Here is a 113,298-nt window from a genome sequence, read left to right on the forward strand (position 1 = left end):
TGGGCCGGGGGGAGGGTGGGTGCCCGGAGACATTAGAAGCGGGGGGGCTCCGGGGGGCGTTGGTGGGGCATGGTGATGCGGGTGGGGCGGGGGGAGCGGGGGCGGGGTTCGGGGCGGGAAGGGGGCGCGGGGGTGGCCGTGGGGCAGGGGGAGCCGAAGGCGGACATCCAGTCGGAGGTCTCGACGCGGACGAGGTCGGCGATGTCGTCGCAGAAGCCGCGCAGGACCCCCAGGCAGCGTTCGACCGCTTCGGCGCCGGTCCCTTCGGCGGGCCCCAGGACCTCGCGGACCCCTTCGGCGGCCCAGTCGAAGCGGAAGGTGTCGACCCGGCGCTGGACGGCCTGCGCGGTGGCCATGTCCCGCATCCATCCGGTGGTGAGCCCGAGCAGGCGGTCGGCGGCGGCACAGGCGCCGGCGAGGAGGAGGGCGAGATAGCCCCAGCGGGCCAAGGCACCCTGACTGCTGGCGAGTTCGATGAGGGGGAGGGCGGCGGCGGCCGCACCGCAGACGGTGGTGCCCAGGCGCAGCGCGCGGGCGGCGCGCCGCTTGGGAAGGCGGCCGCGCAGGTACCAGTCGGCGGTGCGCAGGGCGCTCTCCTCGGCCCAGCGGTAGAGCGCTTCGAGGCGCGCGGCGGGCTCGGTCCAGTCGCCGGGCGGGAAGGGCTGCGCCCGCAGGTCCCCGGAGCGGGGCGCCCCCTCGGGAAACGTGTCAGGCTGGCTCACTGCGAGTGCTCCCTCGACCGCTGCGTACCGGGCAGACCGGCGGCCAGGCGTTCCGGGCGCACACGACTCCCCGGCACGCGCCGGTTGAAGCCCTCTTCTTACCGCCGAACGGCTGAGAGGGAAGCACCGATATCCGGAATTCAACCTGAAAAGGGTCCGTGATCAGGTATGGGGCCCTTGTCGTGATCCTTCGAAAGAGTGACGGCGTCCGGGCCCGGCCGGGCCCACTACCCTGGTGCGCGTGAAGGTCCTTGTCATCGGCGGCGGTGCCCGCGAACACGCCCTGTGCCGCTCTCTGTCCCTCGACCCCGAGGTCACCTCGCTGCACTGCGCCCCCGGCAACGCCGGCATCGCCGAGGTCGCCGAGCTGCACCCGGTCGACGCCCTGGACGGTGCCGCCGTCGCCGACCTCGCTGTGCGGCTCGGCGCCGACCTGGTCGTGGTGGGCCCCGAGGCGCCGCTGGTCGCCGGGGTCGCCGACGCCGTACGCGAGCGGGGCGTCGACTGCTTCGGCCCGTCCCGCGAGGCCGCCGCGCTGGAGGGCTCCAAGGCGTTCGCCAAGGACGTGATGGCCGCCGCCGGGGTGCCCACCGCCCGGTCGTACGTCTGCACCACGCCCGAGGAGATCGACACGGCGCTGGACGCGTTCGGCGCCCCGTACGTCGTCAAGGACGACGGGCTCGCCGCGGGCAAGGGCGTCGTGGTCACCGGTGACCTGGCCGTCGCCCGCGCGCACGCGCTCGCCTGCGACCGGGTGGTGATCGAGGAGTACCTCGACGGCCCCGAGGTGTCGCTCTTCGCGGTGACCGACGGCGAGACGGTGCTCCCGCTCCAGCCCGCACAGGACTTCAAGCGCGCCCTGGACGGCGACGAGGGCCCCAACACCGGCGGCATGGGCGCCTACTCCCCGCTGCCCTGGGCCGACCCGAAGCTGGTCGACGAGGTGGCGCGGACCGTGCTCCAGCCGACCGTCGACGAACTGCGCCGCCGCGGCACCCCCTTCGCCGGGCTGCTCTACGCCGGCCTGGCGATCACCTCCCGCGGGGTGCGGGTCATCGAGTTCAACGCCCGCTTCGGCGACCCCGAGACCCAGGTCGTGCTGGCCCGCCTGCGCACCCCGCTCGCCGGGCTGCTCCGCGCGGCCGCCACCGGCCAGCTCGCCACCCTCCCCGAGCTGCGCTGGAGCGACGGCGCCGCCGTGACCGTCGTCATCGCCTCGCACAACTACCCCGACACCCCCCGCACCGGCGACCCCATCACCGGCCTCGCCGACGTCGCCGCCCACGACGACCACGCCTACGTCCTCCACGCCGGCACCCGTACGGCCCAGGACGGCCAAATCGTCTCCGCCGGCGGCCGGGTCCTGTCCGTCACCGCCACCGGCTCCACCCTCGCCAAGGCCCGCGAACGCGCCTACCGCGGCGTCGCCCGCATCACCCTCGACGGCAGCCACCACCGCACCGACATCGCCGCCAAGGCCGCCACCCCGCCCCACCAGTAGCCCCGTGTCCGGGCGCCCAATTGCGCCCACAATCCTCCCCCGGCCAGCCCGTGGTAGCCGGTGAGCCGAAGGGGGCGCCGGTGTCGAAAGGGAGAGCGCGCGGAGTCCCCGAGGAACGAGGGGTCGAGCACGGTCGACCGTCGACACCGGGTTAAAGCCCCCGGAGGTGAACCGGCGGCAAAAAAGGGGCTTGAGCGGTGCCGCCGCGTAAGAACGGCTCGCACGTACCCCGAGCGCCGCGTAAGAACGGCCCCCACGTGACCCGAGCGGTACGTGCGAACGGCCCCCCGTACCCCGCCCCCACCCCCACCCCAAAAGCGCAAGGCCCCGCGCGAAAGCCACTCCAAGGAGTGATGCGTGGGCCATACGGCTGACTCCTTGGCGGCGCCCAACTATGGTGCCCGAAAGGCGCACCCCGGGGGCATTGCGGCAAACAGCCGCGCGGCATTGCGATGTCCGTGGGCGGTGCGACAGTGGGGAGAGGCCGTCACCGGGGCGGCCACCGCCAGCGCAGGGGGTGCCAGCCGATGGCCGGAGAAGCAGGTGAGGCCGCTGCGCGGGCACGCGCGGGCGCGGTCCTGCGGCTGCGCGGGTCGGCGCTCGCCGTGGCCCTGCTGCCCGCGGCGGCCGCGGTGGTGCTGCACGTCGGCGCGGCCACCGGCTGGATCGAGGGGGCCGGGTGGAGCGGCGTGCGGTGGGGCGTCACCGCCGCCGCGGTGCTGGTGCTCGCCGCGGCCGCGGCGGTCGGCGCCGTGATCGTGCGGGCCGAGCCCGCGGTCAGCCCCACCGTGCCGGTCGCGGAGTCGGCCGCGCCGGACCTGTATCTGATGGTGCGCGACCTGGCCGACCGCCTCCAGGTGCCGCCGCCCTCGGGGATAGAGCTGACCCCGGACTGCGACAGCTGGCTGGAGGACCGCCGGCGGGAAAAGCAGGAAAAGCAGGAAAAGCGGGAGAAGCAGGAGAAGCGGCAGGATCGGCCCTCGGACGGCGGCTGGGGCGCCGAGCGGCGCCCCGGGCCGGTCCTCGTGGTCGGCTCGCCGTTCATGTGGTGGATGCGGGTCGGCGAGCTGCGCGCGCTGCTCGCTCCCGTCGTCGCCGGCACCGCCCCCTCGGCCGACCCCGAGATATCCGCGGCCCGCCGCTTCGTCCGCGGCCTGGACGCGGCGGCCGCCGTCGCCGCGCAGGGCCGGGCCCGTACCGGCGGGCGGGGCGTGCTGGGCCGCCCGCTGTACGCCGCCCTCGGCGGAGTCGTACGGCTGCTGCTGCGCGCCTGCCGGGGGCATGCGGCGGAGATGGAGCGCGGGGTGGCCGCCTCGGCGTCCGAGCGCGCCCAGGCCGTCGACTACGGGCTGCGGATCGTCGCCCAGGAGCAGGTCGGGCTCGCCTACGCGGGCTGGGACCGGCTGCTCACCCGGGTCGCGCTGCCCGCCTGGCGTACCGGCCGCTGGCCGTCGCGGCTGCACGCGGGTGTCGTCGCCGCGCTCACCGAGCTGTCCCGGCGGGACCGGCTCGCCGACGGCTTCGAGACCCGGCTGGGCGAACGCCCGGCCTGCGACCTGCTCGACGAGCCCGGCGCGGTGGACGAGGCGGTCTCCCTGCTCGCCGCGCGGATCTTCCACGGCGGCCCGGAGCGGTCCCGGCCCGGCTGGGAGCCGGTGAGCTGGGCCCGCTACCCGGCGGAGGTCGTCGAGCGGCTCTGGCGGGAGGAGGCCGGCCGCCTCATACGCGTCATCGACGAGATGCGGCCCTCCGTCGAGCCCGCTGCCGCGCGGTCGTTCCCGGCCGCCGCGGGGCGCGCCCTGCTGGTCGGCGGGGAGGACGAGGCGCCCTTCGGCGCGGTGACCCTGGAGCGGGTGATCGACCGGCTCGCCGTGCCCGGCGGCCACGAGGGCGAAGCCGTCGCCGCCCGGCTCGCCGCCGCACCGCCCCCCGGGCCGTACGCGGAGCCCGCCACCGCCTACCCGCTCGTGCCCGAGCGCACCGGGCGGGAACTCCTCGCCGACCACGTCGTCGCCGTGGTCTGCTGCGCCGCCGTCGACACCGCCGGCGCCGGCGCCGGGCTCGACTGGCTCGACGGCCCCGCGCTGCGCCTCGCCGGTGTGCGCCGCACCGAGCTCAGCTCGGCCGTCCTCCACCTCGTCGAGTCCGGCGACCCCAGCCCGCTGCACGAGTGGCTGACCTCCACCCCGATCCGCCCCACCAAGCCCTTGCGGCTGCCGTAGCGGCAGAGCCCTGGTGGAACCCCGGCGGAACCCCGGCGAGGCCGTACACCACACGAAAAAGGGAAACTCTACGAAACGTGACTGACGCGCTGCAATGTGTGATGTGCTGAGCGTGAGCACACCGCACGGTTGCACCGCGCGGAGCGCAGACGCGGGAGGCGATGTCGTGGGGGAAGTACGACGCTGGGAGTCGGGCGCGCTGGCGCACGGGGTCTCGGACCCGTTCGGCCAGGGCCCGCTTCCGTGGCTGACGGGAGAACCCCAGTACCCGGGCGACGACGGCCGCGTGGTGCCCTGGTACGTGGACCTCGCCGCGAGCAACGGGAAAGCGCCGCGCAAACCGCACCTGCCGGGCCCGCGCACCGCGGACGACGTGCGCCGGCAGATCAAGGGGTTCGCCGCCCAGTCGGCCGCGGCGCCCGGCGAGGCGATCGACTTCAGGATCACCGTGGACCCGCCGCAGGAGTTCACCGTCGACGTCTACCGGATCGGCCACTACGGAGGCGACGGCGCCGCCCAGGTCACCGCGAGCCCGCGGCTGTCCGGCATCGCGCAGCCCGCCCCGCTGGTGGCGGGCCGCACCGTCTCCTGCCACCACTGGTGGCAGTCGTGGCGGCTGCACATCCCGCCGTACTGGAAGACCGGCGCCTATGTCGCGGTGCTCACCACCGCCGACGGCTACCGCAGCCATGTGCCGTTCACCGTGCGGGATCTGGAGGCCCCGGCCGATCTGCTGCTCCTGCTGCCGGACATCACCTGGCAGGCGTACAACCTCTATCCGGAGGACGGCCGGACCGGCGCGAGCCTGTACCACGCGTGGGACGACGAGGGGCGGCTGCTCGGCGAGGAGGAGGCGGCGACCACCGTCTCCTTCGACCGCCCCTATGCGGGCGCGGGCCTGCCCCTGCACATCGGCCACGCCTACGACTTCGTCCGGTTCGCCGAGCGCTATGGCTACGACCTGGCGTACGCCGACGCCCGCGATCTGCACGCGGGCCGGATCGCCCCCGACCGCTACCGGGCGCTGGTCTTCCCCGGGCACGACGAGTACTGGTCCACCCCGATGCGCCGGGCGGCCGAGCAGGCCCGGGAGGGCGGCACCTCGCTGGTCTTCCTCTCGGCGAACACCATGTTCTGGCAGGTGGAGCTGGCCCCGGCCGCGGACGGCGGCCCGGACCGCCTGCTGACCTGCCGCAAGCGCCGCGGCGAGGGCGGCCAGGGCGAGGCGGCGAAGGGCCGGACCGCGCTGTGGCGCGACCAGGGCGAGCCGGAGCAGCTGCTGATCGGGGTGCAGTACGCCGGCCGGGTCCCGCAGCCCGCGCCGCTGGTGGTGCGCAACGCCGACCACTGGCTGTGGGAGGCCACCGGCGCGACCGAGGGCACCGAGATCCCCGGGCTCGTCGCGGGCGAGGCCGACCGCTACTTCCCGCGGGTCCCGCTGCCGGACTCCACCGAGCGCATCCTGCTCGCGCACTCCCCGTACGAGGCGACCGACGGCCGGATGTGCCACCAGGAGACGTCGCTGTACCGCGCGCCCAGCGGGGCGTACGTCTTCGCGTCCGGCACCTTCGCCTGGTCGCCCGCGCTGGACCGGCCCGGCCATGTGGACGCGCGGGTGCAGCGGGCGACCGCGAACCTGCTCGACCGGATCTGCAAGCGGGACTGACCCCGTTCCGCACGGGGGACCGGCCGCCGCCCCCGGCCCGCCCCCGGCCCCCCGCCACCCGGACCTGCCACTCCGGACCTGCCCGGCCGGGCGGGCCCTCGCGCGCCGCGGCCGCCCCCGTAGGCGAGAATCGGAGCCGAGCCACCGACTGGGGAGGACCCGCACATGCCCGGATTCGTCGACAAGCCCGAGCCCGCACAGGTGCCGGGCCTGACCCACCTGCACACCGGGAAGGTCCGGGACCTGTACCGGAACGAGGCCGGCGACCTGGTGATGGTGGCCAGCGACCGCACCTCCGCCTACGACTGGGTGCTGCCCAGCCTCATCCCGGACAAGGGCCGGGTGCTGACCCGGCTGTCCCTGTGGTGGTTCGACCAGCTCGCCGACCTGGCGCCCAACCACGTGGTCTCCACCGAGGTGCCCGCGGGCGCCCCCGCCGACTGGGCCGGGCGCACCATGGTCTGCCGGTCGCTGCGGATGGTCCCGGTCGAGGCGGTGGCCCGCGGCTACCTGACCGGCTCCGGCCTGGCCGAGTACGAGCGCAGCCGCACCGTCTGCGGGGTCGCGCTGCCCGAGGGCCTGGTGGACGGCTCGCAGCTGCCCGCACCGATCTTCACCCCGGCGACCAAGGCCGCGGTCGGCGAGCACGACGAGAACGTGTCGTACGAGGAGGTGGCCCGGCAGGTCGGCGCGGAGACCGCGGCGCTGCTGCGGCAGAACACGCTCGCGGTGTACACCCGGGCCCGGGACATCGCCGCCGAGCGCGGACTGATCCTCGCGGACACGAAGTTCGAGTTCGGCTACGACGACGGCGCCGCGGCCCAGGACGGCAGCGCGCCCCTGGTGCTCGCCGACGAGGTGCTGACCCCGGACTCCTCCCGGTTCTGGCCCGCGGACGGCTGGGAGCCCGGCCACGCCCAGCCCTCGTACGACAAGCAGTTCATCCGGGACTGGCTCACCTCGGACGCGTCCGGGTGGGACCGGCACGGTCAGCTGCCCCCGCCGGAGCTGCCGCAGGACATCGTCGAGCAGTCCCGCGCCCGTTACCTCGAGGCGTACGAGCGGCTGACCGGCCTGCCCTGGTCGTAGCGGTGCGAGGCCGTGCGCCACCGCCCGCACCCGCGGCGGCGCACGGCGGCCTGCCGCGGGCGTTCGGCTGCTCGTCGTGCTCCGTTTCACCCCGCGGCCCGCAAGGTCGTGCAGAATCGTGCGGCGTAATGACTCCTGCCACCGAACGTGGAGTGTCACCTGTGCGCACGAAGGCTCTTCTCGCCGCCCCGACCGTCCTGTTGACCGCGCTCGCCTGCCTCGGCGGCGCGGGCACCGCCCAGGCCCACGGCGGCGGACCGGCCGGCCGTCCGGGGCAGCCGGCGGCGGGCACCTGCTCGGCGAACGTCGGCATCGACGGCTACTCCGACGCCCTGGACAAGACGACCTTCGACGGCACCTTCGTCGGCAACTTCTCCGCGCTCGCGATGGACGCGCACGGCACCCTGGACGCGCTGTCCGACCGCTCCTCGCTGTTCACGCTGAGCGGCCACACGCTGGACGACCTCACCCCGCAGAAGGTGGTGCAGCTCGCCGACGAGAACGGCAAGGAGCTGGACTCCGAGGCCCTGGTCGTGGACCGGGACGGCACCCGGCTGATCACCTCCGAGACCGAGCCGTCGATCCGCCGCTACAGCCGGGACGGGGCGACGATACTCGGCAGCCTGCCGGTACCCGGCGCGCTCGAGGTCGCCCCCGCCGGGCGGGCCACCTCCAACCTGACCTTCGAGGGTCTGGCGCTCCAGCCCGGCGGCCGCACCCTGGTGGCGTCCATGGAGGGCGCGCTGTCCGGCGACAACTCCGACCTGGTGCGCTTCCAGACCTGGCAGCGCAAGGGCAACGGCCAGGACTTCGCGCTCGGCCGGCAGCTGGCGTACCAGGTCGACACCGACCCCAACGGCACCCTGCTCGGGGTCTCCGACATCGCGCCCACCGGTGACGGCCGGCTGCTGGTGCTGGAGCGCGGCTACACCTCGGGCTACGGCAACACCGTGCGGCTCTACCTGGCCGACCCGTCCCGCGCCACCGATGTCAGCCGCGTCACCGACCTGACCGGGCAGAAGAGCGTCAAGGTCATGCCGAAGACGCTGCTCGCCGACATCGGCTCCTGCCCGTCGCTGGGCGCCACCGCCAAGCAGGCCCAGCCGAACCCGCTGCTGGACAACATCGAGGGCGTGGCCGTCACCGGGCACACCGCGGGCGGCGGGCTGCGCCTGATGCTGGTCAGCGACGACAACGCGGGCTCCACGCAGGTCACCCGCTTCTACGCGCTGACCGCGCGGCTGCCGCGCCGCTGAGGTCCCCGCGCCGCCGAGTCGGCCGAGCGTACGACGAAGGCCCCGGTCGAACCGACCGGGGCCTTCCTCCTGCTGGAGCGGACGACGAGATTCGAACTCGCGACCCTCACCTTGGCAAGGTGATGCTCTACCAACTGAGCCACGTCCGCAGGGCGTGTCCACACTCTACCCGATCCGCCAGGGCAGCGGAAAAACGGTTTCCGACCGCACACCGGACCGTCGCACCCGGGGGCCCTGCACAGCAGAGAGCCCCGGACCGGTGATCGATCCGGGGCTCTCCCTTGGAGCGGACGACGAGATTCGAACTCGCGACCCTCACCTTGGCAAGGTGATGCTCTACCAACTGAGCCACGTCCGCAGGTGCTGCGACCACTGTACCCGATCGGCCCAGTGGGCCGAACGAGCCGGTGATCAGAGCGGGTGACAGGGATCGCACACTGCGCCTCCCCCCTGGAAGGGGGGCGCTCTACTACTGAGCTACACCCGCGTGACCTCCGCTGACCTGGGCTTTTCGGCCCCGTCCTGCGGTGTGCCCTTAGATTAGCGGACGACCCGGGGGGCCTGTCCAATCGACACCGCCCGCGCGGCGAACGGGCGTTGGGAAGCGGCGGCCGGGGCCGCCGCTCCGGGCCGGCGGACCGCCCGGCGGCTCAACTCGCCTTGTTGAACGCCTCGTAGACCTTCTTGGGGATACGGCCGCGGGCGGGCACCTCGAACCCGTTCGACTGCGCCCAGGCGCGGACGGTCGCCGGGGTGGGGGCGATCGGGGTGCGCTTGTAGGCGTGTCCGGAGAGGGTGCGGCGGCGGCCGGCCTCGACGTACGGAGCGAGTTCCCGGCGCAGTCTGTCCGCGTTCTGCGTCGAGAGGTCGATCTCGTACCACTGGCCGTCCACGCCGAAGGCGATGGTCTCCTCGGCGGTGCCGCCGTCGAGATCGTCGGCCAGGGTGACCAGTACGCGCTGCGCCATCGGGATCGGTCCTTTCTCGAGCCGGCTGCCTGCGGTCGCGTCGGGGGCGGACCCTGGCGGGGTCCGCGACCGGGGCGCCCGAGGGGGGAATGGGGCGGTGGGGTTACCCGTTACTGCTGTTAATTCCCGCTGCATCCACGCCGCAAGCCTCTTCGCTTCCGGGACCCTATGTTTTCCGCCGCCAGGTAACCCAGGTATTTCGTCAGCCGATATCCAAACGTGATCGGCGATCTGCGACCGATGTCACGTTGCGGTATATCTACTCGCGTAGATTTCCTCACCCGGTAGGCTGAGAGAACCTCACGCACCACACCATCGGGAGTGCCAGTGGCACGCGTCGTCGTCGACGTCATGCTCAAGCCGGAGATCCTCGACCCCCAGGGCCAGGCCGTACAGCGCGCGCTGCCCCGGCTCGGCTTCGACGGGATCTCCGACGTCCGTCAGGGAAAGCGCTTTGAACTGGAGGTCGACGGTCCCGTCGACGACGCAGCGCTCGCCCGTATTCGGCAGTTGGCGGAAACCTTTCTCGCCAACACCGTGATCGAGGACTTCACCGTAAAGGTGGAGTCGTGACTGCACGCATTGGTGTCGTCACATTTCCCGGGACCCTTGACGACCGCGACACCCAGCGCGCCGTGCGCGTGGCGGGCGCCGAGGCGGTCCCGCTGTGGCACCGCGAGAAGGACCTGAAGCAGGTCGACGCGGTGGTCCTGCCCGGCGGGTTCAGTTACGGCGACTATCTGCGGGCGGGGGCGATCTCCCGTTTCTCGCCGGTGATGGAGTCGGTCATCGAGCAGGCGCGGGCCGGAATGCCCGTCCTGGGGATCTGCAACGGTTTCCAGGTGCTCACCGAGGCCCACCTGCTGCCCGGCGCGATGCTGCGCAACACCGAGCTGCACTTCGTCTGCCGCGACCAGAAACTGCGGGTCGAGACCAGCGGCACCGCGTGGACCGCGGACTACGCGGCGGGCCAGGAGATCTCCATCCCGCTGAAGAACATCGACGGCCGCTACACCGCGGACGAGCGCGTGCTCGACGAGCTGGAGGCCGAGGGCCGGGTGGTCTTCCGCTACGCCACCGACGGCCCCGCCGCGGACGGCTACGGCAACCCGAACGGTTCGCAGCGCGACATCGCCGGGATCACCAACGCGGCCGGCAACGTGGTCGGCCTCATGCCGCACCCGGAGCACGCGGTCGAGTCGCTGATCGGCACCGGCCGCACCGACGGGCTGGGCTTCTTCACCTCGGTACTCAAGAAGTTGGTAGGCGCGTGAGTCTCGATACAGTCCAGCATGCCGAGCAGACGCCTGAGGTGGAGCTGCCGTGGAAGGCGCTCGGTCTCAAGGAGGACGAGTACCTGCGGGTCCGGGAGATCCTGGGGCGCCGTCCGACCGGGGCCGAGCTGGCGATGTACTCGGTGATGTGGTCGGAGCACTGCTCGTACAAGTCGAGCAAGGTGCACCTGAAGCAGTTCGGCGCCAAGGCCCCGCAGACCGACGCGCTGCTCGTCGGCATCGGCGAGAACGCCGGCGTGGTCGACGTCGGCGAGGGCTACGCGGTCACCTTCAAGGTCGAGTCGCACAACCACCCGTCGTACGTCGAGCCCTACCAGGGCGCGGCCACCGGGGTCGGCGGCATCGTGCGCGACATCATCGCGATGGGCGCGCGGCCGGTCGCCGTGGTGGACCCGCTGCGGATGGGCGCGGCCGACCACCCCGACACCAAGCGGGTGCTGCCCGGCGTGGTCGCGGGCATCGGCGGCTACGGCAACTGCCTGGGCCTGCCGAACATCGGCGGCGAGCTGGTCTTCGACGCCTGCTACCAGGGCAACCCGTTGGTGAACGCGGGCGCGATCGGCGTGATGCGGCATGAGGACATCCACCTCGCCAAGGCGTCCGGCGCCGGCAACAAGGTGATCCTGTACGGCGCCAGGACCGGCGGCGACGGCATCGGCGGCGCCTCGATCCTCGCCTCGGAGACGTTCGACGCCACCAAGCCGAGCAAGCGGCCGGCGGTGCAGGTCGGCGACCCGTTCCAGGAGAAGCTGCTGATCGAGTGCACCCTGGAGGCGTTCGCCGAGAAACTGGTGGTCGGCATCCAGGACCTGGGGGCGGCGGGCCTGTCCTGCGCCACCAGCGAGCTGGCCTCCAACGGCTCCGGCGGCATGCGCGTCGAACTGGACGACGTACCGCTGCGCGACTCCACGCTCTCGCCCGAGGAGATCCTCATGAGCGAGTCGCAGGAGCGGATGTGCGCGGTGGTGGAGCCGGCGAAGGTCGAACGCTTCCTGGCGATCTGCGAGAAGTGGGACGTCATCGCCACCGTCGTCGGCGAGGTCACCGACGGGGACCGGCTGGAGATCTTCTGGCACGGCGAGAAGATCGTCGACGTGGACCCGCGTACGGTCGCGCACGAGGGTCCGACGTACGAGCGCCCGTACGCCCGGCCGTCCTGGCAGGACGCGCTCCAGGCGGACGACGCCGGTGCGCTGGCCCGCCCGGAAACCGGTGCGGAGCTGCGCGCGCAGGCGCTGCGGGTGCTCTCCTCGCCGAACGTCGCCTCGAAGGCGTGGGTCACCGACCAGTACGACCGGTTCGTGCAGGGCAACACGGTGCTGGCCCAGCCCGAGGACGCGGGCATGATCCGGGTCAACGAGGAGACCGGTCTCGGCGTCGCCATCGCCACCGACGGCAACGGCCGCTACACGAAGCTCGACCCGTACACCGGTGCGCAGCTCGCGCTCGCGGAGGCGTACCGCAACGTGGCGGCGACCGGCGCGAAGCCGCTGGCGATCTCGGACTGCCTGAACTTCGGGTCGCCCGAGGACCCGGACGTGATGTGGCAGTTCGTGGAGGCGATCCGCGGGCTGGCCGACGGCTGCCTCCAGCTCGGCACGCCGGTCACCGGCGGCAATGTCTCGCTCTACAACCAGACCGGTGAGGCGGCCATCCACCCCACCCCGGTCGTCGCGGTGCTCGGCGTGATCGACGACGTGGCGCGCCGCACTCCGATGGCGTTCGCCGACGAGGGCCACCTGCTCTACCTGCTCGGGGAGACCCGGGAGGAGTTCGGCGGCTCGGTCTGGTCGCAGGTCGTGCACGACCACCTCGGCGGGCTGCCGCCGGCGGTGGACCTGGAGCGGGAGCGGCTGCTCGGCGAGATCCTGATCTCCGCGTCGCGGGACGGCATGGTCGACGCTGCCCACGACCTGTCCGACGGCGGGCTGCTCGCCGCGGTCACCGAGTCCTGCCTGCGCGGCGGGCACGGGGCGCGCCTGGTCGTCCCCGACGGCCTGTCGGCGTTCACCTTCCTGCTCTCCGAGTCCGCCGGCCGTGCGCTGGTCGCGGTGCCGCGCTCCGAGGAGCTCCGGTTCACCGACATGTGCGGTGCGCGGGGCCTGCCGGCCACCCGCGTCGGTGTGGTCGACGGGCAGGCCCTGGAGGTCCAGGGCGAGTTCGAGATCCCCCTCGAAGAGCTCTCCGAGGCCCACCACACGGCCATCCCGCAGCTCCTCGCCTGAGGGTCCGTCGTATCCGCGGTAAAAGGGGCGCCCCGCCGGTCTTCCGGCGGGGCGCCCCTTTGCGCGGCGCGGACCGCTCAGGGCGTCAGATCCGCGATCCGTACCCCGGGCAGGTCGGCGAATGCCGCTTTGCGGTCGCGCGTCACCACGGCCCGGGCGGTGGCTGCCGCTGTGGCGGCGATGATCAGGTCATGCGCTCCGCGCGGCTTGCCCGCTCGCCGTACGTGCGCCAGCAGGCGGGCGTGGACCCGGGCGACATCGAGGCCGTATTCCTCGACCGGTACGACCGCGAGCACGGCCGTGACGAAGTCCTCGCGCGGCTGGCGGCGGACCTCGTCGGCGAGTTCGACACCGAGGAGCAACTCGGCCGCGCTCACCGCGGCGATGGCGACGTCATCGTCGTCGGCGAAGGTGACAGGGGTGCCGGTGCGCTCGATGCCGATCAGCACACCGGTGTCGAGGATCAGGCGTCGGGCCACGTTGCCGTCATCTCGTCGGTCAGCAGCTCTCGGGCCGCGGCCACGTCGGCGGCGAACGCGTCGTCCGTCGGGAGGGTCGTGAGGATTTCGTTGAGCGCGGCGCCGTTCCCCGCGCTGGCGGGCCCGATCTGGGCGAGGCGGCGTCCGGCCCTGGTGATCACGATGGTCTCGCCGTGCTCCGCGGCATCCAGGATTGAGGCGAAGTTCCGCGAGGCTTCGGTGGCGGTCATTAGCTTCATGGAATCAGACTATCTGATTCCGCCGTCGGACGCCGGGCCGGGCGAGGTGCGCGGACGGCCCGCACTGCGGCTCCCGGACTCGCCTGACCCCCGGCGCCGGGGAGGGAACCTTTGGGTGGGGGTGGGGCGTCAGCAGGGGGTGACGGGGCATGGCGTTCCGCACCACCGAGAGAGGCCGTACATGTACGAGTACAAGGTCGTCACCTTCCGCGAAGCGCTGATCGGGGACGCGCTCGACAGCGACAAGCTGGAGAAGACGCTCAACAAGCACGCCGAGGACGGCTGGGTGCTGAAGGACATCACGTCCGGCGACGTGAAGGGCCGGATCGGCCCCGGCGCTGTCGACGGCCTGCTCATCACCTTCGAGCGGCCCCGCCAGGGCTGACCCGGGGCCGACCGCCCCACGCTCCGCGACCCGCGCGGCTACGCTCGTTGTCCAGGTGAATGGACATACGTGAGCGTGGCCGCGTGGTCACGTTCGGCTGATGGACGTCTATACGATCAGAAGCCGAGCGTGAGAATCCGGGCACAGGGAGGTACAGGGTGACCGCCGTGGATGACCGGCCGCGAGCGCGGGTGCAAGGGGAACTCCGACCTGAGGAGTTCGAGATCATTGCTGCCGACGCGGCCCGTGACGTCGAGGGTCTCCGCCTTGAGTTCATCGGCGGAAAGTTGGGGTTCAAGACAGTGCCGGACGCGGTTCACACGGCGATCACGATGTGGCTGCTTCGGCAGTGCATGCAGCAGAAGCCGCAGTGGGATCTTCACATCGGACAAGGGCTGCGGATCGAGACGTACCGGGAAGGCAGGGCCATCCCTGACGGCGTACTCGCGCCGGTCGCGAACTTCGTGGGGCAGAGTGGAGAGTGGGTTGACCCCGATGGCGTGCTGATGGTCCTTGAGGTCACGTCCTACGACCGTGACACCGAGCAGCGCGATCGGTTCGACAAGCCGCGTGCGTACGCCGAGTCCGGCATTCCTGTCTACCTGCTGATCGACCGAGATGCCCGTGCCACGAAGGTCTACAGCGAACCGGCGGCGGGGGAGTACCACGAGCAGTACCTCATCCCGTTCGGCAAGGTCGTGTTGTTGCCCGAGCCGGTCGGGATCAAGCTGGACACCCAGCAATTGCTGACCTGGGCCTCGGCGCCCGAAAGCTAAGCTCGGGGGTATGCCGAGCCCGAGTGAGAGCCGCCGCCGTGTTCGTACGTACGACCCCGCGCGGACGTGGCGGGCGTTGGGTGCGCAGGTGGGCCATGTGCGGGTGGCGGTGCGCGGGTTGACCGGGGAGCAGTGGAAGTGGCCGTCGGGGCTGCCGGGTTGGGACGTGCGGCTGCTGGTGGTGCACATGGTGCGGCAGGTGGAGGCCGTGGGGGTGCTGCTCGACGAGGAGCCGCCGCCGGCCGGGGCGAGGACGGTGGGCCTGGACACCTGGGCGCTGTCCACCGCCGGGATCGCGGCGGAGCTGGACGCGTTCACCCGGGCGGAGGAGGCGCGGACCGCCGATCCGCTCGCCGCGCTCGACACCGCGGCGGACCGGCTGGCGGCGCTGGCGGACGAGGCGACCGGGAGCGACCGGCTCGTGCCGAGCCCCTTCGGCGCGATGCGGGCGGCCGACTTCCTGGTGACGCGGTTGGTGGAGCTGGTCGTGCACAGTGACGACCTGGCGCGGGCCGCCGGGGTCGAGGTCGGGTTCGACCGGCACGCGGTCGCCGGGGCGGTGCGGGTGCTGGCGGACGCGCTGGCCGCGAAGGCGCCCGGGAACGCGGTGGAGGTGCGGGTGCCGCCGTATGCGGCCGTGCAGTGCGTGGAGGGGCCGCGGCACACCCGCGGGACACCGCCGAACGTCGTCGAGACCGACCCCATGACCTGGCTGCGGCTGGCGGCGGGGCGGGCGGGCTTCGCGGACGAGGTGGACGCCGCCCGCGTCTCCGCCTCCGGCGAACGGGCCGACCTCGCGCCGTACCTCCCCGTCCTGGGGTAGTGCCTCCGGCGGGGCGGGCCGCACCCCCCGGGCTGCCTCGTCCTGCCGGTCGCGGGGCCACCTGCCGGTGGGGGGCTTGTCGCGCAGTTCCTCGCGCCCCTTTGCCCCCGGGGGTTGCCTGGTTCTGTGGGTTGGGGGGTCGCCTGCCGGTGGGGGGGGGGCTTGTCGCGCGGTTCCTCGCGCCCCTGGCGCTGGTTCACCGAGGGGCGGGTGGCTGGAAAGAGACGTTGGGGCGCGGTCGCCGGGAGGGCGTACGGTGAACATCACATTGCTTGCGGCGTAAGGGATGACGCGCGTAGACCCGAGGAAATGAAGGTTCGTCCGTTCGGATGAGGGGCATTCCTGCTCTAGACTCGAGAACGTGCCTCGTGGTGACGGACGACTCAGCCACGACCTGCTCCCCGGTGAGAAGGGCCCCCAGGACGCCTGCGGCGTCTTCGGTGTCTGGGCCCCGGGAGAAGAGGTCGCCAAACTCACCTACTTCGGGCTGTACGCCCTGCAGCACCGCGGACAGGAGTCCGCGGGCATCGCAGTGAGCAACGGCTCCCAGATCCTGGTCTTCAAGGACATGGGCCTGGTCTCCCAGGTCTTCGACGAGACCTCCCTCGGCTCGCTGACCGGCCACATCGCCGTCGGCCACGCCCGCTACTCGACCACCGGCGCGTCCGTGTGGGAGAACGCGCAGCCCACCTTCCGCGCGACCGCGCACGGCTCGATCGCGCTCGGCCACAACGGCAACCTGGTGAACACCGCCGAGCTGGCCGAGATGGTGGCCGCGCTGCCGCAGGGGCCCGGACGGGCCACGAAGGTCGCGGCGACCAACGACACCGACCTGATCACCGCCCTGCTGGCGGGCCAGGTCGGCGAGGACGGCACCCCGCTGTCGGTCGAGGACGCGGCACCACAGGTGCTGCCGAAGATCAAGGGTGCTTTCAGCCTCGTCTACATGGACGAGCACACGCTGTACGCGGCCCGCGACCCGCAGGGCATCCGCCCGCTGGTGCTGGGCCGGCTGGAGCGCGGCTGGGTGGTGGCCTCGGAGAGCGCCGCCCTGGACATCTGCGGCGCCACCTTCGTCCGGGAGATCGAGCCCGGCGAGCTGATCGCGGTCGACGAGCAGGGGCTGCGCTCCTCCCGCTTCGCCGCGGCCCGCCCCAAGGGCTGCGTCTTCGAGTACGTCTACCTCGCCCGCCCCGACACCGACATCGCCGGCCGCAACGTCTACCTGTCCCGGGTCGAGATGGGCCGCCGGCTGGCCGCCGAGGCCCCGGTCGAGGCCGACCTGGTGATACCGACCCCGGAGTCCGGCACGCCGGCCGCGGTCGGCTACGCGGAGGCCAGCGGCATCCCGTACGGCTCCGGCCTGGTGAAGAACTCCTACGTCGGCCGGACCTTCATCCAGCCGTCGCAGACGATCCGGCAGCTCGGCATCCGGCTGAAGCTCAATCCGCTCAAGGAGGTCATCCGCGGCAAGCGGCTGGTCGTGGTGGACGACTCGATCGTCCGCGGCAACACGCAGCGCGCGCTCGTCCGGATGCTCCGCGAGGCCGGCGCCGCCGAGGTGCACGTGCGGATCTCCTCGCCGCCGGTGAAGTGGCCCTGCTTCTTCGGCATCGACTTCGCCACCCGCGCCGAGCTGATCGCCAACGGCATGAGCGTCGAGGAGATCGGGCAGTCGCTGGGCGCGGACTCGCTGGCGTACATCTCGATCGACGCGATGGTCGAGGCGACCACGATCGCCAAGCCCAACCTGTGCCGGGCCTGCTTCGACGGCGAGTACCCGATGGAGCTGCCCGACCCCGAGCTGCTCGGCAAGCAGCTGCTGGAGGTCGAGCTGGCCGGTGGCGCCGACGCCGCCGACGCGCTCCGCCGGCCGTGAGCCCGCGCCGACCCGACCCGTACGACCGACACGAAGGTTCCCCCAGCCATGTCTGAGACAACCGGTGCCAGCTACGCAGCCGCGGGCGTCGACATCGAGGCGGGCGACCGCGCCGTCACCCTGATGAAGGAGTGGGTGCGCAAGGCGTCCCGCCCCGAGGTGGTCGGCGGGCTCGGCGGCTTCGCCGGGCTCTTCGACGCCTCGGCCCTGAAGCGCTACGAGCGCCCGCTGCTCGCGTCGGCGACCGACGGCGTGGGCACCAAGGTGGACATCGCCCGCCGGATGGGGGTCTACGACACGATCGGCCACGACCTGGTCGGCATGGTCGTGGACGATCTGGTGGTGTGCGGCGCCGAGCCGCTGTTCATGACCGACTACATCTGCGTCGGCAAGGTTTACCCGGAGCGGGTCGCGGCGATCGTCAAGGGCATCGCGGAGGGCTGCGTGCTGGCCGGCTGTGCGCTGGTCGGCGGCGAGACCGCCGAGCACCCCGGGCTGCTGGGCCCCGACGACTTCGACGTGGCGGGCGCGGGCACCGGCGTGGTCGAGGCCGACGGGCTGCTGGGCGCGGACCGGGTCCGGCCGGGCGACGCGGTGCTCGCGATCGGGTCCTCCGGACTTCACTCGAACGGGTACAGCCTGGTGCGCCACGTGCTCTTCGACCGGGCCGGCTGGGCGCTGGACCGCGAGGTGCCGGAGTTCGGCCGGACGCTCGGCGAGGAGCTGCTGGAGCCGACCCGGATCTACTCGCTGGACTGCCTGGCGCTGGCCCGCACCACCGAGGTGCACGCCTTCTCGCACATCACCGGCGGCGGTCTGGCCAACAACCTCGCCCGGGTGATCCCGGACCACCTCCAGGCGGTCGTCGAGCGGGCCACCTGGACGCCGGGGCCGGTCTTCGGGCTGGTCGGCGAGCTGGGCGGGGTGCCCCGCGCGGAGCTGGAGAAGACGCTGAACATGGGCGTGGGCATGATGGCGGTGCTGCCGCGCGCGTCGGTGGACGTGGCGCTGGCGGTGCTCGCCGACCGCGACGTGGACGCCTGGGTGGCCGGCGAGATCCGGGCACGCGAAAGCGGCGCGCCGGCCGTGGAGCTGACCGGCGACCATGGTGCCGCCGGCTGACCCGGCCAGGTCGCGCGTGAGGTGCCGACTACCCGCGGTACGCGGGCGCGCCCACGACGAAACCCGGCCCGGGGCGGACCCCGGGCCGGGCCTCAAGCGTTGACGGCGTCAAGCGCGACGGCGTTGAGACGACGGTGACGGCTCGGACTGTTCGTCCTGGTCGTCGTCCTCGTCATCGTCGTTGTAGAGATCCGCGTACTGAGCGTACGGGTCGTCGTCCAACTCGTCATCGTCCTCGACTGGCTCCGGATTAACCGGCCTCGACGGCGATGCGCCCAGCTCGTCGGCCAGACGTGAGAGATCCGTGCCGCCGCTGTTGTACTTCAGCTGGCGGGCGACCTTCGTCTGCTTGGCCTTGGCCCGGCCGCGCCCCATGGCTCGACCCCCTTAACGGCGGGGCTCGACGGCCCCGAGTCTTGACACGCGTTCATGATCCGGACGGCCTCCGCGGAGAGAGACCTGTCCGTAGGGCCTCAACGGTACCTGCTTCCGACGCCGCACGGTACGTCGCCCGCACGACGCGCGTCGGAACAGGGGATATTTGCGGCCCTGTCGTTCCTGGTCAGGCCCGATTTTACCTTCTTCTAGCGCGAACTTGCTATCGGGCCGTGCTGTCGGTCACGCCGACGGCACGGCCCGGGCCCGCCGGGCTCAGCCCAGGCTCGGCCGCAGCCACTCGGCGGCGGGGGTGCGCTCGGCCATCCGCTGCTCCGCGAGGCGGTCGGCGGCCACCGCGGGCGGCACTCCGTCGGCCCTCGCCCGTTCGAATATGGCCAACGTGGTGTCGTGGATCTTCGCGGCCTTCGCCTTGGCCCGTTCGAAGTCGAAGCCGTGCAGCTCGTCGGCGACCTGGATGACGCCGCCGGCGTTCACCACGTAGTCGGGGGCGTAGAGGATGCCGCGGTCGGCGAGGTCCTTCGCGACGCCGGGGTGGGCGAGCTGGTTGTTGGCCGCGCCGCAGACCACGGTGGCGGTCAGCGCGGCCACGGTCGCGTCGTCGAGCGCGCCGCCCAGCGCGCAGGGGGCGTAGACGTCCAGCGGGGTGCGGACCAGGCGGTCGGCGTCGGCGACGGCGGTCACGCCCGGGTACCGGGCGGTGATCCGGGCGACGGCGTCGGCGCGTACGTCGGTGACCACCACCTGGGCGCCGTCGTCCACGAGGTGGCCCACCAGGTGGTGGCCGACCTTGCCGACGCCCGCGACGCCGACCCGGCGGCCGCGCAGCGTCGGCTCGCCCCACTGGGCCCTGGCGGCCGCGCGCATGCCCTGGAAGACGCCGAACGCGGTGAGCACCGAGGAGTCGCCGGCGCCGCCCTGCTCGGGGGAGCGGCCGGTGGTCCAGCGGTTCTCGCGGGCGACCACGTCCATGTCGGCGACGTAGGTGCCGACGTCGCACGCGGTGACGTAGCGGCCGCCCAGCGAGGCGACGAACCGGCCGTAGGCGAGCAGCAGTTCCTCGGTCTTGAGGGTGCCGGGGTCGCCGATCAGGACGGCCTTGCCGCCGCCGTGGTCGAGGCCGGCCAGGGCGTTCTTGTACGACATGCCGCGGGAGAGGTTGAGGGCGTCGTCCACGGCCTCCTCGTCGGAGGCGTAGGCGTGGAAACGCGTACCGCCCAGGGCCGGGCCCAGGGCGGTGGAGTGCAGTGCGATCACGGCCCGCAGGCCGGTCGGGCGGTCCTGGCACAGGACGACCTGTTCGTGTCCGCCCTGGTCCGATCGGAACAGTTTGGCGATGACGGCGGCGCCGTTGCCGCCGTCGGTCTGACGTACGTCGGTCACGGTGGTGACTCCCATAGTCCGGTGGTGCGTGCGGTCCCATTGGGTTCGGGTCGTCTCGCCCCCCGTAGGGGTGGCGGAGGGTTCGATGGGCACAGCGTAGCCCTGGGCGCAGTGGCCGGGATCACCTCCGGCGGTGGCGGACCCGTGGGACGATCGGAGGCGTCGGCAGGCGGCACGGCGGTGAGGAGCGGGCGTGGGCGATTCGGCGGTTCAGGTCCCGTACACGTCGTATCTGCGGGTGTACGAGCCGCTGGCGGCCTTTCCCGAGCCCGAACGGACCCACTGGCACCGCTACGCGGTCGCGGGCCGGGCCCGTGGCGCCCAGGACGAGCTGCGGCAGTCGCTGGCCGGGCTGGTGCCGGTGCCGCCGATCGCGGTGCCGGTGCACGAGAGCCCGGACGCGTTCGTCGCCGAGGTGGGCGGGATCATCCACGTCTGCCCGTGGCGGACCCGGCTGCGCGGCTGGATGGCGCTGGAGCAGTTGGAGGGCCAGCTGCCGGGGCCGGTGCTGGACGCGATGGTGCCGCCGGTGGTCCGGCGGCAGGCCGCGGCCGACCACGAGGCGTGGCGGGAGCGCCACCCGGACGCGCGGCCCTGGATTCGCTCGGCGACCTGGCACGTGCCGGTGCGCTGGTTCATCCTCGTCGGCGACGACGAGCGGGAGTACGAGCCGGTCGGCGCGGCGGACTCCGCGGGCGGCTCGAAGCAGCCGGTGATGCGCTACCGCACCCCGATGGTGCAGGCGCGGCGCCGGGTGGCGCGGGGCCTGCGGGTGCTCAGGGAGGCGCTGGACGAGAGCCCGTTGGTGGACGGGCTGGTCGACGTGGGGCGCTGGCTGGAGGAGTTCCACCCCCGCTCCCTGGTCGAGCTGGACTACGGCGGGCTGGTGCACGTGATCGGCCCGGAGGCGCTGGCGGCCGACCGTTCGGCGGCGGACGCGGCCGAGGGGCTGGCGGCGCTGCGCGAGGGCGACTCGGCGGCGGCCGGTACGGCGTACGAGCGGCTGACCGACCGGTGGCGGGCGGTGCGGGAGTTGCAGTTCGCCAACTGAGGCGCGCGGCGGGGCCGTCGTGGATCTGACGGGCTGTTGTCTCCGGGTGGGCCGGGTGTTGTCTCCGGTCCGGCCGGTGCGGTGCTTCTGCCCCTGGTGATGGTGCTATTGGCCCAAGCGTGACGCAGAGCACGTAAGCGGACTCTTGCCTGCATCACCATCTGTCATGCCAAAATGGGACATCGGGTCCGTCTCGGGCTCGCACCGACGGTGGGGATGGGGCGGATGATCGCGCTGTGACTGATCGTCACGTTGGTGTGACTGTCCGCTATGGCCCGGTCCATCGGCTTCCGTCGAGCTTGAACACCTGAGAGGGCAAATCCATCGGTTTGGCCGACGCGGCTGGACGGATGGTGTAGTTGTAGTGCCGAGGACAAGCCGTTCGTCCTATTACCGACTCGGCCCGCGTTCGCCCATATCGGGCAACGCGGGTCAAGGTGCAGAATTTAAGAGGAAAGAACCGCGTTGGTTCGGTTCTCTCGAGGAGGCCGCTCATGACCGCTCGCACCCCTGATGCCGAGCCGTTGCTTACCCCTGCTGAGGTCGCCACCATGTTCCGCGTCGACCCGAAGACGGTCACGCGCTGGGCCAAGGCTGGCAAACTCACGTCGATCCGCACGCTCGGCGGGCACCGCCGCTACCGCGAGGCGGAGGTCCGCGCGCTGCTTGCGGGGATCCCGCAGCAGCGCAGCGAGGCCTGACAGCCCTTTTGGGCGGCTTGTGGGGCCCCTACCCCATACGTCGCCGTCCGACGGTCGTCCGCCCCCATCGGGTGGCCGGCGGGGAGGGTGGAACAGCAGGACGTATGACCGTATGACCGTAAGAAGATCGCATCGGGCTCCGCCGGGCTCGGTGCGATCTTCTTTTTTGTGCGCCCGATCACATGGGTGAGCGGGACGTACCATTGCACATATTAAATTGAGCCCCTCGTGAGGGGTCCCGAGCTCCTTATGCTGCGCACAACTTGGCGTGACTACCGTCACATGTGCGGCACTTGAGGGGCTTCCCTGCGATGCGGTAGAGAAACGATCCTGTGCGTCGGGGACTTGACGGAGCGGCTTCTCCCGCGGGCCGTCCCGCCGTCGCCCGAGTGCGGTACGGCGGCTCCCAACTCCCCTGTGGCGGGCGGGACTTGCTTCGGACGGTAACGGCCCACCCCGCCCCCGGAACGGCCCGCACACGGCCTCCTGGACCCCGTACGGAGAGTGGCGGCCGTTGCCCGTGCGGACGGGCCACGCGCCTGCGGACGGCCCCTGAACAGCAAGAAGCCCGCCACCGGTCTCCCGGGAGCGGGCTTCAAAGATGCTTCATCTGCTGCGGTCCTGACGGGATTTGAACCCGCGGCCTCCACCTTGACAGGGTGGCGAGCACTCCAAACTGCTCCACAGGACCTCGTTGCGAGACAGACTGTACAGCAGGTCAGGGGGTGCGGTCGAACTCGGGACCGGGGTCAGGACCAGGCGGCGTCGAGGGCCTTGAAGACGCGCTTGTCCGAGACCGGGAACGCGGTGCCCAGGGCGTGGGCGAAGTAGCTGACCCGCAGCTCCTCGATCATCCAGCGGATGTCGCGGACCGCGGCGGGCACCGGGCGCCCGGCGGGCTGGGAAGCCAGCAGTTCGGCGTACTCCGCCTGGATCTCGCGGACCTTCTCCATGCGGGTGGTGTCGCGCTGGACGCCCGTCGGCATCTGCTGGAGGCGGCGGTCCGCGGCCACCAGGTAGCGCATCAGGTCCGGGAGGCGCTTCAGGCCCGCCGCGGTGACGAACCCGGGGTACACCAGGCCGCTCAGCTGCTCCCTGACGTCCCGCACGTTCGCCAGCAGGACCGGGCTCGCGGTGTCCTTCAGCCGGCTCTCGCAGGAGTGCCAGGCGGCGAGCACCTGCTGGACCTGCCGGACCGCCCGGCCGGTCAGCTCGACCAGGTCGGCACGCACCGCGTCGAAGAGCTTGCGGTAGCTCTCCTCGTCCCAGGCCGGCCCGCCGTGGTCGGCGATCAGCCGGTCCGCGGCCGCGGTGGCGCAGTCCTCGAAGAAGCCCTGCACGCTGCCGTGCGGGTTGCGGGACAGCGCCAGCTTCTGCTGGTTGGAGAGCTGGTCGGCGGCGAACTTCGCCGGGTTGACCGGGACGTTCAGCAGGATCAGCCGGCGGGTGCCGCGCCACATCGCCTCGGTCTGCTCCGGCTCGGTGTCGAACAGCCGCACCGCGACCGTGGCGCCCTCGTCGACCAGCGCGGGGTACGCCTTGACCGGCTGGCCGGCCCGCCGGGTCTCGAAGGTGCGCGGCAGGGCGCCCAGCGTCCAGTCGGTCAGGCCCGTGCGCTGCTCCAGGGTGGCCAGCGCCGGGTCGGAGGCCCGTTCGAACGCCTTGGTGATCGCCGCCCGCGTCTTCGGCCGCAGCCGCTGCTTGAGCGCCTCCAGGTCCTTGTCCTCCGCGGGGCCGGCGACCTTGCGGCGCCGCTCGTCCACCACCCGGAAGGTGATCCGCAGGTGGTCGGGCACCTTCGACAGGTCGAAGTCCTCCGGGTCGACCCGCACCCCCACCATCTTCTGCAACTCGCGGGCCAGCACCGCCGGCAGCGGGTCCGGGCCGGCCGCGACCCTCTCCAGGAACGCCTTCGCGTAGTTCGGCGCGGGGACGTAGTGGCGGCGGATCGGCTTGGGCAGCGAGCGGATCAGCTCGGTGACGACCTGCTCGCGCAGGCCGGGGATCTGCCAGTCGAAGCCGTCGGGCACCACCTGGTTGAGCACCTGGAGCGGGATGTGGACGGTCACGCCGTCCGCGTCGCCGCCCGGCTCGAACTGGTAGGTCACCCGGAACTTCAGCGCGCCCTGCCGCCAGGAGTCGGGGTAGTCGGCCTTGGTGACCGCCTCCGCGTTCTCGTTGATCAGCATGGAGTGCTCGAAGTTGAGCAACTCCGGTTCCTCGCGCCGCTTGTGCTTCCACCAGGAGTCGAAGTGGGCGCCGGACACCACGTGTTCGGGCAGCTTGCCGTCGTAGAAGTCGAAGAGCGTCTCGTCGTCCACGAGGATGTCGCGGCGGCGGGCGCGGTGCTCCAACTCCTCGACTTCGCCGAGGAGTTTGCGGTTGTCGTGGAAGAACTGGTGGTGGGTGCGCCAGTCGCCCTCGACCAGGGCGTTGCGGATGAACAGCTCGCGGGAGGTCTCCGGGTCGATCCGGCCGTAGTTCACCTTGCGCTGGGCGACCAGCGGGACGCCGTAGAGCGTCACCTTCTCGTACGCCATCACCGCGGCCTGGTCCTTCTCCCAGTGCGGCTCGCTGTAGCTGCGCTTGACCAGGTGCTGGGCCAGCGGCTCGACCCACTCCGGCTCGATCTTCGCGTTGACCCGCGCCCACAGCCGGGAGGTCTCCACCAGCTCGGCCGACATGATCCAGCGCGGCGGCTTCTTGAACAGCGCCGAGCCGGGGAAGACCGCGAACTTCGCGCTGCGGGCGCCCAGGTACTCGTTCTTGTCGGTGTCCTTCAGGCCCAGGTGCGACAGCAGCCCGGCCAGCAGCGACACGTGCACGCGCTGCGGGTCGGCCGCGTCCTGGTCGCCGGCCGGTTCCGGGCCGACGGTGATGCCGAGCGACCGGGCGACCTGGCGGAGCTGGCTGTAGATGTCCTGCCACTCGCGGATGCGCAGGTAGTTGAGGAACTCCGCCCGGCAGGTGCGGCGGAAGGCGGAGGAGGACAGCTCCTTCTGCTTCTCCCGCAGATACGCCCACAGGTGCAGGAAGGACAGGAAGTCGCTGCTCTCGTCCTTGAACCGGGCGTGCTGCTGGTCGGCCTGGGCCTGCTTGTCGGCGGGGCGCTCGCGGGGGTCCTGGATGGACAGGGCGGCCGCGATCACCATCACCTCGCGTACGCAGCCGTTGCGGTCGGCCTCCAGCACCATGCGGGCCAGCCGCGGGTCGACCGGGAGCTGGGCGAGCTTGCGGCCGGTCTGGGTGAGCCGCTTGCGGGGGTCCTTCTGCTGCGGGTCGAGCGCGCCGAGTTCCTCCAGGAGCTGGACGCCGTCCTTGATGTTGCGGCTGTCCGGCGGGTCGATGAAGGGGAACTTCGCGATGTCGCCGAGCCCGGCCGCGGTCATCTGGAGGATCACCGAGGCGAGGTTGGTGCGCAGGATCTCCGCGTCGGTGAACTCCGGGCGGGCCAGGAAGTCTTCCTCGTCGTACAGCCGGATGCAGATGCCGTCGGAGGTACGGCCGCAGCGGCCCTTGCGCTGGTTGGCGCTGGCCTGGCTGATCGGCTCGATCGGCAGCCGCTGCACCTTGGTGCGGTGGCTGTAGCGGGAGATGCGGGCGGTGCCCGGGTCGATCACGTAGCGGATGCCCGGGACGGTCAGCGAGGTCTCCGCGACATTGGTGGCCAGCACGATCCGCCGGCCGCTGTGCGCCTGGAAGACCCGGTGCTGCTCGGCGGAGGACAGCCGCGCGTACAGCGGCAGCACCTCGGTGCCGCGCAACTGCCGCTTGGTGAGGGCGTCGGCGGTGTCGCGGATCTCCCGCTCGCCGGAGAGGAAGACCAGGATGTCGCCGGGCCCCTCGGCCTGGAGTTCGTCGACGGCGTCGGCGATCGCGGTGATCTGGTCCCGGTCGGCCTCGGTGGAGCCCTCCTCCAGCAGCGGCCGGTAGCGCACCTCGACGGGGTAGGTGCGGCCGCTCACCTCCACGATCGGGGCGTCGCCGAAGTGCCGGGAGAAGCGCTCCGGGTCGATCGTGGCGGAGGTGATGATCACCTTGAGGTCGGGGCGGCGCGGCAGCAGCTGGGCGAGGTAGCCGAGGATGAAGTCGATGTTGAGGCTGCGCTCGTGGGCCTCGTCGATGATGATCGTGTCGTAGGCGCGCAGCTCGCGGTCGGTCTGGATCTCGGCGAGCATGATGCCGTCGGTCATCAGCTTGACCAGGGTGGAGTCGCCCACCTGGTCGGTGAAGCGGACCTTCCAGCCGACCGCCTCGCCCAGCGGGGTGCGCAGTTCCTCCGCGACGCGCTCGGCGACGGTCCTGGCCGCGATCCGGCGCGGCTGGGTGTGGCCGATCAGGCCGCGCACGCCCCGGCCCAGCTCCAGGCAGATCTTGGGGATCTGGGTGGTCTTGCCGGAGCCGGTCTCGCCCGCGACGATCACCACCTGGTGGTCGCGGACGGCCGCCAGGATCTCGTCCTTCTTCTGGCTGACCGGCAGCGCCTCGGGGTAGGTGATCCGCGGCACGGCGGCCTGGCGGGCGGCTATCCGGGCCTCCGCCCGGCCGATCTCCGTGTCGAGCTCGGCGAGCACCGCGGCGCGCGCCTCGGGCTTGCGGATGCGGCGGGCGCCGTCGAGCCGCCGGCCGAGGCGCTGCTCGTCGCGCGAGGAGAGCGCGGGCAGCCGCGCGGCGAGTCCGGCGAACTCGGCGGGGGAGGAGGGTTGCGTAGACATACGCGATCCAGCATCGCACCTGCCGGGGAGGACGGGCGAACGCATTTTTCCGCGGGTTCGCGGGGGGTGCGCGGCCGGTCCGGGTGCGGCGCGGGAGCGGGACCGGCGGGTGGCCCGGCGGGCAGCGCGGCCGGGGTGACGCGGATCACGACGAAGGGCCCCTCTCCGAGGAGAAGGGCCCTTCGTCGTGCGGTGGCTGGGGCCGGGGTCGAACCGGCGACCTACCGCTTTTCAGGCGGTCGCTCGTACCAACTGAGCTACCCAGCCGCAGCGGTCCTGACGGGATTTGAACCCGCGGCCTCCACCTTGACAGGGTGGCGAGCACTCCAAACTGCTCCACAGGACCTTGCTTGGTGCGGCACAAGTGTGACACATGATGTGCCCCGCTCTCGCACCGGTTTTTCGCGACGCCCGGACCATGCCGTCCCGGTCACCGGAAATCCCGGGGGACTTCCTGTTTCCGTTCGGACATTTCGGCGGGCTGATGTCGCTGGATCAGCGTAGCAGAATCGGGGCGGTGCCCCGTACGCACGAGGTCCGGGCGGGTGCCGTGGCCGGATCGGCGTTGGGTGGGGTGCGGTGCGGTGGGTCTAGGACGCGTCGTCGCCGGCGGCCTCGCTGCGACGCGGCTCCAGGCGGTCGACCGCCCGCTCGCTCCACTCCCGGATGGCTGATGCCTGCTCAGGGGGCAGCGGGTCGAGGAAGTGGCGGCGGATGTTGCGACCGTGCACGAGGACGGCGCTCTGGGCGGCGCGGCGCCCCTCGGCGGTCAGCCCGACCCCCGCGCGGCGGCCGTCGGCCCCGTAGCGGGTGCGCTCGACGAAGCCGCGCTTCTCCATGCGCGTCAGCTGGTGCGAGACGCGGCTCTTGTCCCAGTCGAGCGACTCGGCGAGCTCGCCGACGCGCACCTCGCGGCCGGTGGCCTGCCACAGCGTCACCAGCACGCTGAACTCGGCCTTCGAGATGTCGCAGTCGCTTTGCAGGCCGCGCTCCAGCTCCCGGGTGAGCAGGCGCTGCGCGCGCATCCAGACGTTCCAGAACTCCCAGTCCTCGGGTTCCAGCGCCCGCGTCTCCGTCATGCCGTCGAGGATACCGCGACCAGCCAAGTTGTCGTTTCAACTCATCTCGACCTAGAGTTGACGTGACAACTCACTCGGAAGGAAGCCATGCCGCTCCGCATCGCACTCATCCTCGGAAGCACCCGCCCCGGACGCCGCGGCGACCAGATCGCCGCCTGGGCACTTCAGGCCGCCCGGGCCCACGGGGGAGCCGACTACGACCTCGTCGACCTCGCCGACCAGGGCCTCGGCAACCTCGACGAGCCCGGCAACCCGAACTTCCAGCAGTACCAGCACGACCACACCCGCGCCTGGGGCGCACTCGTCGACAGCTTCGACGGCTACGTGTTCGTCGTCCCCGAGTACAACCACTCCTACCCCGGAGCCCTGAAGAACGCCCTGGACTACGTCTACCGGGAGTGGAACGACAAGGCCGCCGGGATCATCAGCTACGGGGGCTGGGTCGCCGGGGCCCGGGCCGCCGAGGCGCTGCGACTCGTGCTCGCCGAACTCCAGGTGGCCACGGTCCGCGCCCAGCCCACCATCTCGACCCGTCCCTCGTTCCGCACCGGCGCCTTCGTCCCCCAGGAGGGCCTCGACACCGCCGTTGACGGCATGCTCGACCAGGTGATCGCCTGGTCCGGCGCTCTGCGCGGGGTGCGCCAGGCCAAGGCGTCGGCGTCCGCGGCTGCTTGAGGCCCGGCTCGTGGACGGGCGCCGGGGAGGCGCTAGCGTGCGGGCATGGACGTGCTGAGGTATGTGGCCTTCGCCACCGACGCCGCCGGGGGGAACCCCGCGGGGGTGGTGCTCGACGCGGGCGGGGCGGGGGCGGCGGAGATGCTGGCCGTGGCCGCCGAAGTCGGGTACTCCGAGACGGCGTTCGCGGTGCCGCGCCCGGACGGCGGCCTGGACGTCCGCTACTTCAGCCCGCTGGCCGAGGTGCCCTTCTGCGGGCACGCGACCATCGCGACCGCCGTCGCCCACGCGTACGAACACGGCCCGGGCGAGCGGGACTTCCACACCGCGGCCGGGCCGGTCCGGGTGGCGGCCGTGCTCGGGCCCGACGGCGTCATGACCGCCGAGCTGGTGAGCGTGCCGCCCCGCTCCCGGGAGCTGCCCGCGGCGGACCTGGCCGAGCTGCTCGCGGCGCTGCGCTGGTCCGCGGCCGACCTGGACCCGGCGCTGCCGCCCCGGGTCGCCTACGCGGGCGCCTGGCACCCGGTGATCGCCGCGGCGACCCGGGAGCGGCTGGCCGCGCTGGACTACGACATGGCCGCGCTCGGCGACCTCATGCGCCGCCGGGACTGGACCACGGTCGACCTGGTGTGGCGGGAGTCGGCGGCGGTCTTCCACGCCCGCAACCCCTTCCCGCCCGGCGGGGTGGTCGAGGACCCGGCCACCGGCGCCGCGGCGGCCGCGTTCGGCGGCTACCTCGGCGAACTCGGCCTGGTCGACCGGCCGGCCGTGCTCACCGTCCACCAGGGCGAGGACATGGGCCGGCCGAGCGTGCTGACCGTCGGCGTCCCCGCGGACCCGGCCGCCGGCGTCAGCGTGCGCGGCGCGGCCGTGCCGATCCCGCACTGACCGATCCCGCACTGACCGATCCCGCCGGACCCGGTGGCGCACCGGCCCGCGCGCCCTCACCCGTACGCGGGGCGGCGCCGACGGGGTGAGCGTCACGGCCGACGGGGGCGGCACCCACCTGGAGTCGGGCGTCAGCCCCGGGGGCACGGCGGCGCTGAACAGCATCTCGGTCCGGGTGGTGTCGGTGCGCGGGCACACCGCCGTGCTGGCGGTCACGCACCACTGAGCCGCCCCCGTCGGGCGCGCGGTCAGGCGCCCGGTTTGGCCAGCAGAAGCTCGGTGTTGTGGTCGGCGGAGGTGCCGAGTTTGGCGGCGGGGGTGGCGTAGGGGTCGTTGAACGACAGCTCGCGGTAGAGGGCGGCGAGGTCGGCCTCGCCGGTGCTGGTGAAGTCGGTCGCGTACGGGGCGGCCGACTCCACCAGCGTGGTGAACAGCGAGAGGGTGCCGTCCTGGTTGTCGGCGATCTCGATGAGCCGCGCGTGCTGCGGGAAGTCCACGTGGGAGGCGGTGTTGATCTCCCAGAACGCGCGCTCGGGCACGGCGTGGCCGTGCGGGGTGATGAGGTTGGCGTGCGTGTGGCCGTTCACCCAGGCCACCACGTTCGGGTAGCGCTGGAGCAGCGTGACCAGCTCGGTGCCGGTGTGGCGGCCGTCGAACAGGTTGTACGGGTCGGGCAGCGTGTTGCCCATGGTGGTGCTGGTGTGGTGGCTGAACAGGACGACCAGCTGGTCCTGGGAGCCGCGGCGCACCACGTTGCCGTCGGTGTCGTACCAGTGGGTGCTGTACGACTGGAGGACCGCCTCCAGCCACTTCAGCTGCGCGGAGCCGATGGAGCCGTCCGCCCACCCGGCGCGGTTGGTGGTGTCCAGGCTGATGCCGAGGACGCCGTCGGCGATCGGGAAGGTGTAGTAGAGCTTGCCGCTGTCGGCGGCCGCCTGGGTGAAGCCGTGGCCGTACGGGCCGGGGCCGGTGACGGCGGTGGCGAGGTGCGCCTGCGCGAACTGCTTCGGGGTGAAGGGGGCGCGGCGGGCGTCGGGGGTGACCGAGCGGACCGGGCCGCCGCCGCCGATCAGGCCGAGCAGGATGGTGACCGCGGTCGCCGGGTCGTGCTGGACGGCGTCGGCGAGCTTGGCCGCGGTCGCGTCGTCGACGCCCTCGATCTTGCTGCCGCCGGTGTAGAGCGAGCCGAGCAGGCCCAGGTCGGGCAGGGTGCCCTCGATGCTGTCGTCGTGGTTGCCGACCGTGGTGTACCAGGGGGTGCGCAGCCCGCTCGCGGTGAACGGCCGTCCGGCGGCGGCCAGGAAGCCCGGCACCTGCGGGAAGCCGGCCTTCTTGTAGGTGTCCTGGAAGGCGGACTCGGGGTTCCAGTACTGCGCGGAGCCGGAGTTCTGCACGCCCTCGTAGCGGGAGGTGTCGCCGGTGTTCGGGGTGATCGCGCCGCCGCTCATCACCGTGAGGTACCAGTCGAGTTCGACCTGCTCGTGGTTGTCGGTGTTGTCGCCGGTCGCCATCACCAGGGAGAAGGGCAGGCCCGTGTAGGGGCCGCCGGCAAGGGAGTTGACCCGGTCGACCAGGGAGGCGGCGCCGCGCACGGTCAGCGCCTCGTGCGGGCGGTAGGCGGAGTCGATGTACTGCGCGAGGTACTCGAAGCGCACCGGCGACTCGGTGTCGGCCAGGTGCAGGTCGGTGAACTGCACGAACGAGGCGAGCCCGGTGCGGGTGGTGTCCCGGCCCGCGCCGCCCGCGGCAAGTTCGGTGCGCACCACCAGCGGCCAACCGGGCCCGGCCGCGAGGCGCTTGTAGGTGCCGCTGCCGGTGGCCGTCGCGGCCTGGGCGAGGGTGGTGCCCTCGACCGCGACGGCACGCGCGGCCGTGGCGGCGACCGCGCGATCGTGGGCCGCCGCCGATGCGAACGGGCTGTCCGCCAGGGTCAGGGCGGCCGCCGCCGCGGCGGCGGAGGCACCGGAGAGGAACTGGCGTCTGCTGGCTGCGCGCATGGACAAGTCTCCTGACGGTGGTCCTGGCGGGTGGTCGGGGCAGGCCCCGGGTGTGCCCGGTGCGCGCCCCGCTCCGTATTACCAGTGGGTAACGGCCAACCGCCAGAGTGCCGTCGCGTCCTCACGCCCGCTTGGCCGCCGCGTGAACCGGCCGTGAAGCGCCGACGGCTGCCAGGACTAGGCGATGCCGCCGCCGCTCCCGGTACGCGGGTCGAGGTCCGCCGGGCCCGGGTCCATCAGGTCCGGGTCCATCAGGTCCAGGTCCGGGGGGACGAGGGTGGTGGACTCGACCAGGCCGCGCAGCAGGTTGTGCAGGAGGTTGTTGTCCCAGGGGGTGCCGTCGTCGCCGTCGTGCATCAGCGGGTACGGGAAGCCGCCGTCGTGCAACCGGCGGCGCAGGGCGGCGAGTTTGTACTCGATCCGGCGCACGCTCCAGTTGCCGTCCGGGCGCAGGCAGGCGAGCTGCTCGGCGGTGCGGCGGTAGGCCAGCGGGCGCGGGCCGTCCTCGTAGAGCAGGTAGTGCTGGCCCATCACGACCAGGAGCAGCCGCTCGTCGTCGTCCAGCGGCCAGACCTTGGGCGGCAGGGTCTCGGCGCGGCGGCGCGGTACGGCGCCGCGCTCGTCGTGGCCGGTGACGTAGAGCTCGACCAGGTGCTCGCGGTAGCCGGAGCCGCGGACGAAGACCGGGGTGTAGCCGGGGGCGAGGGGGATGGGTTCGGTGCTGCTGTGCATGAGGCGGCCGTGCGGCAGCCGGACCAGCTGGCGGCCGGTGTTGCGCAGCCACCACTGGCGCTTGCGGTAGGTGAGTTCGCCGTGGCGGCGGCTGACCCGCAGGTCGTCCTCGCCGACCGGCAGGTCCACGTCGTCCGGCCGCTCGCCGCGGCCGAACCTGATCACCAGACCGGTGCGCGGTGCCACCTTCAGGCCGCCGGTCACGGTGCGGGCGTGGAGCGTGCCGGGGCTGGCGGGCGCGGCGCCCCGCGCGAGGCTGTCCGGGCTGGTCACTGTCTCCTCCTCGAGCCGGGTCGGGGGTGGGCCGCGCGCTCCCCTCCGGTGCGCGGCCCCGGGGCCCCCGCGCGCCTTGCCTGCCGTGGCGCACCTCTTTGTCCGAGTGTGCCCGGGTGGTCCGGGACCCCTCCGCAAGCCGGTCGGGGAGGGGTCAGCCGGCGGGCAGGCGGGCGGCGGCCGCGGTGGCGAGGCGGGTGGCCATGGTGCGCAGCCGCGCGTCGCCGCCCGAGCCGCTGACCGCGAGTTCGAAGGTCTCGGCGAGGTGGTCGCCCTGGCTGCCGGTGTAGGTGCGGTGCACCACATCGACCACCACGCTGCCGTCGTCCGGCGGTTCGACGAAGGCGCGGTGGCCGCCGAGGCGGGTGGCGGTGCCGTCCTCGGCGGTGGGCGGCTCGCCCCGGTCGAAGGTGAGGTCGACGTCGAGGTCGCTGGTGGTGCTCCGCCAGGAGCAGCCCCAGTTGCCGTAGGAGACGTCCGGGTGGTCGGCGTCGATGCCGGGGACGACTTCGAGGGCGGTCGCGGGCAGCAGGGTGCAGGCGTCCGTGGCGGCGAGCGAGCTGTCGGGCAGCGGCGGTTGGCGGCGCGGGAGCCGGCCGCCGGGCGGCACGGCGTTGAGGGCGGCGACCGCGGCGGTGGTGGCGGTGTCGGCCATGCCGCACAGGACCGCGGCGGAGGGGGCGGAGTCGTCGGCGGGCTTCGCGGTCACGACGGCGTGGGCGCTGCCGGTGCGGTGCCGTGCGCCCTGCCCGGAGCCGCTGGTGCCGCTCCCGGTATCGGTGCCGTCTGGGCCGTCGCTGCCGCTGCCGTTGGACGTGGCACCGTCGAGCAGGAGCGTACGGTCGCACTCGCCGCCGTCGGCGGGTTCGGCCACGACGCGCACCCGGCCGTCGGTGCGGACGGTGCCGGGCGGCTGGGCGGAGCCGTCGGCGAACTCCACCTCGATGTCGATCCGCGGCCCGGCGCCGGTGTCCACGATGACGTCGCACCGGTCGAAGTTGCCGTAGGCAGGGTCGAGTTCGGCGTCGCCGTAGCGTGCCAGCGCGGCGGGCTTCGCGAGCGCGCAGGGGTCGGCGGTGCGCTGGTCGCCGAAGAGGGCGGCGGACGCGGACCCGGTGGCGGTGCCCGTACCGGGCGCGGGGTCCGGCGCGGCCGAGGCCCCGCCCGAGCCGCCGGTGGCCGCCCACACGCCGGCGGCCACGGCCAGCAGGGCGACCGCCGCCGCCACGGCGGTCACCGGCCGCAGGTGGGCCCGCAGGAAGCGGCCCGTCCCCTGCGGCAGCAGGCCGCGGTCGCGGCGGCGCACCGAACGGAACGGCGCGGGCGCCCAACTGCCCTCGGCTGCCACTGAGTCCTGCGATGCCGACGGCAACGGGTCGGGCAGCTCCGGCAGTTCGGCGACCGGACCCGCCACCGTACGCAGCAGCTCCCGCGCCTCGGCCGCGGTCGGCCGAGTGCCTGGGTCGCGGCGCAGCATCGCCGTCAGGGGCGCGCGCAACTCACCGACCTCGGCGGCGACTTCGACGGCTCCCCGGGCGTGCGGGCCCGCCCGGTAGGCGCTCGCGCTGTCGCCGGGCACGCCCGGGGGCCGCGGCGCGTCACCGGTGACCAGGGCATGGACCGCCGCGGCGAGCGAGAACACGTCGGAGGCCGGCTCGGGCCGGCCGCGGACCACCTCGGGGGCCGCGTAGTGCGGGGTGTAGCCGATGGCGCTGTTCGGGGTGATCGTCTCCTTGCCGCCGACCCGGTAGGCGGCGCCGAAGTCGGCGAGCTTCACGGTGCGGGGGCCGGTGGCCACGACGTTGCCGGGTTTGATGTCGCCGTGCACGATGCCCTCCGCGTGCAGGGCGATCAGCGCGTCCGCGACCTGCGCGCCGAGGTGGGCGGCGAGGCGGGGCGGCAGCGGCGGGCGGCGGTCGAGGCTGCCGCCGGGGGCGTACTCCATCACCAGGTAGGTGGTGGCGCGGGTGCGGCGCCCCACGCGGACGGCGTCGTGGAGCGTCACGACGTGGGGGTGGGAGAAGCGGGCGAGCACGCGGGCCTCGGCGCGCAGCCGGTCGAAGGCGGTGGGGCTGTCGTCGCCCAGGACTCTCTTCAGGACGACGTCCCGGCCCAGTTCCTCGTCGTGGGCGAGCCAGACCTCGCCCGAGCCGCCCCGGATCGGACCGTCCGTCAGGCGGTAGCGTTCGCCGACCTTCGTACCCAGGCGCACCGCGTCTCCCTCACCCGTCACGCGTGACCCAGCCAGTATGGCCCCCGGGGCCGCCCGGGTCGGGGGTTCCGCGGGTTCACCACCCGGCCGCGCGCCTTTGCGCGTGCAGCCGCCCCCCGGCAGGCCGGCCGTCAGGGCTGGAGGGAGGCGTAGCGGCCGTTCAGGGCGAGGAGTTGGGCGTGGGTGCCCGACTCGGCGATCTCGCCGCCGGACAGCACGAGCACGCGGTCGGCGAGGGCGGCGAGGGACATGTCGTGGCTGACGACGAGGGTGGTGCGGCCGGCCGACAGGCGGCGCAGCGCGGGCAGCAGGTGGTGGACGGCCTGGGCGTCGAGCCCGGTGGTCGGTTCGTCGAGGACGAGGACGGGGGTGTCGCGCAGCAGGGCGCGGGCGATCGCGATGCGCTGGAGCTGGCCGCCGGACAGCCGGGTGGTGCGGGGGGAGAGCGCGGTGAAGTAGCCGTCGTCGAGAGCGGTGACGAAGGAGTGGGCGCCGGCCGCGCGGGCCGCGTGCTCGATCTCCTCGTCGGTGGCGCCGGGGCGGCCGCAGGCGATGTTCTCGCGGACGCTGCCGCTGAGGATGTGGGTGCGCTGCGGCAGCAGCGTGACCTCCTGCCGCAACCGGTCCAGCGGCAGGTCCCGCAGGTCGGTGCCGTCCAGCCGGATCGTGCCCGCGTCCGGGTCGTAGAAGCGGGTGAGCAGGGCGAGCAGCGTGGACTTGCCCGCGCCGCTCGGGCCGGTGACGACCACGAACTCGCCGGGGGTGACGGTGCAGGAGACGTTGCGCAGCACCGGCGCGGCGGCGCCGGGGTGGCCGAAGCGCACACCGCGCAGGTCCAGCCGCCCGGCGCCGCGGGCCGCCGCGGGTACGGCCGCGGGCGCCGGGAGTGCGGGATCGCCCACCGCCGGGCGCGCGTCGAGGATGCCGGCCAGCCGCTCGGCCCCGGCGGAGGCGGCCGTGGCGGTCAGCGTCAGGCCGCCCAGGGCGCGGATCGGCGGGTAGAGGTAGCCGATGAACGCGGCGAACGCCAGCAGCTGCCCCAGCGACATCCGGCCCGCGGAGATCTCCCAGGCGCCCAGGCCGATGATGCCCAGCACGCACAGCGTCTCGATGACCTCGATCGACTGCTGGTAGCACTCGTCGAGCCGGGCGCCCCGGACGGCGGCGCGCAGCCACGCGCGGGCCGCGCCCTCCAGCCGCCGCTCCTCGGCGCGTTCGCGGTTGTACGCCTGCGTGAACATCATGTTGTCCAGCGACTCGTCGACGACGGAGGTGAGGGCGCCGTCGGCCTGCCGCTCCTGCCGGGAGACCGAACTCATCCGCCCGGACAGGCCCTTGGCGGCGTACAGGAACAGCGGCGCGGTCAGGAAGGTGGCCAGCGCCAGGTCCCAGCGCAGCCACAGCGCGGCGGCTGCGTAGAGCAGGGCGCTCAGGGCGGCGGAGGCGCCTTGCAGCACGCCGGAGACCGCCATCTGCTCGACGGCTTCCACGTCTCCGGTGAGGCGTTCGACCAGGTCGCCCTGGCGGTGGCGCTGGAAGTAGTGCGGGGGGAGGGTCTGGAGGTGCCGGAAGACGGTGGCGCGCAGCCGCAGCACGAAGCGCTCGGCCAGCAGCGCGGACAGGGTGTTGCCGAGGTAGCCGCACAGGGCGGTCGCGACGGCCACGGCGAGCCACTGGGCGGCGGGCGTCCAGAAGCCGCCGAGGTCGCCGTCGCGCAGCGCGCCGTCGGTCAGTTCGCCGAAGAGCAGGATGGCGGCGGTCTCGCCGAGCGCGGTGCACAGGGAGAGGACGCCGACCAGCACCATCCAGCGGCGGTCGCCGGCCGTCAGCGGCCAGAAGCGGCGGGCCGCGGCCCGTACGGAGGTGGCGTCCGCGGGGTACAGCCCGTTCGGCGCGTCCGCGGGGCCCCGCCGGTCCGAGGCGCCCGGCACCCGGCCGTCCAGCAGCGTGTCCATCCGTCCCCTCCTCTTCTTCCTCTGCTTCCTCGTCCGGTTTTCCGGCCCCGCACACGCCGAGGCGGGTTCCGAAGGCCCTGAGCCCTGGAACCCGCCTCGCCGGCGCCGGTGGGGGCGCCGGCGTCGACGTCAGTTGCGCGCGTGCTTCGGACGCGGCGCCGGCGCGGGCTTGCGGGTCTTGCGCTTGGCCGGCTTCGGCGCGGGAGTGGACTTGTGCTTGGCGGGAACGATCTTGCGGAAGCTCATGATTTCTCCTCAGTGGATCTTCGTCCGGTGTTTTCTGTTGCCCCGTTCGGTGGCGACACCAGAAATCTACGATGGATTCGAGCGTGAAATCCACCAGATCCGCTGAGATCTGCCTTAATTGGCCGGCGGGGAGTTTTAATCGAAGGAAAGGAACCATCGGTGCAGGTGGCGGCGCTCACACCTGCCTATTGCTCACCTCGATTTTATTTACTTACGCCGCCCACACCTGTTTCCCGGCGCCAGGAATTGGCGGTGTGTCCGGCGGCTATTCCGGTGCCGGTCCTGTGACTTCTTCGGGCAGGTGCATCCGCAGCATCACCCGGTCCACGGCGGCGGCCGAGACGCGGCCGCGGGTGAGCAGTGAGCCCGTGACCATGACCGCGAAGGCGATCGGCACCGTCCAGGCGGCGGGTTCCTCCAGGAGCGCGGCGGCCCAACCGTGGCCCGGCCCGCGGACGGTGGTGACGACGACGGCCGCCGCGGCGAGCCCGCCGCCGGCCACCAGCCCGGCCAGCGCGCCGCGGTCGGTGAGCCCGCGCCACCAGATCCCCAGCACCAGCAGTGGGCAGAAGGAGGACGCGGCGACCGCGAAGGCGAGCCCGATGGCGTCGGCGACCGGCAGCCCGGACGTCATCGTGGCCATCACCAGCGGCGGCACCCCCGCGACCAGCGAGGCCCACCGGAATCCGCGCGCCGACCCGCGCAGCAGGTCCTGCGAGACCACCGCGGCCACCGACACGGTCAGCCCCGACGCGGTGGAGACGAACGCCGCGAACGCGCCCGCCGTCGCCAGCGCCGCCAGCAGCCGCCCCGCCTCGCCGCCCTGCACGATCTGCGGCAGCACCAGCACCGCGGTGTCCGTCCTGCCGGTGAGCAGGAGTTGGGGCGCGAACACCCGGCCGAGCGCCCCGTACACCGGGGGCAGCAGGTAGAAGACGCTGAGCAGCACCAGTACGAGCAGCGTCGTACGGCGCGCGGCCCGCCCGTCGGGGTTGGTGTAGAAGCGGACGAGGACGTGCGGCAGCCCCATCGTGCCGAGGAAGGTGGCGAGCAGGATCGAGTAGACCGCGTACAGCGGGTGGGCGCGGCCGCCCGCGCCGGACAGCGGCCGGGCCCACGCCGCGCCGGTCGCGGGCGCCAGGCCCGCCTGGTGCGGCACCGGCACCCCGGCGGGGAAGGTGAGCCGTACGCCGGCCCCGGCGGAGTGCTCGCCCGCCGCCAGCCGTACGGCCTGCGGCGCCGACTCCCGCCCGCCGGACGGCTGTTCGCGCCCTGGGCCGTACGTGCGCCCGTCCAGGGAGCCGTCGACCGCGACCGTCACCGGGGCGCGGACGTCGAAGCGCACCGGGTCCTGGACGCGGACCACCGTACGGTGCGCGAAGCGCGGCACGTCGCCGCCGGTGAGCGCCGGCGACCCCGCGCTGTGCCAGGCCAGCACCAGGAACAGCGCGGGCACCGCGATCGCGACCAGCTTCAGCCAGAAGTGCAGGCCCTGCACGAGGGTGACGCTGCGCATGCCGCCCGCCGCGGACACCACGACCACCGCGCCCGCGACCACCACCGCCCCCGCCCACCGCGGAGCCCCGGTCACCGTCTGCAACGTCAGCCCCGCGCCCTGGAGTTGGGGCACCAGGTACAGCCAGGCGATCACCGCGACGAGCAGCCCGGCCACCCGGCGCACCGCGGTGGAGCCGAGCCGCTCCTCGGCGAAGTCCGGCAGCGTGTAGGCGCCGGAGCGGCGCAGCGGGGCGGCGATCAGCAGCAGCAGGACCAGGTAGCCGGCCGCGTACCCGACCGGGTACGCCAGCATGTCCACGCCGTAGGCCATCACCAGTCCGGCGACGCCCAGGAAGGACGCCGCCGACAGGTACTCGCCGCTGATCGCGGAGGCGTTCCACAGCGGGGAGACCTCGCGGGAGGCCACGTAGAAGTCGGAGGTGGCGCGGGACAGCCGCAGCCCGTAGACGCCGACGGCGACGGTCGCCACCAGGACGGTGCCGAGCGCGACCAGCCCGAGCACGGGGTTCACCCGGCACCGCTGTTCTCGGACCCGCCCGCGGGCGCCGCGCCGGCGGAACCTTCCTGCGCGGCGGGCTGGTTCGCGGCTCCTCGGGCGGGGCCGGGTGCCGCCGCCGGGTCGGGGCCGTTGAGCAGGTCGGTGAAGTCGCGTTCCACCCGCTCGGCGTGCCGGATGTGGAACCAGGCCATGCCGACCAGCACCGGGTAGGCGACCACGCCGAGCAGCAGCCAGGCCAGGCGGAAGCCGAAGACCTCGGCGGTGCGCAGCCCGGGCAGCAGGGCGAACGCCGCGGGCAGGCCGCCGAGCACCACCACCAGCACCGCGAACACGCCGAGTGCGAGCCGTAGTTGGTCGCGGACGAGGGAGCGTACGTAGACCTGGCCGAGCCGTGGCTGCGTGTGCAGGTCGGCGGCGCGGGTACGGGCGGACCAGCCGCCGGGGCGGTGCCTGCGCGGCCCGGACACCGCGGTCCTGCGGGGCGGCGGCGCGGGCGGCTGGTGGCCGCCGGTCACCTGCGGCCGCCGGGACCGGAGCCGGACCCCGGGCCGAGACCCGAGCCGTGACCCGGGCCGGGCCCCTGGCCGGAATCCGAAGCCCCGGGGCCGGCCGCGGGGTTGCCGTACCCCGGGCCGGGGCGCGGCGCCCACCGCGTCAGCAGTTCGCGCAGCTCGCGTGAGTGCCGTCGGCTGACCGGGAGTTCGCCGCCGGCGACCCGTACCGTCCAGTGCCCGGCGTCCGAGCGCAGTTCCTCGACATGGCCCAGCGCCACCAGGAACCGCCGGTGGATGCGCAGGAAGCCGTGCGGCGCCCAGCGCTCCTCCAGTACGGACAGCGGGACGCGGACCAGGGGCGCGCCGCCGCGGGTGTGCAGGCGGACGTAGTCGCCCTGGGCCTCCACATAGGACACCTCGTCGCGGGAGACGAAGCGGGTGACCCCGCCCGCCTCCACGGGTATCCGGTCCTCGGGCGGGGCCGGCGGCGCGGGCCGCTCCGGCGCCGGACGGGCGTACCCGCCGCCGTCGGGCACCGCGCCGCCCGGCGCGCCGCCGCTCCCGATCAGCGCGGCCACCCGGCGCACCGCCTCCGCCAGGCGCTGCGGGCCGACCGGTTTGAGCAGGTAGTCGCAGGCGTTGAGGGCGAACGCGGAGACCGCGAAGTCGTCGTAGGCGGTGACGAACACCACCGCGGGCGGGTGCGCGAACCGGCCCAGTACCCGCATCAGTTCCAGGCCGGAAAGGCCCGGCATGCGGATGTCGAGGAAGACGGCGTCGGTGCTGCCGTCCTCCAGCAGCCGCAGCGCCTCCTCGCTGCCGCCGGCCGCCAGCACCCGGCCCACCCGGTGGTCGCCGCGCAGCAGATAGGTCAGCTCCTCCAGCGCGGGCGGCTCGTCGTCCACCGCGAGGACCTGTAGCGGTCTCACGAAGCGTGCACCCCGTTCCGGTACTTGGGCACCCTGACGTTGATCCTCGTCCCCGCACCCGGTGCGGTCTCCACCACCAGCCCGTACTCGTCGCCGTAGACCGTGCGCAGCCGTTCGTCCACATTGGCCAGGCCCAGCGAGTCCCCGCCGGCCTTTCCGGCGAGCTGCGCGCGCACCTGCTCAGGGTCCATGCCCACGCCGTCGTCCTCCACACTGATCCGGCACTCCGTACCGGCGTCCTCGGCCCGGATCGTGATCCGGCCCGAACTGGCCTTCGGGCCGAGGCCGTGCCGGACCGCGTTCTCCACCAGCGGCTGGAGGCACAGGAACGGCACGGCGACGGGCAGGACTTCGGGGGCGATCAGCAGATCCACCCGCAGCCGGGCGCCGAACCGGGCGCGCTCCAGGCGCAGATAGCTGTCCACGGAGTGCAACTCCTCCGCGAGCGTGCTGAACTGGCCGTGCCGGCGCAGGCTGTACCGGGTCAACTCGGCGAACTCCAGCAGCAGTTCGCGCGCCTGATCGGGGTCGGTGCGGACGAAGGACGCGATCGCGGTGAGCGAGTTGTAGACGAAGTGCGGGGATATCTGGGCGCGCAGCGCCTTGAGTTCGGCCTCGATCACCCGGGTCCGGGAACGGTCCAGCTCGGCGAGTTCGAGCTGCGAGATCACCCAGTGCGCGACCTCGCCCGCGGCGCGGACCAGTCCGGCCGACACCTGCCGCGCGTACACCGACAGCGCGCCCACCACCAGGCCGTCCACCACCAGCGGCACCACGACGGCGCTGCGCACCGGGCAGTCCAGGTCCGCGCAGGCGATCGCCTCGGCCGGCACCACCCACGGGCGGCCGGCGTCCATCGCGTCCCTGGCGTGCGCGACCGCGTCCGCGGCGTGCTTGCGGCCCGGGCCCTCCCAGGCGAGCAGCGTCTCCGCGCCGACCACCGCCAGGGCGGGCGTGCCCAGCAGCGCGCGCAGATGGCGGGCGGCGCGCCGGGCGGAGTCCGCGTTCAGGCCGTCGCGCAGCGGCGGCGCCGCCAGCGACGCCTGGTGGAGCGTGGCGAACGCGGCCCGGTCCGCGGGGGTGCCGAACCCGCGCCGCCCCCGGACCAGCCAGAAGAGGGCAGCCGCTGCGCCCGCGACCACCAGGGCGACCGACACCACGGTGATCACCGAGCTCATACGTCGCATTATGGCCATCGCACCGCACCCGGGACAGGGGCGCGCACCGCCTTCCGCCCGGCGCCGAGGGACCGTTCACCGTGGGTGGAGGACCGTTCACCGAGCGGCGGGGACCGCTGGGCGACCCGCGCGGTGTGAGGGACGTCACGTCCCCGGGGTGCGACCTAGCGTGGACCGGGGGCCGGGCACGGCCCCGGCGGCAGCCCGCTGCCGTCCCCCGGCATTCCTCGACGAGGAGGAAACCCGCAGATGAGCACCGCCGCACCGGCTCCAGCCCCTTCCGCCGCGGACACCATCGCCGACCCCGGACCACTCGGCCTGGCCGGGTTCGCGTCCACCACGTTCGTGCTCAGCTCCTTCAACGCCCACCTGATAGACCAGAACCTGCTCACCGTGGTGCTGCCGCTCGCGCTGTTCTACGGCGGGCTGATCCAACTCCTCGCCGGCATGTGGGAGTTCCGCAAGGGCAACACCTTCGGGGCGACCGCGTTCGCCTCCTACGGCGCGTTCTGGCTGTCGTACGCGGCCTACGTGAAGTTCGTCGTCGGCACGCTCCCGCCGGACACCGCACACCAGGCCACCGGCCTCTACCTGCTGGTCTGGGCGGTCTTCACGGTCTACATGACCGCCGCCGCGCTGCGCACCAACACCGCCCTGCTGTCGGTCTTCGCCGCCCTGTCCGCCACCTTCATCGTGCTGGCCGTCGGCGAGTTCGCGACCTCGGTCGGCGTCACCAAGGTCGGCGGCTGGCTCGGCCTGGTCACCGCGGTGCTCGCCTGGTACACCTCCTTCGCCGTGGTCACCAACGCCACCTGGAAGCGCCCGGTGATCCCGCTCGGCTCCCTCGCCCTGCGCGGCGGCCCGGTCGAGGAACCCCACATCTGAGACCCCCGGCGTCCCGCCCCGTCCCCACGCCCCCACCCGGCCGCCATCCCCGCCCCCGCTTCCCGGGCAGCGGGTACGGTGGCCGGATGGGGGACTTCCAACGACCGCGGCCGGCAGCCGACTTCCTTGACGGCATCGCGTACGACGCGGTGCTCTGCGACTTCGACGGCGTCGTCCACCTGTGGCCGCCCGACTCGATGACCTCGCTCGACCTCGCCCGCGGCTTGCCCGAAGGGACCCTGGCCGCGGCGGCGTTCCGGCCCGCGCTCCTCCAACTCGCCGTCACCGGCGCGATCACCGACGAGGAGTGGCGGGCCCGCGTCGCCGCGGACCTGGCAGGCGTCTGCGGCTCGCGGCCGGCGGCCACCGCCATGGTCGCCGAGTGGACCGCCCGCACCGGCAGCGTCGACCCCGAGATGCTGGCGCTGCTCGCGGCCGTCCGCGCCCGCGGGGTGCCGGTGGTGCTGGTCTCCAACGCCACCACCCGGTTGGAGTCCTACCTCGCCGCCGCCGGTGTCGCCGACGCCTTCGACGCGGTGCTCAACACCGCTCGGCTGGGCGCCGCCAAGCCCGACCCCCGGGTCTTCGCCGCCGCGGCCGATCTGGCCGGCGCCGACCCGCGGCGGTGCCTGTTCGTGGACGACACCGCCGGCCATGTCGCCGCCGCCGAGGCGGCCGGGATGCGCGGGGTGCGGTACGACGGCGTGGCCGGGCTGCGGGCAGCGCTGGGCGGCCGGTGATTGCCCGGGAGAACCGGCAACGGCGGCGCGAGGGGCGCGAACTGGGGTTGTGCGGTGCACGGCCGCCGGGGCGGCTGTGAGTTCCGGGGGAAGGCTGGCAAGGATGCACCCTGTGTGAGCACAATGCCCGTATGAGTAGCGAGGAGCAGTGGCCCTGCCCGGACGGGCTGGTGATGCGGGTGCAGCCCCCCGAGCACCCGGTGGCGGCCGCGGAGGAGGCCGACGCGGCGGACGCCGCCCGCCGTTACGCGCACTACATCATCCGGGGCCCGCTGTTCGGGGTGGCCGCGCGCGGCCCGGGCGAGGTCGGCTGGCGGGTGGTCGCACCGGTGATGGAGGGCTTCCCGCAGGAGTCCCGCGACGTGCTCAACTCCTACCTGTGGCTGAAGGCCAAGGACGACACCGACGACCCGGCCGTACGCCGCGAACTGCTCGCCGCCGTGCACCGGTTGGAGAACGAGGCGGTCGACGAGCTGACGGTGTGCGGGGTGCGGTACCGGGTGGTGCGCGCCGAGGAGTACGTCTACACCAACGCGGACGGCCTGGAGCCGCCCCGCCCGTCCGACCGGGACGTCCTGGTGCCGGACTGGTTCGGGATGCCGGACGAGCCGGACCTCGACGAGGGGTTCGTGATCGACCACGCCGCGATCACCGGGATCGCCGCCGGCTCCGAGCGGCTGGCGCTGCGCGAACTGCGCTACCGCAGCGAGCGCTACCCCGAGGACGTGCGCGCCGACTCCCTCGCGGCGCTCGGGACCCACCCGGGTACCGTGGTGCTGCCGGCCGCCTTCCGCGTCGTCGAGCGCACCGACGACGGCTGGGAGCCCTTCTCCGCGGTCGTGGCCACCCCGCACGCGGCCCGCCGTACCCTGGTGACGGCCCTCACCGAGATGTGGCCGCGGATGTACGCCCTCGACGCCGACGAGACGGCCGAGTACGAGCGGATCGCCGACCGCTTCCGCGCGGCCGGGCGCGCCAACGAACTCGCCGTCGGCGACCGGATGTTCCACATCGTCCGGATCGGCCGCATGGTCCGGATCGGCCTGGACGGCCCCGAGCCGCCCCGCCCCTCGGACACCGACGCGTACGGCCCCTCGAAGATCCGCCCGACGATGGACGAGAACGGGGTCATCACCCACAGCTCCGAGGAGTGACCGCCGCGGCGCCGGGCCGCCCGGAGCCGCGGGTTGGCCGCCGGTTCTCCGCCGGGGCGCCGCCGCCGCGGCGGCGGGCGTAGCCTGGGCTCATTGCCGAGGTGGACGGAGGGCCGCGATGTTCGACTTCTTCGACGAGCTGTTCGCGCCGGGCCGCAGGCACACCGAGGAGGAGCGCAACCGGCTGGAGCTGACCCGGGAGGACGAGGGCAGCAGCGATCCGGCGCGCGGGCCGATAGACCTCACCTCGGGGACGGTCACCGTACGACTGCCGGACAAGCAGGGCAATCAGGACAAGTCGTCCGCTGGCGGCGGACAAGCCCCCGGGGCCGGCCCTGCCCCCGCCCCCGACACCCCGGCCGCCGAGGACCACGACAGCCCCGACGCGCCCGCCGCCTGAACCGCGCCCCCTCCGCCTGCGCGCGACCCGCCCCGTCCTCGGACGCCCGTTCGGTAGGGTGCGGGGTCAGCGGGCCGACGACAGGGGGCAGGGGCAGATGCAGCCGGACTTCGCCGAGGCGTACGCGCGCGCCGCGGAACAGCTGACCGGCCCGGACCCCGACGCCCGGCCCGCGGCGCTGCGGGAGCTGGCGGCGCTCGCCGAGGCGGACCCCGAGCTCCGCCTGGACGTGGCGGCCGCCGTCTGCGGCTTCCTGTGCGACCCGGCCGGGGCGGACACCGGTCCGGCCGCCGAACTGCTCGCGGCCCTGGCCCGCCGCCACCCCGCCGGGGGCTGCGGACCCGGCTGCGCGGACTGCCTCGACGTCGACCTCACCGGCGCCGTCCTGACCGCGGACACCGACTTCGGCGGCTGCCGCTTCGGCACGGCCGCCTTCGCCGACGCCCACTTCCGCGGCACCTGCTCCTTCGCGGGCGCCCGCTTCAGCGGGGAGGCGCTCTTCCAGCGGGCGGTCTTCGAGCGGGGCGCCCGCTTCACGGACGTCCGGTTCGGCGCCGCGGCCGTCTTCGGGCGCACCCGCTTCCGGGCGGACGCCGACTTCTCCGGCGCCCGCTTCGAGGGCCTGGCCTGGTTCGGCCGCGGCGAGGAGACGCTGTCGGAGGACGAGGAGGTCTGGGAGCAGGCCGAGACCTGGCGGCCGGTGGCCTGGGACGAGCCGGGCGAGCACGACCCGTGCTGGCCGCTGGCCGTCCTGGACATGGACTACCAGGAGTGGGCGGAAGGCGGCGACGGGGCGCGGTTCGGCGGCCGGGCGTCGTTCGCCGGGGCCCGCTTCGCCGACGCCGCCTGGTTCTGGAAGGCGCGCTTCGGCGGCGCCGCGGACTTCGGCCGGGCCGTCTTCGGCGGGCGGGTGCACCTCGTCCAGCCGGCGGTCGACCTCACCGGCGCCCGCCACACAGGGCGCGCCGCCGAAGCCGCCGGCGCCGTCCAAGCCGCTGGCACCGCCGAAGCCTCCACCGCCGGCACCGAAGAGTGGGAGTGGCCGCTCGGCTGGACCGCGGCCCCGCCGCCCACCGGTGCCGGCCTGCTCCTGGCGGAGGACCCCGCCGCCGCGCCGTACGCCCGCCAACTCGCCCACCCCGACGCCGAAGTGCGCCTCACCGGCCTGCGCCTGCTCGGCGAACTCGGCGACGCCCGGCCCGACATGCGGCAGCGCGCGGCCGACACCGTCTGCGCGTACCTGCGTTCCCCGCTGCCGTCCGAACCGCGCGCCCGGCAGGCCGAGTCGGCCGTCCGCGACGCCGCCCAGCGGCTGCTCGCCGACCGAACCCGCCCGGCCGCGGGCGACCGCTTCTGGTCCGGCCTGCGCCTCCACTTGTCCGGCGCCACGCTCACCGACTTCGACCTCAGCGGCTGCCGGCTGGCGTACGGGGACTTCACCGGCACCCTCTTCCAGGGCGCCACCTCCTTCGCGGGCGCCGCCTTCGGCGCCCGCCCGTACGACCCGGGCGCCGACTTCTGCCTCCCGGGCAGCACGCGCGGCCGGGCCGCCTTCCGCGGCCGCGCCGACTTCACCGCCGCCGCCCTCGCCCGCGCCTGGGGCCTCCAGAGCTGCCTCACCGGATGCGTTGTGACGGGTATCGAGGTTCCGGAAGAGGGCGCAATACCGTAATCTCCCCAGCGCAACAGCACGTTCGCCATACGAAACGGGGATCGCATGGGTGACGGGGGAGCGGGGGCGGAGACGCCCGCGCAGAAGAAGGCACGTGCCGCGGAGCTGCGCACCTGCGCACAGAAGGCGCGCACCATGGCCGGGACGCTCGGCACGTTCCTGGACACGACGGTCAACCAGGCCACGGCGAACCCGCCGATCTGGGCCGGGCCGTACGCGGAGACGACCACGAGCACGCTGGCCGAACGCCGCAACCGGCTGCGGGTGATGGCCGACGACCTGATCAGGGACTCGGTGCGCTGGACCAGCGAGGCGAGCCGGCTGGAGGACGAGGCGGCCAAGGACGGCGCCAAGAAGCCCGCGGGGAGCCACTGATGGCCTTCCACGGGTTCGACACCGGGCAGATCCGCACCATGTCCGGGCACATGAAGAACATCAGCCCCTCCGCCCGGACGCTCCACGGCGACCTGGCGGGCCTGCTCCAGAAGGTGCAAGGGCTGATGGACGGCAAACCGGCCACCACCAGCGAGGCGCTGGAGCCGCTGCTCGTCCAGGTGTTCCCGCTCTTCTACTCCGGGCTGCCCGCCTCGCTGCACTCGGAGCTGGACAGCACCTCGGCGTCGATCGACCGGCGCTGCACCCAGCTCGACGCGTTGCAGACGCTGGAGAAGCAGGGCTACACGGTCGACCCGAGCCTGTACTTCGACGACGAACCGCCGCCGGACGAGCAGAAGGTCAAGGACGCGCTGGCGTACTTCGACGACCACATCGGCGACTCCGGCGGCTTCCTGTGGTCGAACTCCGCGCAGGGCGCCAAGGAAGTCCTCGACGACTTCAAGAAGCTGACCCCCGCCGAGCTGGACATGGTGATGTCGCGGATGTCGCCGAGCCAGCTGAAGAAGCTCAACGGCCAGCTGGGCGAGGGCTCTTCGTGGTGGGGCGCGGGCGACTCCGACGGCGCGGTCAAGGCGGCGTGGACGAACATGATCCAGTCGGAGTGCGGGCCGACCACGCTGGAGAAGATCGAGCCGGTGCTGACCAACCTGAAATGGCAGCCCGACACCACCGTGGACGGCGCGACGTACAAGACGGTGGACGGGCCGCTGTTCGGCCCGGACGGGCCCGACCTGATGAACGACCTGCGCCAGGGCCAGGACGGCGACTGCTGGTTCCTGTCCTCGCTGGCAGCGATCACCGAGCGCGACCCGAGCTGGCCCCAGCAGCACATCCGGCAGAACCCCAACGGCACCTACACGGTGACCTTCTACCGCAAGGGCGTCCTGCCGGGGATGCCGCCGACCCCGGTCGAGGTCACCGTCGACAACAAGCTGCCGGTCGACTCCCACGGCAACCCGGTCTACGCCGACACCCGCAGCGGCGCCACCTGGGTGGCGATCTACGAGAAGGCGTTCGCGCAGTACTCCGGCGGGTACAAAAAGATCGACGGCGGCTGGGGCGACGTCGGCATGTCCGACCTGACCGGCCAGGACGCCACCCGCAGCAGCCCCGGCGACGTCTCCTTCGCCGACATCAACACCAAGATCAGCAACGGCGAGGCGGTCACCATCGGCACCAAGGGCGACGACGACATCCACGACGACCGGCTGGTGTCCGGCCACGAGTACTCCGTGGAGCGCGTCGACATGAACGCCCACCCGCCGACGATCACCCTGCTGAACCCCTGGGGCTCGGGCCAGTACGAAGGCACGAAGCAGATGCCCCAGGAGGTCACGCTGACCGAGGACGAGTACCGACGCAACCTGAACGAAGTGTCGTTCACACGGACAGGAGTGTGAGCCGATGTCCACGGTCTACCGTCTCGGGCGCCGCGCCCAGTTCCGCCGCGGCGACCTCGTCGTCGGCATCGTGCGCACCAGCGCCGACCCCGCCGACCCGTGGGCCCGGCTCAACCTGGTGGACGACGGCGCCCTGACCGGCGACGTGGTGCAGGTGCGAGCCGGCGACGTGGTGCCGGTCGGCCGGCACGAGCTGACCCTGGTGGAGGTGGTCCCCGGCTCCCGGGACGGCTACGTGACCTTCACCGTCCGCTGGCCGGAGGGGGCGCCGGATGAACCGGCCGAGTAGGGGGCGGCTGTTCGCGGCGGGCGGCGGGCTGGTGGTGGTGTGCGCGGCGGCGGTGGCCGTGGTGATGCACTCCGGGCACCACTCCGGCGACGCCGACCGCACCCCGCCGCCGCTGGGCGCCCACCCGGCGGACGTGCAGCGGCTCCAGGTCGTCGCGTCGGGCAACCCGTCCCGCCCGACCGGCTACGCCAAGCGCTCCGACGGCGGCACCGTGGGTCTCGGCGTCCAGAACGACGGCAGGAAGCCGGCCGCGGGCCGGGCGATCCTGATGATCCGCGACGGCGGCGGCACCTCGGGCCCGGCGAAGGTCGAGGTGGTGCGGGCCGGCCAGACCGTCACCGCCTACGGCGTCGAGGTGAAGGTGCTGAAGATCTGGCAGATGCCCGACCCGGCGCACAACGCGATCGACATCCAGGTCGACCCGGCCGCCGGCTGACCAGGGGCGCTGCGGCAGCGGGCACGGGGAGCCGACGGCGCTACGGCAGCAGGCCCTGCGCATCGGGGCCGTGCGCGTCGTAGTGCCAGAACGGCCGCACCGCGAGCGCCGCGGCCACCACGAGGACCACGCACAGCAGGGCACTGCCCGACCAGGCGGCGGTCAGCGTGGTGGTCGCGGCCATCGCCCCGGCCCGCAGGTCCCCGAGCCGGGGGCCGCCGGAGACCACGACGGTGAAGACGCCCTGCATCCGGCCGCGCATCTCGTCGGGCGCGTAGGTCTGCAGAATCGTCTGCCGGTAGACGGCGCTGACCAGGTCGGCGGCCCCGGCCAGCACCAGCAGCAGCACGGCGAGCCACAGCGCGCGGGCGAAGCCGGCCAGCGCGATCGCGGTCGCCCAGCCGACCACGGCGAAGGTGAGCGCGACGCCCTGGCGCCGGACCCGGCCGATCCAGCCGCTGCACAGCCCGGCCAGCAGCGAGCCGACCGCGACCGCGGAGTACAGCAGGCCGACACCGCCGTGGAAGCGGGACGCGGCGGCCTGCGGGAAGAGCGCGCTCGGCATGGCCAGCGCCATCGCCGCGATGTCCGCCCCGAACGACATCAGCAGCACCGGGTTGCCGCCGATGAAGCGCAGCCCGTCGAGCACCGCGCGCAGCCCCGACCCGGCACGCGCGGCGACCGGCCTGATCGACGGCAGCAGGAACGTCGCGTACAGCGACATGGTGAACAGCACGGCGTCCGCGGCGTAGGCGTAGGCGAAGCCGTGCGGGAGCGAGATCAGCACCCCGGCCACGAGCGGCCCGGCGACCTGGCCGACGTTGCCGACGGTGAAGCTGAGCGTGTTCGCCGCGGGGACCAGGTCCGGCGGCACGATGCGCGGGATGATCGCGCCGCGGGTCGAGGAGGAGACCGCGAACCCGGCGCCCTGCACGGCGACCAGCGCGAGGACCAGGCCCACCGAGCGGGCGCCCAGCAGCGTCTGCGCGAGCAGTGCGAGCGTCACCGCCCAGGTGGCCAGCGACGACCACAGGCACAGCAGGCGGCGGTCCACCGCGTCCGCGACGGCCCCGCCGTACAGGCCGAAGACGACGATCGGCACGAAGCCGGCCAGCCCGGCCAGGCCGACGTAGAACGACGAGTGCGAGACCGCGTAGATCTGCACCGGGATGGCGACCTCGGTGACCATCGTGCCGACCAGTGACGCGCCCTGCCCGATCAGCACCCGCCGGAAGGCCGGTACGGCCAGCGGCCGGGTGTCGACGGCGGCGGCGCGCAGCCGCCGGGAGAGGCCGCCGGTGCGGGGCGCGGGCGCGGGCTCCGGCGGTCGCGCGGCGCGCACGGCCGTGTCCGGGGCGCCGGGCGCGTCGTCCGCGGCGGCGGACGGACCACCCACCGGTCGGCCGTCGGCCGGCGCGCCGTGCCCCGGTATGCCGTCGGCCGCCATGACGCGCGCGGGCACGGGGCTTGCCGGGGCGTCCTCCTGGTCGGGATCGCCGCCGCGGGCCGCGCCCGCCCGTGTGGTGTCCATGGCGTCCACGCTGTCATGCGCGCGGCTGGCAAACTTCCCATAATCTGCCTACTTGTGTCGCACAACCGCCGCCCGCCCGGGACGGACCTGCCCCCGACCCACGCCCATGACCACGCGCCCGGCGAGGTCATCGGGCGGCACCGGCACGACTACCACCAGCTCATCTACGTCAGCACCGGGGTGCTCGCGGTGCGGACCGAGGCCGGCGCGTGGGTGGCCTCCGGCGACCGGGCGGTGTGGAGTCCGGCGCACATCTGGCACGAGCACCGCGTTTACGGCCGCACCTCGGTGCACACCGTCGGCTTCCCCGCTGACGACCCGCCGCTGCGCGTCGACGGGCCGACGATCCTGGCCGTGGACCGGCTGTTGCGCGAACTCCTCATCGCCTGCACCGAACCCGGCCTGCCCGAGCCCGAGGCGCGGCGGCTGCGGGCGGTCCTCGGCGACCGGCTGCGCCGCGCCCACGTCCGGCCGCTCGCCCTGCCGGCCGCCCGGGACCCGCGGCTGGCCCACGCCTGCCGGCTGGTGGTCGCCGACCTGGGCACGCCCTGCACCCTGGGCGCGTTGGCCCGCCGGGTCGGGGTCGGCGAGCGCACCCTGACCCGGCTGTTCCGCACCGAGTTCGGCATGACCTACCCGCAGTGGCGGACCAACACCCGGGTCTTCCACGCCATGGTCCAGCTCGCCGAGGGGGCGTCGGTGACGGCCACCGCGCGCCGCTGCGGCTGGGCCACGACCAGCGCGTTCATCGACACGTTCGCCCGCACGATGGGCCAGACCCCCGGTGCGTACCGGTCCGCCGCGCACCTGACCGCCCCGCCGCTGTGACCGCCCCCGCCGGCGTGCCGGATCACAGCCGCCGCAGCGGCATGTTCAACGCCTCCGCGGTGAAGCGCGGCTCGCCCGAGGGCAGCGCCCGGGACGGCCAGGACACGGTGACCTCGCGGCTCTCACCGGGCAGCAGCCACAGGTAGTTGTCGCTGTAGCGGGCCGGCAGCACCCGGGTGTCGCGGTGGGCGTCGCGCACACCGAGGCGCAGCAGCGCGGCGACCCCGGCCCCGTCGTTGCGGACGGTCAGCGCCGCCTCGTCGCGGCCCCGGCGGCGGACCGCGGTGTGCAGCTTCGCGGGTGCGAGGCCGCCCAGCGCCTTGACGTCGCCGGGCGCGCGGTAGCGCAGGTAGGTGTTGTCGGAGACGCGGGTGCCGTGCCGGTCGGTGAGGGTCAGGCGCAGCAGGTGCGCGGCGGGCAGGGCGGCGCCGAAGGGCACGGTGAACGCGGGCGCTGCCGAGGACGCGGGCACGTCCAGCACCTGCTGCCGCGGCGCCGCCAGCGCGGTGCCGTGCAGGTCCACCAGCCGCGCCTCGACCCTCGCGCCGGTCAGGTCCGCGGCGGTCTGGTTGACCGCGTGCACCTGCCAGTCGGCCAGGCTGGCCTGGACGTGCAGCGGCTCGCACCCCTTGCGGGCGCCGTAGTAGCTGCCGTTGACGTCGAGGTCGTAGTCGTAGGTCTGCCAGACGGTGCTGTGGTGCGCCGGGTGGGACATCCACAGCAGCACCCCGGAGGCGTCGTCCCACATGTGCGCGTTGTACGCCTCGAAGATCGCGCGCATGCTCTCGTAGTTGACGAACTGGGCGCGGGCGCAGAAGTCGTCGAGGGTGTCGGAGGCGCCGAACCGGTCGTCGATCGCGGCGCGGTAGGTGTCGGGGTTCTGGCCGCCGCGGGTGCACCAGTCGTGGTGGTACCAGACGTCGCCGATCGGCCAGGACGGCTGGTCGGCGGCCAGGCGGCGCATGCTCTCGGCGATCGGCACCGTGGGGATGCCGATCTCGGAGTGGAAGCCGTAGCTGCCGATGGAGTAGGTGTCGCCGGAGAAGTACGCCGCCGGGTCGATCCAGGAGTAGGGGCCGTGGCCGGTGACGATGCCGCCGGCGGAGTTGCCCTGGTAGAGGATGCCGGGGTGCAGCGAGGCGACCGCGTCGCGCAGTCCGGTGTCGACCGCGGCGGGCGGGTCGCTCTCGTTGGTGGCGCACCAGACCGCCAGGCACGGGTGGTGGCGGTAGCGCAGCACCGTGTCGGCGGCGATGTCGAGGAACACCGGCACCGAGCCGTCCGGCGGGAAGATCGCGTCGCCCTCCCAGAAGTCGTTCCAGACCAGGATGCCGTTGCGGTCGCAGGCGGCGAAGAACTCCTCGCGGTTGCTGGAGCCGATCCAGTTGCGGATCATCGTGAAGTTCATGTCGCGGTGCATGCCGACCGCGTCGTCGATCCGGTGCGGCAGGGCCCGGCGCAGCAGTTCGTCGAAGCCCCAGTTGCCGCCGCGGCACAGCACGCGCACGCCGTTGGCGGAGATCTGCAACTGGGTGCCGGTGTTGCGGACGGACTGCACGTCGGTCCAGGTGGCGCCGTCGTCGGAGACCTGCACGGTGAAGGTGAGCGCGTAGGCGGTCTCCCAGGTGACGACCACCTGGTCGAAGGCGGTGGCCGCGCCGAGGTCGACCTGAATCCACTGGTCGTCGGAGTAACCGGAGGACCAGCGGGTGGAGTTGTCGCCGTCGACGGCGTTGCCGGGCAGGTCGTCGGCATTGTCGCTGGAGGAGGCCGTGGCGGTCTTGCGCAGGGCGAGGTCGGTGTCCGGGTCGGAGCTGTCGCGCACCGACAGCGTCCACATGGAGGCGCCGAAGCCGGTGGCGCGCTTGCCGCACTGGATGCGTACGTAACGGGCGTGCTGTGCGGGCAGGTCGACGGTCTGCGGCGCCGAGTGGCCGTCGGAGCCGATCACGATGGGCTGTTCGCTGTGGTAGCCGAACTGGCGCAGGCCCACCTGGACGGTGCGGCGGTCGGAGGTGCGGCCGGCGGTGGCGGCGGTCAGCACCAGGTCGTGCAGGGTGGCCTCGCCGTAGCCGTTCGGCCACCACAACCGCGGCTGGTCGATGACGAGTTGGGGGTGGTCGGCGGGGGAGAAGGTGATCTCGCGGCTTTCGCCGGCCGCGAGCTCGACGCTGCCGCTGACCCGCGCGCCGTGCAGGGTCGCGGTCACGGTGGCGGTCCGGGCGGTGCTGCCCGCGTTGCGGACCGGGACGACCACGGTCACCTCGGCGGTGTCGGTCGCGGGCAGCGCCGGCAGCACCGTGTCCACCCGCGGGTCGCCGAGCACCACGTCGCCGGTGGTGCGCAGCCGCACGTGGTTCCAGATGCCCGCCGCCCGGTCGCGTACCGCGGGCATCCAGTCCCAGCCGCTGATCGACAGGTACGTCGGCGAGTCCGCCTGCGGGGCGACGGAGTTGAGGGTCGAGACGCCGGAGGGGCCCTTGTCGCCGGGGTTGCCCGGGTGCGGCATCGGCGCGACGCGCACCGCGAGCACCTGCTCGCCGCCGCCGAGCAGACCGGTCACGTCGAGGGCGGCGCGCGCCACCGGGTACGTCACCTCGCCCGCTTTGCGGCCGTTCAGCCACACCTCGCCGGCGTGGTTGACGCCCTCGAACTCCAGCCACACCCGGCGGCCGTGGCCCGTCGCCAGTCCTGCGGGCAGCCGGAACGCCCTGCGGTACCACCAGTCGTGCCGGGACAGCGCCTCCGGGGCCCGCATGTTGTTGAAGCCGACCGTCGGCTCCGGCAGGTGGCCGGCCGCGACCAGCGACGCGTGCACGGTGCCGGGCACGACGGCGGGCAGCCACCGGCTCACGTCCACCCCGTGGGCGGACAGCACCGCGCCGTCCGCCGAGCCCGCCCAGTCGTCCATGGTCAGGGTCCACCCGGACGCCAGCGGCACCGTGCCGTCGGCGGCGACCTCCAGCGGCGGGGCCGGCGCGGTGTGCCGGCCCCAGTCGGTCCAGCCGGTCGCGGCGGGGCGCGGGACGTCGCACCGCCCGTACACCTCGAAGCCGTTGAGGCCGACCGGGTTGCCGTTCGCCTGCTCGGTCGAGGTCATCCGGACCCAGCGGGCCGTCACCGGCTTCGGCAGCGTGACCTCACTGCGCCCGCCGGTGCCGTTCGACGTGCGGTATACGGTGCGCCAGGAGGCGCCGTCGTCGGACACGTCGAGCGTGAAGGCGACCGCGCAGCTCGACAGCGCCTCGAAGCCGGTGGTGTGCAGGAAGGGGTTGATGCCCGGGTCCGGGGTGAAGCCGGGGTCGTCGCGGTCCGCCTCGAACACGAGCACCACGGAGTCGATCGCGCACGGCGCCTGGAGGTCCACGCTGATCCACTGCGGGGTGCCCGCGGCGGCGTCGGCGGAGGCGCGCCAGCCCGAGCCGCGGACCCCGGTCTCGGCGAGGCCGTCCACGGCGAACGAGGCGGGGGTGGGGGCCCAGTCGGTGGAGGACGCCGCCACCGGGCGGTAGCGCGCGAGGTCGGTGCCGGTGCTGCCGCCGGTGCCGGCGTGGCCGGTCGCTCCGGTGTCGGCGCCGGCCGCGTGGGCCGCTTCCGGCAGGGCCGCGGACAGGGCGAACCCGGCGAGCAGTGTCGCGTTCGTGCGGAGGAAGGCGCGGCGGGACGGTCTCGGGCTGTGCTCGGGTGCTGCGGGCATGGACGGCTCCAGGCGGTGCGGTGCGGTGCGGTGAAGTGCGGTGCGGCGGGCTGGGCGGGGGAGTACGGGCGCGGACCCGCGGCGTCAACTCCCCAGGAACTCGGCCTCGGAGAGGGTCGTCGCATCGGGGGCGGTGAACGCCCGGTCGCTGCGGTGGTGGACGACGCTGGGGTGGGTGCCGTCGTCGGTGCCGGCGGTCGAGCCGCTGATCAGCGTGTATCCGGTGGGCGTGTGCGGGGCGGCGGCGCCGCTGCGGACGTACGGACCCCGGCGTGCGGCGAGCCTGCCGAGAGCAGTACGCCGGCGGGTTCGGGAACGGGCTGCGGGCACCGCCATGGTCGGGCTCCTCACGTTCGCGGAACTGCTTCCGGCACGGGCGCCCGACCCGCCGCGGGCGGAGCGGGTCCAAGCTGATGACAACGTTGACATCGCGGGTAGTCTCAGTGGCTGTGGCAACGTTGTCAACACCCTGTGCGCAGGCCCGACGGAGCGGGGAGCGGGACGCGGACCGGGGCACCGACCGTTCCGCGGACCGGGACTTCGGCCGGGAGGCGGTCCAAGTGCCGCCGGTCGCCCGGCGGTTGGCGAAGGGCGCGGTGCGGGAGGGACGGGCGGGGTGGTCCGGAGCGGGCGGGGCCCGGGGGCTACGGCCGCGCGTCGGCGGGGCGGGCGCCGTCCGAACGCAGCCTGGCCGCCCGGGACTTGGTGGCGAGCAGCACCGCCGCGTACACGGCGAGGATCGCGCTGAGCAGCAGGTAGTAGGCCGGCGGGAGGGTGGTCAGGCCAAGCGCGCCCGCCAGCGGGGGCAGGGGGAGCAGCAGGCCGATCATCGCGAGTGCGGCCGCGGCGGTGCGGATCGGCGCCGGGGCCCGGTTGCCGCCGCGCAGCAGCACCATCACCAGCGCCTGGGTGATGAGGTTCTCGGTGAACCAGCCGGAGTGGAAGGCGGATTGGCCGGAAGCGTGGACCGAGTCGGGCACGAGCAGCGCCAGCGCGGCGAAGGTGGCCAGGTCCGCGGCGGCGTTGACCAGGCCGAAGGCGGTGATGAAGCGCAGGAAGTCGCGGGTGCGCAGCGGGGTGGGGCGGCGCAGCGCGGCCGGCCCGGGCTGGTCGTGGGCGAGGGCGAGTTGGGCCGCGTCGAAGCAGAGGTTCTGCAGCAGCACCTGGGCCGGGAGCATCGGCAGGAAGGGCAGCAGCACTCCGGCGGCGAGCATCGCGATCACGTTGCCGAGGTTGGAGGACAGCGCGATGCGCAGGTAGGTGGCGATGGTGCCGGTGGCGTGCCGGCCGGCGGTGACGGCGTGGTCGATCGCGGTGAGGTCCTTCGCGGCCAGCACCACATCGGCCGCCTCGCGGGTGACGTCCACCGCGTCGCGCGGGCAGATCCCGACGTCGGCGGCGTGCAGTGCGGGCAGGTCGTTGACGCCGTCGCCGAGGAACCCCGTGGTGTGGCCGGCCGCGCGCAGCGCGCGCACCACCCGCACCTTGTGCTGCGGGGTGCAGCGGGCGAAGACCGCGGTGTGTTCGGCGCGCCGGGCCAGGGCGGCGTCGTCCATGGCGTCGATACGGTCGCCGGTGAGCACCCGGCCGGGCGCCAGCCCCAGGTCGCGGCAGACGCGGGCGGCGGTGCCGGGGTGGTCGCCGGTGAGCACCTTGACCGCGACGCCGCGCCCGGCGAGCGCCGTGAGCGCGTCGGCGGCGGTGTCGGCGGGGGCGTCGCGCAGCACCACGAACCCGGCGAAGGCCAGGCCCTGTTCGTCGGCGGGGCCGTAGGCGCCGGTACGGGCCGGGCGTTCGGCGAGGGCGACCGCGAGCAGCCGCAGCCCCTGGGCGGACAGCGCGGCGGCGAGCGCGAGCAGGCGTTCCCGCCCGGCGGCGTCGAGGTCGAGCTCGGCGCCGGTCGCGGGCAGCGCCGCGGGTACGGCGCCGGGTACGGCGGCCAGGTACGGGGTGCCGGGCGCGGGCGGTTCGGGCGGGGCCGGATGCGCCGACGGAGCGTCGGGCAGCGGCAGTTCGGGCGCGGACGGCTCCACCTCCGGGGCGCCCCCGGCCCGCAGCCGCGTACAGCGCGCCAGCACCTCTTCCACCGAGCCCTTGACGACCAGCGTGTGCCGGTCGCGGTGGCCGGCGCGCCGTACGACCGCGGTGGCGAGCCGGCGCACCGGGTCGAAGGGCAGCGCGGCCACCCCGTCGCAGGCGTGGTGGGCGGCGTACGGGGCGGCGGCGTCGAGGACGGCCTCGTCGAGCGCGTCCGGGGCCGGCAGGTCGGCGAGTTGGAGTGTCCACAGGCTGTTGACGGCCGCCCAGTGCAGGACGTCCGGGTCCGGGCGGCCGTACGCGTCCAGGGCGGTGTCGTACACCGGCCGGTCGCAGGTGAGGGTGCCGGTCTTGTCGGTGCACAGCACGTCGATCGCGCCGATGTTGTGCAGTGCGGGCAGCCAGCGCACGATGACGCCGTGCTCGCGGGCGAGCGCGGCGGCCTTGCGGGCGAGCACCGTGGTGACCACCACGGGCAGCATCTCCGGGGTCAGCCCGACCGCGACCGCCACCGCGAACGGCAGGGTCTCCAGGCCCCGTCCGCGCACCGCGGCGTCGGCCAGCAGCACCAGCGGCGGGATGAGCAGCATGAACCGGACGAGCATCCAGGAGATGCCGTTGACCGCGCGGTCGAACGCGGACTCCCGGCGCCGGCCGGGCGCGGGGTAGGCGCGGGCGAACCGGGTGTGCGCACCGGTCGCGGTGACCAGCGCGGTGCCGCTGCCCGAGGCCACGCTGCTGCCCTGGAAGCACAGGTGCGCGCGCTGGTACGGCCCGGCGGTCTGCGGCGGGCTGTCGTCGGGCCGCTTGGGCACGGGCACCGACTCGCCGGTGAGCGGGGCCTGGTGCAGCGCCAGGTTCTGGGCGCGCAGCAGCCGCACGTCGGCCGGGACCACGTCGCCGGGCCCCAGCCGGATGACGTCGCCGGGCACCAGTAGTTCGACCGGGATCTCGCGGAAGCGCGGCGCAGCGGCCGGGCCGGCCCGGCGCCGTACGGTCGCGGTCGCGGCGACCAGGTGCCGCAGCCCGTCCGCGGACCGGTCGGCCTGGTACTCCGTGCGGGACCGCAACGCGCTGCTGACCAGCACCAGTACGGTGATCACGCAGGCGGTGCCCCAGGCCGAGACCAGCGCGGAGACCAGGCCGAGGACCAGCAGCACCGCGGTGAAGGGGTCGCGCAGGGCGCGGGCGTAGCGGCGGGGCCAGGAGGCGGGGCGGCGGCCGGGAATGGTGTTCTCGCCGTGGCGGGCGAGGCGTTCCTCGGCCTCGGCCTCGGTCAGTCCGCGCGGGCCGCTCGCCAGGTCGCGCAGCGCCTCCAGCGCGGTGGGGTCGGCGCGGCCGTCCGGCCGCCGGGCGGTGGGGACGCGGGCGGTCGGCGGGCGGGCGTGGCCGGTGGGCCGGTCAGGCGCCCAGGCCACGGATGCCGCCCCGCGCCGGGGTGGTGCGGTCGGCGAGCTGGCCGAGCATCAGCCGCACCACCGTCACCACGTCCGGGTCGTCCACCAGGTAGACCTGGCGGCGTCCTTCGCGGCGGGCGTGCACCAGTCCGGCGAGCTTCAGCTTGGCCAGGTGCTGGCTGACGGCGGGGAGCGTGGCGCCGACCTTCTCGGCCAGGCCCGTGACGTCGCAGTCGCCCTGGGCCAGAATCCAGACGATGTGCAGCCGCATCGGGGAGGCGAGCAGACCGAAGGAGGCGGCCACGCTCTGCAGCACCTCGGCCGAGGGCTCGCCCAGCTGTCCGCCAGACCTTGTCACGTGAACCTCCCAGACCGCGGCGATGTGCAGCAACCAGGGTACGCAGGTGCCCTGCCCCGGCCGCCGGAGCGAACGGGCGCCCGCCGCCCGCCGGTCCTGCTCATGGCGTGGTCGCCGCGGTGGTCGCCGCCGGGGCCGGGGCGCCGGAGGGGCCGCCGTAGGACAGGTCGGAGCAGGGGTTGTCGCTCGCGGCGCGCGGCGGGCTGGTGTCCTCCGGCGGCGCCGACGCCGCGGTGGCGGCGGCGTAGTCCGGGCCGAGGACGACGCGCACCCCGGACAGGCCGGCGGCGGGGGCGGGTTGCACCTGGGCGCCGGGGAAGAGCCGGGCGACGGTGGCGGCTTGCGCCTGCTCCCCGGCGCCGTACTCGATGACGGTGGTGGTCGGCGCCTGGCCGGGCGCGTTGCCGGTGCGGGTGACGGTGAAGCCGTCGGCGGTCAGCGCGCCGGCCGCGCGGGCGGCGAGCCCGGCGACGGTGGTGGCGTTGTCCACGGCGACGTCGATGCCGGCTCCCGGGCGGCCGGTGGCGGTGGCGGACGTGGTGCCGGACGCGGTGGGCGTGGCGCCGGGTGCCGGAGTGGCGGCCGGCAGCGGGCGGTTGGCGCGCAGTGCCGTCCACAGCCGGTCGGCCGCGGGCTGGACCAGGGCGACGCGCGGGCCGTCGTACCGCCAGGGGGCGGTGACGAAGCGGACGTTGCGCAGGTCGATGTTCTTCAGCGACATCGCGAACTTCAGCAGCGCGGGCGCGGAGCCGAGGCCGGGGTCGACGGTCAGCGAGCGCACGGCGGCGTTCGCCAGCGGCAGCAGGACGGTCGGGTCGAAGCCCTCGGCCTTGATCTTCTTGAACAGGCTCGCCAGGAACGCCTGCTGGCGCTTCATCCGGCCGATGTCGGAGCCGTCGCCGATGCCGTGCCGGATGCGGACGTAGTCCAGGGCCTGCTGTCCCGACACAGTCTGGAGGCCCTGGTGGAAGACGAGTGCGCCGCGGGTGGCCCGGCCGGGGCTGAGGTCCTGCTGGTAGACGTCCTGCGGCAGGCAGACCTGGACGCCGCCGACCGCGGCGGTCATGGCCGCGAAGCCGGCGAAGTCCACCACGACGGTGTGGTCCACCCGCAGCCCGGTCAGCTGCTCGACGGTGTTCTGCGTGCACGCCGGGTTGCCGGTCGCGGTCAGCCCGGTGGCGAAGGCCGAGTTGAACATGACGTCCTGCTGCGGCTTGGACCAGGTGCCGTCGGGCAGCAGGCAGGGCGGGACGTCGACCAGCGCGTCGCGCGGGATCGAGACGCCCACCGCGTGCCGCTGGTCGGAGTAGACGTGCAGCAGCAAGGTGGTGTCGGAGCGGCCGACGCCGCCGCTGCCGCCGCCCAGCGCGCGGTTGCCGCCCGCCCGCGAGTCCGAGCCGATCAGCAGGATGTTCTGGCCGTCGCCCGAGGCGGGCCGCTTGCCGCTGATGCCGTCGGCGGTGAAGGTGCGCGGCCGGCTCGTGTGCAGGGCGATCCAGCCGCATCCGGAGGCGAGCAGCACCAGCGCGGAGGCGATGCTCGCGGCGACCAGCCCCCGGCGGCTGCGGCGGCGCCGCGGCCCGTCCGTCGCGGCCGGGCCCGCGCCGCGGCCGCCGCCGACCCGGCCGCCGACCCGGCCGGCGGCTCTGCCGGTGCCCCGGCCGGTGGGCCTGCCGGGACGGCCTTCGGTGCGGCCTTCCGGAACTCCGCTGTGACGACCCGGCATGTACTCCCTCTCCGACCCTGCGCCGCCGGGTACCCCGGATCTGGCGATACGCCGGTTTCCCCAGGGGTTGCCCCGCTTTCGATTGCGCAACCTAGCAATCCTTGTGGCGCGGGAGGGGCGTCTTCGCCCGCTGTCACCCGGTGGTGTCGGGCCGGGCCCCGGTCGTGGCAGGTCGCCGCCACCGGGCGGGGTACGCGCGTCGCGGGTTCGACCGTTTGTACGGGCCGGTACGGAGGCCGGTGCGGGCTGGTACGGGCCGGCCTCAGGGGCTCGCGCCGTCCCAGCCGTAGCGCAGCGGCTCCGGGCCGTTCCTGCGGCGGTAGACCGACACGGCGGCCACGTTCACCCCGGTCGCGCCCTCCTCCACCGGGCAGGCCACGGACACCTGGAGCACCCTGGGGCGTCCGGCCACCCGTACCCGTGTGCCGTCCGCGGGTCCGCCTTCCAGTTCGGCCGTCTCCCAGGCCACCGGCGCCCTCCTGCTTCGCGTCACCGTCGCTCGCATGGCGAACACTTTAGAGCTTGCGTAACTCGGGAACCATGGTGATCGCGCACACCGTCGGGAAAATGGACGGAGAACGTGCAGATGACGTGGCGGAACGGGGGACGGAAGGACCGCCGGGACGCCGGTACCGCAGGTCGCCCGCATCGTGATCCCGCCCGCATTCCTCCGGTCCGCACAGTGGCATGGCCTATTCTTGCCGCATTGCGCAAGTGCGAAACGGAGTGAAACCGTCGCTTCACCCAACGTAACCGGCCGCGGGCCTCAAGAGGGCTGCTCGGACAAGGGAGTGGGAGATGAGTGACCCCTGGGGCAGGCCGGCCGGAGGCCCGCCGGAGGGCCGGGTCAGGCACGGCCGCGGGCCGGAGCCGCCGGGGCCGCGCAGCGGGGCCCACGACAGCCGTGACGCCGGCCGCGCCCAGGACGCGGTGCCCGGCGGCCGCCGGGCCCGCGCCCGCGGCGACAGCGTCGAGGCGGGCGACGGCCGGATATCCGGCGGCCACGCCGCCGGGGCCGCCCCGGACGGCAACGCCCCGCCGACCGGCGGGCGGGCCGCGGCCCGGGCCGCCGCGCGCGGCAAGGGCGGCGGGTCCCGGCGCAAGGGCGGCAGCCGAGCCAGGCGCCCCACCCGCAAGCGGCGCGTGCTGCGCGGTATCGCGATCGGCGCGGCGCTGCTGGTGGTCCTCACCGCGGGCGGCGGCTGGTGGCTCTACCAGCACCTCAACGGCAACATCACCAGCGTCTCGCTCACCGACGGGGTCGGGAAGGACGCCGCCGGCACCGAGAAGGCGGACGCCTTCGGCCGCACCCCGATCAACATCCTGGTGATGGGCAGCGACGGCCGTACCTCCACCGAGGACTGCAAGCTGGGCGGCGGCTGCGCCACCACCGGCGTGCAGTCCGGGGAGAACGCCGACGTCGAGATGGTGCTGCACATCTCCGCCGACCGCTCCAACGCCACCGTGATGAGCATCCCCCGCGACACCATGGTCAACGTGCCGGCCTGCACCAACCCGAAGACCGGGACCAAGACCAGCGGCTACTACGGCATGATCAACAGCGCGCTGGCGTACGGGCAGGCGTGCCAGGTGGCCACGGTGCACAAGCTCACGAACATCCCGATCGACCACTTCATCCAGGTCGACTTCTCCGGCGTGGTCAGCATGTCCGACGCGGTCGGCGGGGTGCAGGTCTGCGTGAGCGGCGACGTCTACGACACCTACTCCCACCTGAAGCTCTCCAAGGGCAGCCACACCCTCAAGGGCGTCGGCGCGCTGGAGTTCCTGCGCTCCCGGCACGGCTTCGGCGACGGCAGCGACCTCGGGCGCACCTACGCCCAGCACACCTTCCTCAGCTCGCTGATCCGCAAGTTCAAGAGCGCCGGCACCCTGACCAACCCGGCGTCCGTCTACAAGCTGGCCAACGCCGCCACCAAGGCGCTGACCGTGGACGACGGGCTCGGCACCATCAAGAAGCTGATCGGCCTGGCCGACGACATCAACAAGGTGCCCACCAAGCGGATCACCTTCACCACGATGCAGACCGCGGCCGACCCGACCAACGCCAACCGGGTCGTGGTGGGCGACGGCGCCCAGACGCTCTTCTCCACCATCGCCAACGACACGTCGCTGACCACGTCGAGCGGCAAGAAGTCCAAGGCCGCCTCGGCGACCGCGAGCCCGACCGCCACCGTGCCGGCCGCCCAGGTCACGGTCTCGGTGGAGAACGGCACGACCGTCGGCGGGCGGGCCGGCGACATCGCCGACGCGCTGATCAACCAGGGCTTCAACCCGGCCACCAGCACCGGCAACGCCGACGCCACCGCCACCACGACGCTGACCTACGGCCCCGGCGCGAAGGACGAGGCACAGACCGTGGCCAAGGCCCTGTCGCTGCCGTCCTCGCACGTCAAGCAGGGCACGGCCGCCGGGCTGACGCTGGTGATCGGCTCCGACTGGCCCAGCGGCACCAGCTTCCCCGGCGGCACCGCCTCGTCCAGCGACACCAAGCAGGCACTGAGCAACGCGCACGCGGAGACCGCGGACAAGTCCAACTCCTGCGCCCAGGTCAGCACCTACAAGACCGTCGAGATCAACGGGGTCGCGATGACGCCGGGGCAGGCCTACGCGGCCTCCCCGTCGAAGAAGGACTCCGACGAGTGAGGCCGGTCACCCGGCGGCGTGGGGCTTTTGGCCCGCACGCCCGCCGGGAACCGTGCCGCACCCCCGCGGCGTCGGGAACGGCAGGTGACCGAACGCTGAAGCCACGAGGACAACCGGAGGTAGTTCGTGGGCGTGACTCTTTCCAAGGGCGGCAACGTCTCGCTGAGCAAGGAGGCGCCCGGGCTGACCGCGGTCACGGTCGGGCTGGGCTGGGACGTGCGCACCACCACCGGTGCCGACTACGACCTGGACGCCTCGGCGCTGCTGTGCGACGGCGCCGGGAAGGTGCTGTCGGACCAGCACTTCGTCTTCTTCAACAACCTGGCCAGCCCGGACCGCTCGGTGGAGCACAGCGGTGACAACCTCACCGGCGGCGGCGACGGCGACGACGAGCAGATCAAGGTGAACCTCGCCGGCGTGGCGCCCCAGGTGGAGAAGATCGTCTTCCCGGTCTCCATCTACGAGGCCGAGGGCCGCGGCCAGAGCTTCGGCCAGGTCCGCAACGCCTTCATCCGGATCGTCAACCAGGCCGACGGCCGCGAGCTGGCCCGCTACGACCTGACCGAGGACGCCTCCACCGAGACCGCGATGGTCTTCGGCGAGCTGTACCGGCACGGCACCGAGTGGAAGTTCCGCGCCATCGGCCAGGGCTACGCGTCCGGTCTGGCCGGTATCGCCTCGGACTTCGGCGTCAACGTCTGAGCCGTACCGGGGCGCCCGATCCCGGCGCCCCGCTCGACGAGCCCCGTGGCCCGGTCGCCCTTCCAGGCGGCCGGGCCACGATCTTCTCCATACGTTCACAAACGTGTGAGCGGGCGGGGCACTTGGGCCCTCGCGCACCTTTCGTCACGCCCGTCCGCCGCGCCCCACGGGGCACGCATCCGGGCAAAGCGGCGGACCCGCCGGGCCATTGGCCGCAATCGCGGCGGCGCATTGTACTGACGTGACGTCAGAATTTCACGTACCAGCGGCACTTGCCGTCCCCGTGTCTGATCATGGTGGTACGATCGCCCCGCTTGCCAGGCTAGCCAATGAGCGTGCAGGACAGACGGCGATCGGTTCGAGAGGGTCCACCACACCGAGGAGCACCATGCCGCAGTCGGGCATAAGGGCGATCCTCGTGGTGCCGACGCATCTGCGCTGCCGCCGGCAAGGCGCGTGCGACGCCCCGGGTCGCGCGGGTACCGACCGGGCGCCCGCGCACATCAGTACTCCCGGACGCCAAGACGCAGCCCCTTTCCGTCCCTGGTGGTCGTCTAGTCGCTTGAAGAGAGTCTCATGACGCATTACATACAGGATCCAGCGCTCTGGGCTCTGATCGTCGGCGCCCCGTCCGCCGCGACCGTCATCATCCGCGGCCGCCGGGCCCGAGCCAGACTGCGGGCCGAGAAGGCCGAGTTGGAGAACCGCTACGCGGAACTCGAGGGCGGCTACTCCGAGTCGGTGCGGGAGGCCCGGGTCCGCGCCGAGGAGGCCACCAAGAGCGCGCTGAAGTCCTCCATGCGGACGCTCCAGGGCCTGGCCAACGAGCAGCAGGTCAGCATCTCCAAGGCCCAGGAGAAGTTCGGCGAGCACCACGTCCTCCAGGACCTCCTGGAGATCGACCACATGAACTCGCAGTTCGGCCGGCGCGCCCAGTCCATCGCCGTGCTCTGCGACGGATGGCTCGGCCGGCAGCGGGTCGCCGCCTCGGTCTACGACGTGGTGCGCAGCGCCAAGGGCCGCATCCGGCACTACACGCGGGTGGAGATCCGTTCGCAGACCAACTTCGCCCTGACCGGCCGTGCGGTCGAGCCGGTGGCGCTGGCCCTGGCCGAACTGCTGGACAACGCGACCAGTTACTCGGCCCCCGACACCCCGATCGACATCACCACGCGCACTGTGCCCAAGGGTGTCTGCATCATCATCGACGATGCCGGTGTCGGTATGAACGAGGAGGAGAAGGCGCGCGCCGACCAGCTGCTGTCGGGCCAGGGCCAGACCGGTATCGCCGGTCTGGGCAACCCGCCGCAGTTCGGCTTCGCGGTGATCGGCGTGCTCGCCCAGCGGTACGGCTTCAACGTGTCCGTCGACTCCTCCTCCCCCTATGGCGGCGTACGTGCGGTGGTGCTTCTTCCCGAGGAGCTTCTGACGAACATGCCCGAGCCGAAAGAGCCCCCCGCCTCCCGCACCTCCGTGCCCGCACAAGCACCTGTATCTGCACCTGCACCGGGCGGGGTGGTTGCCGGACCCGGCGCACCGGTGGAGCGTTCCGCCACGTCGACGCCCGGCGGCCTGCCGAGAAGGAGCCGCAAGGGCTCCATCTCCATCGTGCCGAGTGTGGACGCCCCCGCCGCGCCTCCCACCCGGACCAACGAGGAAGCCGCTTCGATCATGGGCGCCTTCCAGCTCGGTACTCAGTCCGGGCGCTCCGCAAACAGGGAAGGGCATGAATCGCAGTGAACAACGACCTGTCATGGATGCTTGAGAGTGCCCTGGAGGTCCCCGGGGCACGCCACGCCGTCCTGATCTCCGCGGACGGGCTGCTGATGGCCCGCTCGCAGCACGTCCGCAAGGACGAGGCCGACACCGTTGCCGCGGCGATGAGCGGCATCCAGTCGCTGAGCCGGACGATGGGCGCCTTCGCCGGCGACGGGCAGATGACCTGGCGGCAGACGCTGGTGGAGTTCGACGGCGGCTGGGTCTTCCTCATCTCCGCCGGCGCGGGTGCCTACCTCGCCGTCTCCTCCGCGCCGGACGTCGACATGGCGTCGATCACCTTCCGGATGCAGCAGCTCGTCGGCCAACTCGGCAAGGTCCTGACCGCGCCGCCTCGCGAAAACACGAGTACCCAGGTATGAACCATGCGGAAGAGCCGTTGGCGCAGTCCACGGATTTAGTGCGTCCGTATGTCATCACCAACGGGCGCGGGCTGCCGGCCGACGACAAGTTCAACCTGATCACGCTCGTCACCGCGTCCGACCAGCCGCGCCCCGTCCATCTCGACCCGGAGAAGCACAGCGTCCTCGACCTGTGCGGCGGCGGAATGCTCTCGGTGGCCGAGATAGCCGGGCACATGAAGCTCCCGATCGGCATCGTCAAGGTGCTGCTGTCCGACCTCGCGTCGGAGGGCTACCTCGTCGTACGGCCGCCGGTGCCTCGGGCCCAACTCGCCGACGTATCGCTCCTGCAGGAGGTGCTGAATGGGCTCCAGGCCCGATTCGGCTGATGGCGTCTATCTCGACGGAGCAGTGAAGACCGCGGCCAAGATCCTGGTCGTGGGGCACTTCGCGGTCGGAAAGACGACGTTCATCGGCACCATGTCCGAGATTCCCCCGCTGCGCACCGAGGAGCGGATGACCCAGGCGGGGGCCTTGGTCGACGACCTCAAGGGGGTGCGGGGGAAGACCACGACCACGGTGGCGATGGACTTCGGCCGTATCACGCTGAGCGAGCACCTGGTGCTCTACCTCTTCGGCACCCCGGGGCAGGAACGCTTCGTCCAGGTGTGGGAGGACATGACCCGCGGCGCGCTCGGCGCGCTGATCCTGGTCGACCCGGAACGCCTGAAGGAGTCTTTCCCTGTTATCGACCTGGTGGAACAGTACGGACTGCCCTACGCGATTTCCGTCAACCACTTCGACAACACGCCGATGCGTCCCGACGACGAACTGCGCGACGCGCTCGACCTCCTGCCAGAAACCCCCATCGTCACCTGTGATGCCCGCGACCAGAAGTCATCCGCCGACGCATTGATCGCCCTGGTCCGGTATCTCCAGACGCGTACCACTAGGAGCACGACGTGAGTACCGACCAAGGCTTCCCCTCTCCGCCGCCCGGCTGCCCCGCCCACGGCCGAGTGCCCCTGTACGGACCCGAGTTCCAGGCGGACCCGGACTCGTACTACGCCTGGATGCGGAACTTCGGTCCGACCGCGCCGGTCGAGCTGGCGCCGGGCGTGGACGCCACGCTCGTCACCGACTACTCGGCCGCGCTGCAACTCCTCCAGGACCCCGACACCTTCCGCAAGGACTCGCGCCGCTGGCGGGCCTTCAACGAGGGCAAGGTCCCCCCGAACAGCCCCGTGGTGCCGCTGCTCGCCTACCGGCCGAACTGCATGTTCACCGACGGCGCCGACCACCTGCGGCTGCGCCAGGCGGTCACCGACACGATAGCCAGGGTCGACAGCCACCAGCTGAAGCGGAACGTGGACCGCGTCTCCCGCTACCTGGTCGGCCAGTTCAGCACCCGCGGCGCGGTCGACCTGCTCAACGACTACGCCAAGATGGTCCCGATCCTCTTCTTCAGCGAGCTGTTCGGCTGCCCCGCGGACATCGGCGACCGGGTCATCTTCGGCATCACCGGCATCTTCGACGGCGTCAACGCCGAGAAGGCCAACGAGGTGCTGGTCCAGTCCGTCTCCGAGTTGGTCGCCCTGCGGCGGGCGCAGCCGGGCGAGGACATCACCTCCTGGCTGATGCAGCACCCGGCGAAGCTCAGCGACGAGGAGATGGTCCACCAGCTCATCCTGCTGCTGGGCTCGGGCGTGGAGCCGCTGCGCAACCTCATCGGCAACAGCCTGTGCCTGATCCTCTCCGACGACCGCTACTCCGACGGCGGGCTGCTGGTCGAGGACGCGATCGACGAGGTGCTGTGGAACAACCCGCCGATGTCCAACTACGCGCCCCACTACCCGGTGGCCGACATCGAGTTCGCCGGGCGCCGGATCGACGCGGGTGAACTGGTGCTGGTGAGCTTCGCGGCGGCCAACACCGACCCGGCGCTGTCCGGTTCGCGCCAGCTGCTGAGCAAGCGCGCCCACCTGGCGTGGAGCACCGGCCCGCACGGCTGCCCGGCCAAGGACCCGGCGCAGCTGATCACGATCGCGGCCATCGAGAACCTGCTCAACGAGCTGCCGGACATCGAGCTGGCGGTGCCGGTGGACAGCCTGACCTGGCGTCCCGGTCCGTTCAACCGCGCGCTGGCCACGCTGCCGGCCCGGTTCGACCCGGTCACGCCGAGGGAGTCGCGGTCCGCGGCGCAGGCCAGGCCGGCGGCCGCGGCCGCGGGTCAGGCGCAGCAGGGCAAGCCGCAGAAGGGGCTGTGGAGCTCCTTCCTGGCGTGGTGGAAGGTGTGAACCCGCCATATTGCTGGCCGAAAGGCATGCGTGATTCAGGTCACGGTGTGCATATGCCCGCAACCCACATGATCGCCGGAGCGGAGGGGTAGTCACCTGGGCGAAAATCGTTGGCCAGGACTAAAGGAGTTGTTACCGTGCCTGCTGCCGCCGATCCGCCCGCCCCGTCGCGACCTGCTGGCTTAGTGGTACCCCGCTCGCTCGGCGGTTATTCGGATCTGTCGAACATTTATTCCCCTCTCGATCGACTGCCCGACCGCCTGTCCGACCCGCCCTGCCCACCGGGTGCCGCTCCGCCCGCCGAACCCGCCCCTCGGGGCGGGTATCTTTTCGCCCGCCGAGAAGTGCGCCCGGCGCACACGGGCACGGGAGGCGGCGCATGGTGACCCCTGGGCGCGCCCCGATGTGCGACCCCGTCGGCTCCAGCCTGGCCAGGCTGGAGCCGACCCAGCTGGGCGGTCTCGTCACCGACCAGCTCGCCCGGCTGTGCGACATCGCGCAGCTGGACCGCACGGACACCGAAACCTACGTCCAGGTCCTGGCCGCGAGCCTCGGACCCGCCGCGACACGGTCGTTGGCACTCCCGCCGTCGGCGCCTACCCTGCTTTCCGACGACCACACCCCGGTCGAGTACTCGCTCGCCTTCCTGCCCGGCGCCACTCCCGCGCTGCGCGTGCTGGTCGAACCCGGCTGCGAGAGCGGCGACTTGGCGGAGAACGGCCGGACCGGGCTGCGGGCGATCCGCGCGATGGCCGAGCGCTGGGACTTCTCCACCGCCCAACTCGACCTGCTGGAAGACCTGTTCCTCCCCGACCACCCCGCCGGTCCGTTCGCCCTGTGGTGCGCGTTGGAACTGCGGCCCGGCGGCGTCCCCGGGGTGAAGGTCTACCTCAACCCGGCCGCCAACGGCCCGGACCGCCGCGCCGCCACCCTCCGCGAGGCACTCCGGCGCCTCGGCCACCACCAGGCGTTCGACGCGCTCCCGCCGGCCGACGACCACCCCTTCCTCGCCCTCGACCTCGGCGAGTGGGCGGCGCCGCGGGTGAAGGTGTACTGCACCCACGACCGCCTCACCGCCGAGCAGGCCGGCCGCTACTCCCGGCTGGCACCCGCCGAAGGCCGGGACCAGGCAGCGGAGTTCTTCGACGCCATCGCCGGTGTCGAGGAGCACGGGAGCCCCACCCGCCGCGCGCTGACCTGCTACTCCTTCACCGACACCGCGACCGGGCGGCCCAGCGGCTTCACCCTGCACATGCCGGTACGCGCCTACGTCGGGCACGACGGCGCGGCCCGCGACCGCACGGTGCGGATGCTGGAGCGCTACGGCATGGACGCCGGCGCCCTCGACCGGGCGCTGGCCGCGGTGACCTCCCGCCGGCTGGAGGACGGTGTGGGCCTGGTCGCCTACGTGGCGCTGGTGCACCAGGACGGCCGGGCCCCGCGGATCACCGTGTACGTCTCCGCCGAGGCGTACCGGGTGCAGCCGCCGCGGCCGGTGGCCGCCGCGTCCCCGCACCCCCTCGCCACCCCCTAGGAACCCCCACACCCTCAGGACCTCCGCACCACGGAAGTCCGCACCGCAGAACGACAGAACGACAGGAGCAGCGGTCCGCATGGAGCCTTACCGGATCAAAGTAGTGGAACCCATTCCCGTGACCACGCGGCAGCAGCGGGAGGAAGCGCTGCAGCGTGTGCACTACAACCTGTTCGACCTGAGGGCCGAGGAGGTGACCATCGACCTGCTCACCGACTCCGGCACCGGTGCGCTGTCGGCCGCGCAGCAGGCCGCCGGCATGGCGGGCGACGAGTCGTACTCCGGCTCGCGCTCCTTCTACCGGTTCCACGAGACCGTCACCGAGCTGACCGGCTACTCCCACATCCTGCCGGCCCACCAGGGCCGCGCGGCCGAGCGCGTGCTGTTCAACACGCTGCTGGAGCCGGGCCAACTGGTGCTGGCCAACACGCACTTCGACACCACCCGGGCCAACGTCGAGCTCTCCGGCGCCGAGGCGCGGGACCTGCCGTGTCCCGAGGCACGCGACCTGGACAGCTCCCACCCCTTCAAGGGCAACATCGACCTGGAGGAGCTGCGCCGCACGCTCACCGGGCCGGACGGCTCCCGGGTCGCGGTGGTGCTGCTCACCATCACCAACAACGGCGGCGGCGGCCAGCCCGTCTCCATGGAGAACATCAAGCAGACCTCCGCGCTGTGCCGCGCCCACGGGGTGCCGCTCTTCCTGGACGCCGCCCGCTTCGCCGAGAACGCCTGGCTGGTCACCCGGCACGAGCCCGGCTACCAGGACCGCACCCCGCGGCAGGTCGCCGAGGAGGCGTTCCGCCTCACCGACGGCTGCGTGATGAGCGCCAAGAAGGACGGCATCGTCCACATCGGCGGGTTCATCGGCCTCAACGACGGCGAACTCGCCCAGCGCTGCGAGCTGCTGCTCATCGCCACCGAGGGCTTCGCCACCTACGGCGGGCTGGCCGGGCGCGACCTGGACATGATGGCGCAGGGCCTCAAAGAGGTGACCGAGCCGGCCTACCTCGCCGAGCGGGCCGACATCGCCCGCTACCTCGCCGACCGGGTGCGCGCGGCGGGCGTCGACATCCTGGAGCCGCCCGGCCTGCACGCGCTCTACCTCAACGCCGGCCGGCTCTTCCCGCACATCCCCGCCCACCAGTACCCGGGCCACGCGCTCGCCTGCCAGCTCTACCTCGAAGGCGGCATCCGCTCCGCGGAGTTGGGCTCCCTCTACCTCGGCGAGGAGGACGAGGACGGCAACCCGACCAAGAGCGCGCCCTACGAGCTGGTCCGGCTCGCCCTGCCGCGCCGGGTCTACACGCGCAGCCACTACGACCACATAGGCGAGACGCTGGCGAAGATCGTCAAGAACGGCGAGAGCGTCCACGGCTTCCGGATCACCGAGCAGTCCCCGATCCTGCGGCACTTCCGGGCGACGCTCGTCCCGGTGCCGCTGGGCGGCTGAGCCACCCCGCGCGGTGCGTCCGGCGCCCGTACCGGGGCCGCGTTTCGAGGCAGCTCGAAGGGCCGGCCCCGGTGCCGCGCGTCAAACCGGCACCGGAGGGCGCCCGCGTGCCGGTCCGACGAGGCAACGCCCCGTACCGGGCGCGGCCCGCGGCGCGGACCTAGAGTCGTCGGCGACCGGACTCGCGAGAACCCCGCGCGCACCGCGGTGAGTTGAGGAGGCCCCCGTGGCATCGCCCTGCGACCCCAGGTACGCCCCGGCGGGCGACGTGGGCACCGCCCTCATGATCGTCGACTCCCGGCTGCGGGCGGTGTACGAGGACAGCGGCGGCCCGGACCCCGAACAGCAGCGCCTGATCGGGCACTTCACCTCGTCCATGAGCCCGGCCGAGGCGAACGACGTGCTGGACGGCGCCTGCACGCTCATCTACCTGTTCGCGCGCTGGCTGACCGCGGCCTACGCGGACCACGGCAAGGACGTCGTCGAGTGCGTCGTGCCCGACCTCGTCGAGACGATGCGCAACATGCCCCGCAGCATCCGCCCCGAGGCGATCCCGACCATGGCCGGCCTGGTGATCGCCGCGGCGACCGGCCTCGGCCCGGGCCTGTGGCGCAAGCAGTACGGCTTCTGGACCGAGAGCGAGATGACCCCGCTGGAGGCGACCGCCTTCCTGCTGGCCGAGCGCATCAACCACCTCACCGACGACCGGGACTTCGCCACCCGCCTGGTCGCCGACGCCCTCGCCGGCGCCGACCGGGACTGACCCCAGGGCCGCCGCCGGCACCGGCGCACGGCGCGTAGCATCCGTGCCACCGTCCGTTCGAGAGGGGCACCCCGCCATGCATCGCAGCCGTGTGTACGCCGTGTTGCTCGACACCCCGAAGGACGAGGCGGGCCGGGCGGCGGAGTTCTGGGCCGCGGCGCTCGGCGCCACCGCCCGGCCGTTCGCGCCGCAGCCGCAGTTCACCACGCTGCACGACGCGATTCCCGGGCTGGTCACGGCGGTTCAGGCGGTTGACGACGCGCCGCGGATGCACCTGGACATCGAGACCGACGACCCGCAGGCGGAGACCGCCCGGCTGGTCGCGCTCGGCGCGGAGCAGGTCGCGAGCTGGCTGGAGTGCCGGGTGCTGCGGGCGCCCGGCGGGCACCTGCTGTGCGTCCTGCCGGTCGAGAGCGACCCCGAGACCTTCCGCGCCCACGCCGACATCTGGCCCTGACGACATCTGGCCCTGACGAGGCTTGAGCCCGCCGCCCCGCCGCCCCGCCGCTGTGACGGCCCCCACCCGCCCGGCCCGCCCCACCCGTCACCGGCGGCACGGCCGGCCGGTGCGGGCGGCGGCCGGACCGCGCGCCGCCACCGGCTGTTCGCCTCCCGTACACCCGGGCATCGACGCGCGCTGACAGCTTCCCCGACATGGAAACTCCCAACATGGGCATCGAGGCCAGGCTCGCCGAGAAGATGAGCATGGCCGAACAGCACGAGTACCTGCGCACCAAGCTGAGCCGGCGGCGGCTGGTGGTCGGCGGCGCGGTCGCGGCCGGCACCGTCGCCGCCTCCGGTCTGCTCGGGCAGAGCGCGAGCGCCGCGGCGCCGACCCTGGTGGGCCGGCCGGCCACCGGGCACGGCGTGGACGGCTCGCTCGTCGCCCCGTTCGGCCGGCACCTCCAGTACGGGGCCGACCCGCGCACCCAGTTCACCGTCTCCTGGCAGGTGCCGCTCGCGGTCACCAAGCCCTTCGTCCGCTACGGCCTCAAGCCGTGGGCGCTCAGCCACAAGGTCCAGGCGGAGGTGCGCGACCTGCACACCCCGCAGCTGACGAACAGCAGCCTGCCCGCCGTCGACCAGTACTACCAGCACGTGACGCTCACCGGCCTGCACCCGGGCACGACGTACTACTACGGGGTGGGCCACGACGGCTTCGACCCGGCCGACGCCGCCGCGTTCGCCACGATCGGCTCCTTCACCACCGCGCCCGCGAGCAGCGAGCGCTTCACCTTCACCGCGTTCGGCGACCAGGGCGTCAGCTACCACGCCCTCGCCAACGACTCCCTGATCCTGGCCCGCAACCCCGCCTTCCACCTGCACGCGGGCGACATCTGCTACGCCGACCCCGACGGCTCCGGCCAGTCCTCCGACTCCGGCGACTACGACGCGCGGACCTGGGACCAGTTCCTCGCCCAGACCGAGTCGGTCGCCTCGCGCGTGCCGTGGATGATCACCACCGGCAACCACGACATGGAAGCCTGGTACTCGCCCAACGGCTACGGCGGCCAGGAGGCCCGCTGGACCCTCCCGGCGAACGGCCCCCGCCCGGCCAACCAGCCCGGCGCCTACTCCTTCGTCTACGGCAACACCGCCGTCATCGCCCTCGACGCGAACGACGTGTCGTACGAGATCCCGGCCAACTACGGCATCAGCGGCGGCGGCCAGACCGCGTGGCTGGACGCGACCCTGGCCGGCTACCGCAAGCAGCGCGGCATCGACTTCCTGGTGGTCTTCTTCCACCACTGCGCCTACTCCACCACCAACCAGCACGCCTCCGAGGGCGGGGTGCGCGAGCAGTGGGTGCCGCTGTTCGAGAAGCACCAGGTGGACCTGGTGATCAACGGCCACAACCACGTCTACGAGCGCACCGACGCGATCCGGGCCAACGCCGTGTCGAAGAACCTGCCGATCGGCGAGACGGTCCGCCCGGCCACCGACGGCGTCGTCTACGTGACCGCGGGCGGCGCGGGCAAGAGCCTGTACTCCTTCCCCGTCGCCGACTCCTACGAGGGCAACGTCAAGGACCTCGACTCGGTGCCCAGCTACTACCAGGCCAAGGGCGGCCACGTCACCGAGACCGTGCACTGGTCGCGGGTGCGCTACACCGGCTACTCCTTCCTGTCCGTCGACGTCCAGCCCGCCCACACCGGGCGGGAGGCGACCTTGACGGTGTCCGCGATCGCCGAGAGCGGCGAGCGGATCGACCACTTCACGGTGGCCCGCAAGGCGAAGTGATCCCTGGGCAAGGGGGCGCCGCACCGGCAGCGGTGCGGCGCCCCCGGCGCGCAGGGCAACTCCCCGGTCCGGGGGCCCGGTCAGCGCACCGAGAAGGACACCAGGCGCGCCGCGCCGGCCGCGGGCGCGTCGGTGGCCAGGGCGACGTAGCGGGCGGTCGCCGCGAGGGCCAGCGCCCGGTGCTGCCCGGACCCGGACAGGGTGCCCGCGCTCCGGTAGGCCACGCCGTCGTCGCTGACCTCGATCCGGCCGGCCGGGACCCGCCCCCCGGTCCACTCGGCGCGGACCTCGGTGAACGCCGCCGAGGCGCCCAGGTCCACCACCATCCGGCCGTGCGGGCCGGGCGTCCACGCGGTGTGCGGGTCGCCGTCCACGGCCGCGCGCGGGTCGGACATCCCCGCGGGCAGCGGGTTCGTCGGGAAGACGGTCCGGCCCAGCGCCAGGTCGTCCACCGGGAACGCCGTCGCCCCGGGCAGCCGTACGGTGACGGTGCCCCGCACCGTCGCCACCGCGTTCGCGCCCTGGCCGGTCACCCGCACCTGGCAGGAGGCCCCGGACAGCCGCACGGTGGCGCCGTCCACCACCTCCGCGACCAGCCCGGCGGGCAGCTTCCGGCCCGCCAGCGGCTGAAGCGTCAGGCGCGGCGCGAGCAGCGCCGCCGACGCCGCGCCGAGCGAGACCTCCAGCGCGGTGCCGTCCGCGGTGACGGTCTGCCGGCCCTCGAACAGCACCCGGCCGCTGCCGGCGGCCGGCACCGCGACCGTGGTGGACACCGCGGCACCCGTCAGGTTGAACACGCTGAGGTGGTCCTCCGTCAGCGCCGCCCGCACCCCGTCCGCGTCCGGCCGCGGCACCGGCCCCGCGGCCAGCCCGGCCAGGGTGCGCGCCGACGCACCGGGTATGCCCTCCACCAGCAGCGGAGCCGACGGCCCGTCGGCGAGCACCACGGTGTCGCCGTAGACCGACAGCGGCAGGTCGCCGCCGCGCACCACCAGCCCGGCCCGGCCGTCGACGTCGAGCCAGCCGCCGGTGCTGGTCAGGTCCGGGGTGGGCCAGGCGGCCAGGTCGGTCCAGGTCTGCCCGTCGGCCGAGCCCTGGACGACGTACTCGCGCCCGGCCGCCGCCTCCCAGCGGATCGTGACCCGGTCCAGCGACCGGCTCGCGCCGAGGTCCACCGCGAGCCAGCTGTCGCCCCGCTTGCGGTCGCCCTTCGCCACGGCCCACCGCGTGGTCGTGCTGCCGTCCACCGCGAGCGGGGCGCCCATCCCGGTGTCGGCGGAGGACGCGGTCGCGGTGCCGCCCTGCGCGAGGTCGCTGCCGCCGGCGCCGTCCCGCGCCTCGAACTCGTAGACCGAGTAGCCGTAGGTCGGGTCGCCCTGGACGCCCTGCATCCGCAGGTACCGCGCCTGGGTCCGGGTGAACACCAGCTGGTCCACCCGGCCGCCGGTCGTGGTGCCGCCGCCGTCGGCCGCCGCGACCGTGCGGCTGCCCTCGGCGCAGCGGTACGTGCGCGACCCGGTGAGGCCCGGCATGCCCGGCATGGTCAGGTTGTAGACCTCCAGGTGGCCCTCGCCGTCGCCGGTACCGGTGGTGGCGTACACCACCGCGCCCGACGGCAGGGTGGTCAGGCCGGCGTACCCGGCGGCGCCCAGGTCCAGCACGGTCGCGCTGCCGTCGAAGCCGTCCCGCACCGCGTGGTACGCCCGCGCCTGCCGGCCGGCGACCGTGCCGGAGGTGGCCGGCAGGAACACCGGGGTGGCCGCGCTGAGCTTGAACAGCCAGTCGTCGTGCGCCGGCTGCCAGGCGAACTTCACGAACCCGGCCTTGCTGACCGCCCCCGCCCAGGCACCGGACGTCTGGTGCGAGAGCAGGCCCGGGCCCGCGCCGAAGTCCATGACGCCGGACGCCTGCTGGAAGAACTCCGCCTCCGACAGCGGCCGGACGCTGCGCCCCGACGCCGCCGCCCACAGGTGCAGCAGGTAGCTGATCGCGACCTCGGCGCGCGCCTCCGGCTCGTACTTCGGCTCACCGGAGAACTTCGCCAGCCGGTACTGCGGCGGGTAGCCCTGGTACGCCTCCAGCCGCTCCGCCATGGCCTGTTCGGCTCGGGCGGCGGCCCGGTCCCCGATCACCTGGGCCTGGAAGGCCAGCGGGATCACGTCCCGCCCGTACAGGTGCTCCCGGTCGTTGATCATCGGCATGAACGGCTCGCCGGAGTCGCTCATCACGTTCAGGATGCTGCGCCACAGCGGGCCGGTGTTGGGCTGGTCGGTGACCACCTGCGGCAGGTCGGCGCCCGCGGTCAGGTAGTGGATCGCGGTCCGCGCGGAGGTGCGCCACACCTCCTCCTGGTAGTGCGGCTCGAAGGAGCCGTGGTTCTCCACGAGGAAGGTGTCCCACAGGTTGTGCCCGGTGTTGGTGCTGACCGCGGCGCCGTCCACGGTGGCCGGGTTGGCCAGGTCCGCCGCGGGCAGGCCGGTCTCGTTGCGCGCCCAGGACCGGTAGGCCGCCAGCCAGTCCGGGTAGCGCGGGTCGTCCTGCGCCCAGACCAGCGCGGGCACCAGCGACTGCGCGTAGACGCCCATCTCGTCGACCTTGGTGTCCCCGGACCAGCCGCCCTTGAGGCCGTTCGGCGTCCAGGGCGAGGACAGCGGGTCGTCGCCGGTGCCCAACGAGGTGGTGTACGCGGCCTGTTCGCGGATCAGCGCGTCGACGTGCCCCTGGGTGGCGGTGTCGAGGTCGTCCCACAGCAGCCGGGCGGCCAGCGCGAAGTAGAGCTGGAAGGTGGTGTCGAAGAAGAGCGTCCGGCCCCACTCGGTGCCGCCGTTGTTCCGGTTGGAGACGGCGAAGTGCCGGATCGAGGCGACCGTGCGGTCCTTCAGCGTGGCCGCGTCGATCCCGGCCCGGTCGGCGTCGTAGCTGCCGTGGGTGAGCAGGACCGCGTTGCCCAGGACGACCGCGAAGCCGAAGTCGGTGGCGGTGTAGTAGCCCTTGGCCGCGTCCCACTGGGTCTCCGACCAGCGGGTGTGGTCGAGCAGGACCCGGTAGTAGGTGTCGGCGACCGGGTCGGCGGCCGCCTTGCGGCCGGTCGCGGAGGCGGTGGTGCCGGCGAGCGCGGTCGGCAGCGCGGCCAGCGCGGCCGAGGCGCCGAGCAGCTGGACGAACCGGCGCCGGTCGACGGGGAGTTGGGGGAGCTGGGGCACGTTCGACGCCTCTCGTGGTGCGGGTTGACGCAAGTCGGTTCGGATGGTGGGCCGTTGAGGTGGAGACGGAAGGGGAGCGGGGGAGCGCCGTGGTGGCGCTCCCCCCGGGCGGGCTATCCGGCGGTGGGCGTACCGTCCTGCGCCGTCGCGAAGATGTGCAGGTCCTTGTCGGAGGGCAGCGTGATCGACGCGACCACCTTGGCCGGGTCCACCGGCACGCTCTGCTCGTCGACGTAGAAGGCGTGGTCCTGCCGGCCGACCGCCTGGTTGCGGTAGGTCATCGCGGCGACCTCGGTGTTGCCGGTGCCGGGCGCGGTGCCCCAGTCCGACTGCGCGAGCGTCGCGGTGCCGCTGCTGCCGTCGGTGTAGTGGATCGTCACGGTGCCGGAGTGGGCGCCGTTGGTGGCCGCGCCGAGGAAGCCGATGCGGGTGGCGCCCGACCGGTGCGGCATCAGGACGGTCTGGCCGAGCGCCCGCACGTTGTCGTTGCCGCACGGCTGCGCCTGCGGCCAGGTGAAGGACAGCCCGCCGACGCTGACGTCGGCGCCGGGAGTGAGCGGATGCGGGGTGGCCGCGGCGAGCGCGTCCGCCGAGTAGGTGTCGGTGCCGTTGTCGAACTGGCCGCAACCGCGGTTCGTGTCCGGCGAGATGCCCACGTCGTTGACGTAGTCCGACAGGTCGTCGGTGGCCCCGACGGTGAACTGCCCGGTGCCGGAGGTCCCGCCGGGCCCGGTCACCACGGCGACGCTCGCCGTGCTGCCCGGCTCGACCCGCCAGATGTTCCCCGGCCCCGAGGACGTCGAGACGGCCGGGCCGCTCGGCTCGGGCACCGTGAAGGTGATGGAGGTGTCCGACCAGTGGTCGATCCGCAGGGTGCCGAGGTCGCCCGCGCCGCCCCAGTGCACGCCGTTGTCGGACAGCAGCAGGTGCCGGCCGTGCGCGGAGGAGCCGAAGCCCTTGCCGGTGACGGTGACCTGCTGCCCCGGGGCCGCCTGCGCGGGCGAGACCGCGCTGACCGTCGCGGGCCGGGCGGCGTGGTCGGTGAGCGCGATGTCGTCGACGTAGCCGCGGTAGCCGCCGCTGCTGCCGGGCCGGTCGTAGTCCAGGTCGATCCGGACCACCTGCCGGCCCGCGGCCGCCTTCCCGAGGTCCACGCTGACCTGGTTCCACTGGTCGGGCTCCAGCGTGCCGCACTGCCCGGCGGCCGTGAGCGGGGAGCCGCGCAGGCCGTGCAGCGCGCTGCCGTCGGAGAAGACCAGGTCGAGCGCCACACAGCTGCTGTTGTCACCGCTGACACCCGGCGCCGAACTCCCTTGCGCCTGCGGGTAGATCCAGTACGTCAGCGTGGTGGCCCGGCTGATGCGCACCGGCCGGCCGGCGAGGTCGAACAGCCGCATGGCGGCGTGGTCGTCGGCCGCGCCTTCGGCCTTGCCGGAGTACATCAGCGCGTTGGTGCCGTCGTGGTCGAGGACCTGACGGGTGCTGGCCTCCGGGCCGCTGGCGCTGCCGTAGGCGGTGACCCCGGAGATGCCGCCGCCGCCCGGCGAGGTGTCGACGCCGTCGACCCAGTCCGGTGCGGGCTGGCCGTGCTCGAAGCCGGTCTGGAAGAGGGTCCCGTCCGAGGGCGCCGGCTGCGGGCGGCGCAGGCCGGCGGTGGCGAGCGCGGTGGTCTGGTCGCCGCCGCCGTAGTACATCATCCACTGGCCGTCGTGGAAGAAGATGCTGTTGGTCCACACGGTCTTCGGCGTCTGCCCGTTCCACTCGTAGGGCACGTCCGGGGTCGGGGTGAGCACCGCGTCGCTGAGCTGGTGGAGCATCAGCGTCGGGTCCTGGCCGGAGAACTCCTCCTCGCTGATCGCGTAGAACCAGCGGCCGTTCGCCATCAGCGTCCCGGCGGTGAAGACCACGATGTCCTGGTTGGCGGGCCGGCCCGCCACGGTCCGGTAGTCGGTGACCGCCACCGACACCTCGTACGGCTGCCAGCCCTTGGGGTAGTGCACGTCGAGCGGGTCGGCCGTACGCGGGGTGCTGCTGCCCTTCGCGTGCCAGGTGCGCAGGTCCGAGGAGTACGCGATGTCCGTACCGGTGTCGCCCTGGCCGAAGTACATGACGTACTCGCCGTTCACCTTCCGCGGGGTGCCGTCGGCGCCGGTGACCACCGCCGCGTCCTTGTTGTTCCCGGCGTTCGGCTCCACCGTCCACGGGGTGCTCCAGTGGACGCCGTCGCTCGAGGTCGACTCGGAGATGTCGTACGAGCCGTAGCAGCTGCCGTCCGCCTTCGGGTGGACCGAGGTGAAGAACGAGTAGTAGGTGCCGTGGAGTTCGAACAGCCGCGGGTCCTCCAGACCGCACTTGGACTGCTGCCCGGCCAGCTTGAAGTCGATCACCGGGTTGTCGGCGGTGTCCTCGGTGAAGTGGGTGCCGTCGGTGCCGGCGGCGTAGCCGATCTGCGACGGGCCGCCGTCGGTGCCCTGCGCGCGGTAGAGCATCCGGTACTGCCCGCCGCGGTAGAGCACACCCGGGTTGTACAGGTCGGCGGCCTCGTAGCCGCTGCCGCTCGGCGTCAGCAGCGGGTTGTCCGCGCTGCGCGTAAACGGGCCGATGGCCCAGTCGGGGAGGTTGTCCGCGGTGTAACTGGCGTTCCCCGCCGCGCTGGTGTCCGATGCCGCCGCGGGCGCGGCGGCCGCGCCGGGCGACGGGTGCGTGCCGCCGCCCGCGGTCGCGGTGGCCGTGGGCGCCGCGGCGAGCGCCGCGCCGACCGCCAGGGCGACCGCGCCCGACGCGAGCAGCCGCGCCGCGCGCGGCCCGCGCCGGACGCGCCGCGGCCCGGGTGCGTCCGGCCTCCTTCGACGGTGCGCGGAGAACAGGCGAAAACCGACCATCGTCCCAACCTCTCAACTCGACGCGACAAGCCTCGGGGGGTCTTCGGATCACGCTTCGCGGTAGTGGGCCACGGCCCTGACAACGTTGTCGAAGCTGCACGATTCCACCGCGGATCGGCAGCGTCAAGGGGTGCGGCAGGCCCGCCTGCCCGCCGCCTCTGCCCCGCCGGCCCGCCGCCTCGGCCCCGCGCACGCAACGGCCTTGCCGGGCCGCCGAGTTGCCCGGGCGGCCGGTGTGCGCGGGGCGGCGGCGCCGGTCAGCCCTTCAGCCCGGTCTGTGCGAGGCCCTCGACGAAGTGCCGCTGGGCGGCGACGAACACCGCGAGGACCGGTACGACGGTCGTGACGGACGCGGCGAGCTGCACGTTCCACAGGTGGGAGCCGTAGGCGTCGGTGTACTGGGTGAGCGCCACCGGAAGCGTGTAGTTGCGCTTGTCCGTCTCGTAGACGAGCGGCTCCAGGTACATGTTCCAGCTGTTGAGGAAGGTGAAGATCGCCACCGACGCCAGCGCCGGGCGGGCCAGCGGCAGCGCCACCCGGAAGTAGAGCCCGAACCGGTTCAGGCCGTCCATCCGCCCGGCGTCCTCGAGTTCGTCGGGGACGGCGAGGAAGAACTGCCGCATCACGAACGTGCCGAGCACGCTCGGCGCCCCGAGGACGGGGATGACGATCAGCGGCCAGTGGGTGTTGGTCAGCCCGAGCCGGTCGACCATCTTGAACAGCGGGATGATCGTGACCTCGGTCGGGATCAGCAGCCCGGTCAGGATCAGCGGGAAGAGCACCTTGTTGCCGGGGAAGGGGATGCGGGCGAAGGCGTACCCCGACAGCGACGCGACCACCATGGTGCCCGCGGTGACCAGCAGCGCGATGTAGAGGCTGTTGAGGTACTGGTGGGCGAGCGGGTAGTGCGCGAAGGCGGCCTTGTAGTTGGACCACCGCGGGTGCAGCGGCAGCAGCTTCGGCGGGTAGCTGAGCACCTCGTTCTCCGGCAGCAGGGAGGAGGTGATCATCCACCAGGTGGGGAAGACGAAGGGGATCGCCAGCAGCACCATCAGCCCGTACTGGAGCGGTTTCCGCCAGCGGCTGCCGCGGCGGCGCGGCGGGGGCGGCGCACTGGCCGCCGTAGGGCTGGCCGGCGGTCGGCGGGCCGCGGTCTCAAGACTCATGGAACACCCACCTCCTGCGCAGGCGCCACTGGATCAGGGTGAGTACCAGGATGACCGCGAACAGGACGACGGCGATGGCGCTGCCGTAGCCGAAGTCGTGGTTGTCGAAGGCCTGCTGGTAGAAGAAGTACACCAGGACGTTGGTCCGGTTGTCCGGGCCGCCGCCGGTCAGGATCTGGATCTGCGCGAACACCTGGAGGGAGCCGCTGACCGTCACGATCGTGGCCAGCAGTGTGGTCGGGCTGATCATCGGCAGGACCACCGAGCGGAAGCGGCGCCAGGCCCCCGCCCCGTCGATCTCCGCGGCCTCCAGCAGCGACCGCGGGACGCCCTGGAGGGCGGCGAGGAACAGCACCATGTTCAGGCCGACGTTCTTGAAGACCTGCACCACCACGACCGACACCAGCGACGTGGTGTCGCCGCGCAGCCAGTTGGGCCCGTCGACGCCGGCCACCCGCAGCAGCGAGTTGACGCCGCCGTTGTGCTGGAGCAGGAAGTTCCAGGTGATCGTCCAGGCCACCAGCGAGACCACGACGGGGGAGAAGAAGAGCGTGCGGAACACCGTGGTGCCCCGCAGCCGCTGGTTGAGCAGCACCGCCAGCAGCAGGGCCAGGCAGATGTTCAGCACCACCAGCCCGGCGCAGAACAGCCCCGTGGCCCGCGCCACCGACGGGGTCGCCGGGTCGTGGATCAACTGCGTGTAGTTCTTCGTGCCGGCGTAGGTCGTCACGCCGGAGAGCACGTTGGAGTGGTGGAAGCTGTAGTAGACGACCGCGATCAGGGGGTAGAGGACGAAGGCGAGGAAGCCGAGGGCCTGCGGCAGCACGAACAGCCAGCCGGTGAGGGCGTCCTCGCGGCGCAGCGTGCGCAGCCGGCCGCGGCCGGCGCGCTGTTCGGGCGCCCCGGGCCCGGTGCGCGTCATCGGTGTGTCGCTCATGGCCGTCACTCCGACAGGGCCGGCTTGATCGCCTTGCACACGCCCGCCAGCACGGAGTCGACGTCCGCCCCGGACTTCCACAGCGGATCGAGCGCGTTCTGGACGAGGTTGGCGATCTTGGCGCTGTTCTTGTGGGCGGGCAGCACCGCGCCGTTCTTGATGCCGTCGATGACCACGTCCTGCAACTGCTGCGTGGAGAACAGCGGGTTGGCCTTGGCGAGGGTGGCGGTGGTGAGCTGGCTGGTGCGGGCCGGCGGGAAGGAGCCGGCGAGCTTGGCGGAGTTGGCCGGGTCGGAGAAGTACGCGAGGAAGTCGGCCGCCTGCTGCTTGTGCGCGCCCTTGGCCAGCACGCCGACGCCCGCCTGCCCGATCACCTGGGAGGCGCCGGCCGGGCCGGACGGCAACGGCACGATGCCCCAGTCGAACGGGTGGTCCGCCAGCAGCGTGGCCCGGCTGATCTGGGTGACGGTGAGGCCGGACTCGCCCGCGAAGAAGTCGGCGGTCTCTCCGGGGCCGGGCAGCGCCTTGTCGGTGAAGATCGCGTCGTGCAGGAAGGTCATCGCCTGCCGCATCTGCGGCGAGTCGAACCCGCAGGTCTTCCCGTCCGCCGACCACGCGTCGGCGCCCCAGCCGCGCCAGATGCCGGCCAGCTCGATCCAGGTCCTGTAGTCCCAGTCGCGCATCACCAGGCCCTGCTTGCCGGTGTGCGCGGCCACCTGCGCGGCGATCTTCTCCGCGTTCTGCCACGTCCACTGGTGGGCGGCCGCCAACTGGTCCGGGGTGCGGGTCACGCCCGCCTTCTTGAGCAGGTCCTTGTTGTAGAACATCCCGAACGGCGAGGTGGAGAAGGGGTAGGCGTACAACTCCCCGTCCTGCTGCCAGAGCTTGGTCGCCGCGGGTGCCAGGTCGCCGTACCGGTACCCGGCGGTCTTCTTCAGCGTCGGGGTGAGGTCGGTGAGCGCGCCGGACGACACGAAGTCGGGGGCGTCGCGCTCCAGGACCCAGGCCAGGTCCGGCGGGTTGCTGCCGGCGACCTGCGTGGTCAGGGCGGTGGTGTAGTTGTCGATCGGGATGTAGTCGAAGGTGATGGACCTGATGTCCGGGTGGGTCGTGCGGTACGCCGCCGCGATGCTGTCGAACAGGGCGGTCTGGGTCTTGTCGTCGGTCCACACGGTCATCCGCAGCGACACGTTCGAGTCGCCCGAGCCGGACCCGTTCGAGCAGCCCGTGAGGCCCGCGGTCAGCAGGCAGGCGGCGGACAGGGCGAGGGAGGTGAGCCGGAGGCGTCTGGTTCTCATCGTTGCTCCAGAGGTTCGGTTCTAGTAGCCGCGGATCTCGGGCCAGGCCAGCGGCACACCGCGGCCGGCCAGCAGGGACCGGTAGTCGTCGAGGTGGCCGGGCGTGGCGTGCACGCCGTGCGGGGTGCGGCCGGTGGCGACGCAGTGCGCGGCGAGCGCGCCCGCGGCCTCGCCGATGTTCCACTCCACCGGGTGCAGGCGGTAGGCGCCGTTGGTGATGTGCGTGGTGCCGATGTTCTTCGCCGCCGGCAGCAGGTTGGTCAGCCGCCGCGGCAGCAGCGCGCCGAGCGGGATCTGGAACGGCGCCGACGCCACGTCGAGGTACGTGTCGCCGCCGGTCGAGGGGTGCAGGTCGATCCGGTACATGCCGATGCCGACCGAGTCGGCGTAGCGGGTCGCGCCGTGCTCGCCGCGGATCGCCAGCGACACGTCGTCCTCACGGATCGTGGTGACCGCCCGGATACGGCGGGACTCGCGGGTGTAGACGTCCTGGGCCAGGCCGTCGTCGGTGCCGAGCAGGTCGCCGCGCAGCCGCAGCGACGGGAAGCCGGTGCCGCCGTCCGGGCGGGGTGCCTCGGTCTGCATCCAGTACAGGGCCGACAGCGCCAGTTCGCGGGCGCCGGCGCGGTGCTTGGCCGCCTCCTCGGCCGGGACCTCGAAGAGCGGCCCGTCCATGTAGTCGATCATCGGCCAGTTCACCAGGGTGATGTCGCTGGCGTAGGCGCCGGGTGCGAAGAGCCCGCGGGCCGCGATCCGGCGGAACCGCCACAGGTCGTCCGTCCCGGCGTCCTTGCTCTGGTCCGCCTCGACGGCCAGCGGGTCGTCGTCCGGGTTGGGGTCGAGCCAGCCGGCGGACGGTTCGAGGGTGCGCGGGTTGGGCCAGGAGAACGCGAGCAGCGGTCCCGGCCAGATGTCCGGGCGGACCGAGCGCCAGTGGTCGTACGTCGCCGGGCGGTCGATGGTGTGGTCGCCGTCCACGTGGTCGACGGCGAAGCACCAGGACGCGGCCTGCATCGTCAGCGGCTCCGCGGTGTCCTTCGCGCTCGGCTCGCCGGTCTCCGCCCGGGACTCGGCGCCGGTGACGTACTCCGCGCCGGTCAGCGGCAGCAGTTCGCCGGTCTCGGTCGCGTCGATCACGTACCGCGCCTGCACCGTGACGGGGCCGTCGGCGCCCTCGCCGTCCGGCGCCAGTGTCACCGCGGTCACCGCGTCGCCGTCGACCGCGGCCGACTCCGCGCGGTAGGGGCGCAGCACCGTCAGCCGCCCCGAACTGCGGGCCGGGGCGAGCATCGCCTCCAGCACCGCCACCGCCACCCGCGGTTCGTGGCACAGCCGGCTCACCAGCCCTGCCCCCGGGTTGAGTTGGCGGGTGCGCAGCGCCTGCGCGGTCAGCGGGTAGTGGCGCCGGTAGTACGCGCGTATGCCCTCCCGCATCGACCGGTAGGACGCGGTGACGCCGAGCATCTCCACCCACGGGTGCTCGTCCGGCGGGGTGGCCTGCGCCGTCAACTGCCCGCCCAGCCAGCGTTTTCCCTCGGTGAGCACCACCCGTGCGCCGTGCTCGGTGGCGGCCAGCGCGGCGGCCACCCCGCCGAGTCCGCCGCCCACCACGAGCACGTCCGTGCGTACTTCCTTCACCTGCGGGTCCTCCTCGCTAATTCGTATTAGCGCACGCTAGGGAAGGAACCCGCGGAAGTCAACGAGATGAACGCAAGCGGGAAAACGCCGGCACCCGGCGGCCAGGGAGCCCCGCGCGCGGGGCTCCCTGGGGCTCAGCGGTGCGGGGCTGTGGTGACCGTGGTGCCGTCGACCAGGTCGCAGGGGAGGAGGACCTGGGTCTCGCGGCCCGGCGCGGTGTCGCCGAGGAGCATGTCGACCAGGATGCGCACGGCGCGGGCGCCCATGGCGCGGCGCGGGATGCGGAAGGTGGTCCAGTCGACGTGCGGGACAGCGCGCAGCGGCCACCCGGAGGTCTGGGTGGGGTCGGCGTCGCCGAGCACGCCGATCGAGAGGTCCTCCGGCACGCGCAGCCCGGAGCTGTTGGCCAGCGCGCGCAGCGCCGCGGCCATCTCCGCGGCCTCCACCAGCGCGGCGGTGACCCCGTCGGCGCGCAGCCGTTCGTACACCGCGGACGGGTCGTCGTCGCTGAGCGCGAGCGGCGCCTTGCGGTGCTTCCGGCAGGCGCGCAGGTAGCCGGTGCGGCGGTCCGCGGTCGACTCGCTCTCCTCGCGGTAGCCGACGAGCGCGATCCGGCGGTGCCCGAGGGACCACAGCCGCTCGTACAGCTCCGCGGTCGCCGCGGCGTAGTCCCCGCCGACGTAGCTGACCGGCCCGGCGGACGACTCGCGGCGGCCGATGAAGACGAACGGGAACCGCTCGTCCACGAGGCGGTCCAGCTCGTCCCGGTCGGTGTGGCGGCCGAGCAGGATGCAGCCGTCCGCGATGCCCAGCCGGTTGGACCCCTCCTCGTACACCTTGCGGCGGCCCTGGCGGCGGCCCGGGCTGGTGAAGAGCAGCAGGTCGAAGCCCTGCGCCTCGGACTCCTCCTCGATGCCGCCGAGGAAGGGCCCGTAGAAGTCGGCGCTGCCGGAGGGGAAGACCGCCTCGTAGGTGAACACCCCGATGATCCGGTTGGACTTGCCGCGCAGCCGCCGCCCCATGATGTCCACGGTGTACCCGGTCCGGCGCAGCGCCTCCTCGACGCGCTTGCGGGTCTCGGGCGCGACGCGTACCCCGTCGGACTCGTTGAGCACCAGGGAGACCATCGCCTGGGAGACGCCCGCGAGGCGGGCCACCTCGGCCTGGGTCACCCGTCTGCGGCGCTGTGTCACGTCCCGCATCGTAACGCCCCCCTTCCGCTCCGCCGGCCCGGCCGGCACCCGGCGCGATCCGGCCGCTGACCGCCGGACTCTCCGCCGGACCCCATGCTAATACGTATTATCCCTTGACTTCCACCGGCGCCCGGCGCCACCATCCCTCACGCCCCCGGCACCGGCCCGCCGCTCCGGTCCGCTTCCGGCTGCCGTCTCCCCCTACCGTGAGGGTCCTGCCATGTCCGCTGCGCACCACTCCCGCGGCGTCACCCGCCGCTCCGCCCTGCTGGCCGGCGCCGCGCTGGCCCCCGCGTGGTTCCTCGGCTCGGCGCTCGGCGCACCGTCCCGCGCCGCCGCGGCCACCACCGCCGACTTCGCGCAGGTCCGCAGCCAGTGGCGGGACACCCTGATCGGCAGCTACAGCGCCACCGACCCGGTGATCGCCGCCTATGTGCAGGACGCGGCCGACACCGCGAACGGCCTGTGGGCCGGCCTGGACACCTCCGCCTCCCGCACCTACCTGTGGGCGGACCTGGACAGCTCCTCGGTCTCGGCGGTGCAGCGCGACGTGATCGGCCGGCTGCGCCAACTCGCCCTCGCCTACGCCTCCCCCGGCTCGTCGCTGTCCGGCGACACGCGCCTGCTGGCCGACATCCGCTCGGCCCTGGACTGGTTCCTCGCCCACAAGTACGGCGTCGGCGCGCAGTACGACAACTGGTGGGACTTCCAGATCGGCATCCCGCTGGCGCTCAACGACACCTGCGTCGCGCTGTACGACCAGCTCTCCGCCAGCCAGATCAGCACCGCGATGGCCGCGATCGCCCGCTACCTGCCGGACCCGAGCCGGGTCGGCGGCGCCGCCGCCACCGGCGCCAACCTCAACTGGACCTGCGCGATCTCCACCGTGCGCGGCGCGCTGAGCCAGGACGCGGCCGTCATCGACGGCGCCATGGCGGCGATCGCGGGCCTCTTCCCGTACAGCACCAGCGGCGACGGCTTCTACCCCGACGGGGGTTTCGTCCAGCACAAGGTGTACGCGTACAACGGCTCCTACGGAGTCTCGCTGCTCCAGTACCTGACCTACCTGCTGGTCGCCCTCCAGGGCACCCGGTGGGCGGCGACGGCGGACCAGGTGCAGCGCGTCTTCACCTGGACGCAGGCCGACTACGTGCCCTGGATCTACCGCGGGGCGTTCATGGACATGGTGCGCGGCCGGGCGCTGTCCCGCTTCTACGAGACCGACCACCGCATCGGCCGGCTGACGAGCGCCACCCTGCTCCAGCTCGCCCGGGTCTTCCCCGCGAGCCAGGCGCTGACGCTGCGCTCGCAGGTCAAGGGGTGGATCACCGCGGACACCTACCAGGACTTCTTCAGCTACGACCCGGTGCCGCTGGAGCAGGTGCGCACCTCGTCGATCGCGCTGGGCCGGGCCGTCGCCGCCGACCAGGCGATCCCGGTCGGGGCCGAGTCCACCACCTCCGTCGTGGCGACCTCGATGGCGCGGATCGTCCACCGCAGGCCCGCGTTCGCCTTCGCGATCGCCATGGACACCACCCGGATCAAGCCGTACGAGAGCGCCAACGCGGAGAACCTCGAGGGCTGGTACACCGGCGAGGGCGCCGCCTACCTCTACCTGGCCACCCAGCCCGGCCACTGGACGAACGCCTACTGGCCGACCGCGGACAAGTACCGGGTGCCCGGCGTCACCCTCGACACCAAGACGCTCGCGCTCGGCGCCAACCGCGGCTCGACCAACATCTGGGCGGGCGGCGCGCTGCTCGACGGCAACGTGGCCGCGGGCATGGGGCTGTCGTTCGCGGTGCAGACGCTCACCGGCCGCAAGTCGTGGTTCTGCGTCGACGACATCGTGGTGTGCCTGGGCGCCGGGATCAGCAGCACCGACGGCCACACCGTCGAGTCGGTCATCGAGAACCGCAACACCGGCCCGAACGGCCGGGCGAACGTCCACGTCGACGGCTCGGTGGTGCTCGCCACCCCGAGCAGCACCCCGACCGTCGTCCAGCCGCGGTGGATCTACGTCGACAACCTCGGCGGGTACGTCTTCCCCGCCGGCGGCCACGTCACGATGGTGCGCGAGGACCGCACCGGCAAGTGGACCGACATGGACCACCGCGGGGTCTACGACGACACGACCGCCTACACGCGCCGCTTCGTCACCCTGTGGGTCGACCACGGTGTCAGCCCGTCCGGGGGCAGCTACCGCTACATCCAGCTGCCCGCGGCGACCTCGGCGCAGACCGAGGCGTTCGCCGCGTCGAACGACGTCACCATCGCCAACACCCCGCAGGTGCAGGCGATGCGGCGGGCCGGCGCCGGCATCGCGATGGCCAACGTCTGGCAGGCGGGCGCGCCCAAGGCCGGGGGCATCCAGGTCGACCGGACCGCGTCGGTCATCACGCAGCGGAAGGACGGCACGCTCGGCGTCGCGGTCTGCGACCCGACGCAGCAGCTCACCGGCGCCGTGACCGTCACCGTGGACGGCGCCGTGTCGGGGGTGCTCTCCGCGGACCCCGGGGTCACGGTCCTCGCGACCACGCCGAACCTGCGGCTCGCGGTCGATGTCGGGGGTGCGGCGGGGAAGAGCTTCGTCGCCCGCTTCAGCGTGTAGCCGCCGGGTCGGCTCGGTCCACCCGGTTCACCTCACACCTTACGGAGATCCCATGCGTATCAGAGCAGTGGCGGCGGTCGTCGGGTTACTCGCGGCGAGTTGCGCGGTGGCGGCCGTCCCCGCGCACGCGGCGTCGGGTGCCGTCTACGAGGCGGAGGACGCGACGATCTACCACGGCACCGTGGACACCGACCACCTCGGCTACACCGGGACGGGGTTCGTCAACACCGCCAACGAGGCCGGCGCCTACGTCGAGTTCAGCGTCGACGCGCCCGCCGCGGGCGACGCCACCCTGGCGCTGCGGTACGCCAACGGGACGGCGTCGGGCCGCCAGGCGGACGTCAGCGTCAACAGCACGGTGGTGTCCGCCCCGGCGTTCGACCCGACCACGGACTGGAACACCTGGGCCGTCTCCCGCATCCCGGTGACCCTGCGGGCGGGCACCAACCTGGTCCGGGTCACGGGCACCACCGCCGGCGGCCTGCCCGACCTCGACTCGCTCACCGTCGCCGACACCGCGGGCACCCAGTGGGCGGACGCCGTGGCCGACTCGACGATGCACCGCTACACCCCGGCGACGGTCGGCGGCTGGAGCTACCCGGTCGCCCTCTACATGATGGGACAGTACCAACTCGCCCAGCACACCACCGATCCCGCCCGAAGGGCCGCCCTGATCGCGTACGTCAAGGCGTGGGCGGACCGCTTCGTCGACTCCGCCGGGCACATCTCCAACAGCTTCACCAGCCTGGACAGCATGATGCCGGGCCAGGTCATGATCGCCCTGTACCGGGAGACCGGCGAGACCCGGTACGGCCTGGCCGCCAAGCAGATCCACGACCGGCTGCTGCCCGCGGGCGGCTATCCGACCACCAGCGACGGCGGGTTCTGGCACGCCACCAGCGCCGACCGCGCCGACCAGCTCTGGGCCGACGGCACCTTCATGGCCGACCCGTTCATGGCGCAGTACGGCGCGTACATCGGCGACAGCACCCAGTCGTTCGACATCGCGACCAAGCAGCTCGTGGTCTACGCGAGCCACCTCCAGCAGGCGAACGGCCTGATGAAGCACGCCTACGACGCGTCCAAGGCGGCGTCCTGGGCGGACCCGGCCACCGGGCTCGCACCGGAGTACTGGTGCCGGGCCGTCGGCTGGTACGGCATCGCCGCCACCGAGGTGCTCGACCTGATCCCCGCCGACCAGCCGCGCCGGGCCCAACTGGTCACCATCGTCCAGAACCTGGTGCGCGGCATGGCCGCCTACCAGGACCCGGCCAGCGGCCGGTGGTTCCAGGTGGTGGACAAGGGCGGCAGCGCGGGCAACTGGACCGAGACGTCCTGCTCGGCGATGTTCACGCAGACCATCGACACCGCGATCAGGCGCGGCTACGTCTCCGCCGCCGCCTACCAGCCGGTCGTCGACGCCGGGAAGCGCGGCGAACTGGCGCGGATCTCCCTGCACGACGACGGCCTGACGTACCTGACCGACATCTCCGTCGGCACGAATGTCGGGGACTACGCGTACTACGTCGGGCGGACCCAGGCCACCAACGACTTCCACGGGCTGGGGGCGTTCCTCTACTTCTACGACGAGGCGTACCACTGAGGCGTACCAGTGAGCGTACGGCCGAGGCGTACCCCTGAGGCGTGGCCGGGCGGTGTCCGGCCACGCGGCGGTCAGATGATCAGGCCGGCGTGCAGGTCGGCGGCCAGCCCGGCCGTGTCCGTGAGGCCGAAGGCCACGCGCTGGAGCAGGAAGCCGTGCAGCAGTCCCATCACCACACGGGCGCCGCGGTCCGGGTCGAGGGTGGCGGGCACCGTGCCCGCGGCGCGGCCGCGGTCCAGCGCCCGCGCGATGCCGGCCCGGACCCGTTCGAAGCCGTCGGCGGCCGGGCCGCGCACGTCGTCGCTGCGCAGCGCCTCCGACCAGGTCTGCACGGCGCAGCGCAGTAGTTCGCCGACGTCGACCGGCTGCCCGGCGGCGTCCTGGACCGTGTCGGCGCTGACCGTCTCCAGCGCTGCGGCGACCAGTTCGCCGAGGGTGGGGGCGTCGGCGCCCTCGGCCAGCCGCTCGACCGGTTCGAAGATCAGCCGGAACGCGTCGCCCGCGATGGCGAGGATGATCTCCTCCTTGCTCGCGAAGTACCGGTAGGGCGCGCCCGCCGAGACACCCGCCGCCGCGGCGATGTCCGGCATCGAGGTCTGGTGGAAGCCCTCGCGGGAGAAGCAGCGGCGGGCCGCCGCGACGATCTCGGCGCGCTTGGCCGCGCGGTGCTCGGCGGTGAGGCGCGGCATGGCGACCCCTCTCACTCTCGGCTCTCAACGTAAATGGTCATTCACCTTGACGCCCGGGCTGTGCCGGGACCACCATTAAAGCGAACGTTCATTCACGGAAGAGTCTGGCATCCACAGACCCCCCGTATCGACTTCCGCATGACCCCCTGACCAGTTCCCGAGAGGGGAGGCCCCCTGATGGCCGCGAAGCTGAACATCGGCCTCTACCCGTACGAGCACACCGCCGCCCTGCTCGACGGCCGCGTCGCGATCGACGGGGTGGACGCGACCTTCGAGACCGCACCCCTGGTGTCGGACGTCTTCCGCCGCGCCCTCGAGGGGCGCTACGACGTGGCCGAACTCGGCCTCACCTACTACCTGCGCACCCTCGACCTCGACGACCCGCCCTTCCTGGCGCTGCCGGTCCTGCCCAACCGCAACTTCCGCCACTCCGCGGTCTTCGTGCACCCCGGCAGCGGCATCGAGCGGCCGCAGGACCTGGCCGGCCGCACCGTCGGCGAGTTCGCGCTCTACGGCCACGACCCGGGCGTGTGGATGAAGGGCATCCTCGCCGACGAGTACGGCGTGACCCCCGACCTGTGCCGCTGGGTCGTCGGCGGCACCAACCACCCCGTACCGTCGTTCGACTGGATTCCGCAGCCGGTCCCGGACGGCGTCGACGTGCGCCACGCCGAGGACGGCCGGACCCTGGGCGCCATGCTCGCGACCGGCGAGATCGACGCCCTGATCTCCGTCGACGTGCCGCAGGCGCTGCTCGACGGCTCGCCGGACGTCGCCCGCCTCTTCCCCGACCACGAGACCGTGGAGCGCGCCTACTACCGCCGCACCGGGATCTTCCCGCCGATGCACGTCCTCGCGATCCGCCGCGACCTCGCCGCCCGGCCGGGCCTGGCCCGAGCGGTGTACGACGCCTTCGCCCAGGCCAAGGAACTCACCGCCCGCGCCTACCGCGAGGGCGCCGCCAAGCAGCACATGGGCGTCATCACCCCGTGGTTCAGCTCGCTGTTCGAGGCGAACCGCCGCCTGCTCGGCGAGGACTGGTGGCCCTACGGCATCACCGCCAACCGCACCGCCCTGGACACCTTCCTGCGCTACCACCACGAACAGGGCCTCTCGCGGCGCCGGCTGACCTGCGAGGACGTCTTCGTACCGGACCTGCTCGACACCTGAGCCTCCTCCGCGGCCTCGGGCCTCTTGCGCGGCCGAGCCTGAGCCTCCTACGCGGCCGGGCCCGGGTCCTCGGTCAGCGCGGCGGCGGTCAGGGTGAGGTGGCGGACCAGGACCGCGGCCGCGGTGTCGGCGTCGCGGGCCAGCACCGCCTCTTCCAGCCTCCGGTGCTCCTCGATGCCGTCCCGGCCCGGGTTGCGGTGCGCCGACCAGCGGCGGGCCAGCTCGCTCGCGGTCCACAACCGGTCGAAGGTCTCCAGCAGCGCGCGGTTGCCGCACCCTTCCAGCAGCGTGCGGTGGAAGGCCCGGTGCGCCTCGGCCCAGGCGGCGGTGTAGTACTCGCCCTCCTCCGGCGCGTACGGCGCAGTGCGCGCCAGGCGGTGGTGGGCGGCCCGCACCCGGGCCTCCCAGTCCACGTCGCCGCGCTCGACGGACATGCGCAGCACGGCCGGCTCGATGGTCCGGCGCGCCTCCACGATCTCCTGCCAGCGGCGGTCGGAGAAGGACGGGACCGTGAAACCGCGGTTGGGCAGCCGGTCGGCGAGCCCCTCGCCGACCACCCGCACCAGCGCCTCGCGCACCACGGCCAGGCTCACGCCCTGCTCCTTGGCGAGGTCCTGCGGCTTGAGGGGTGCGCCCGGGGCATGGTCCCCGCGCATGATCGCGTCCCGCAGGTGTGCGTAGACCTGCTCGGAAAGCATCTGCTTCCCCGGCAGCGGGGTCGAGGAGCGCGCGGGCTGAGTCATGGGCCCATCCTAGACGATCGACTGAATAGTCGATTATTCGTGTTATCGTCGATTCATTGATGGGCGAGGGCGCATCCCTCGTCCGGAAAGGAACGACCGCTGTGTCTGCCCACGACCCCTTCGCCCGCCTCCCCCGGGCGGCCTCGTTCACCGTCACCAGCACCACCGTCGCCGACGGCGCCCCCTGGCCGCCCGAGCAGCACTCCTCCGGCCTGCCCGGCGGCAAGGACCGCTCCCCGCAGCTGTCCTGGAGCGGCGCCCCTGACGGCACCCGGAGCTACGCCGTCACCGTCTACGACCCCGACGCCCCCACCGGGTCCGGGTTCTGGCACTGGGCGGTCGCCGACATCCCCGCCACCGCCACCGAGCTCCCCGAGGGCGCGGGCGACGACACCGGCTCAGGACTGCCCGCAGGCGCCTGGCAGTTGCCCAACGACGCCCACGCGGCCCGCTACATCGGCGCCGCCCCGCCGGCCGGACACGGCGTGCACCGCTACGTCGTCGTGGTGCACGCCCTCGACATCCCCGCGGTGGGCGTCCCGGCCGACGCCACCCCGGCCGTCCTCGGCTTCACCATGGCCGGCCACACCCTCGGGCGCGCCGTGCTGACCGCCACCGCCGAGACACCCGCCTGACCCCGACCGGCCGCGTTCCGGCCCCACCTGGAGACACCTCCGCCATGCACCTCGACGCCGTACGCCACGTCAGCAACGCCGTCACCGACGCCCACCTGTTCACCTACCTCGTCCCCGAAACCGCCGAGGAAGCGGCCGCGTTCGGCGTCACCGACCGCGGGCCGGCCTACCTGGCCTTCCGTTCGGCCGCGATGGGCGAGGTCCCGTGGCAGGTCGTGGCCGCGGCCTTCTACAACTTCAGCCCGCGGGCCGTGCGGGCCATGACGGGCGTGTGGCAGGCCGCACCGCCCGCGCGCTGGCAGGCCGCCCGCTTCCGGGCCGCCGGCCGGGCGATGCGGCGCGTCGGCGTCGACCTCACGGACGCCCAACTCGCCGAGGCGCGCTCGCTGATCGACCCGGTCGTCGCCGCCGCCGACCACGCGGGCAAGGTGCTCGCCGCCGCGAACGCCGCGGTCGCGCTTCCCCCCGACCCCCTCGTCGCCCTCTGGCAGCAGATCACGGTGGCCCGCGAGTGGCGCGGCGACGCCCATCTCGTCGTCCTCGCCGACAACGGCCTCGGGCCGTGCGACTGCCTCGTCCTGCACACCGCGACCGGCCGCCTCCCGACGGCTCTTGCGCGAGCGACCCGCCAGTGGAACGACAAGGAGTGGAGCGCGGCGACGGCCCGCCTCGTCGCACGCGGCTGGCTCGGCCCCGACGCCGAGATCACCGACACCGGCCGCGCGGCCCGCGAGCGCGTCGAAACGGAGACGGACGAACACTGCGCCGCCCTGTGGGCGCCCATCGGCGCCGCGGGCGCCCGCCGCTTCGCCTCACTCATCGCGCCGATCACCGACGCGTTCACCGCGGCGGGCACGTTCCGGGGGCTCCGCGGGCAGCCCGACCCCGTCGACGGCGGGTGAGGCGCCGCGCCGGCGTCGCGGACCGGGCAGGTGCGCTTCGCCGTACGGCTGGCGCTCGCTCTCGGGATCGCGGTGCGCCGACGGTTGCCCCGGCCGGCCGGTGCTGGTCGCGGTCGAAGTCCTTGGCTCGGCGCCGGCCCGCATCCCCGACGGGGCCGTGCCGGTCCGCCGTCAACTCGCCCGCCAGGAAGCGCCCGGCGTCCAACCTTCCGCGAACCCCCTCCCGCCTCTTGCCGATTGGCCGGACGTTGCGATCACGTCCGCGACGACCGCGCCCGGCGGAACACCCCACTGTCGCGGGCAGACCTTCGAGCCGCGGGTGACAGCGAACTCCGGATGCGGGGCGCGAGTCGGTGCTCGGAGTTGATGTGCCGCGACCAGTGGCCGGAAAGGTCGTTCCCCAGTGGTGCGGGCTTGCCGATCCCCTCATGGCCGTTCCGACCGATGCCGGCGATCAGTTGGTTGATCCGTTTCAGCAGCTTGTGGTCGTTCGCCGGTCCTGCTCAATGGACCTGCGCAGACGCTCGGCCATCGCGGGTGACCGCAGCAGGTAGTCGGTCTCCTTGAGAGCCTCGTACTCGGCGAGCGAGACGACGACCAGCGGCTCGCGGCCTGCGCGGGTGATGACCAGTTCCTCGGCGTCGTCCTCCACCGCGTCGAGGGCGTCGGCGATGTTGGCGCGCAGTTCGGTGACGCTCATCGTTTTCATGGCGTACGTGATAGCGCACAGAGGAGCGGGGTGGTGCCGTCGGGGCGTCGTGCGAGGGCGCGCGGATCGCCGCCCCACAGTTCCTCACGGTGGGGGCCGGAGGAGCAGTCTGCGGCTGCCCGGGGGGGGCGAAGTACAGATGGGCGCCGAAGCGCTGTTCGACCAGCGCGACCGGGTCGCCCCTGCTTTCCCAGGTCAGAGAACATTCTTGAGTGCCCCCAACGGGATTCGAACCCGTGCTACCGCCTTGAAAGGGCGGCGTCCTGGGCCACTAGACGATGAGGGCTGAGGGCCTGCCGACGCGGCCTCGCGGCGCACTTCGGGGACCCGGGAAGCATAGGGGATCGGCCGGGGGAACGGCAAAACGGTTTGGCGGTGCGGCGCGGCGGTCCGCCGCAGGCGGGGCACGGCGGTGCGCCGGGGCGGCGCAGGGGGTACGCGCGGGGCGGCGCTAGGGGTTCGCGGGGGGCGGGGCGGGGAGAATGGGGGCGTGCTGGAGATGAGCCGTGAGGAGTTCGAGGAACTGGTCGGCGAGGCGCTGGACCGGGTCCCCGCCGAGCTGACCCGCCTGATGGACAACGTGGCGGTCTTCGTCGAGGACGAACCGGCGCCGGGCGACGAGGAGTTGCTGGGGCTCTACGAGGGCACCCCGCTGACCGAGCGCGGCGAGTGGTACGCGGGGGTGCTGCCGGACCGGATCATCGTCTACCGCGGCCCGACCCTGCGGATGTGCGCCACCCGGGAGGAGGCCGTGGCCGAGACGGAGACCACGGTCGTCCACGAGATCGCGCACCACTTCGGTATCGACGACGAGCGGCTGCACGCGCTGGGCTACGGCTGAGCGCCCCCGGCGGACGAGGCGGACGGGACGTACGGGGCGTACGGGCGTACGGGCGTACCGGCGGGCGCGCGCGGGGCGTGTCCTGGCGGGCCGCGGCGGCGTTGGGCACGGCGACACCCCCAGGCGCGCGGCCGGGCGAAGGGCTGCCCGGGGCAGCCGTACGGCCCGCGTCCCGTTCCGAACCCCCACCCGAGGTGCCGACGTGCCGCCAGCCGCTGCCGCCCCCACGACCCCTGCCCGCGTTCCGGCCGCCGGGTACGGGCCCGCCGCCGGACCCGTACCCGGACCCGTACCCGTACCCGCCGCCGTGGAGGTGGAGCGCGTACCGCCGGTGCGGCCCCCCTCCGTACGCGCGGGTGTCCGCGCCGCCGCGCTCGTGGCCCTCGTCGCCGCGGGTGTGGCCGCCTGCGTCAGCGCGGGCAGCGCGTCGCCGGACGGGAAGCCGTCCAGCCCGGCGGTGTCCGGCGCGGCGGCGGGCGCGGACGCCAGGAGCGGGGCGGGACCGTACGGCTCGCACCGCCCCGGGGCGTACGCCGGGCGCGCGTCGCAGGCCGGGCGCGACGGTTCGGCCGCGCCGAGCGGCAGCGCGACCCCGGCGGGCGGCGCGACGGATGTGAGCGATGACACACCGGGCGCGGGGCGGCCCGCCCCGACCGTCCAGGGCTCACCGACCGCGGCCCCGACCGCCACGGACCCGGGCCGGCCGACCGGGACCGCCCCGCCCAGCACCTCCGCGGCCCCCACCGGCCCGGCCGACCCGACGGCCGGCGGCGGCGACTCCACCGGCACCGGCGGAGGCGGCGGCGCGGCGGGCGGGACCGGCTCCACCGCGGGCGCCGGGGGCACGGGTACGGGCGGTGCGGACGCCGGCTCCGGGACCGTCCAGCGCCGGTCCGCACGTACGCTGCGCAGGTGATTCGCGAAAGCGGCGCCGGATGCGTATGCTGGTAGATCGTTTGATCCCACCTGCCTGGCGCCTGATTGATACGCGCCCCGTGGCGCGTTCCTAATCTCCTGTGGCTGACCGCATTGAGGCGGTTGTAAGCAACCTGCGGAGCTGGCGCGTGCCGTAAGTCTCCGAGAGGGTTTGCTTCAGCATGTCCAATGACAGTGCCGACCGTTCCGCCATGCCTGAGAACGACGTCCTCGACGCCGTGACCTCGGCCGACAGCGCGGACACCACCGACACCACCGACACCCGCCCCGATGACCTGACCGACGCGGCCGCGTCCGCCGCCGAATCCGGCGAGCCGACCGAGGCGGCTGAGCCGTCCGAGCCGACGGTGACCTTCGCCGACCTGGGCCTGCCCGAGGCGATCGTCCGCAAGCTCACCAACAACCAGGTCGTCACCCCCTTCCCGATCCAGGCCGCCACCATCCCGGACGCGCTGGCCGGCCGGGACATCCTCGGGCGCGGCCGCACCGGCTCCGGCAAGACCCTCTCCTTCGGGCTGCCGCTGCTCACCCTGCTCTCCGGCGGCCACACCGAGCGCAAGCGCCCCCGCGGTGTGATCCTCACCCCGACCCGCGAGCTGGCGATGCAGGTCGCCGACGCCCTCCAGCCGTACGGCGACGTCCTCGGCCTGAAGATGAAGGTCGTCTGCGGCGGCACCTCCATGCAGAACCAGATCTACGCCCTGGAACGCGGCGTGGACGTGCTGGTCGCCACCCCGGGCCGGCTGCGCGACCTGATCAACCGCGGCGCCGCCTCGCTCGACCAGGTGCAGATCGCGGTCCTGGACGAGGCCGACCAGATGGCCGACATGGGCTTCCTGCCCGAGGTCACCGAGATCCTCGACCTGGTCCCGGTCGGCGGCCAGCGGCTGCTGTTCTCCGCCACGCTGGAGAACGAGATCGACACCCTCGTGCGCCGCTACCTGGTCGACCCGGTCACCCACGAAGTGGACGCCGCCCAGGGCGCGGTGACCACCATGAGCCACCACGTGCTCGTCGTGAAGCCGAAGGACAAGGCGCCGGTCACCGCCGCCATCGCCGCCCGCAAGGGCCGCACCATCATCTTCGTTCGCACCCAGATGGGCGCCGACCGCGTCGCCGAGCAGCTGATCGAGGCCGGGGTGCGCGCCGACGCGCTGCACGGCGGCATGACGCAGGGCGCGCGCACCCGCACCCTGGAGGACTTCAAGGGCGGGCACGTCAACGTGCTGGTCGCCACCGACGTCGCCGCCCGCGGCATCCACGTCGACGGCATCGACCTGGTGCTCAACGTTGACCCGGCCGGCGACCACAAGGACTACCTGCACCGCTCGGGCCGCACCGCGCGCGCCGGCCAGTCCGGCACGGTCGTCTCGCTGGCCCTGCCGCACCAGCGCAAGCAGATCTTCCGGCTGATGGAGGACGCCGGGGTCGACGCCTCGCGCCATGTCATCGGCGGTGCGGGCGTGTTCGACGAGGACGTGGCCCGGATCACCGGCGCCCGCTCCCTCACCGACGTGCAGGCCGACGCGGTGCAGAACGCGGCCGCCCAGGCCGAGCGCGAAGTCGCCGAGCTGACCAAGCAGTTGGAGCGGGTGCAGCGGCGGGCGAACGAACTGCGCGAGGAGGCCGACCGGTTGACCGCGCGGTCCGCCCGCGAGCGCGGCGAGGACCCGGAGGAGGCGGTGGCGGCGAAGGCCGCGGAGCTGGCGGCGGAGGCCGCGGCGGCCGCAGCCGCGGCTGCGGCCGTGCCCGAGCAGCGCGAGGAGCGCTCCTCGTACCAGCGGCGCGACGACCGCGGGAACTTCGAGCGGCGCGACAGCCGTCCGTCGTCGTACCGGGGCGAGCGCGGTGACCGCCGTGACGACCGCCGGGAGTCCCGTCCCTCGTACAGCCGCGACGACCGCCGTCCGTCGTACGAGCGGCGCGACGACCGGCCGTTCAACCGCAACGACCGCGACCGCCGCGACTCCCGCCCGTCCTACGGTGACCGGGACCGCCGCGACACGCGCCCCTCGTACAGCCGTGACGAGCGCCGCGACTCGCGTCCCTCCTACGGTGACCGGGACCGCCGGGACTCCCGCCCCTCGTACAGCCGCGACGACCGCCGTCCGTCGTACGAGCGGCGCGACGACCGGCCGTTCAACCGCAACGACCGCGACCGCCGCGACTCCCGTCCCTCCTACGGTGACCGGGACCGCCGCGACTCCCGCCCCTCCTACAGCCGCGACAACGCGCCGTCCTCCTCCTACGGCGACCGCAAGCCCCGCTGGAAGCGCAACGGCTGACCCCGGCATCCGCTAGGGCGTTTCCCCCGGGCCCGGGCCCTGCGTACCACCGCAGGCGCCCGGGCCCGTCGCTGTCCGCGTCCCACCGCCGATACGTGCGCGCCCGCCGGGCCCGGCCCCGTTATGCTGTCGGTGCGGGCCGCTAGCTCAATTGGCAGAGCAGTGGACTTTTAATCCATTGGTTGTGGGTTCGAGTCCCACGCGGCCTACCGCTCAGGTCAGCGGCCACAGTGCCGCTGACCTGGGGCAAGACCTTCTTTTCGATCTTGAAAACCTTCGCTCCGGAGGGCTTCCCGGTTGCCGGTGAGCCCGCTGTGAGCCCGGCGGTTCCGTCAACCGCCCTCTTCCGCGCCCTCGGAACGAGGGTGGCAGCCTTCTCCGCGATCTCTCGGTCCAGGTCAGGCAAGAGACTTGTGTACGTGTCAGAGGTCAGCGCGATGGTGGAATGGCGCAGAACCTCCTTGATCGTGTGGAGATCTCCTCCAGCCGCGTGCACCAGAGTCGCCGCGACGTGGCGCAAGTCACGAAGGTTGATCGGGGGGAGACCGGCGCTTTCCGCGATGCTCTGGAACACGTCGGAGACGGTCTGCGGGTGCAGCCAAGAGCCGTCTTCCTGGGTGAACACCTTGCCGGTGTCCGTCCAGGCGTCGCCCCACTCCAGCCGCTCCTTGTTCTGTCGGGCGCGATGTGCCCGCAGAACGGAGACGGTCACGCTGTCCAGGTGTATGGCCGCCGCGCTGTCGTCCGTCTTCGGCTCGGACTCGTACGGTGCCCAGCCGTCCTGCACGATCTCCTTGGCCGGCGTCAGCTCTGCGGCGTCCAGGTTGACGTATGCCCAGTCCTGGCCGACCCCTTCGCCGCGGCGCAGCCCGCGGAATGCGATCAGATGGAAGAGCGCGTACAGGCGGTGCCCCTCGGCTCGGTCCAGGAACCGCCCCAACTGCGGGGGCGTCCACACCATGACTGCGGAGGGCTTCTCCCCGGTCTTCTGCCAGCGGGCTACGTGCTCATCAGTCCACAGCACCGCCTTCGGACGTTTCCCGGAGTCCAACTCGACGTACTCGGCGGCGTTGAAGGTGATGAGCTGCTGCGCGATGGCCGCATTCAGGGCTGCTCGGAGCGTGGAACGTATGCGCTGGCGGCTCGCTGCGGCCGTGATCTTCCGGTAGGGCTTCATCTTGGCGAGCTTCGCGCGTTCGGCGGCGAGGCGGGCGCGTTCGGCGACCGGTGGCCGGCCCGGATGTGACCACCGGCAGCGCGCTTCCTGTTCGCGGCGGGCCGCGTTCTCCGCCGTGATCACTTCGTTGTCGTCCTTGATGCCGTCGAACGCGGCTTGGACGTGGCCGACAGTGAGGCGGTCCACGCGGATGTGCCCGAGGCGGGGCTTGAGGTGCACCCTGATGTGGGATCGGTAGCCGTTCGTCGTTGTGGTGCGCGTCTTCTTCGAGTCCACCCACGCGTCCAGGAAATCGCCCAGCGTGACGTCCGAACGCAGGTCGATCCCACCGTTCAGCTTCCGGCGGATCTCCTCGGCCGATGGAATGGGCAGCTTCTCGGCGGCTACCTGCTCCAGCAGATCAGCGACGGCCCGGCGCTGCTCGGCGTCCTCCTTCTCCGGGATCGCCAGCAGCCCGCGGACCTTGTCCAAGTCCTCCTGGGCATCGGTGGCGGACTCGTATCCGCCGCGCCGGAAGATGCGCCTGGTGCCGTCCTCACGAGGCGGTAGCTCCTGGCGCAGGTTCCACACGCCGTGTCGCTTCTGCTTGAACTTCGGGCAGGACTGCCCGTACTGCTTTCCCGTCTCCGGGTTCCGGCAGGCACACCGCCGGAAGGTGGAGCCCTTCATCTGTCCCCCCATTTCTTGATGGCGCCGCCATGTGGTCGTCCTGGTGCGACGAAGGTCTTGGCCTCCTCACGCCATGGCAGAACTTCGGTCAGGCCCTTCGGAATCGTCGACGAAGCCCAACTCGCCAGGAAGAGCAGGCGGCACGAGGCCACCCTCACGCATTCGGTCGCGGAAGGCGCGTAGGTCCGCGCAGTCCTCGAAGGCGTTCTCCTCGTAGCCGGCCGCCCGTTCCAGGAGAGCGGCCCGGCGAGCGCGATCCAGGGTGGTGCTTGCCGCACGTCTCCGTTGCTTCGCCAGCGTGGTCGAGGCCGTTGCGGCAGCCACCAGGTCGCCGTGGGTGCGGAAGATGTCGAGGAGGTTCTGGGCGGTGCCCTCGGGAGCCGGTTGGCTGGTGGGTGCCTCGCCGGTGAACCAGGCGAGCGCGTCCCAGGTGGAGACCTGCCGCCCGGGCAGGACCTCCACGGCGGCGGACGCACCGAGGGGGAACAACAGGGTGACGGGAGGGACACCGAGGACATCGGCGAGCACGAGGAAGTCGGCGATGGCGAGGCTCGACTTCCTGCCGGTCTCAAGGTTCTTCAGGGAGTGCTCGGTGATCTCCGCCAGCCCCCGCTCGGCGCAGCCCCGCGCGACGTCTCCCATGGTGAGGCCGGCCGCCTTGCGGGCCTCGCGCAGTCCGTGCGCGATCCGAGTGGTGAGCGCCGCGGGCCATTGAGTTGGTGTCATGGCAACACTTTATTGTCCGATGACGCGCATCTGCAACTCCGTGATACACATATTCCCGCACTGCGACGCCTTCAGACGCAAGGAGCGCACCATGATGACACCAGAAGCCTCCCGCCAGGTGCGGGGACTGAAGAGCGATGAACTGCTTGCCCTTCCGGCGGTCATAGACCTGGAGACAGCGAACCGGGCGCTGCTGATCGGCCGCTCTACGGGTTACGGACTTGCGAAGCAGGGCGCGTACCCGGTCAAGGTGCTGCGCTTCGGCAATGCCTACAGGGTCGTGACCTCCGACCTCCTGAAGCTGCTTGGTTTGGCGCACCGACCGCTCGTGGAAGTGGATTCTGCTCGGTGAGCGCCTACCGGTCGCTTCGTGCGGTTCGGGCGCCTGGTCGAGGGCATGGAGAAGTGGCGGCTGAAGCCGTCAGTCGTCAGCGTTGAACCCGTGCTTGCGCTCCAGGACCACGATCGGGCAGTTCAGCGCCTCGGCGATCTTGATCAGATTGGCGGGTGTGGCGTTGCGCCGGCCTGACTCGATGTCTCCCATGAGCTGCTCGGAGATGCCGACTCGGGTGGCCAGGGCCCGCTTGGTCAGTCCCGCCCTTTCACGGGCCCACGTGACGGCCTCCGGTTCCTGACAGAGCCTTCTGGGCCGTGCCCGGGGACGTGGCGGCATCCCTGCTCCCAAGCTGTTCGATCGCGGAACACACATCGGCGGTTTGGCGTACGGCACTGCATCAGGGGATGGGCTGGCTGGCGATGGCCAGGCCGAGGACGAGTCCGATGCTCAGGGCGAGGGCGGCGATCAGTGCGATGCCGGTCCAGCCGGCGATGAGGGCGAGTCTCCAGTGGCGGATCACGGCAGCTCGGCCTTGTTCTCGTTGTCGGCGGGGGACGCGGGGAGGTGGGCGGTCCAGTCCTCGCGGGCGGTGGTCAGGGTGGGGAGGACGGTGGTTTCGAAGTAGTCGGCTTGGGTGCGGATCTGGGTGGCGAAGCGGGCGAGGTCAGCGGAGGTGAGGCCCTCGAAGTCCCACTCCTCGACGATGGTGAGGCTGGCGGTGGGGGTGCGTTGGTGGGGGTTCTCGGAGTAGGGGTGGCAGGCGATCTGGGAGGCGAACATCAGGTTGGTGGACTCGCGGTAGCGGGTGCCGTTGATGGTGAGGTCGAGGGTGGCGAGCGGGAGGGCGGGGTCGACGGGGAGCATGGCGTAGTGGGCGTGTTCGCGCAGGTGGCCCACGGCCTGGTCCAGCGTGATGCCGGTCCGGCTGGGGTTGTCCATGGACCAGTCGGGCTGGTGGCCGGTGAGGGTGATGCCCTCGGTGGTGCTGATCGTCCAGGTGCGCGGCGCGTGCTGCGGCGGTTGCGGCGTCATGGTCGATTCGGATTCGGGGGGTGGCGTGGTGGTGGGCTTGGTGAGCAGGGTCGTGGGGCCCATGGGCGACAGCTCCTTAGAGCGGGGCGTTGGTTGGTCAGCGGGTGCTGGTCCGGAGGGTGCGGAGGTGTTCGATGGTCTGGGCGGGGGCGAGGGCGATGTCGCGGAGGTGGTCGTACTGCCGGTGGAGTTCTTCGACGTCGTCGGGGTCGTCGGTGATGTGGTCGATCAGAGTCCCGTGCGTGTAGGCGAGAGGGCCGCGGGTGCGGAAGGACAGCAGCTGCACCGGGCCGCGCAGGTCATGGGGGCCGGCGTGGACGGGGAGGAGTTGGAGGGTGACCGCCGGGTCGTGGGCGGCGGTGATGAGGTGGTCGAGTTGGCCGTCCCAGGTGGTCTGGCTGTGGGCGCCGCGGCGGAGGACGAGTTCGTCGAGGACGGCGCGGTAGCGGACCGGGTGGGGTGCGGTGGCGGTGAGGCGGGCTTGGCGTTCGCGGAGCGCGTCGAGTTGCGCGGCCAGGACCTCTGGTGACTGCGGGCTGGTGGTGGTGAGTTGCTCTTCGGCGTAGGCGGGGGTCTGGAGGAGGGCGGGGATGGTGGTGAGGGCGTATTCCTGGATGCTGGTGGCGGCGGCTTCCAGGGCGGTGATGCTTGCGTCTGCCCGGCGTTTGGCTTCGCGTTTGGCCAGGCGCCACAGTCCGGCGAGGAGGTTGCCGGTGTCGTAGAAGCGGTCGAGTGCTTCGGCGACGGCGAGGGTGCCGATACGGCCGCCGGTCTCCAGGCGGTGGAGGTAGGACTGTTCGTAGTGGCACTGGTCGGCCAAGCCCTGGAGGGACAGGCCGGACTTCTCGCGGAGGAACGCCAGGTGGAGGGCGTACAGGGTCCGCGCGCTCACCTCGCCGGCCGCGAACAACGTGCTCGCGCAGGAGAGTTGCGGTGTACCGGTGTTCTCGGGGTCTGCGGCGGGCGTGGTGTCGCTACTCATGGGCGGGCCCCCGTGCCGGAAGTGTGGTGGGTGGCCCACTCGGCTCGGATGTCGTTGAGCTGGGGGATGACGACGTCGTCGAGTCGGTCGGCCACCGCGCGCAGCCCTGCGATCAGCTCGGCCAGGCCCGTTGGGTCGAGGTCGGTGATCCAGTACTCGTCGGCGACGCGCACCGTGGCCACCGGGATGGCCGACTCGGGGGTCGGCGCGTAGGGCGCGCAGGTGATGCTGCTGCCCAGGATCTCCACCTCCTCCGGGGCGTCGGTGGCGTTGGCGGGCGAGTACGCGCGCAGGACCTGCCCGGGGAACTCGGTGTAGTGGCAGACGTCGGCGAGCCGTGCGGCCAGTTCCTCCGGGAGCACGTTGTGTTCGCTGGGGTCCTCGGTGGCCCAGGGTGGCAGGTAGCCGGTGGTCTGCTCGCCGGTGGTCGTGGTGATCGTCCACTGCGGCACCGGGTGGCCGGTGCCGTCGGGCTCGGTGGCGAGTAACGGGGGTGGCGGGTTCGAGGGGACCGTGGGGTTCATGGTGCGGTGTTCCTGTTCGTGGTGGGGCGGTGGAATCGGGTGGCGGCGTCGAGCAGGCGTCCGTCGGGCGGCTGGGCCTGCTCGGTGAGGAGTGGACCGAAGGCCGAGAGAAGGGCGGGCGGCAGGACTGGGTCGGCCAGCTCCCAGCTGTGGGCGCCGGGGTGCCCGGCGAACTCGCTGCACGCCTCACTACCGTCGGCGGTGGTGGCGGGGCAGTCGGGGAGCATGATGGCCAGGTAGGGGGCCGTGTGATCGCGCCAGGCGGTCCAGATGGTGCCGGCGTCCGTGCCGCGCAGGTTCAGCACCACGCCGTGGTGGACTGGCCCGCGATGTGCCTGGAGCGTGCAGGTCAGCAGCTTGACGATGTCGTCGGAGCTGTACGCCAAGCCGTCCCAGGCCGGAGGCAGGCCGTTGGCCGTGCCCAGGGCGGCGGCGACGAGGCGGGGCGGTACGAAGGTGCGCCGGCCGCAGGTGAAGCCGCGAGGGTGACGGCTGGACATCCGGATCGACTCCTTCGTCTGAACGCTGCGTACAGGGGTGGTGTGCTGCCCGCTCCGGCCACGGGCGGGGTGCCGTGAGTCCGTCACGCCCCGCGGGGAGTTGGGGGCGTGGATGCCTGCTTGACTCGGCGTGGCCGGAGCGGGGAAGAGCCCGCTCCAGCGGCAGGGGCGCCTGCTCCTGCTGCCGCACGCACGGGGACGGGGGTGCGTTCGGCGGCGTGGGTGACGCCTGCGGGCATACCGCTGGAGCGGAGATCGAGGTGGCTACGGCGGCTTGGGCGCCCGTCTGAGAGCGGCATGTGGCGGATATGACGGCACCAAGACGCGCTGGTGGCGCAGAGCTTTGTGTTCTGCCAGGCCGGCCGGCGCCGCGACTGCCCTCACCGGACTCACTGGACTCGTCGGAATGCGAGGCTGATTACCTCATCCAGTCGACTCCGAGACCAGCGGTAACCGCCCTCTCGCACTGATCGGAAAACCCTTGGGCATGGACACGCGAGGGTTGCCCAGAATCCGGTAGAGCAAGCGGTCTCCGGCGAAGGCGGTGCGACCGTGCAGCCAACGGTGGTTGTCGATCAGGTAGGCATTCCCGGGGGCGAGGGCGAAGCCCTGGCTGTTTCGCGCGATGGAGTCGACGAGCGCGGGCACGAAGCGCTGGGCGAGAGGATGCCACCGCACCAGGTCGTCGAGCCGCAGGCGCAGAGCGACCCGATCCGGATGGTGATGCTGGAAGACGGGACTGAGAACGCCGCTCTGACCGCCGAAGAGCCCGGCTCGCTCATCCGAGAGCGCCTCGACAGCCGTTGGCTCGCGTTCAAGGAGGTCGTCGTAGATGGCCTGCCCGTCGACGAGCATGCACTCGCCCCCGGCCGCTGCCGGCGTGGCACACACCAGCATCATCAAGCGCGGCGGCATTGAGATCCCGGACCCCTCGGTGTGTGCGGCCAGGGCGACGTTGGACAGTCCGGCGAATCCGGATAGTCCGGAGTGGCGGCCGGTGTCTCGGACGACAGTGAGTCCGTCGGGCTCGCTGTCGCGGTGCGGAACGATGTGCAAGAGCGCGGACGCAGCATCGACGACCGCTTCGCGGGACTGCAACCCGTTCATGGTCACGAGACCGGTGCCTCGAAGCTGCCCCGTGATCTCCGTCGGCGCGTCAGCGCCTCGTATGTCGACGTAGTGCGCGGCGAACAGGCTAGGTAGAAGAGCTTCGTTGGCCATTTCCGAACTCCTTTGCCGTGACAGCTCGATGAGTTCACTGTCGGCACGTGTTCCGGATGCGGTAAAGCGACAGATTGTCGACGCCGGCTCACCGGTTGGCGCGGTTCTTTTGAGTGAGCCGCGTGCTACGGTCCGAAGCTCCGCGGCTACGGGAGGAGCATGGTGTCGTCGTACAAGCCGCCGGTGTGGCCGGTGTCGGTGAAGGCAGTGGTCCTCGACGACCACGGACGTGTCCTGCTGCTGCACAACGAGCGTGACGAGTGGGAACTGCCTGGCGGACGGTTGGAGATCGTCGACCAGAAGACCGGGGAGGCGGCCGATCCGACGCCCGAGGCGGCGGTCGCACGCGAGGTCGTGGAGGAGACCGGCTGGCAGGTCGAGGTGGGGCCGTTGATCGAGGGCGGCGTGTGGATCTACGAGCCGCTTCCGGGGCGTCGGGTGCTGATCGTCACGTACGGCGCGGTGGCGCTTGATACGAAGGTTGCGCCTGTCGCCAGCCGCGAACACAAGCAGGTCGGCCTGTTCACGAGGGACGAGGTGGACGGCCTCGACATGCCCGCGGGCTACAAGGCGTCCATCCGGGCCTGGTACAACCGGCGGTAAGTCGTGACAGCCTCCGACTTCGGACTCCGTCGGGCAGCTCGCCAGTGGCATTGGGCGACCACGGCTGCGCAAGCCGTCCTCGAGAGACGCGACTTGGGCGCCATTTTTCGCTTCTACCGAGCCGCGAACAATCTCAACCAGACTCAGCTCGGTGTGCTGCTCGGATACGACAAGACGTACGTCAGCTTGTTGGAGACCGGTAGGCGTCAGCTGACCGACATCGGCTCGATCGAGCGAGTGTGCGAGCGGTTGGGGCTGCCGCCCCACGTGCTGGGCATCACCACTTCGGCGGACACCGATCACCGGCTTGTACTTCAGCTCGGCGAGTCGACCGTGCGGCTGGCGGAGATCGCGCGCCAGTCCGGGCAGGCCACCGCTGCGGTGGCCGAACTGTGGCCGTTCGTGGCCCGACTGGAAGCCCGCGTTGCCGACGGACACGCGGAGCGCGCGCTTCTGCACCTGCTGGCGCGGGCCCGAGTCGGGCTCGGAGTCGCACTGGGCAACGTGCTTCCGGAAGAACGGCTGAGCACCGCGGCGCACTGGACAGCGAAATCGCTGGAGATCACCCGGTTCATCGACGACCCGCGCACAGCGTCCTTCGCACTGCGCATGCACGGAAACGAGCTGCGTAAGACGGGACTTCACGGCGCAGCGGTTGAACGCCTGCTGCAAGCGGCGGCGTTGGCGCCGGATGCGGACGCACGAGCTGCCGTTCTCCCACTGCTTGCTCGCGCCGCGGGAGCTCTGGGCAACACTGCCCTGTTCGACCGCGTGATGAAGGAGGCCGACTTCACGCTGGGACAGGTGGCCCCTACCAGCCTCTTCAACCCGTACTCCCTGCACGAGGTACGGCTCCGGGGTCTGGTGGCGACCGGCCGAAGCGCGGATGCGATACGGCTCGCGGACGACGTTCCGAGGCCGGCGACCGCTGTGGCGCCGCAGTGGAAGGTGATCGAGATGATCACGACGGCCCATGTCCGCTTGACCGCGGCGGATATCCGAGGCGCCTCGACGACACTGGCCGCGGCAGTCAATGAGGCCGTCGTTCAGCGACTGCCGCACCAGCTCCAGCGCGTTGCGAGGATGGCCGAGCGGCGGCTGCCGGACATCCATGCCACGACTCAACAGGCGCTCGACCAGATGAAGCGCGAGATGGCCGCGTAGCGCCGCGGGCGAACGGGATGCATTCCGTCCCGGACGGATCACGATGTCGCACCTGCCTTGGGGGCGAGCGTGCACCACACCGAGTCGCCCGACTCGCCCACGCCCCAACTGTCCGAAAGCGAGGAGACGATCAGCAGCCCACGGCCGGACTCGTCTTCGGCGCTGGTCGGCAGTACCTGGGGAAGGCAGCGGGACTTCTGGCGGACCTCGAGGTGGATGGTGCCGGCGGAGCCGTGGGAGAGGCAGACGCTGGTGCAGCCGCCACCGTGGCGCAGCGCATTCGTGACCAGCTCGCTGATCACCAGAGCGAGGTCCTCAGCAACGGCCTGAAGGCCCCACTGATCCAGTGCGGCGCACGCGAGGCGGCGCATCAAACCGACCTGTCGAGCTCCGAGCTCGCCGGCGGCGGTCACGTTGCGAGGTGCGGTCCAGCCGAGCGTCACCGTGAGCACATCAGACGCGCTCGCAGGACTGCTCGCTGCGCCGCGAAGAGCGGCGCGGCAAGTGCCCTTGCGCTGGGCGGTTCTGGACATGGCGGTGCCCTTCGCGGTGCGGACAGGGGAAGCCGGGGCGGAAGCGTTGAGCGGCTGAGCCGTTCGTCGGAAGCTCCGGCCCAAACAGCGTGATACATACGAGAGTTGTTGTGCAACTTGCCGTGCAATTCAGATGCGGATTGGTATATGCAGTTGCACGAGCTCGTGAAATCCGGAAAGAGCTCGGGGAAGACCACCCGCCGCCCGGGTACGGTGAGACCGGACTCGGTGGCGACCGGACCGGACTCGGGTGCCTCAGCGCCCGACTCGAAGGAGGACGACACAACGTGGCAGCGCCGAAGGGACCCACGAGTCGCCGAGTGCATCTCGGCAAGGTGCTGGAGAAGATGAGGGAGGACCGCGGCCTCAGCACGGCCGAGGTCGCCTCTGCGCTCGGGTTCTCGAAGGAGAAGCTGTGGCGCGTCGAGAGTGGTCGGACCAGCCTGCCGAACCCGAAGGATCTGACGTCCCTGCTGGAGTACTACCAACAGGACGACGAGACGATCGACAGCCTGCTGACGATCCATCGCGAGTCGCTGCAGGCGGGCTGGTGGGTGCCCTACAACCCTCACTTCCAGAAGGGCATGCGCGACTACGTCGGCATGGAGACCGACGCGGTCAGCATCAACGCGTGGCAGCCCAACCTCGTTTTCGGGCTGCTCCAGACGGAGGAGTACGCCCGCGCCCTGCTTGAGAGCGCTAAGGCGGCGGACGAGATCACCACGGAGTTCATCGACTCCAACGTCGACCTACGCATGTTCCGGAAGAGGATCATTACCGAGACAGAGCCCAGGCCCCTGTGGGTCATCATGGCTGAGGACGCGTTGCGGGCCACCATCGGTGGGCCGGAGGTGATGTGGCGCCAGTACGAGGAGATCGCGCGGCTCAGCCGCCTTGACCACGTCACCGTTCAGGTTTTGCCCGCGACATCTGCTGGGTACCGCGCGAGCCAGAACTTCATCATCCTTGACTTGGACGAGCCGTTGGGCCGCATGGTCCAGGCCGACCATGTCAACGGCCAAGCCTGGGTGACCGACAAGAAGCCCGACGTGGGACGGTTCTCCCGAAGGTTCGAAGCATTGCGGGCATCGGCGCTCGCACCCCACGAGACGCCGCAGTTCCTGGAAGCACTACAGCGAAGGACAGGACCATCAACACTCCAGTGAAGTCCACTGACATAGCTCCCGAGACCGCCTGGTACAAGTCCTCCTACAGTGGTGCGGAGGGCAACGCGTGTGTGGAGATCGCTGCTCTTGCGCAAGCCGTCGGAGTCCGCGACTCCAAGGACAAGCAGGGGCCGGCGCTGCTCGTGACGCCGGATGCCTGGTCGTCGTTCATCGACCTGGTCCGGTCCGGCGCCGCCGACTTCGACATCGCGTAGGAGCAACACAGGCGGGCCGCGGGACTCCTGCGGCCCGCCGACAGTACGCAAGGCTGCCCGGAACGGCCTTGATACAGGCTGGTGTGTCGGTGCGGGATGGGCTGTCCAAGGCTTGAAGATCTCTTCTACGGTGGTCGGTGACAGCACGTCGGCGTGTGGCGCGGGGGATGAAGGCCGAGGCGGTCGCCCTCGAGTCCCGCCGCGACACCGGGCAAAGGAGTCGCACCGGTTGGCTGGTCAGTGCCTGTCCGGTCCGGCTGGGACGCCGACTCCGACGTGCTCGTTGCACCGCGTGTACGCGCGGAGACGCGTACGAGCCAAGGCCGTGCGGCTTGGCCGCGGTCAGTTCTCGTCGAGCAGGTCGGAGTCGGCGGGGTCGTCGGGGATTCCCTCCAGTCGGCGGGCCTGGTCGATCACGGCGGCCACCATCTGCAGGCTGCCGACGCTCAGGCCGCTTGCGCGCAGGGCGACTCTACGGACTTCCGTGTCGCGCATCGCCGTGACCACGTCGATCTCGGCCAGCGTCCGTGCCGCCACCTCTTCCTCGAAGAAGTAGCTGGGGGGCACGCCGAAGAAGGCGGCCAGCGCGCGGATCGTGGCCATCTTCGGGTTCTCGTTCTTCCCGGTCCGCAGCTGTTGGATGGCGCTCGCGGTGAGGGAGAACCCCGTCGACTCCCGTACGCCCTCGGCGACCTCCGCGTACGTGTACGGGCCGCGCCCCGCGGGATGCACCTCCCGGAACAGGTGGTCGAGCAGGTCCGCCACGCTGCGGGGCTCCTGCTGCTCGGTCATCGTTGCTCCTCTGGTGGCGGGTGCGAAAGCCATCCACTCTGCTTGCGCTCGCGCCGCATTCTGTCTCCGCTGGCGACATCGTAGTTGACGCACGGGCGCAAATGCGATGTACGGTTCTCTCGATATCCGACCAACCCAGTGTTGCATGCCTGGTGGGGTGGTGTGCGAAGACGCTGGACGTGTGGAGAGGGCTCGCCCTATGGTTCTGGTCCCCGCGCAAGCGGATCAAGGACCGACAGAGGGCCGAGGGGAGGGTGATGCAGGTGCGAGGGCCGTGACCGGGGTGCAAACGCGACCGGCGCCCGGGAGCTACCAACTCCCGAACGCCGGGCCGGCATCCCGAAGGACACCGATTCACATCGCGCGAGCAGCAGCGCTATCTCTTCGCACGAGAACCGCTGCCCGCGCTCCTACGAGCAACGGAGTATCGCATGCACACCGCCGACGGCGGAAGTTCGGCCTGCCCGGATACGGCACGGCAGCAGCGTCTCGCGGCCCAGCTCGCCGACATGATCCCCGGCGCGGCCACCCTGCGCGTCAGCCTCACCGATCCGACGCAGACCTGGCCCCACCCGCACGCCGTCGCCAAGGACGCGGACGGGGCACGGATGGAGCTGAGCCGGACGACCGCGAAGACCGCGGCGCGCTGGGTCCTGCGGGTCTGGCCGGAAGCCGACTGGACCTGCCCCCACACCCTGGACCTCGCCACCGCCACCCTCACCCGCAGCGACCTGGTCGCCGCAGGCCGGGGCCGCTGACGTGCCGCGCATCCGATCGATCAAGCCCGAAACCTGGACGTCCGAGACGCTCGCCGAGGTCAGCATCCCCGCCATGGTGACCTTCCTGGCGATGACCAACATGGCCGACGACTGGGGGCGCCACCGCGACAACGCGGCCATCATCTTCGGCATCATCTGGCCGCTGCGCGCCGAGCACGGCGCGGTCCAGGTCGAGGACGACCTCACCCAGCTCGAAAACGCCGGAGCGATCTGCCGCTACACCGGGTGCGACGGGCGGCGCTACTTCCACTACCCGACCTGGTTCAAGCACCAGAAGATCGACACCCCGTCCCAGTCCCGCCTCCCGGCGTGCCCGACGTGCGAACCGCAGCGGTGCGGGGTCTGTAAGGGACCCTGCACCGAGCGCCCCGAGGACTCCCCGAACCCTCCCGGAGACCTCCCGGAGGGTTCCCCGAATCCTCCGGGAACCCCCGAACCGCCCGCGCAGCCCACGCCGACCCCTCCCGCACCCGCCCAGGACGCCCTCGCGCCCGCACAGGAAGCCGCCGACACCGCCGACAGCACCCACCGCGAGACCGCTGACAAAACCGCAGGTCAGGACGGATTCGCCGAACCCTCCTGGAAGGCTCCCGGAAAGGTCGGGGGACCCTCGGGGTCTGGATCTAGGATCTTGGATCCTGGATCTGTTCTTCCTACGGGGCGCGATGCGCCCGACGCGGGCAGCGTCTCAGCCAACCAGCTCGTCGGGGAGTACGTCGCCGGGTGCGACCAGCGCCCGCCGGGCGACGTGATCGGCCACCTCGGCCGGGTGATCAAGAAACTCCTGGACGAGGGCATCGCGGTGGAGCACGTGCGGGCCGGGCTGCGGCGCTTCGGCGAGATCCAGGGTCACCCCTCGCGGCTGCCGTCGCTGGTCAACGACGCCATGAACGCTCCCGCTGCCGGTTTGGCCCGTCCGGGATTCCGGCCTAACGTGCCCGCTCACACGGCGTGGACCAATCCGGTCGACGCCGCCACCGCCTACGCCGAGGAGCTGTGATGGGCACCCGAACCAGCGAACCGCAGACCCTCGCCGGGGCAGGAACCCTCGACCGCCTCGCCCGGATCTTGGCCGCCCGGAACATCGACCCCGCACTCGCCGTCGCCGACGCTGCGGCGGACGAGCCGGAGCCGTACTCGCCGCTGGACGCC

Annotated in this window: 101 protein-coding genes, 8 tRNA genes and 1 pseudogene (1 of these 110 only partly in view); 58 read left to right on the top strand and 52 right to left on the bottom strand. The window is 72.7% G+C overall.

The annotated features are described in order from the left end of the window. Positions 1-32: 32 nt before the first annotated feature. Positions 33-722 carry an SLATT domain-containing protein gene (locus WA788_RS00005; RefSeq protein ID WP_335970202.1) on the bottom strand — a complete coding sequence of 230 codons (690 nt, stop codon included), beginning with the start codon at positions 720-722 and terminating at the stop codon, positions 33-35. Between the two features lie 241 nt (positions 723-963). Between WA788_RS00005 and purD the strand changes: the two genes are divergently transcribed. The 5 genes from purD to WA788_RS00030 all read left to right on the top strand — a co-directional run bounded on the left by purD (position 964) and on the right by WA788_RS00030 (position 8,456). Continuing rightward, the gene (gene purD, locus WA788_RS00010) at positions 964-2,223 is read left to right on the top strand and encodes a phosphoribosylamine--glycine ligase (RefSeq protein ID WP_335970206.1); all 1,260 of its coding nucleotides are present in this window, start codon (positions 964-966) and stop codon (positions 2,221-2,223) included. Between the two features lie 527 nt (positions 2,224-2,750). Continuing rightward, positions 2,751-4,445, top strand: coding sequence for a hypothetical protein (locus tag WA788_RS00015; protein ID WP_335970208.1), 1,695 nt, complete (start codon positions 2,751-2,753; stop codon positions 4,443-4,445). 166 nt (positions 4,446-4,611) lie between these two features. Continuing rightward, positions 4,612-6,111, top strand: coding sequence for a N,N-dimethylformamidase beta subunit family domain-containing protein (locus tag WA788_RS00020; protein WP_335970211.1), 1,500 nt, complete (start codon positions 4,612-4,614; stop codon positions 6,109-6,111). Positions 6,112-6,276: 165 nt separating this feature from the next. After that, positions 6,277-7,200, top strand: a complete 924-nt coding sequence (locus tag WA788_RS00025) for a phosphoribosylaminoimidazolesuccinocarboxamide synthase (RefSeq protein WP_335970215.1) — start codon at positions 6,277-6,279, stop codon at positions 7,198-7,200. A gap of 161 nt (positions 7,201-7,361) precedes the next feature. After that, complete coding sequence (locus WA788_RS00030) at positions 7,362-8,456, top strand: esterase-like activity of phytase family protein (RefSeq protein WP_335970217.1); 1,095 nt, start codon at positions 7,362-7,364, stop codon at positions 8,454-8,456. Positions 8,457-8,529: 73 nt separating this feature from the next. Here the strand turns inward: WA788_RS00030 and WA788_RS00035 are convergent. The 4 genes from WA788_RS00035 to WA788_RS00050 form a co-directional block, all read right to left on the bottom strand. Then, positions 8,530-8,605: transfer RNA gene (locus WA788_RS00035), tRNA-Gly, on the bottom strand. Between the two features lie 133 nt (positions 8,606-8,738). Then, positions 8,739-8,814, bottom strand: a tRNA-Gly gene (locus WA788_RS00040). Positions 8,815-8,871: 57 nt separating this feature from the next. Then, positions 8,872-8,943: transfer RNA gene (locus WA788_RS00045), tRNA-Gly, on the bottom strand. Positions 8,944-9,106: 163 nt separating this feature from the next. Further along, positions 9,107-9,424: a histone-like nucleoid-structuring protein Lsr2 gene (locus WA788_RS00050; RefSeq protein WP_335970218.1), complete on the bottom strand. Its 318-nt coding sequence runs from the start codon at positions 9,422-9,424 to the stop codon at positions 9,107-9,109. Between the two features lie 327 nt (positions 9,425-9,751). On the opposite strand from WA788_RS00050, the gene purS reads away from it, so the two are divergent. Genes purS through purL form a run of 3 tightly spaced genes read left to right on the top strand, consistent with a single transcriptional unit; the run spans position 9,752 to position 12,944 of the window. Beyond that, positions 9,752-9,997: a phosphoribosylformylglycinamidine synthase subunit PurS gene (gene purS / locus WA788_RS00055; RefSeq protein ID WP_335970220.1), complete on the top strand. Its 246-nt coding sequence runs from the start codon at positions 9,752-9,754 to the stop codon at positions 9,995-9,997. Continuing rightward, on the top strand, positions 9,994-10,698 hold the full coding sequence (gene purQ, locus WA788_RS00060) for a phosphoribosylformylglycinamidine synthase subunit PurQ (RefSeq protein WP_335970223.1): 705 nt from the start codon (positions 9,994-9,996) through the stop codon (positions 10,696-10,698). Before purS ends, purQ begins: the two co-directional genes overlap by 4 nt. Next, positions 10,695-12,944, top strand: a complete 2,250-nt coding sequence (gene purL / locus WA788_RS00065) for a phosphoribosylformylglycinamidine synthase subunit PurL (RefSeq protein WP_335970226.1) — start codon at positions 10,695-10,697, stop codon at positions 12,942-12,944. Before purQ ends, purL begins: the two co-directional genes overlap by 4 nt. Positions 12,945-13,021: 77 nt before the next feature. On the opposite strand, the gene WA788_RS00070 is transcribed toward purL, so the two are convergent. Together WA788_RS00070 and WA788_RS00075 are read right to left on the bottom strand one after the other, a co-directional pair. After that, positions 13,022-13,423 (bottom strand): PIN domain-containing protein, encoded by a 402-nt coding sequence (locus tag WA788_RS00070; protein ID WP_335970228.1) that lies wholly within the window; start codon positions 13,421-13,423, stop codon positions 13,022-13,024. After that, positions 13,408-13,662 (bottom strand): type II toxin-antitoxin system Phd/YefM family antitoxin, encoded by a 255-nt coding sequence (locus WA788_RS00075; protein WP_335970231.1) that lies wholly within the window; start codon positions 13,660-13,662, stop codon positions 13,408-13,410. The genes WA788_RS00070 and WA788_RS00075 overlap by 16 nt, the downstream gene beginning before the upstream one ends. A gap of 181 nt (positions 13,663-13,843) precedes the next feature. Here WA788_RS00075 and WA788_RS00080 point away from each other — a divergent pair, with 181 nt between their 5' ends. From WA788_RS00080 to purM, 5 genes are all read left to right on the top strand, one after another. Continuing rightward, positions 13,844-14,047, top strand: coding sequence for a DUF4177 domain-containing protein (locus WA788_RS00080; RefSeq protein WP_335970233.1), 204 nt, complete (start codon positions 13,844-13,846; stop codon positions 14,045-14,047). A gap of 158 nt (positions 14,048-14,205) precedes the next feature. Beyond that, a complete protein-coding gene (locus WA788_RS00085) occupies positions 14,206-14,823 on the top strand; it encodes a Uma2 family endonuclease (protein ID WP_335970235.1) in 618 nt (205 codons plus the stop codon). Positions 14,824-14,833: 10 nt separating this feature from the next. Beyond that, positions 14,834-15,646 (top strand): maleylpyruvate isomerase family mycothiol-dependent enzyme, encoded by an 813-nt coding sequence (locus WA788_RS00090; RefSeq protein WP_335970237.1) that lies wholly within the window; start codon positions 14,834-14,836, stop codon positions 15,644-15,646. Between the two features lie 361 nt (positions 15,647-16,007). Next, the gene (gene purF / locus WA788_RS00095; RefSeq protein WP_335970239.1) at positions 16,008-17,525 is read left to right on the top strand and encodes an amidophosphoribosyltransferase; all 1,518 of its coding nucleotides are present in this window, start codon (positions 16,008-16,010) and stop codon (positions 17,523-17,525) included. Positions 17,526-17,573: 48 nt separating this feature from the next. Beyond that, positions 17,574-18,647: a phosphoribosylformylglycinamidine cyclo-ligase gene (gene purM, locus WA788_RS00100; protein ID WP_335970241.1), complete on the top strand. Its 1,074-nt coding sequence runs from the start codon at positions 17,574-17,576 to the stop codon at positions 18,645-18,647. A 108-nt stretch (positions 18,648-18,755) separates the two neighbouring features. Here the strand turns inward: purM and WA788_RS00105 are convergent, their stop codons facing one another. Together WA788_RS00105 and WA788_RS00110 are read right to left on the bottom strand one after the other, a co-directional pair. After that, a complete protein-coding gene (locus WA788_RS00105) occupies positions 18,756-19,022 on the bottom strand; it encodes a DUF3073 domain-containing protein (RefSeq protein ID WP_335970244.1) in 267 nt (88 codons plus the stop codon). Positions 19,023-19,298: 276 nt separating this feature from the next. Next, positions 19,299-20,441, bottom strand: coding sequence for a Leu/Phe/Val dehydrogenase (locus WA788_RS00110; RefSeq protein WP_335970247.1), 1,143 nt, complete (start codon positions 20,439-20,441; stop codon positions 19,299-19,301). Between the two features lie 178 nt (positions 20,442-20,619). Here WA788_RS00110 and WA788_RS00115 point away from each other — a divergent pair, with 178 nt between their 5' ends. Both WA788_RS00115 and bldC read left to right on the top strand, forming a co-directional pair. After that, positions 20,620-21,477, top strand: a complete 858-nt coding sequence (locus WA788_RS00115; RefSeq protein ID WP_335970250.1) for a hypothetical protein — start codon at positions 20,620-20,622, stop codon at positions 21,475-21,477. 494 nt (positions 21,478-21,971) lie between these two features. Then, positions 21,972-22,178, top strand: coding sequence for a developmental transcriptional regulator BldC (gene bldC / locus WA788_RS00120; protein ID WP_003949541.1), 207 nt, complete (start codon positions 21,972-21,974; stop codon positions 22,176-22,178). A gap of 616 nt (positions 22,179-22,794) precedes the next feature. Here the strand turns inward: bldC and WA788_RS00125 are convergent. The 5 genes from WA788_RS00125 to WA788_RS00145 all read right to left on the bottom strand — a co-directional run bounded on the left by WA788_RS00125 (position 22,795) and on the right by WA788_RS00145 (position 27,972). Beyond that, positions 22,795-22,869, bottom strand: a tRNA-Asp gene (locus WA788_RS00125). A 58-nt stretch (positions 22,870-22,927) separates the two neighbouring features. Further along, positions 22,928-26,893 (bottom strand): ATP-dependent RNA helicase HrpA, encoded by a 3,966-nt coding sequence (hrpA, locus tag WA788_RS00130; protein WP_335970253.1) that lies wholly within the window; start codon positions 26,891-26,893, stop codon positions 22,928-22,930. A 193-nt stretch (positions 26,894-27,086) separates the two neighbouring features. Further along, positions 27,087-27,160, bottom strand: a tRNA-Phe gene (locus WA788_RS00135). A 4-nt stretch (positions 27,161-27,164) separates the two neighbouring features. Further along, positions 27,165-27,239 (bottom strand) — tRNA-Asp (locus tag WA788_RS00140). Positions 27,240-27,483: 244 nt separating this feature from the next. Beyond that, positions 27,484-27,972 (bottom strand): MarR family winged helix-turn-helix transcriptional regulator, encoded by a 489-nt coding sequence (locus WA788_RS00145; RefSeq protein ID WP_335970255.1) that lies wholly within the window; start codon positions 27,970-27,972, stop codon positions 27,484-27,486. An 87-nt stretch (positions 27,973-28,059) separates the two neighbouring features. Between WA788_RS00145 and WA788_RS00150 the strand changes: the two genes are divergently transcribed. From WA788_RS00150 to WA788_RS00160, 3 genes are all read left to right on the top strand, one after another. After that, positions 28,060-28,647, top strand: a complete 588-nt coding sequence (locus WA788_RS00150) for an NADPH-dependent FMN reductase (protein WP_335970258.1) — start codon at positions 28,060-28,062, stop codon at positions 28,645-28,647. A gap of 45 nt (positions 28,648-28,692) precedes the next feature. Beyond that, positions 28,693-29,535: a PhzF family phenazine biosynthesis protein gene (locus WA788_RS00155; RefSeq protein ID WP_335970260.1), complete on the top strand. Its 843-nt coding sequence runs from the start codon at positions 28,693-28,695 to the stop codon at positions 29,533-29,535. 85 nt (positions 29,536-29,620) lie between these two features. After that, complete coding sequence (locus WA788_RS00160; RefSeq protein WP_335970262.1) at positions 29,621-29,761, top strand: hypothetical protein; 141 nt, start codon at positions 29,621-29,623, stop codon at positions 29,759-29,761. 22 nt (positions 29,762-29,783) lie between these two features. On the opposite strand, the gene WA788_RS00165 is transcribed toward WA788_RS00160, so the two are convergent. The 8 genes from WA788_RS00165 to WA788_RS00200 form a co-directional block, all read right to left on the bottom strand. Further along, complete coding sequence (locus WA788_RS00165) at positions 29,784-31,532, bottom strand: TIGR03767 family metallophosphoesterase (RefSeq protein WP_335970265.1); 1,749 nt, start codon at positions 31,530-31,532, stop codon at positions 29,784-29,786. Between the two features lie 177 nt (positions 31,533-31,709). Continuing rightward, positions 31,710-32,537 carry an FHA domain-containing protein gene (locus WA788_RS00170; protein ID WP_335970267.1) on the bottom strand — a complete coding sequence of 276 codons (828 nt, stop codon included), beginning with the start codon at positions 32,535-32,537 and terminating at the stop codon, positions 31,710-31,712. A 154-nt stretch (positions 32,538-32,691) separates the two neighbouring features. Further along, positions 32,692-34,749, bottom strand: a complete 2,058-nt coding sequence (locus WA788_RS00175; protein WP_335970270.1) for a serine/threonine-protein kinase — start codon at positions 34,747-34,749, stop codon at positions 32,692-32,694. 131 nt (positions 34,750-34,880) lie between these two features. Next, positions 34,881-36,704 (bottom strand): ABC transporter ATP-binding protein, encoded by a 1,824-nt coding sequence (locus tag WA788_RS00180; protein WP_443033927.1) that lies wholly within the window; start codon positions 36,702-36,704, stop codon positions 34,881-34,883. Between the two features lie 511 nt (positions 36,705-37,215). Then, positions 37,216-38,979 carry a sodium/solute symporter gene (locus tag WA788_RS00185; RefSeq protein ID WP_335970273.1) on the bottom strand — a complete coding sequence of 588 codons (1,764 nt, stop codon included), beginning with the start codon at positions 38,977-38,979 and terminating at the stop codon, positions 37,216-37,218. Next, a complete protein-coding gene (locus tag WA788_RS00190; protein WP_335970274.1) occupies positions 38,976-39,482 on the bottom strand; it encodes a hypothetical protein in 507 nt (168 codons plus the stop codon). Before WA788_RS00190 ends, WA788_RS00185 begins: the two co-directional genes overlap by 4 nt. Continuing rightward, positions 39,479-40,390, bottom strand: coding sequence for a LytR/AlgR family response regulator transcription factor (locus tag WA788_RS00195; protein ID WP_335970277.1), 912 nt, complete (start codon positions 40,388-40,390; stop codon positions 39,479-39,481). Before WA788_RS00195 ends, WA788_RS00190 begins: the two co-directional genes overlap by 4 nt. Beyond that, positions 40,387-41,568: a sensor histidine kinase gene (locus WA788_RS00200; RefSeq protein WP_335970279.1), complete on the bottom strand. Its 1,182-nt coding sequence runs from the start codon at positions 41,566-41,568 to the stop codon at positions 40,387-40,389. The genes WA788_RS00195 and WA788_RS00200 overlap by 4 nt, the downstream gene beginning before the upstream one ends. Positions 41,569-41,817: 249 nt before the next feature. On the opposite strand from WA788_RS00200, the gene WA788_RS00205 reads away from it, so the two are divergent. From WA788_RS00205 to WA788_RS00245, 9 genes are all read left to right on the top strand, one after another. Beyond that, a complete protein-coding gene (locus WA788_RS00205; protein WP_335970282.1) occupies positions 41,818-42,453 on the top strand; it encodes an acetate uptake transporter in 636 nt (211 codons plus the stop codon). 86 nt (positions 42,454-42,539) lie between these two features. Beyond that, a complete protein-coding gene (locus WA788_RS00210) occupies positions 42,540-43,193 on the top strand; it encodes an HAD-IA family hydrolase (protein WP_335970284.1) in 654 nt (217 codons plus the stop codon). A gap of 131 nt (positions 43,194-43,324) precedes the next feature. Beyond that, complete coding sequence (locus WA788_RS00215) at positions 43,325-44,347, top strand: DUF5954 family protein (protein ID WP_335970286.1); 1,023 nt, start codon at positions 43,325-43,327, stop codon at positions 44,345-44,347. A 118-nt stretch (positions 44,348-44,465) separates the two neighbouring features. Continuing rightward, on the top strand, positions 44,466-44,747 hold the full coding sequence (locus WA788_RS00220) for a DUF6191 domain-containing protein (RefSeq protein ID WP_335970289.1): 282 nt from the start codon (positions 44,466-44,468) through the stop codon (positions 44,745-44,747). 97 nt (positions 44,748-44,844) lie between these two features. Next, positions 44,845-46,419: a pentapeptide repeat-containing protein gene (locus WA788_RS00225; protein WP_335970292.1), complete on the top strand. Its 1,575-nt coding sequence runs from the start codon at positions 44,845-44,847 to the stop codon at positions 46,417-46,419. Between the two features lie 45 nt (positions 46,420-46,464). After that, entirely contained in the window at positions 46,465-46,794 is a 330-nt protein-coding gene (locus WA788_RS00230; RefSeq protein WP_335970294.1) for a hypothetical protein, read from the top strand. After that, positions 46,794-48,215: a C2 family cysteine protease gene (locus WA788_RS00235; protein WP_335970295.1), complete on the top strand. Its 1,422-nt coding sequence runs from the start codon at positions 46,794-46,796 to the stop codon at positions 48,213-48,215. The genes WA788_RS00230 and WA788_RS00235 overlap by 1 nt, the downstream gene beginning before the upstream one ends. A 4-nt stretch (positions 48,216-48,219) precedes the next feature. Beyond that, on the top strand, positions 48,220-48,504 hold the full coding sequence (locus WA788_RS00240; RefSeq protein ID WP_335970297.1) for a hypothetical protein: 285 nt from the start codon (positions 48,220-48,222) through the stop codon (positions 48,502-48,504). After that, positions 48,488-48,940, top strand: coding sequence for a hypothetical protein (locus WA788_RS00245; protein WP_335970300.1), 453 nt, complete (start codon positions 48,488-48,490; stop codon positions 48,938-48,940). The genes WA788_RS00240 and WA788_RS00245 overlap by 17 nt, the downstream gene beginning before the upstream one ends. A 40-nt stretch (positions 48,941-48,980) precedes the next feature. Here the strand turns inward: WA788_RS00245 and WA788_RS00250 are convergent, their stop codons facing one another. After that, on the bottom strand, positions 48,981-50,471 hold the full coding sequence (locus tag WA788_RS00250) for an MFS transporter (protein ID WP_335970303.1): 1,491 nt from the start codon (positions 50,469-50,471) through the stop codon (positions 48,981-48,983). A 54-nt stretch (positions 50,472-50,525) separates the two neighbouring features. Here WA788_RS00250 and WA788_RS00255 point away from each other — a divergent pair, with 54 nt between their 5' ends. Beyond that, on the top strand, positions 50,526-51,299 hold the full coding sequence (locus WA788_RS00255) for a helix-turn-helix transcriptional regulator (RefSeq protein ID WP_335970306.1): 774 nt from the start codon (positions 50,526-50,528) through the stop codon (positions 51,297-51,299). A gap of 22 nt (positions 51,300-51,321) precedes the next feature. Here WA788_RS00255 and WA788_RS00260 read toward each other — a convergent pair whose 3' ends face one another. The 6 genes from WA788_RS00260 to WA788_RS00285 form a co-directional block, all read right to left on the bottom strand. Further along, entirely contained in the window at positions 51,322-54,996 is a 3,675-nt protein-coding gene (locus WA788_RS00260) for a discoidin domain-containing protein (RefSeq protein WP_335970308.1), read from the bottom strand. Positions 54,997-55,080: 84 nt separating this feature from the next. Further along, positions 55,081-55,332 carry a hypothetical protein gene (locus WA788_RS00265; protein ID WP_335970311.1) on the bottom strand — a complete coding sequence of 84 codons (252 nt, stop codon included), beginning with the start codon at positions 55,330-55,332 and terminating at the stop codon, positions 55,081-55,083. A 308-nt stretch (positions 55,333-55,640) separates the two neighbouring features. Then, positions 55,641-58,451, bottom strand: coding sequence for an HAD-IC family P-type ATPase (locus WA788_RS00270; protein ID WP_443033928.1), 2,811 nt, complete (start codon positions 58,449-58,451; stop codon positions 55,641-55,643). Then, positions 58,435-58,788 (bottom strand): ArsR/SmtB family transcription factor, encoded by a 354-nt coding sequence (locus tag WA788_RS00275; RefSeq protein WP_335970314.1) that lies wholly within the window; start codon positions 58,786-58,788, stop codon positions 58,435-58,437. The genes WA788_RS00270 and WA788_RS00275 overlap by 17 nt, the downstream gene beginning before the upstream one ends. A 100-nt stretch (positions 58,789-58,888) precedes the next feature. Then, positions 58,889-60,514: an LCP family protein gene (locus WA788_RS00280; protein WP_335970317.1), complete on the bottom strand. Its 1,626-nt coding sequence runs from the start codon at positions 60,512-60,514 to the stop codon at positions 58,889-58,891. Positions 60,515-60,776: 262 nt separating this feature from the next. Continuing rightward, the gene (locus WA788_RS00285; protein ID WP_335970320.1) at positions 60,777-60,983 is read right to left on the bottom strand and encodes a hypothetical protein; all 207 of its coding nucleotides are present in this window, start codon (positions 60,981-60,983) and stop codon (positions 60,777-60,779) included. A 329-nt stretch (positions 60,984-61,312) separates the two neighbouring features. On the opposite strand from WA788_RS00285, the gene WA788_RS00290 reads away from it, so the two are divergent. The 12 genes from WA788_RS00290 (at position 61,313) to WA788_RS00345 (ending at position 74,285) form a co-directional block, all read left to right on the top strand. Continuing rightward, on the top strand, positions 61,313-63,178 hold the full coding sequence (locus WA788_RS00290) for an LCP family protein (protein WP_435176182.1): 1,866 nt from the start codon (positions 61,313-61,315) through the stop codon (positions 63,176-63,178). A 126-nt stretch (positions 63,179-63,304) separates the two neighbouring features. Then, on the top strand, positions 63,305-63,880 hold the full coding sequence (locus WA788_RS00295) for a TerD family protein (RefSeq protein WP_335970321.1): 576 nt from the start codon (positions 63,305-63,307) through the stop codon (positions 63,878-63,880). A 576-nt stretch (positions 63,881-64,456) separates the two neighbouring features. After that, positions 64,457-65,620, top strand: coding sequence for an ATP-binding protein (locus WA788_RS00300; RefSeq protein WP_335970323.1), 1,164 nt, complete (start codon positions 64,457-64,459; stop codon positions 65,618-65,620). Continuing rightward, on the top strand, positions 65,617-66,018 hold the full coding sequence (locus tag WA788_RS00305) for a roadblock/LC7 domain-containing protein (protein ID WP_335970324.1): 402 nt from the start codon (positions 65,617-65,619) through the stop codon (positions 66,016-66,018). Before WA788_RS00300 ends, WA788_RS00305 begins: the two co-directional genes overlap by 4 nt. Next, positions 66,015-66,386, top strand: a complete 372-nt coding sequence (locus WA788_RS00310; protein WP_335970325.1) for a DUF742 domain-containing protein — start codon at positions 66,015-66,017, stop codon at positions 66,384-66,386. Before WA788_RS00305 ends, WA788_RS00310 begins: the two co-directional genes overlap by 4 nt. Next, entirely contained in the window at positions 66,361-66,963 is a 603-nt protein-coding gene (locus WA788_RS00315) for a GTP-binding protein (protein ID WP_335970327.1), read from the top strand. The genes WA788_RS00310 and WA788_RS00315 overlap by 26 nt, the downstream gene beginning before the upstream one ends. Further along, a complete protein-coding gene (locus WA788_RS00320; protein WP_335970328.1) occupies positions 66,960-68,294 on the top strand; it encodes a cytochrome P450 in 1,335 nt (444 codons plus the stop codon). The genes WA788_RS00315 and WA788_RS00320 overlap by 4 nt, the downstream gene beginning before the upstream one ends. Before the next feature lie 379 nt (positions 68,295-68,673). Beyond that, the gene (locus WA788_RS00325) at positions 68,674-69,828 is read left to right on the top strand and encodes a tryptophan dimethylallyltransferase family protein (protein ID WP_335970330.1); all 1,155 of its coding nucleotides are present in this window, start codon (positions 68,674-68,676) and stop codon (positions 69,826-69,828) included. 118 nt (positions 69,829-69,946) lie between these two features. Continuing rightward, complete coding sequence (locus WA788_RS00330; protein WP_335970332.1) at positions 69,947-71,281, top strand: tryptophanase; 1,335 nt, start codon at positions 69,947-69,949, stop codon at positions 71,279-71,281. Between the two features lie 226 nt (positions 71,282-71,507). Beyond that, on the top strand, positions 71,508-72,044 hold the full coding sequence (locus tag WA788_RS00335) for a hypothetical protein (RefSeq protein ID WP_335970333.1): 537 nt from the start codon (positions 71,508-71,510) through the stop codon (positions 72,042-72,044). Between the two features lie 76 nt (positions 72,045-72,120). Further along, complete coding sequence (locus WA788_RS00340) at positions 72,121-72,501, top strand: VOC family protein (protein WP_335970335.1); 381 nt, start codon at positions 72,121-72,123, stop codon at positions 72,499-72,501. Positions 72,502-72,698: 197 nt separating this feature from the next. Further along, entirely contained in the window at positions 72,699-74,285 is a 1,587-nt protein-coding gene (locus WA788_RS00345) for a purple acid phosphatase family protein (protein WP_335970337.1), read from the top strand. A gap of 80 nt (positions 74,286-74,365) precedes the next feature. On the opposite strand, the gene WA788_RS00350 is transcribed toward WA788_RS00345, so the two are convergent. The 7 genes from WA788_RS00350 to WA788_RS00380 form a co-directional block, all read right to left on the bottom strand. After that, on the bottom strand, positions 74,366-77,488 hold the full coding sequence (locus WA788_RS00350) for a discoidin domain-containing protein (RefSeq protein ID WP_335970339.1): 3,123 nt from the start codon (positions 77,486-77,488) through the stop codon (positions 74,366-74,368). Positions 77,489-77,601: 113 nt separating this feature from the next. After that, positions 77,602-80,370 carry a hypothetical protein gene (locus tag WA788_RS00355; RefSeq protein WP_335970341.1) on the bottom strand — a complete coding sequence of 923 codons (2,769 nt, stop codon included), beginning with the start codon at positions 80,368-80,370 and terminating at the stop codon, positions 77,602-77,604. 257 nt (positions 80,371-80,627) lie between these two features. Then, positions 80,628-81,422: a carbohydrate ABC transporter permease gene (locus tag WA788_RS00360; RefSeq protein ID WP_443033952.1), complete on the bottom strand. Its 795-nt coding sequence runs from the start codon at positions 81,420-81,422 to the stop codon at positions 80,628-80,630. 103 nt (positions 81,423-81,525) lie between these two features. Then, a complete protein-coding gene (locus WA788_RS00365) occupies positions 81,526-82,473 on the bottom strand; it encodes a carbohydrate ABC transporter permease (RefSeq protein ID WP_335970345.1) in 948 nt (315 codons plus the stop codon). A gap of 5 nt (positions 82,474-82,478) precedes the next feature. After that, positions 82,479-83,771, bottom strand: a complete 1,293-nt coding sequence (locus WA788_RS00370; protein ID WP_335970347.1) for an ABC transporter substrate-binding protein — start codon at positions 83,769-83,771, stop codon at positions 82,479-82,481. 21 nt (positions 83,772-83,792) lie between these two features. Beyond that, positions 83,793-85,409, bottom strand: a complete 1,617-nt coding sequence (locus tag WA788_RS00375) for an FAD-dependent oxidoreductase (RefSeq protein WP_335970349.1) — start codon at positions 85,407-85,409, stop codon at positions 83,793-83,795. 134 nt (positions 85,410-85,543) lie between these two features. Then, positions 85,544-86,602, bottom strand: a complete 1,059-nt coding sequence (locus WA788_RS00380) for a LacI family DNA-binding transcriptional regulator (protein WP_335970351.1) — start codon at positions 86,600-86,602, stop codon at positions 85,544-85,546. A gap of 220 nt (positions 86,603-86,822) precedes the next feature. On the opposite strand from WA788_RS00380, the gene WA788_RS00385 reads away from it, so the two are divergent. After that, positions 86,823-89,213, top strand: a complete 2,391-nt coding sequence (locus WA788_RS00385; protein ID WP_335970353.1) for a polysaccharide lyase 8 family protein — start codon at positions 86,823-86,825, stop codon at positions 89,211-89,213. Positions 89,214-89,265: 52 nt separating this feature from the next. Then, positions 89,266-90,816: a glycoside hydrolase family 88 protein gene (locus WA788_RS00390; RefSeq protein WP_335970354.1), complete on the top strand. Its 1,551-nt coding sequence runs from the start codon at positions 89,266-89,268 to the stop codon at positions 90,814-90,816. Between the two features lie 71 nt (positions 90,817-90,887). Here WA788_RS00390 and WA788_RS00395 read toward each other — a convergent pair whose 3' ends face one another. Beyond that, entirely contained in the window at positions 90,888-91,505 is a 618-nt protein-coding gene (locus tag WA788_RS00395; RefSeq protein WP_335970356.1) for a TetR/AcrR family transcriptional regulator, read from the bottom strand. A gap of 177 nt (positions 91,506-91,682) precedes the next feature. Between WA788_RS00395 and WA788_RS00400 the strand changes: the two genes are divergently transcribed. Next, a complete protein-coding gene (locus tag WA788_RS00400; RefSeq protein ID WP_335970357.1) occupies positions 91,683-92,675 on the top strand; it encodes a 4,5-dihydroxyphthalate decarboxylase in 993 nt (330 codons plus the stop codon). Between the two features lie 47 nt (positions 92,676-92,722). Here the strand turns inward: WA788_RS00400 and WA788_RS00405 are convergent, their stop codons facing one another. Then, a complete protein-coding gene (locus WA788_RS00405) occupies positions 92,723-93,418 on the bottom strand; it encodes a GntR family transcriptional regulator (RefSeq protein WP_335970359.1) in 696 nt (231 codons plus the stop codon). A 101-nt stretch (positions 93,419-93,519) separates the two neighbouring features. Between WA788_RS00405 and WA788_RS00410 the strand changes: the two genes are divergently transcribed. Both WA788_RS00410 and WA788_RS00415 read left to right on the top strand, forming a co-directional pair. Beyond that, positions 93,520-94,053, top strand: coding sequence for a YbhB/YbcL family Raf kinase inhibitor-like protein (locus WA788_RS00410; protein WP_335970361.1), 534 nt, complete (start codon positions 93,520-93,522; stop codon positions 94,051-94,053). Between the two features lie 44 nt (positions 94,054-94,097). Continuing rightward, positions 94,098-94,955, top strand: coding sequence for an SCO6745 family protein (locus WA788_RS00415; RefSeq protein ID WP_335970363.1), 858 nt, complete (start codon positions 94,098-94,100; stop codon positions 94,953-94,955). Positions 94,956-95,209: 254 nt separating this feature from the next. Here WA788_RS00415 and WA788_RS00420 read toward each other — a convergent pair whose 3' ends face one another. From WA788_RS00420 to WA788_RS00430, 3 genes are all read right to left on the bottom strand, one after another. After that, a complete protein-coding gene (locus WA788_RS00420) occupies positions 95,210-95,434 on the bottom strand; it encodes a type II toxin-antitoxin system YoeB family toxin (RefSeq protein ID WP_443033953.1) in 225 nt (74 codons plus the stop codon). Next, positions 95,428-95,664, bottom strand: coding sequence for a type II toxin-antitoxin system Phd/YefM family antitoxin (locus WA788_RS00425; protein ID WP_335970365.1), 237 nt, complete (start codon positions 95,662-95,664; stop codon positions 95,428-95,430). The genes WA788_RS00420 and WA788_RS00425 overlap by 7 nt, the downstream gene beginning before the upstream one ends. 213 nt (positions 95,665-95,877) lie before the next feature. Beyond that, a tRNA-Glu gene (locus WA788_RS00430) sits at positions 95,878-95,950 on the bottom strand. A 204-nt stretch (positions 95,951-96,154) separates the two neighbouring features. Here WA788_RS00430 and WA788_RS00435 point away from each other — a divergent pair. From WA788_RS00435 to WA788_RS00450, 4 genes are all read left to right on the top strand, one after another. After that, on the top strand, positions 96,155-96,505 hold the full coding sequence (locus WA788_RS00435) for a metallopeptidase family protein (RefSeq protein WP_335970367.1): 351 nt from the start codon (positions 96,155-96,157) through the stop codon (positions 96,503-96,505). A 202-nt stretch (positions 96,506-96,707) separates the two neighbouring features. Further along, entirely contained in the window at positions 96,708-97,421 is a 714-nt protein-coding gene (locus WA788_RS00440; RefSeq protein WP_335970368.1) for a hypothetical protein, read from the top strand. Between the two features lie 211 nt (positions 97,422-97,632). After that, the gene (locus tag WA788_RS00445) at positions 97,633-99,726 is read left to right on the top strand and encodes a DEAD/DEAH box helicase (protein ID WP_335970369.1); all 2,094 of its coding nucleotides are present in this window, start codon (positions 97,633-97,635) and stop codon (positions 99,724-99,726) included. A 136-nt stretch (positions 99,727-99,862) separates the two neighbouring features. Beyond that, a tRNA-Lys gene (locus tag WA788_RS00450) sits at positions 99,863-99,935 on the top strand. A 257-nt stretch (positions 99,936-100,192) separates the two neighbouring features. On the opposite strand, the pseudogene WA788_RS35995 reads toward WA788_RS00450, so the two are convergent. Next, a pseudogene (locus WA788_RS35995) lies at positions 100,193-101,179 on the bottom strand (site-specific integrase); the annotation flags it as partial. Here WA788_RS35995 and WA788_RS00460 point away from each other — a divergent pair. Next, on the top strand, positions 101,066-101,452 hold the full coding sequence (locus tag WA788_RS00460; protein ID WP_335970372.1) for a hypothetical protein: 387 nt from the start codon (positions 101,066-101,068) through the stop codon (positions 101,450-101,452). The pseudogene WA788_RS35995 and the gene WA788_RS00460 overlap by 114 nt on opposite strands. A 186-nt stretch (positions 101,453-101,638) precedes the next feature. Here WA788_RS00460 and WA788_RS00465 read toward each other — a convergent pair whose 3' ends face one another. Next, positions 101,639-102,298 (bottom strand): helix-turn-helix transcriptional regulator, encoded by a 660-nt coding sequence (locus WA788_RS00465; RefSeq protein ID WP_335970373.1) that lies wholly within the window; start codon positions 102,296-102,298, stop codon positions 101,639-101,641. 91 nt (positions 102,299-102,389) lie between these two features. Between WA788_RS00465 and WA788_RS00470 the strand changes: the two genes are divergently transcribed. After that, entirely contained in the window at positions 102,390-102,650 is a 261-nt protein-coding gene (locus WA788_RS00470; RefSeq protein ID WP_335970374.1) for a hypothetical protein, read from the top strand. Between the two features lie 69 nt (positions 102,651-102,719). Here the strand turns inward: WA788_RS00470 and WA788_RS00475 are convergent, their stop codons facing one another. From WA788_RS00475 to WA788_RS00505, 7 genes are all read right to left on the bottom strand, one after another. Further along, a complete protein-coding gene (locus WA788_RS00475; protein WP_335971211.1) occupies positions 102,720-103,007 on the bottom strand; it encodes a helix-turn-helix domain-containing protein in 288 nt (95 codons plus the stop codon). A gap of 25 nt (positions 103,008-103,032) precedes the next feature. Beyond that, on the bottom strand, positions 103,033-103,155 hold the full coding sequence (locus tag WA788_RS00480) for a hypothetical protein (protein WP_335970375.1): 123 nt from the start codon (positions 103,153-103,155) through the stop codon (positions 103,033-103,035). After that, complete coding sequence (locus WA788_RS00485; protein ID WP_335970378.1) at positions 103,152-103,730, bottom strand: DUF6907 domain-containing protein; 579 nt, start codon at positions 103,728-103,730, stop codon at positions 103,152-103,154. Before WA788_RS00485 ends, WA788_RS00480 begins: the two co-directional genes overlap by 4 nt. 34 nt (positions 103,731-103,764) lie before the next feature. Next, on the bottom strand, positions 103,765-104,649 hold the full coding sequence (locus WA788_RS00490) for a helix-turn-helix domain-containing protein (protein ID WP_335970380.1): 885 nt from the start codon (positions 104,647-104,649) through the stop codon (positions 103,765-103,767). After that, positions 104,646-105,173 carry a DUF6907 domain-containing protein gene (locus WA788_RS00495; RefSeq protein WP_335970382.1) on the bottom strand — a complete coding sequence of 176 codons (528 nt, stop codon included), beginning with the start codon at positions 105,171-105,173 and terminating at the stop codon, positions 104,646-104,648. The genes WA788_RS00490 and WA788_RS00495 overlap by 4 nt, the downstream gene beginning before the upstream one ends. Continuing rightward, positions 105,170-105,673, bottom strand: a complete 504-nt coding sequence (locus WA788_RS00500; protein WP_335970384.1) for a hypothetical protein — start codon at positions 105,671-105,673, stop codon at positions 105,170-105,172. Before WA788_RS00500 ends, WA788_RS00495 begins: the two co-directional genes overlap by 4 nt. 423 nt (positions 105,674-106,096) lie before the next feature. Next, entirely contained in the window at positions 106,097-106,894 is a 798-nt protein-coding gene (locus tag WA788_RS00505) for a TauD/TfdA family dioxygenase (protein ID WP_335970385.1), read from the bottom strand. A 159-nt stretch (positions 106,895-107,053) separates the two neighbouring features. Here WA788_RS00505 and WA788_RS00510 point away from each other — a divergent pair, with 159 nt between their 5' ends. Both WA788_RS00510 and WA788_RS00515 read left to right on the top strand, forming a co-directional pair. Then, positions 107,054-107,497 carry an NUDIX hydrolase gene (locus tag WA788_RS00510; protein ID WP_335970387.1) on the top strand — a complete coding sequence of 148 codons (444 nt, stop codon included), beginning with the start codon at positions 107,054-107,056 and terminating at the stop codon, positions 107,495-107,497. 93 nt (positions 107,498-107,590) lie between these two features. Continuing rightward, on the top strand, positions 107,591-108,661 hold the full coding sequence (locus WA788_RS00515; RefSeq protein ID WP_335970389.1) for a helix-turn-helix domain-containing protein: 1,071 nt from the start codon (positions 107,591-107,593) through the stop codon (positions 108,659-108,661). Between the two features lie 38 nt (positions 108,662-108,699). Here WA788_RS00515 and WA788_RS00520 read toward each other — a convergent pair whose 3' ends face one another. Then, positions 108,700-109,194, bottom strand: coding sequence for an ATP-binding protein (locus WA788_RS00520; RefSeq protein WP_335970391.1), 495 nt, complete (start codon positions 109,192-109,194; stop codon positions 108,700-108,702). 287 nt (positions 109,195-109,481) lie between these two features. On the opposite strand from WA788_RS00520, the gene WA788_RS00525 reads away from it, so the two are divergent. Beyond that, entirely contained in the window at positions 109,482-110,360 is an 879-nt protein-coding gene (locus WA788_RS00525; protein ID WP_335970393.1) for a helix-turn-helix domain-containing protein, read from the top strand. Continuing rightward, positions 110,357-110,575 (top strand): DUF397 domain-containing protein, encoded by a 219-nt coding sequence (locus WA788_RS00530; protein WP_335970394.1) that lies wholly within the window; start codon positions 110,357-110,359, stop codon positions 110,573-110,575. Before WA788_RS00525 ends, WA788_RS00530 begins: the two co-directional genes overlap by 4 nt. Before the next feature lie 342 nt (positions 110,576-110,917). Here WA788_RS00530 and WA788_RS00535 read toward each other — a convergent pair whose 3' ends face one another. After that, on the bottom strand, positions 110,918-111,367 hold the full coding sequence (locus WA788_RS00535) for a helix-turn-helix domain-containing protein (protein WP_335970396.1): 450 nt from the start codon (positions 111,365-111,367) through the stop codon (positions 110,918-110,920). Between the two features lie 431 nt (positions 111,368-111,798). Between WA788_RS00535 and WA788_RS00540 the strand changes: the two genes are divergently transcribed. The 3 genes in view from WA788_RS00540 to WA788_RS00550 are tightly spaced (at most 1 nt apart) and all read left to right on the top strand, a layout consistent with a single transcriptional unit that may run on beyond the window. Next, the gene (locus tag WA788_RS00540) at positions 111,799-112,125 is read left to right on the top strand and encodes a transcriptional regulator (protein WP_335970398.1); all 327 of its coding nucleotides are present in this window, start codon (positions 111,799-111,801) and stop codon (positions 112,123-112,125) included. Between the two features lies 1 nt (position 112,126). Then, positions 112,127-113,146: a hypothetical protein gene (locus WA788_RS00545; RefSeq protein ID WP_335970400.1), complete on the top strand. Its 1,020-nt coding sequence runs from the start codon at positions 112,127-112,129 to the stop codon at positions 113,144-113,146. After that, on the top strand, positions 113,146-113,298 hold the 5' end (the start) of the coding sequence (locus tag WA788_RS00550) for an ATP-binding protein (protein WP_335970403.1). It continues 558 nt past the right edge of the window; only the first 153 of its 711 coding nucleotides appear in the window; it begins with the start codon at positions 113,146-113,148; its stop codon lies beyond the right edge, outside the window. The genes WA788_RS00545 and WA788_RS00550 overlap by 1 nt, the downstream gene beginning before the upstream one ends.

It is taken from the genome of Streptomyces sp. CA2R106 (assembly GCF_037034245.1).
In the GTDB taxonomy this organism is placed as follows: domain Bacteria; phylum Actinomycetota; class Actinomycetes; order Streptomycetales; family Streptomycetaceae; genus Actinacidiphila.

Excerpts from the sequence above, each read along its gene's own strand:
- WA788_RS00015 (WP_335970208.1), top strand. The coding sequence starts at position 2,751 with ATGGCCGGAGAAGCAGGTGAGGCCGCTGCGCGGGCACGCGCGGGCGCG.
- WA788_RS00025 (WP_335970215.1), top strand. The coding sequence starts at position 6,277 with ATGCCCGGATTCGTCGACAAGCCCGAGCCCGCACAGGTGCCGGGCCTG.
- WA788_RS00050 (WP_335970218.1), bottom strand. The coding sequence starts at position 9,424 with ATGGCGCAGCGCGTACTGGTCACCCTGGCCGACGATCTCGACGGCGGC.
- WA788_RS00075 (WP_335970231.1), bottom strand. The coding sequence starts at position 13,662 with ATGAAGCTAATGACCGCCACCGAAGCCTCGCGGAACTTCGCCTCAATC.
- WA788_RS00080 (WP_335970233.1), top strand. The coding sequence starts at position 13,844 with ATGTACGAGTACAAGGTCGTCACCTTCCGCGAAGCGCTGATCGGGGAC.
- WA788_RS00090 (WP_335970237.1), top strand. The coding sequence starts at position 14,834 with ATGCCGAGCCCGAGTGAGAGCCGCCGCCGTGTTCGTACGTACGACCCC.
- purM (WP_335970241.1), top strand. The coding sequence starts at position 17,574 with ATGTCTGAGACAACCGGTGCCAGCTACGCAGCCGCGGGCGTCGACATC.
- WA788_RS00105 (WP_335970244.1), bottom strand. The coding sequence starts at position 19,022 with ATGGGGCGCGGCCGGGCCAAGGCCAAGCAGACGAAGGTCGCCCGCCAG.
- WA788_RS00110 (WP_335970247.1), bottom strand. The coding sequence starts at position 20,441 with ATGGGAGTCACCACCGTGACCGACGTACGTCAGACCGACGGCGGCAAC.
- bldC (WP_003949541.1), top strand. The coding sequence starts at position 21,972 with ATGACCGCTCGCACCCCTGATGCCGAGCCGTTGCTTACCCCTGCTGAG.
- hrpA (WP_335970253.1), bottom strand. The coding sequence starts at position 26,893 with ATGTCTACGCAACCCTCCTCCCCCGCCGAGTTCGCCGGACTCGCCGCG.
- WA788_RS00145 (WP_335970255.1), bottom strand. The coding sequence starts at position 27,972 with ATGACGGAGACGCGGGCGCTGGAACCCGAGGACTGGGAGTTCTGGAAC.
- WA788_RS00150 (WP_335970258.1), top strand. The coding sequence starts at position 28,060 with ATGCCGCTCCGCATCGCACTCATCCTCGGAAGCACCCGCCCCGGACGC.
- WA788_RS00155 (WP_335970260.1), top strand. The coding sequence starts at position 28,693 with ATGGACGTGCTGAGGTATGTGGCCTTCGCCACCGACGCCGCCGGGGGG.
- WA788_RS00165 (WP_335970265.1), bottom strand. The coding sequence starts at position 31,532 with ATGCGCGCAGCCAGCAGACGCCAGTTCCTCTCCGGTGCCTCCGCCGCC.
- WA788_RS00180 (WP_443033927.1), bottom strand. The coding sequence starts at position 36,704 with ATGGACACGCTGCTGGACGGCCGGGTGCCGGGCGCCTCGGACCGGCGG.
- WA788_RS00200 (WP_335970279.1), bottom strand. The coding sequence starts at position 41,568 with ATGAGCTCGGTGATCACCGTGGTGTCGGTCGCCCTGGTGGTCGCGGGC.
- WA788_RS00205 (WP_335970282.1), top strand. The coding sequence starts at position 41,818 with ATGAGCACCGCCGCACCGGCTCCAGCCCCTTCCGCCGCGGACACCATC.
- WA788_RS00210 (WP_335970284.1), top strand. The coding sequence starts at position 42,540 with ATGGGGGACTTCCAACGACCGCGGCCGGCAGCCGACTTCCTTGACGGC.
- WA788_RS00215 (WP_335970286.1), top strand. The coding sequence starts at position 43,325 with ATGAGTAGCGAGGAGCAGTGGCCCTGCCCGGACGGGCTGGTGATGCGG.
- WA788_RS00220 (WP_335970289.1), top strand. The coding sequence starts at position 44,466 with ATGTTCGACTTCTTCGACGAGCTGTTCGCGCCGGGCCGCAGGCACACC.
- WA788_RS00225 (WP_335970292.1), top strand. The coding sequence starts at position 44,845 with ATGCAGCCGGACTTCGCCGAGGCGTACGCGCGCGCCGCGGAACAGCTG.
- WA788_RS00230 (WP_335970294.1), top strand. The coding sequence starts at position 46,465 with ATGGGTGACGGGGGAGCGGGGGCGGAGACGCCCGCGCAGAAGAAGGCA.
- WA788_RS00235 (WP_335970295.1), top strand. The coding sequence starts at position 46,794 with ATGGCCTTCCACGGGTTCGACACCGGGCAGATCCGCACCATGTCCGGG.
- WA788_RS00240 (WP_335970297.1), top strand. The coding sequence starts at position 48,220 with ATGTCCACGGTCTACCGTCTCGGGCGCCGCGCCCAGTTCCGCCGCGGC.
- WA788_RS00245 (WP_335970300.1), top strand. The coding sequence starts at position 48,488 with ATGAACCGGCCGAGTAGGGGGCGGCTGTTCGCGGCGGGCGGCGGGCTG.
- WA788_RS00250 (WP_335970303.1), bottom strand. The coding sequence starts at position 50,471 with ATGGACACCACACGGGCGGGCGCGGCCCGCGGCGGCGATCCCGACCAG.
- WA788_RS00260 (WP_335970308.1), bottom strand. The coding sequence starts at position 54,996 with ATGCCCGCAGCACCCGAGCACAGCCCGAGACCGTCCCGCCGCGCCTTC.
- WA788_RS00265 (WP_335970311.1), bottom strand. The coding sequence starts at position 55,332 with ATGGCGGTGCCCGCAGCCCGTTCCCGAACCCGCCGGCGTACTGCTCTC.
- WA788_RS00280 (WP_335970317.1), bottom strand. The coding sequence starts at position 60,514 with ATGCCGGGTCGTCACAGCGGAGTTCCGGAAGGCCGCACCGAAGGCCGT.
- WA788_RS00290 (WP_435176182.1), top strand. The coding sequence starts at position 61,313 with ATGAGTGACCCCTGGGGCAGGCCGGCCGGAGGCCCGCCGGAGGGCCGG.
- WA788_RS00300 (WP_335970323.1), top strand. The coding sequence starts at position 64,457 with ATGACGCATTACATACAGGATCCAGCGCTCTGGGCTCTGATCGTCGGC.
- WA788_RS00310 (WP_335970325.1), top strand. The coding sequence starts at position 66,015 with ATGAACCATGCGGAAGAGCCGTTGGCGCAGTCCACGGATTTAGTGCGT.
- WA788_RS00315 (WP_335970327.1), top strand. The coding sequence starts at position 66,361 with ATGGGCTCCAGGCCCGATTCGGCTGATGGCGTCTATCTCGACGGAGCA.
- WA788_RS00325 (WP_335970330.1), top strand. The coding sequence starts at position 68,674 with ATGGTGACCCCTGGGCGCGCCCCGATGTGCGACCCCGTCGGCTCCAGC.
- WA788_RS00340 (WP_335970335.1), top strand. The coding sequence starts at position 72,121 with ATGCATCGCAGCCGTGTGTACGCCGTGTTGCTCGACACCCCGAAGGAC.
- WA788_RS00345 (WP_335970337.1), top strand. The coding sequence starts at position 72,699 with ATGGAAACTCCCAACATGGGCATCGAGGCCAGGCTCGCCGAGAAGATG.
- WA788_RS00355 (WP_335970341.1), bottom strand. The coding sequence starts at position 80,370 with ATGGTCGGTTTTCGCCTGTTCTCCGCGCACCGTCGAAGGAGGCCGGAC.
- WA788_RS00360 (WP_443033952.1), bottom strand. The coding sequence starts at position 81,422 with ATGGTGCTGCTGGCGATCCCCTTCGTCTTCCCCACCTGGTGGATGATC.
- WA788_RS00365 (WP_335970345.1), bottom strand. The coding sequence starts at position 82,473 with ATGAGCGACACACCGATGACGCGCACCGGGCCCGGGGCGCCCGAACAG.
- WA788_RS00370 (WP_335970347.1), bottom strand. The coding sequence starts at position 83,771 with ATGAGAACCAGACGCCTCCGGCTCACCTCCCTCGCCCTGTCCGCCGCC.
- WA788_RS00385 (WP_335970353.1), top strand. The coding sequence starts at position 86,823 with ATGTCCGCTGCGCACCACTCCCGCGGCGTCACCCGCCGCTCCGCCCTG.
- WA788_RS00390 (WP_335970354.1), top strand. The coding sequence starts at position 89,266 with ATGCGTATCAGAGCAGTGGCGGCGGTCGTCGGGTTACTCGCGGCGAGT.
- WA788_RS00395 (WP_335970356.1), bottom strand. The coding sequence starts at position 91,505 with ATGCCGCGCCTCACCGCCGAGCACCGCGCGGCCAAGCGCGCCGAGATC.
- WA788_RS00400 (WP_335970357.1), top strand. The coding sequence starts at position 91,683 with ATGGCCGCGAAGCTGAACATCGGCCTCTACCCGTACGAGCACACCGCC.
- WA788_RS00405 (WP_335970359.1), bottom strand. The coding sequence starts at position 93,418 with ATGACTCAGCCCGCGCGCTCCTCGACCCCGCTGCCGGGGAAGCAGATG.
- WA788_RS00415 (WP_335970363.1), top strand. The coding sequence starts at position 94,098 with ATGCACCTCGACGCCGTACGCCACGTCAGCAACGCCGTCACCGACGCC.
- WA788_RS00425 (WP_335970365.1), bottom strand. The coding sequence starts at position 95,664 with ATGAAAACGATGAGCGTCACCGAACTGCGCGCCAACATCGCCGACGCC.
- WA788_RS00445 (WP_335970369.1), top strand. The coding sequence starts at position 97,633 with ATGCCTGAGAACGACGTCCTCGACGCCGTGACCTCGGCCGACAGCGCG.
- WA788_RS00465 (WP_335970373.1), bottom strand. The coding sequence starts at position 102,298 with ATGACACCAACTCAATGGCCCGCGGCGCTCACCACTCGGATCGCGCAC.
- WA788_RS00470 (WP_335970374.1), top strand. The coding sequence starts at position 102,390 with ATGATGACACCAGAAGCCTCCCGCCAGGTGCGGGGACTGAAGAGCGAT.
- WA788_RS00475 (WP_335971211.1), bottom strand. The coding sequence starts at position 103,007 with ATGTGTGTTCCGCGATCGAACAGCTTGGGAGCAGGGATGCCGCCACGT.
- WA788_RS00485 (WP_335970378.1), bottom strand. The coding sequence starts at position 103,730 with ATGGGCCCCACGACCCTGCTCACCAAGCCCACCACCACGCCACCCCCC.
- WA788_RS00490 (WP_335970380.1), bottom strand. The coding sequence starts at position 104,649 with ATGAGTAGCGACACCACGCCCGCCGCAGACCCCGAGAACACCGGTACA.
- WA788_RS00495 (WP_335970382.1), bottom strand. The coding sequence starts at position 105,173 with ATGAACCCCACGGTCCCCTCGAACCCGCCACCCCCGTTACTCGCCACC.
- WA788_RS00500 (WP_335970384.1), bottom strand. The coding sequence starts at position 105,673 with ATGTCCAGCCGTCACCCTCGCGGCTTCACCTGCGGCCGGCGCACCTTC.
- WA788_RS00505 (WP_335970385.1), bottom strand. The coding sequence starts at position 106,894 with ATGGCCAACGAAGCTCTTCTACCTAGCCTGTTCGCCGCGCACTACGTC.
- WA788_RS00510 (WP_335970387.1), top strand. The coding sequence starts at position 107,054 with ATGGTGTCGTCGTACAAGCCGCCGGTGTGGCCGGTGTCGGTGAAGGCA.
- WA788_RS00520 (WP_335970391.1), bottom strand. The coding sequence starts at position 109,194 with ATGTCCAGAACCGCCCAGCGCAAGGGCACTTGCCGCGCCGCTCTTCGC.
- WA788_RS00535 (WP_335970396.1), bottom strand. The coding sequence starts at position 111,367 with ATGACCGAGCAGCAGGAGCCCCGCAGCGTGGCGGACCTGCTCGACCAC.
- WA788_RS00540 (WP_335970398.1), top strand. The coding sequence starts at position 111,799 with ATGCACACCGCCGACGGCGGAAGTTCGGCCTGCCCGGATACGGCACGG.